Source organism: Pseudomonadota bacterium, assembly GCA_039193195.1.
In the GTDB taxonomy this organism is placed as follows: domain Bacteria; phylum Pseudomonadota; class Gammaproteobacteria; order Steroidobacterales; family JBCBZW01; genus JBCBZW01.
In genome coordinates this window covers 57,672-173,014 of the sequence record JBCCWS010000005.1, presented here as the reverse complement: position 1 = coordinate 173,014, position 115,343 = coordinate 57,672, and the positions used below count along the sequence as shown (strand labels likewise).

The 115,343-nt window shown below is 62.7% G+C and carries 99 protein-coding genes (2 of these 99 cut by a window edge); 48 read left to right on the top strand and 51 right to left on the bottom strand.

The features are described from left to right. Together AAGA68_07460 and AAGA68_07455 are read right to left on the bottom strand one after the other, a co-directional pair. Positions 1–1,078, bottom strand: the 5' portion of a protein-coding gene (locus tag AAGA68_07460) for a hypothetical protein (GenBank protein MEM9384883.1). The gene continues 173 nt to the left of window position 1, outside the view; 1,078 of the gene's 1,251 nt are visible here — the first part of the coding sequence; the start codon lies at positions 1,076–1,078; its stop codon lies off the left edge, out of view. Continuing rightward, positions 1,078–1,737, bottom strand: coding sequence for a methylamine utilization protein (locus AAGA68_07455; GenBank protein ID MEM9384882.1), 660 nt, complete (start codon positions 1,735–1,737; stop codon positions 1,078–1,080). The genes AAGA68_07460 and AAGA68_07455 overlap by 1 nt, the downstream gene beginning before the upstream one ends. A gap of 207 nt (positions 1,738–1,944) precedes the next feature. Between AAGA68_07455 and AAGA68_07450 the strand changes: the two genes are divergently transcribed. Then, positions 1,945–4,305 carry an EAL domain-containing protein gene (locus AAGA68_07450; GenBank protein MEM9384881.1) on the top strand — a complete coding sequence of 787 codons (2,361 nt, stop codon included), beginning with the start codon at positions 1,945–1,947 and terminating at the stop codon, positions 4,303–4,305. Between the two features lie 11 nt (positions 4,306–4,316). On the opposite strand, the gene AAGA68_07445 is transcribed toward AAGA68_07450, so the two are convergent. Continuing rightward, the gene (locus tag AAGA68_07445; GenBank protein ID MEM9384880.1) at positions 4,317–5,693 is read right to left on the bottom strand and encodes a DUF3179 domain-containing protein; all 1,377 of its coding nucleotides are present in this window, start codon (positions 5,691–5,693) and stop codon (positions 4,317–4,319) included. Positions 5,694–5,789: 96 nt separating this feature from the next. Beyond that, positions 5,790–6,908, bottom strand: coding sequence for an aminotransferase (locus AAGA68_07440; protein MEM9384879.1), 1,119 nt, complete (start codon positions 6,906–6,908; stop codon positions 5,790–5,792). A gap of 189 nt (positions 6,909–7,097) precedes the next feature. Between AAGA68_07440 and AAGA68_07435 the strand changes: the two genes are divergently transcribed. Further along, on the top strand, positions 7,098–8,288 hold the full coding sequence (locus AAGA68_07435; protein MEM9384878.1) for a glycosyltransferase family 4 protein: 1,191 nt from the start codon (positions 7,098–7,100) through the stop codon (positions 8,286–8,288). A 44-nt stretch (positions 8,289–8,332) separates the two neighbouring features. Here the strand turns inward: AAGA68_07435 and AAGA68_07430 are convergent, their stop codons facing one another. After that, positions 8,333–8,806 (bottom strand): hypothetical protein, encoded by a 474-nt coding sequence (locus tag AAGA68_07430; GenBank protein ID MEM9384877.1) that lies wholly within the window; start codon positions 8,804–8,806, stop codon positions 8,333–8,335. A gap of 189 nt (positions 8,807–8,995) precedes the next feature. On the opposite strand from AAGA68_07430, the gene AAGA68_07425 reads away from it, so the two are divergent. Continuing rightward, a complete protein-coding gene (locus tag AAGA68_07425; protein MEM9384876.1) occupies positions 8,996–9,841 on the top strand; it encodes a hypothetical protein in 846 nt (281 codons plus the stop codon). A 66-nt stretch (positions 9,842–9,907) separates the two neighbouring features. On the opposite strand, the gene AAGA68_07420 is transcribed toward AAGA68_07425, so the two are convergent. Then, positions 9,908–10,180 (bottom strand): ECF-type sigma factor, encoded by a 273-nt coding sequence (locus AAGA68_07420; protein MEM9384875.1) that lies wholly within the window; start codon positions 10,178–10,180, stop codon positions 9,908–9,910. 628 nt (positions 10,181–10,808) lie between these two features. On the opposite strand from AAGA68_07420, the gene AAGA68_07415 reads away from it, so the two are divergent. Next, the gene (locus AAGA68_07415; GenBank protein ID MEM9384874.1) at positions 10,809–11,279 is read left to right on the top strand and encodes a response regulator; all 471 of its coding nucleotides are present in this window, start codon (positions 10,809–10,811) and stop codon (positions 11,277–11,279) included. Here AAGA68_07415 and AAGA68_07410 read toward each other — a convergent pair. The 3 genes from AAGA68_07410 to acnB form a co-directional block, all read right to left on the bottom strand. Continuing rightward, entirely contained in the window at positions 11,259–13,742 is a 2,484-nt protein-coding gene (locus AAGA68_07410; protein ID MEM9384873.1) for an EAL domain-containing protein, read from the bottom strand. The two genes, AAGA68_07415 and AAGA68_07410, sit on opposite strands and share 21 nt — an antisense overlap. A gap of 8 nt (positions 13,743–13,750) precedes the next feature. After that, on the bottom strand, positions 13,751–14,290 hold the full coding sequence (locus AAGA68_07405; GenBank protein MEM9384872.1) for a heme NO-binding domain-containing protein: 540 nt from the start codon (positions 14,288–14,290) through the stop codon (positions 13,751–13,753). Positions 14,291–14,479: 189 nt separating this feature from the next. Next, a complete protein-coding gene (acnB, locus tag AAGA68_07400) occupies positions 14,480–17,083 on the bottom strand; it encodes a bifunctional aconitate hydratase 2/2-methylisocitrate dehydratase (GenBank protein ID MEM9384871.1) in 2,604 nt (867 codons plus the stop codon). Positions 17,084–17,214: 131 nt separating this feature from the next. Here acnB and AAGA68_07395 point away from each other — a divergent pair, with 131 nt between their 5' ends. Further along, complete coding sequence (locus AAGA68_07395) at positions 17,215–18,096, top strand: LysR family transcriptional regulator (protein MEM9384870.1); 882 nt, start codon at positions 17,215–17,217, stop codon at positions 18,094–18,096. Positions 18,097–18,232: 136 nt separating this feature from the next. On the opposite strand, the gene AAGA68_07390 is transcribed toward AAGA68_07395, so the two are convergent. The 4 genes from AAGA68_07390 to AAGA68_07375 all read right to left on the bottom strand — a co-directional run bounded on the left by AAGA68_07390 (position 18,233) and on the right by AAGA68_07375 (position 22,870). Then, positions 18,233–19,069 carry an alpha/beta hydrolase gene (locus AAGA68_07390; protein ID MEM9384869.1) on the bottom strand — a complete coding sequence of 279 codons (837 nt, stop codon included), beginning with the start codon at positions 19,067–19,069 and terminating at the stop codon, positions 18,233–18,235. 167 nt (positions 19,070–19,236) lie between these two features. Next, entirely contained in the window at positions 19,237–21,633 is a 2,397-nt protein-coding gene (locus AAGA68_07385; GenBank protein ID MEM9384868.1) for a LamG-like jellyroll fold domain-containing protein, read from the bottom strand. 79 nt (positions 21,634–21,712) lie between these two features. Further along, on the bottom strand, positions 21,713–22,111 hold the full coding sequence (locus AAGA68_07380) for a hypothetical protein (GenBank protein MEM9384867.1): 399 nt from the start codon (positions 22,109–22,111) through the stop codon (positions 21,713–21,715). A gap of 225 nt (positions 22,112–22,336) precedes the next feature. Beyond that, positions 22,337–22,870, bottom strand: a complete 534-nt coding sequence (locus tag AAGA68_07375) for a Rid family hydrolase (protein ID MEM9384866.1) — start codon at positions 22,868–22,870, stop codon at positions 22,337–22,339. Positions 22,871–23,072: 202 nt separating this feature from the next. On the opposite strand from AAGA68_07375, the gene nth reads away from it, so the two are divergent. Further along, positions 23,073–23,756 carry an endonuclease III gene (gene nth, locus AAGA68_07370; protein MEM9384865.1) on the top strand — a complete coding sequence of 228 codons (684 nt, stop codon included), beginning with the start codon at positions 23,073–23,075 and terminating at the stop codon, positions 23,754–23,756. A gap of 199 nt (positions 23,757–23,955) precedes the next feature. Here the strand turns inward: nth and AAGA68_07365 are convergent, their stop codons facing one another. Then, positions 23,956–24,210: a DUF2164 domain-containing protein gene (locus AAGA68_07365; GenBank protein ID MEM9384864.1), complete on the bottom strand. Its 255-nt coding sequence runs from the start codon at positions 24,208–24,210 to the stop codon at positions 23,956–23,958. Between the two features lie 1,047 nt (positions 24,211–25,257). On the opposite strand from AAGA68_07365, the gene AAGA68_07360 reads away from it, so the two are divergent. Continuing rightward, on the top strand, positions 25,258–25,989 hold the full coding sequence (locus AAGA68_07360) for a PEP-CTERM sorting domain-containing protein (GenBank protein MEM9384863.1): 732 nt from the start codon (positions 25,258–25,260) through the stop codon (positions 25,987–25,989). 206 nt (positions 25,990–26,195) lie between these two features. Beyond that, on the top strand, positions 26,196–28,007 hold the full coding sequence (locus tag AAGA68_07355) for an AAA family ATPase (GenBank protein MEM9384862.1): 1,812 nt from the start codon (positions 26,196–26,198) through the stop codon (positions 28,005–28,007). Between the two features lie 16 nt (positions 28,008–28,023). On the opposite strand, the gene AAGA68_07350 is transcribed toward AAGA68_07355, so the two are convergent. The 3 genes from AAGA68_07350 to AAGA68_07340 all read right to left on the bottom strand — a co-directional run bounded on the left by AAGA68_07350 (position 28,024) and on the right by AAGA68_07340 (position 30,965). Beyond that, the gene (locus tag AAGA68_07350; GenBank protein ID MEM9384861.1) at positions 28,024–28,560 is read right to left on the bottom strand and encodes a hypothetical protein; all 537 of its coding nucleotides are present in this window, start codon (positions 28,558–28,560) and stop codon (positions 28,024–28,026) included. 513 nt (positions 28,561–29,073) lie between these two features. Beyond that, the gene (locus AAGA68_07345; protein ID MEM9384860.1) at positions 29,074–29,781 is read right to left on the bottom strand and encodes a hypothetical protein; all 708 of its coding nucleotides are present in this window, start codon (positions 29,779–29,781) and stop codon (positions 29,074–29,076) included. An 89-nt stretch (positions 29,782–29,870) separates the two neighbouring features. Next, complete coding sequence (locus AAGA68_07340; protein ID MEM9384859.1) at positions 29,871–30,965, bottom strand: TraB/GumN family protein; 1,095 nt, start codon at positions 30,963–30,965, stop codon at positions 29,871–29,873. 969 nt (positions 30,966–31,934) lie between these two features. Here AAGA68_07340 and AAGA68_07335 point away from each other — a divergent pair. From AAGA68_07335 to AAGA68_07325, 3 genes are all read left to right on the top strand, one after another. Further along, entirely contained in the window at positions 31,935–32,744 is an 810-nt protein-coding gene (locus AAGA68_07335; protein MEM9384858.1) for an alpha/beta hydrolase, read from the top strand. Positions 32,745–32,775: 31 nt separating this feature from the next. Further along, complete coding sequence (locus AAGA68_07330) at positions 32,776–33,648, top strand: cupin-like domain-containing protein (GenBank protein ID MEM9384857.1); 873 nt, start codon at positions 32,776–32,778, stop codon at positions 33,646–33,648. A 285-nt stretch (positions 33,649–33,933) separates the two neighbouring features. Further along, positions 33,934–34,182, top strand: coding sequence for a hypothetical protein (locus AAGA68_07325; protein MEM9384856.1), 249 nt, complete (start codon positions 33,934–33,936; stop codon positions 34,180–34,182). Here the strand turns inward: AAGA68_07325 and AAGA68_07320 are convergent. Next, the gene (locus AAGA68_07320; protein MEM9384855.1) at positions 34,179–34,802 is read right to left on the bottom strand and encodes a hypothetical protein; all 624 of its coding nucleotides are present in this window, start codon (positions 34,800–34,802) and stop codon (positions 34,179–34,181) included. The genes AAGA68_07325 and AAGA68_07320 overlap by 4 nt on opposite strands. Positions 34,803–35,153: 351 nt before the next feature. Here AAGA68_07320 and AAGA68_07315 point away from each other — a divergent pair, with 351 nt between their 5' ends. The 3 genes from AAGA68_07315 to AAGA68_07305 all read left to right on the top strand — a co-directional run bounded on the left by AAGA68_07315 (position 35,154) and on the right by AAGA68_07305 (position 39,235). Then, positions 35,154–36,131 carry a caspase family protein gene (locus tag AAGA68_07315; GenBank protein MEM9384854.1) on the top strand — a complete coding sequence of 326 codons (978 nt, stop codon included), beginning with the start codon at positions 35,154–35,156 and terminating at the stop codon, positions 36,129–36,131. A 409-nt stretch (positions 36,132–36,540) separates the two neighbouring features. Then, on the top strand, positions 36,541–37,173 hold the full coding sequence (locus AAGA68_07310) for a hypothetical protein (protein ID MEM9384853.1): 633 nt from the start codon (positions 36,541–36,543) through the stop codon (positions 37,171–37,173). A 256-nt stretch (positions 37,174–37,429) separates the two neighbouring features. Continuing rightward, positions 37,430–39,235, top strand: coding sequence for a right-handed parallel beta-helix repeat-containing protein (locus AAGA68_07305; protein ID MEM9384852.1), 1,806 nt, complete (start codon positions 37,430–37,432; stop codon positions 39,233–39,235). A 6-nt stretch (positions 39,236–39,241) separates the two neighbouring features. On the opposite strand, the gene AAGA68_07300 is transcribed toward AAGA68_07305, so the two are convergent. The 4 genes from AAGA68_07300 to AAGA68_07285 all read right to left on the bottom strand — a co-directional run bounded on the left by AAGA68_07300 (position 39,242) and on the right by AAGA68_07285 (position 42,757). After that, on the bottom strand, positions 39,242–40,189 hold the full coding sequence (locus tag AAGA68_07300) for a hypothetical protein (protein ID MEM9384851.1): 948 nt from the start codon (positions 40,187–40,189) through the stop codon (positions 39,242–39,244). A gap of 98 nt (positions 40,190–40,287) precedes the next feature. Further along, positions 40,288–41,034 (bottom strand): hypothetical protein, encoded by a 747-nt coding sequence (locus tag AAGA68_07295; protein ID MEM9384850.1) that lies wholly within the window; start codon positions 41,032–41,034, stop codon positions 40,288–40,290. A 70-nt stretch (positions 41,035–41,104) separates the two neighbouring features. Beyond that, entirely contained in the window at positions 41,105–42,361 is a 1,257-nt protein-coding gene (locus AAGA68_07290) for a DUF6596 domain-containing protein (GenBank protein MEM9384849.1), read from the bottom strand. A gap of 33 nt (positions 42,362–42,394) precedes the next feature. Next, entirely contained in the window at positions 42,395–42,757 is a 363-nt protein-coding gene (locus tag AAGA68_07285; GenBank protein MEM9384848.1) for a YciI family protein, read from the bottom strand. 256 nt (positions 42,758–43,013) lie between these two features. Here AAGA68_07285 and AAGA68_07280 point away from each other — a divergent pair, with 256 nt between their 5' ends. The 4 genes from AAGA68_07280 to AAGA68_07265 all read left to right on the top strand — a co-directional run bounded on the left by AAGA68_07280 (position 43,014) and on the right by AAGA68_07265 (position 46,693). After that, positions 43,014–43,394: a metalloregulator ArsR/SmtB family transcription factor gene (locus AAGA68_07280; protein ID MEM9384847.1), complete on the top strand. Its 381-nt coding sequence runs from the start codon at positions 43,014–43,016 to the stop codon at positions 43,392–43,394. Between the two features lie 59 nt (positions 43,395–43,453). Further along, a complete protein-coding gene (locus AAGA68_07275) occupies positions 43,454–45,040 on the top strand; it encodes a SulP family inorganic anion transporter (GenBank protein MEM9384846.1) in 1,587 nt (528 codons plus the stop codon). A gap of 91 nt (positions 45,041–45,131) precedes the next feature. Continuing rightward, positions 45,132–45,614 (top strand): phosphoribosyl-AMP cyclohydrolase, encoded by a 483-nt coding sequence (locus AAGA68_07270; protein MEM9384845.1) that lies wholly within the window; start codon positions 45,132–45,134, stop codon positions 45,612–45,614. Positions 45,615–45,994: 380 nt separating this feature from the next. Beyond that, a complete protein-coding gene (locus AAGA68_07265; GenBank protein ID MEM9384844.1) occupies positions 45,995–46,693 on the top strand; it encodes a VPLPA-CTERM sorting domain-containing protein in 699 nt (232 codons plus the stop codon). A 68-nt stretch (positions 46,694–46,761) separates the two neighbouring features. On the opposite strand, the gene AAGA68_07260 is transcribed toward AAGA68_07265, so the two are convergent. Next, the gene (locus AAGA68_07260; GenBank protein ID MEM9384843.1) at positions 46,762–47,871 is read right to left on the bottom strand and encodes a prepilin-type N-terminal cleavage/methylation domain-containing protein; all 1,110 of its coding nucleotides are present in this window, start codon (positions 47,869–47,871) and stop codon (positions 46,762–46,764) included. Positions 47,872–48,049: 178 nt separating this feature from the next. Between AAGA68_07260 and AAGA68_07255 the strand changes: the two genes are divergently transcribed. Continuing rightward, complete coding sequence (locus AAGA68_07255) at positions 48,050–49,330, top strand: ATP-binding protein (GenBank protein ID MEM9384842.1); 1,281 nt, start codon at positions 48,050–48,052, stop codon at positions 49,328–49,330. A gap of 47 nt (positions 49,331–49,377) precedes the next feature. Here AAGA68_07255 and AAGA68_07250 read toward each other — a convergent pair whose 3' ends face one another. Then, positions 49,378–51,141, bottom strand: coding sequence for a CocE/NonD family hydrolase (locus tag AAGA68_07250; protein ID MEM9384841.1), 1,764 nt, complete (start codon positions 51,139–51,141; stop codon positions 49,378–49,380). A 176-nt stretch (positions 51,142–51,317) separates the two neighbouring features. Here AAGA68_07250 and AAGA68_07245 point away from each other — a divergent pair, with 176 nt between their 5' ends. Continuing rightward, positions 51,318–51,908: a cyclic nucleotide-binding domain-containing protein gene (locus tag AAGA68_07245; protein MEM9384840.1), complete on the top strand. Its 591-nt coding sequence runs from the start codon at positions 51,318–51,320 to the stop codon at positions 51,906–51,908. A 228-nt stretch (positions 51,909–52,136) separates the two neighbouring features. Then, positions 52,137–53,024, top strand: coding sequence for an FRG domain-containing protein (locus AAGA68_07240; GenBank protein MEM9384839.1), 888 nt, complete (start codon positions 52,137–52,139; stop codon positions 53,022–53,024). Positions 53,025–53,123: 99 nt separating this feature from the next. On the opposite strand, the gene AAGA68_07235 is transcribed toward AAGA68_07240, so the two are convergent. Genes AAGA68_07235 through AAGA68_07225 form a run of 3 tightly spaced genes read right to left on the bottom strand, consistent with a single transcriptional unit; the run spans position 53,124 to position 55,782 of the window. Continuing rightward, on the bottom strand, positions 53,124–54,050 hold the full coding sequence (locus AAGA68_07235; GenBank protein MEM9384838.1) for a tetratricopeptide repeat protein: 927 nt from the start codon (positions 54,048–54,050) through the stop codon (positions 53,124–53,126). Further along, positions 54,047–54,466 (bottom strand): hypothetical protein, encoded by a 420-nt coding sequence (locus tag AAGA68_07230; protein MEM9384837.1) that lies wholly within the window; start codon positions 54,464–54,466, stop codon positions 54,047–54,049. The genes AAGA68_07235 and AAGA68_07230 overlap by 4 nt, the downstream gene beginning before the upstream one ends. Further along, on the bottom strand, positions 54,463–55,782 hold the full coding sequence (locus tag AAGA68_07225) for an ATP-binding protein (protein ID MEM9384836.1): 1,320 nt from the start codon (positions 55,780–55,782) through the stop codon (positions 54,463–54,465). Before AAGA68_07225 ends, AAGA68_07230 begins: the two co-directional genes overlap by 4 nt. A gap of 390 nt (positions 55,783–56,172) precedes the next feature. Here AAGA68_07225 and AAGA68_07220 point away from each other — a divergent pair, with 390 nt between their 5' ends. Further along, positions 56,173–56,859, top strand: a complete 687-nt coding sequence (locus AAGA68_07220) for a hypothetical protein (GenBank protein ID MEM9384835.1) — start codon at positions 56,173–56,175, stop codon at positions 56,857–56,859. Between the two features lie 187 nt (positions 56,860–57,046). After that, a complete protein-coding gene (locus tag AAGA68_07215) occupies positions 57,047–58,222 on the top strand; it encodes a crosslink repair DNA glycosylase YcaQ family protein (protein ID MEM9384834.1) in 1,176 nt (391 codons plus the stop codon). An 11-nt stretch (positions 58,223–58,233) separates the two neighbouring features. Here the strand turns inward: AAGA68_07215 and AAGA68_07210 are convergent, their stop codons facing one another. Both AAGA68_07210 and AAGA68_07205 read right to left on the bottom strand, forming a co-directional pair. Continuing rightward, a complete protein-coding gene (locus tag AAGA68_07210; GenBank protein ID MEM9384833.1) occupies positions 58,234–59,316 on the bottom strand; it encodes an NAD-dependent epimerase/dehydratase family protein in 1,083 nt (360 codons plus the stop codon). 102 nt (positions 59,317–59,418) lie between these two features. Then, complete coding sequence (locus AAGA68_07205) at positions 59,419–60,228, bottom strand: LytTR family DNA-binding domain-containing protein (GenBank protein MEM9384832.1); 810 nt, start codon at positions 60,226–60,228, stop codon at positions 59,419–59,421. 162 nt (positions 60,229–60,390) lie between these two features. Between AAGA68_07205 and AAGA68_07200 the strand changes: the two genes are divergently transcribed. Further along, positions 60,391–60,666 (top strand): DUF2277 domain-containing protein, encoded by a 276-nt coding sequence (locus AAGA68_07200; protein ID MEM9384831.1) that lies wholly within the window; start codon positions 60,391–60,393, stop codon positions 60,664–60,666. A gap of 39 nt (positions 60,667–60,705) precedes the next feature. Here the strand turns inward: AAGA68_07200 and AAGA68_07195 are convergent, their stop codons facing one another. Together AAGA68_07195 and AAGA68_07190 are read right to left on the bottom strand one after the other, a co-directional pair. After that, positions 60,706–61,632 (bottom strand): ATP/GTP-binding protein, encoded by a 927-nt coding sequence (locus AAGA68_07195; protein MEM9384830.1) that lies wholly within the window; start codon positions 61,630–61,632, stop codon positions 60,706–60,708. A 269-nt stretch (positions 61,633–61,901) separates the two neighbouring features. Beyond that, positions 61,902–62,825 carry an AraC family transcriptional regulator gene (locus AAGA68_07190; GenBank protein MEM9384829.1) on the bottom strand — a complete coding sequence of 308 codons (924 nt, stop codon included), beginning with the start codon at positions 62,823–62,825 and terminating at the stop codon, positions 61,902–61,904. A gap of 170 nt (positions 62,826–62,995) precedes the next feature. Between AAGA68_07190 and AAGA68_07185 the strand changes: the two genes are divergently transcribed. Continuing rightward, positions 62,996–63,982 (top strand): aldo/keto reductase, encoded by a 987-nt coding sequence (locus AAGA68_07185; protein ID MEM9384828.1) that lies wholly within the window; start codon positions 62,996–62,998, stop codon positions 63,980–63,982. Positions 63,983–64,248: 266 nt separating this feature from the next. Next, the gene (locus tag AAGA68_07180; protein MEM9384827.1) at positions 64,249–64,665 is read left to right on the top strand and encodes a DUF3592 domain-containing protein; all 417 of its coding nucleotides are present in this window, start codon (positions 64,249–64,251) and stop codon (positions 64,663–64,665) included. Positions 64,666–64,967: 302 nt separating this feature from the next. Here AAGA68_07180 and AAGA68_07175 read toward each other — a convergent pair whose 3' ends face one another. Next, on the bottom strand, positions 64,968–65,114 hold the full coding sequence (locus AAGA68_07175; protein ID MEM9384826.1) for a hypothetical protein: 147 nt from the start codon (positions 65,112–65,114) through the stop codon (positions 64,968–64,970). A gap of 338 nt (positions 65,115–65,452) precedes the next feature. After that, entirely contained in the window at positions 65,453–65,737 is a 285-nt protein-coding gene (locus AAGA68_07170; GenBank protein ID MEM9384825.1) for a hypothetical protein, read from the bottom strand. Here AAGA68_07170 and AAGA68_07165 point away from each other — a divergent pair. Next, the gene (locus tag AAGA68_07165; protein ID MEM9384824.1) at positions 65,723–66,379 is read left to right on the top strand and encodes an RHS repeat-associated core domain-containing protein; all 657 of its coding nucleotides are present in this window, start codon (positions 65,723–65,725) and stop codon (positions 66,377–66,379) included. The two genes, AAGA68_07170 and AAGA68_07165, sit on opposite strands and share 15 nt — an antisense overlap. 208 nt (positions 66,380–66,587) lie before the next feature. Here AAGA68_07165 and AAGA68_07160 read toward each other — a convergent pair whose 3' ends face one another. After that, positions 66,588–68,387 carry a TIR domain-containing protein gene (locus AAGA68_07160; GenBank protein MEM9384823.1) on the bottom strand — a complete coding sequence of 600 codons (1,800 nt, stop codon included), beginning with the start codon at positions 68,385–68,387 and terminating at the stop codon, positions 66,588–66,590. Between the two features lie 393 nt (positions 68,388–68,780). Then, positions 68,781–70,082 carry a hypothetical protein gene (locus AAGA68_07155; protein ID MEM9384822.1) on the bottom strand — a complete coding sequence of 434 codons (1,302 nt, stop codon included), beginning with the start codon at positions 70,080–70,082 and terminating at the stop codon, positions 68,781–68,783. A gap of 343 nt (positions 70,083–70,425) precedes the next feature. Here AAGA68_07155 and AAGA68_07150 point away from each other — a divergent pair, with 343 nt between their 5' ends. Beyond that, positions 70,426–73,068, top strand: a complete 2,643-nt coding sequence (locus AAGA68_07150; GenBank protein ID MEM9384821.1) for a hypothetical protein — start codon at positions 70,426–70,428, stop codon at positions 73,066–73,068. Here the strand turns inward: AAGA68_07150 and AAGA68_07145 are convergent. Both AAGA68_07145 and AAGA68_07140 read right to left on the bottom strand, forming a co-directional pair. Next, positions 73,061–73,972, bottom strand: a complete 912-nt coding sequence (locus tag AAGA68_07145; GenBank protein ID MEM9384820.1) for a hypothetical protein — start codon at positions 73,970–73,972, stop codon at positions 73,061–73,063. The two genes, AAGA68_07150 and AAGA68_07145, sit on opposite strands and share 8 nt — an antisense overlap. Positions 73,973–73,981: 9 nt before the next feature. After that, positions 73,982–74,932 (bottom strand): tyrosine-type recombinase/integrase, encoded by a 951-nt coding sequence (locus AAGA68_07140; GenBank protein ID MEM9384819.1) that lies wholly within the window; start codon positions 74,930–74,932, stop codon positions 73,982–73,984. Between the two features lie 173 nt (positions 74,933–75,105). On the opposite strand from AAGA68_07140, the gene AAGA68_07135 reads away from it, so the two are divergent. Together AAGA68_07135 and AAGA68_07130 are read left to right on the top strand one after the other, a co-directional pair. Beyond that, entirely contained in the window at positions 75,106–76,887 is a 1,782-nt protein-coding gene (locus tag AAGA68_07135; protein MEM9384818.1) for a TIR domain-containing protein, read from the top strand. 411 nt (positions 76,888–77,298) lie between these two features. Beyond that, positions 77,299–78,291 (top strand): zinc-dependent alcohol dehydrogenase family protein, encoded by a 993-nt coding sequence (locus tag AAGA68_07130; GenBank protein MEM9384817.1) that lies wholly within the window; start codon positions 77,299–77,301, stop codon positions 78,289–78,291. A gap of 388 nt (positions 78,292–78,679) precedes the next feature. On the opposite strand, the gene AAGA68_07125 is transcribed toward AAGA68_07130, so the two are convergent. The 4 genes from AAGA68_07125 to AAGA68_07110 form a co-directional block, all read right to left on the bottom strand. Further along, entirely contained in the window at positions 78,680–79,036 is a 357-nt protein-coding gene (locus tag AAGA68_07125; protein MEM9384816.1) for a hypothetical protein, read from the bottom strand. Between the two features lie 330 nt (positions 79,037–79,366). Beyond that, positions 79,367–81,817 (bottom strand): hypothetical protein, encoded by a 2,451-nt coding sequence (locus AAGA68_07120; protein MEM9384815.1) that lies wholly within the window; start codon positions 81,815–81,817, stop codon positions 79,367–79,369. 280 nt (positions 81,818–82,097) lie between these two features. After that, positions 82,098–82,769 (bottom strand): hypothetical protein, encoded by a 672-nt coding sequence (locus tag AAGA68_07115; protein ID MEM9384814.1) that lies wholly within the window; start codon positions 82,767–82,769, stop codon positions 82,098–82,100. 66 nt (positions 82,770–82,835) lie between these two features. Next, a complete protein-coding gene (locus AAGA68_07110; GenBank protein ID MEM9384813.1) occupies positions 82,836–83,381 on the bottom strand; it encodes a glycine zipper domain-containing protein in 546 nt (181 codons plus the stop codon). Between the two features lie 566 nt (positions 83,382–83,947). Here AAGA68_07110 and AAGA68_07105 point away from each other — a divergent pair. From AAGA68_07105 to AAGA68_07095, 3 genes are read left to right on the top strand one after another with little or no spacing between them, the layout of a single operon-like run. After that, positions 83,948–84,721 carry an SDR family oxidoreductase gene (locus AAGA68_07105; protein MEM9384812.1) on the top strand — a complete coding sequence of 258 codons (774 nt, stop codon included), beginning with the start codon at positions 83,948–83,950 and terminating at the stop codon, positions 84,719–84,721. A gap of 40 nt (positions 84,722–84,761) precedes the next feature. After that, complete coding sequence (locus AAGA68_07100) at positions 84,762–86,360, top strand: NAD(P)/FAD-dependent oxidoreductase (GenBank protein ID MEM9384811.1); 1,599 nt, start codon at positions 84,762–84,764, stop codon at positions 86,358–86,360. Positions 86,361–86,373: 13 nt separating this feature from the next. Next, a complete protein-coding gene (locus AAGA68_07095; protein ID MEM9384810.1) occupies positions 86,374–86,598 on the top strand; it encodes a hypothetical protein in 225 nt (74 codons plus the stop codon). 32 nt (positions 86,599–86,630) lie between these two features. Here AAGA68_07095 and AAGA68_07090 read toward each other — a convergent pair whose 3' ends face one another. Together AAGA68_07090 and AAGA68_07085 are read right to left on the bottom strand one after the other, a co-directional pair. Next, the gene (locus tag AAGA68_07090) at positions 86,631–87,680 is read right to left on the bottom strand and encodes an NADP-dependent oxidoreductase (GenBank protein ID MEM9384809.1); all 1,050 of its coding nucleotides are present in this window, start codon (positions 87,678–87,680) and stop codon (positions 86,631–86,633) included. Positions 87,681–87,687: 7 nt separating this feature from the next. Continuing rightward, positions 87,688–89,286 (bottom strand): long-chain-fatty-acid--CoA ligase, encoded by a 1,599-nt coding sequence (locus AAGA68_07085; GenBank protein ID MEM9384808.1) that lies wholly within the window; start codon positions 89,284–89,286, stop codon positions 87,688–87,690. 237 nt (positions 89,287–89,523) lie between these two features. Between AAGA68_07085 and AAGA68_07080 the strand changes: the two genes are divergently transcribed. After that, positions 89,524–90,927, top strand: a complete 1,404-nt coding sequence (locus tag AAGA68_07080; protein MEM9384807.1) for an aromatic ring-hydroxylating dioxygenase subunit alpha — start codon at positions 89,524–89,526, stop codon at positions 90,925–90,927. Here the strand turns inward: AAGA68_07080 and AAGA68_07075 are convergent. Continuing rightward, a complete protein-coding gene (locus tag AAGA68_07075; GenBank protein MEM9384806.1) occupies positions 90,924–91,934 on the bottom strand; it encodes an NADP-dependent oxidoreductase in 1,011 nt (336 codons plus the stop codon). The two genes, AAGA68_07080 and AAGA68_07075, sit on opposite strands and share 4 nt — an antisense overlap. 267 nt (positions 91,935–92,201) lie before the next feature. Between AAGA68_07075 and AAGA68_07070 the strand changes: the two genes are divergently transcribed. Further along, a complete protein-coding gene (locus AAGA68_07070) occupies positions 92,202–92,612 on the top strand; it encodes an OB-fold domain-containing protein (protein ID MEM9384805.1) in 411 nt (136 codons plus the stop codon). After that, entirely contained in the window at positions 92,612–93,757 is a 1,146-nt protein-coding gene (locus tag AAGA68_07065; GenBank protein MEM9384804.1) for a thiolase family protein, read from the top strand. Before AAGA68_07070 ends, AAGA68_07065 begins: the two co-directional genes overlap by 1 nt. An 11-nt stretch (positions 93,758–93,768) precedes the next feature. On the opposite strand, the gene AAGA68_07060 is transcribed toward AAGA68_07065, so the two are convergent. Then, the gene (locus AAGA68_07060; GenBank protein ID MEM9384803.1) at positions 93,769–94,551 is read right to left on the bottom strand and encodes a helix-turn-helix domain-containing protein; all 783 of its coding nucleotides are present in this window, start codon (positions 94,549–94,551) and stop codon (positions 93,769–93,771) included. Between the two features lie 221 nt (positions 94,552–94,772). On the opposite strand from AAGA68_07060, the gene AAGA68_07055 reads away from it, so the two are divergent. Genes AAGA68_07055 through AAGA68_07045 form a run of 3 tightly spaced genes read left to right on the top strand, consistent with a single transcriptional unit; the run spans position 94,773 to position 97,059 of the window. Beyond that, the gene (locus AAGA68_07055; protein ID MEM9384802.1) at positions 94,773–95,549 is read left to right on the top strand and encodes an SDR family oxidoreductase; all 777 of its coding nucleotides are present in this window, start codon (positions 94,773–94,775) and stop codon (positions 95,547–95,549) included. A 23-nt stretch (positions 95,550–95,572) separates the two neighbouring features. Continuing rightward, on the top strand, positions 95,573–96,622 hold the full coding sequence (locus AAGA68_07050; protein MEM9384801.1) for a phosphotransferase family protein: 1,050 nt from the start codon (positions 95,573–95,575) through the stop codon (positions 96,620–96,622). Continuing rightward, positions 96,619–97,059, top strand: a complete 441-nt coding sequence (locus AAGA68_07045; GenBank protein MEM9384800.1) for a hypothetical protein — start codon at positions 96,619–96,621, stop codon at positions 97,057–97,059. The genes AAGA68_07050 and AAGA68_07045 overlap by 4 nt, the downstream gene beginning before the upstream one ends. 112 nt (positions 97,060–97,171) lie before the next feature. On the opposite strand, the gene AAGA68_07040 is transcribed toward AAGA68_07045, so the two are convergent. From AAGA68_07040 to AAGA68_07030, 3 genes are read right to left on the bottom strand one after another with little or no spacing between them, the layout of a single operon-like run. Continuing rightward, complete coding sequence (locus AAGA68_07040; protein MEM9384799.1) at positions 97,172–97,414, bottom strand: biotin/lipoyl-containing protein; 243 nt, start codon at positions 97,412–97,414, stop codon at positions 97,172–97,174. Between the two features lie 3 nt (positions 97,415–97,417). Then, positions 97,418–98,398: a transketolase C-terminal domain-containing protein gene (locus tag AAGA68_07035; GenBank protein ID MEM9384798.1), complete on the bottom strand. Its 981-nt coding sequence runs from the start codon at positions 98,396–98,398 to the stop codon at positions 97,418–97,420. Beyond that, on the bottom strand, positions 98,395–99,375 hold the full coding sequence (locus AAGA68_07030; protein MEM9384797.1) for a thiamine pyrophosphate-dependent dehydrogenase E1 component subunit alpha: 981 nt from the start codon (positions 99,373–99,375) through the stop codon (positions 98,395–98,397). The genes AAGA68_07035 and AAGA68_07030 overlap by 4 nt, the downstream gene beginning before the upstream one ends. Positions 99,376–99,513: 138 nt before the next feature. Between AAGA68_07030 and AAGA68_07025 the strand changes: the two genes are divergently transcribed. From AAGA68_07025 to AAGA68_07005, 5 genes are read left to right on the top strand one after another with little or no spacing between them, the layout of a single operon-like run. Further along, a complete protein-coding gene (locus AAGA68_07025) occupies positions 99,514–100,755 on the top strand; it encodes an acyl-CoA dehydrogenase family protein (protein ID MEM9384796.1) in 1,242 nt (413 codons plus the stop codon). A gap of 5 nt (positions 100,756–100,760) precedes the next feature. Then, complete coding sequence (locus AAGA68_07020; protein MEM9384795.1) at positions 100,761–101,795, top strand: acyl-CoA dehydrogenase family protein; 1,035 nt, start codon at positions 100,761–100,763, stop codon at positions 101,793–101,795. Continuing rightward, the gene (locus AAGA68_07015) at positions 101,795–103,021 is read left to right on the top strand and encodes an acyl-CoA dehydrogenase (GenBank protein ID MEM9384794.1); all 1,227 of its coding nucleotides are present in this window, start codon (positions 101,795–101,797) and stop codon (positions 103,019–103,021) included. The genes AAGA68_07020 and AAGA68_07015 overlap by 1 nt, the downstream gene beginning before the upstream one ends. Then, positions 103,005–103,778, top strand: coding sequence for an SDR family oxidoreductase (locus AAGA68_07010; protein MEM9384793.1), 774 nt, complete (start codon positions 103,005–103,007; stop codon positions 103,776–103,778). The genes AAGA68_07015 and AAGA68_07010 overlap by 17 nt, the downstream gene beginning before the upstream one ends. A gap of 6 nt (positions 103,779–103,784) precedes the next feature. Further along, entirely contained in the window at positions 103,785–104,543 is a 759-nt protein-coding gene (locus AAGA68_07005; GenBank protein ID MEM9384792.1) for a histidine phosphatase family protein, read from the top strand. 6 nt (positions 104,544–104,549) lie between these two features. On the opposite strand, the gene AAGA68_07000 is transcribed toward AAGA68_07005, so the two are convergent. Continuing rightward, a complete protein-coding gene (locus AAGA68_07000; protein ID MEM9384791.1) occupies positions 104,550–105,341 on the bottom strand; it encodes an enoyl-CoA hydratase-related protein in 792 nt (263 codons plus the stop codon). A 380-nt stretch (positions 105,342–105,721) separates the two neighbouring features. On the opposite strand from AAGA68_07000, the gene AAGA68_06995 reads away from it, so the two are divergent. Together AAGA68_06995 and AAGA68_06990 are read left to right on the top strand one after the other, a co-directional pair. Then, the gene (locus AAGA68_06995) at positions 105,722–106,483 is read left to right on the top strand and encodes an SDR family oxidoreductase (GenBank protein MEM9384790.1); all 762 of its coding nucleotides are present in this window, start codon (positions 105,722–105,724) and stop codon (positions 106,481–106,483) included. Between the two features lie 54 nt (positions 106,484–106,537). Further along, positions 106,538–107,701: a steroid 3-ketoacyl-CoA thiolase gene (locus tag AAGA68_06990; GenBank protein MEM9384789.1), complete on the top strand. Its 1,164-nt coding sequence runs from the start codon at positions 106,538–106,540 to the stop codon at positions 107,699–107,701. Between the two features lie 62 nt (positions 107,702–107,763). Here AAGA68_06990 and AAGA68_06985 read toward each other — a convergent pair whose 3' ends face one another. Continuing rightward, positions 107,764–110,133, bottom strand: coding sequence for an enoyl-CoA hydratase-related protein (locus AAGA68_06985; protein MEM9384788.1), 2,370 nt, complete (start codon positions 110,131–110,133; stop codon positions 107,764–107,766). A gap of 175 nt (positions 110,134–110,308) precedes the next feature. Here AAGA68_06985 and AAGA68_06980 point away from each other — a divergent pair, with 175 nt between their 5' ends. After that, positions 110,309–112,699 carry a TonB-dependent receptor gene (locus AAGA68_06980; GenBank protein ID MEM9384787.1) on the top strand — a complete coding sequence of 797 codons (2,391 nt, stop codon included), beginning with the start codon at positions 110,309–110,311 and terminating at the stop codon, positions 112,697–112,699. An 86-nt stretch (positions 112,700–112,785) separates the two neighbouring features. On the opposite strand, the gene AAGA68_06975 is transcribed toward AAGA68_06980, so the two are convergent. After that, positions 112,786–114,861 carry an NADPH-dependent 2,4-dienoyl-CoA reductase gene (locus AAGA68_06975; protein MEM9384786.1) on the bottom strand — a complete coding sequence of 692 codons (2,076 nt, stop codon included), beginning with the start codon at positions 114,859–114,861 and terminating at the stop codon, positions 112,786–112,788. Positions 114,862–114,965: 104 nt separating this feature from the next. Between AAGA68_06975 and AAGA68_06970 the strand changes: the two genes are divergently transcribed. Next, positions 114,966–115,343, top strand: partial view of an FCD domain-containing protein gene (locus tag AAGA68_06970; protein MEM9384785.1) — the start only. Its footprint extends 387 nt past the window's final position; the window shows 378 of its 765 coding nt (coding positions 1–378); its start codon is at positions 114,966–114,968; the stop codon falls past the right edge of the window.

Sequence of the window (115,343 nt, the reverse complement as noted above, 5' to 3'; positions counted from 1 at the left end):
TGTTGTCATCCTCCATTAGGGCGTCTCGGTCGACCACCCGAAAGCGTTCGATACGCGCCGTCAGCGTTTGCTGCGCAGTGACGCGTGAAAGTTGGATGTACTGGCTCGCGAACTTCGCGTCGACCGCACGGCGTTGCCCGTCAATGCGTGATCCCATCCGAGTGGAGCCACGCAACCATTGGGCCAAGAGCTCAAACTTACCCAGTAGGCGCTGCCGTACGCCCACATGATGTAGCCGCGTGCGCCACCCGTACTGACCGCGCTCGATCGCCTCAGGTTGGGCGCGATTGTCAAAGTAGCCTGCGCGCCAAAGGGACGCGCCGCGCTTGTAGTCCGCCGCGAGGGAGACGCCCGGGCGCCCGTCCACTTCGCGGAACGGTGCGTGGTAAGGGGCCTGGCGATCGAATCTCTCCCCCGGTTGAGTGAGGGGCAGCGGCGCTAGGGGAAGGCGATCGAACAGGGTGGATTGACGGTCGTGGATCGACCAACCTCGCCAGGCGATCAAGGCCCCGGTCGGATCATTGTTGACGAAGACAGATGGCGCGAGCGAGACCACACCCTCGCCGCCCAGTGCGCTGACGCGCGTACTCAACTGCCACTCGGCGCCGACGGTGCGCAGCTCCTCCCCCACCCCGGCGCCGATCGCCGAGGGGTTGAGGGAGTACTTGCTGCTCCAGCCGACCTGCGAGTGCTCCAGGGAGATGCGGGGGTAGAACGCGCCGACCGTGAGCCGATGGCGTACGCGGCTTCGGGGCACGGGTCGCCAACGCAAGAACAGCTGGGTTAGGCCCGTCTCGCGCGAGGTGCCATCGTTGCCGAACTCCGCCGCTGCCACCAGGCTCAAGGTGTCGCCAAGCGGTTGGCGCAGCTGGGCGAAGGCGCGGACGGGCAGATCACCGTTGAAGCGGCGCAGCTTGCCCGCGTTGCCATCGGTCCACGCTAGATGACCGGACACGCTCGCCAGGCCCAGATCGAGGCCTAGGGCCAGGCGCTCGGGATCACCCCGCCCTTGCCCGAGCGCCACCCCTGAAAGCCACAGGACAACAAGGCCGACCGCTGCGTAGCGCGCGCTCGGCATCAGTACTCATCGTCGCCCGCAGACCAGGCGCTTTGGCGATGGGGGCGTTTGAGCGCTTTGTCGAGGCGCACTTCGAGTGCTGCTCCACTCGCGATCGTTTTTGTAAGGTACCCCTTCGCGCCACGAAATCTTGGACTCCAAAACGTGACCTCGGCGGGGAACTGCCAATCGCCGTAGGCCAAGGTCGCATGCCCTTGGGCGTCGGTCTTGGCGAAGACCTCCGTATCCAAGACCACGATGTAGGCCAGCATGTCGTCGTGGATGTTGCAACCGATGGTCACGAGGCCCTCGTGTTCGAAGGTCACTGGCGCCAGTGGAGCCCCTTTGTACAGCGGAAGCTTGAACTGGTTCGGGCGCGAAAAGGAGTAAACGTGATGGGCGACGATATCGCTGTTCGGAAAGTGCACCTGCGTTCCGCGCGATACGACGAGAACGTGAGGATCGAAGCGTCGATCTACCTGATCCAGAATGGCCGATCTCGTTTGGGAGGAGTTGCCGGCGGCCGCTGCATGCTGGGCGTAGACCACAACGTCGGACACGGGGTTGCCCTGTCGATCGAGCACGGTCACGCTGAGCGTCCCAGCGCTGGCGAGAAGTGGCCACAACACCAGCAGCAGCCCGCCGATCGGACCGATCTGCAGCTGACCTCTACCACCCATTAGCACCACTCCCTCAGTTTCCCGACCTCCCTATCGACGGGAACGCCCACGCCCTTGAGGTAATCGCCGGCGCGCGTCGCTCGCTAGCACCAAACTGTGAGCTGGGACGTGTCCGGTCAACGCGCCAACTCGCACAGTAGGCGTTGGGAGTCGCCGAGCGCTCGATCGGCTACCCCTTGTGCCCGGCCCAGCCTTGGAACATCCCTCATGCCCTGGCGTCTGAGTTTTCTGCAGAAGCTCCTGCTGTTGACCATCGCTCCTCTGGCGATGGCGCAGACCATCACAATGTTCCTGGTTACGAGCACCGCAGAGCGAGAGGTGCTTGCCGACGCTAAGCGCGATCTTGGCGTGGGTGGCGAAGTGGTCGGACAGTTCCTGCGCTCACGTCAGAGCGATATCTCTCGAACCGTAGAAGTGCTTTCGTCGGACTTCGCCCTGCGAGAGGTGTTGGCCACCGCCGACGCCCCCTCCATACGCTCCGCGCTCGACAACCACGCCCAGCGAATCGGCGCCGACTTCGGGGCCTTCATCGCCTTAGATCAGGGCACGCCCGTCAGCACTCGTGAGGCGCTGATGCCAGTGATCAGCGAAGGCGCTAGCAGACGCGAGCAGACCTCCGTGTCGGTACAGCAGCTAGGCGACACGAGCTTTCAGATTGTCGCTGCGCCCGTACGCGCGCCGACGACAATCGGCCATCTAACCTTCGGGTTTCGCATCGATCAACGCCTGACCGACAAACTGCAGTCGCTGACAGGCGTGAACGTGACCGTGGCGCAAGCGGCAGGCGCTGAATATCGCTCAATTGCAGCGAGCACGATCGATGACATCGTTCCCCGAGCCATCCTACGTATTGCTGCACCGAGCGATACCGCCAGCATGGTCAAGGTCGTTGGCGAGGGGCGCGATCGCACGCTGGTGGCCAGCCTGCCCCTCGTCGCCGGGCAGGCCGACGCTACGCTCTTGCTGTACCAGCAAACGGCACGAGCAATGGCACCCTACCACTCCGCGGAGCGCACGCTGCTGAGCGTGGGATTTGGACTGCTGGGCCTGGTAGCACTCGTTAGCGCGTGGCTCGCATCCACCTTCTCGGGACGCCTTTCGTCGCTCACCACGGCGGCGGAACGGGTCGCCAGAGGCGACTACGAGGCGACGCTGCACGTTCGTTCCGATGACGAACTGGCACGGCTCGCCAGCAGCTTCTCTCGCATGCAGAGCGCCATCGCGGACCGCGAGGCACAGATCCGCCACCACGCCACCCACGACCCGCTCACGGATCTGCCCAACCAACGCGGCCTCCTGGAGGCGATCAACACCTTCACGACCGATCCTTCAGCGGGCTGTGGGCTGCTGTCGGTCACTCTGGCGCGGATGGACAACATCGCGTCCAGTCTCGGCCAAACCCACGCCAATACTCTCCTTTGCAACACGGCCAAGCTGTTGCAAGCCTATGCGCCGGAAGACTCCTTCGTCGCTCACACGGGCACCGATGAGTTCGCGCTCCTACTCCCGGGCGCAGATGTGACGACGGCCACCGCAGTGGCGACGGCGCTAGACCAGCGATTGGGCGCTGGCGTGCCGTTCGAGGCGACGCAGATGCCCATGCATGCGCACATAGGTGTGGCCGCATTTCCCTCGCACGGCGAGGACGCCGACACCCTGCTCCGCAGCGCTTTGGTGGCGCGAGCTGATGCACTGACGTCGAACAAATCGGTGAGCGAGTATCGCTGCGGACGCCAGGATCACTTCACCCGACGCCTGCAGGTGATCAACGACCTGCCGCGAGCACTTGCGCAAGGGGAGATTCAGGTCTACTACCAACCGAAGATCGACCTGCGCAAAGGAGCCCTCGGTGGCGCCGAAGCACTCGCCCGCTGGATCCACCCGACGCTCGGCTTCCTGGCACCCGACGAGTTCATCGGCGCGGCGGAAGAATCAGGCGCAATCGTTCACCTAACGCGCTATATGATCGAGGCGGTGATCGCCGATCTCGCCGAATGGAAACGTCCGTATCCGCACCTTCGCGTGGCGGTCAATCTATCCACTCAAGATGTGACCGAAGGTCTCCCAGAGTTCGTCGCCTCGACCCTGCGTGAACACGGCGTCGATGGCAGCGCCCTAGCGCTCGAAGTCACCGAGAGTTCGGTAATGGAGGACATCACCCTTGCCCGCACCGTGCTGCAAGCATTGCAAGCCTTGTCCGTGCATGTCGCCATCGATGACTTCGGCACTGGGCACTCGTCCCTAGCGCACCTGAAAGCCCTGCCGCTGGATGAGCTGAAGATCGACCAAGCCTTCGTCCGAGAGCTCGCCAGCAATCCACAGGATGAGCTGATCGTCCGAACGACCATCGACCTTGCGCATAGCATGAATCTGCTCGTCGTGGCCGAGGGCGTGGAAGATGAATACAGCGTGAGAACACTAGCCGGCCTCGACTGCGACTACGTCCAAGGCTATTTCTTCAGCAAGCCCGTACCCCGCCAAGACTTCGAACGATGGGCCGATGCCTTCGAACCAATCGATCTGCAGGAGCGGCGGCGAGACGCCCGCCCCTTCTCCACCGCCGGCTGAGGATGCTCCACTCAGCGCACGAGCCTAGTTTGCGGGAAGGTGGCATGCCAACCGAACCAGAACGCTCGATGATAGGGCAAGCGATCGAGCGTCCGTCCGTCTTGCGACAGTAGCTGCTCCTCCTCCACTCGCCAAGCAACACCTGTCGAGTCGGTGGCAATGCGGTCACCATCGTAGGCCACGAACGACACATCCTGCGGGTTGTAGACTCGGTTGGCGCCCGAGTGGTCCGTGAACACGAGGACGTCCTGAAAGCCCACCCGATCCGTGTAGATCGGATGCTGGCGAAGGTACGCCGTGTCGATCGCCAGCTGATCATCGGGCGCACCAGGGAGTCGCAGCGCGAGCACTTCCTGCTTATTCTGCAAGCGATCGTCAGCGAAAGGTGTGTTGAACATCAGCACATCCGTGCCGAAGTATTGTCGGTACGCAGCGCCCTCCGCGTAGTCGCGCCTATGCCCCGTGTCCAGCGACAGCACGCTGGTGTCCGGATGACGGGCCTGCCACGCGCCCCAGGTCGTCGTCACCACCGAGAGGTGCTCCAGCTTGATGCCCTTGCCCACGAGCGGCCCCAGGACCGGCTCGCCCAGGATCGTGTTCCAGAGAGACTGGGTGGCCTGGTCGTACATGAGCTTGTTGGATCGGTACAGGAAGCCGGAAGTCCCCAGGCGATGGCCCGCGGTCTTGTAGGGAATCACCGTGCCGCAGAGCGTGCAGTAGACACCCGCTACGTCCACGCCGCCCACCGTGTCCGTGAACATCTCGTGCCAAGCTAAGATCCGCTTTGGGTAAGCGCGCGCATCGCCGTTGATCTCGATGCCGAACACGATGTTGTCCGCGTCGAGGTAGGTCGCATCCGCCGCCGCCACCATCTGCGGGTCGCGCAGCGGTGGGATCCCATCCTGCACGACGCCGCCCCAGCGGATCTCGTCGAGGCGAATGCGCGCCGTGTCCTGGCGACCGCGGAAGTAGGTGCGAAACTTAGGGTCGATATGCCGGTACAACTCTGCCTTGAAGTCGGCGTAGTCGGCCGTAAGCTCGCCCCCATCCGGCGCGTTCCACCACCATTGGTACCAGCCGTTCATATCGTAGCCGAAGTTCTCGCCAGAGCGTTGCGCCAGGCGCTCGAAAATCACGGCGGCGACGCGGCCATTAGCGAAACGGGCGAGCTCCAGCAGAATCGGCGTGTAGCCTGGGTGCCAAACCTGCTCGAGATCGTCGAGGTAGGCGTGCGTGTCTTGCGGCGTGAAACGCGTGAGCACCTCCAGGTAGGTGCCGACGGCCGATGGGGCGTTCGACTCGCCTTGCGGCGAGGGAGTTGCCGTCGAGATCGCCGCTATGGTCGCCAGCACACCGAGCAGCACGGCCAGCAGGAGACGGTGGGTCATGCGCTTCTCCGCACAGATGGGTATGCGAGGAGCTTGCGGCAAAGTTCTCACGTGCATATCTCGCAGCGTGGGCGGGCGAGAAGCGTCCTCCTAGGCCTAAGTGCGCGCGAGAAAGCCACTCAGGCGCTCGAGCCCCTCGCGCAGAATCTGCTGCCCGTTGGCGTAGCCGAAGCGCAGGTAGCCTTCCATGGCGAGGGCCGACCCGGGCGTAAGCATGACGCCGGTGTCCTCGAGAAGCTCAATGCAGAAGTCACGGGACGACTTGTCCGTATCCACTTTGACTAGCGCCGTGGTGCCGGACGACGGGCGCACCCAGGACAGGCTAGCTTGACCGTCGAGCCAGTCCGCCAGCACGGCCAAATTTCCGCGGGTGATGGCGCGCGAGCGGCCGAGCACCTGGGCGTGGTGCTCCACCGCTAGGGTGGCAAAGTAGTCATCGATCATGCTCACGCTGATCGTGTCGTAGTCGCGGTGAATCATCACCGCCTCAAGCACTTGCGACGGTGCCGTCACCCAACCCAAGCGTAAGCCGGCGAGAGAGAACGCCTTCGACATGCCACCGGTGGAAATCCCCCGCTCGTAGAGGTCGGCCATCGACGCGGTCGCGCCCTCTCCTTCCTGGTCCGTGCCCCGATACACCTCATCGCACAGCACCCAGGCGCCCGCCTTGCGGGCGATGGCTGCGATCTCCTCCAGCATCTCGCGAGGAATCAGCGCACCGGTCGGGTTGTTGGGGTTGGTCAGGGCGATCAGGCGCGCACCTGGGGCGGCTAGCTCGCCCAGGCGATCGAGGTCTGGTAGCCAGCGATCTGCCTCGCGAAGCCATAGGTGGTGGACTTCGGCCCCGAGGCTTGCGGGAATGGAGTAGTGCTGCTGATAGGTGGGAACCACGGCGATCACCCGGTCACCCGCCTCCACCAGGGCTCGGTGCACCAGCATGTTGGCGCCGATCGTGCCGTGAGTGATGACGACGTTGCGCGCCTGCTGGCTGGTGTAGAGCCCGGCGATCGCCTCGCGAAGGCGCTCAGATCCCTCGATGGCGCCGTAGGTCATCTTCATATCGAGCAGAGGGTTGAGCGCCCCCTCGCCCTGCCCCACGAGCTGGAGCAGCTGCCCGATAGTCATGCTCTCGACGCACGTTTCGGCGAGGTTCAACGCGCACTTCGTCTCCCACTCGTTCATCCAGATTTCTACGCCGAAGGGTTCGATGTGCATAGTCGTTTACCGCGCGATGAGGAGGTTGGTCGCTGCACCTATGCTACTGCCTGAGCCTGGACCTGAGAAACGGCCTGACGCACCCTCGCCAGCGCGCTGCAGATCTGCTCGCCCACACATGGGAGTACTTGCGCGCAGGCTACCCAGTCAGTCGCAATTCTGGGATCGCTCGTGTAGCGTCCGGCGACCATGAAGCTCCTGACCATCTCCACCCTGTACCCGAACAACGAGCAGCCCTCGCACGGTGTGTTCGTGGAGAACCGCTTGCGCCACATGCTGACGAGCGGCGAGGTGGAGGCGAGGGTCGTGGCACCGGTTCCGTGGTTCCCGAGCACTCATCCACGCTTCGGTACCTACGCCGCCCACGCCCGGGTCATGGCCGCGGAGACGCGCCACGGAGTGAGGATCACCCACCCGCGCTACGCCTTGCTGCCCAAGGTGGGCATGCACTCAGCGCCCCTATTCATGTATTGGAGCCTCGCCAAGCACGTACGCAAGCTGATGCGAGAGGGGCTCGAGTTCGATCTCATCGACGGGCACTACTTCTACCCCGACGGGGTCGCTATCGCCATGCTGGCAAGGGCCCTGGGCAAGCCCTTCGTGGTGACTGCCCGCGGCACGGACATCTCCTTGATCCCCCGATACACCCTGCCGCGCAGGATGATCCGCTGGACCGCCAACTCGGCGTCGGCCTGCATCACCGTGTGCCAGGCACTCAACGATAGTCTGGTGGAGCTAGGCGTGTCCGCCGATCACGTGCACACCCTGCGCAACGGCGTCGATCTGTCCCAGTTTCAACCGGTCGACGATCGCGATGGCGCGCGGCAGGAACTCGGGGTGGCGGGCAAGGTTCTGCTCACAGTGGGGCACCTGATCGAGCGCAAGGGCAACCACCTGGTGCTCGAGGCCATGCCCGAGCTGCCCGACATGACCCTGCTGCTCGCCGGGGATGGCCCGGAGCGCAGTCGCCTGGAAGCGCAGGCGAGGGCCTTGGGCGTAGCAGACCGAACCCAATTCCTGGGTCGCGTGGCGCACGATGAGCTGCGCAGGCTCTACGCTGCCGCGGACGCGTTGATCCTCGCCTCCTCGCGTGAGGGCTGGGCGAACGTGTTACTAGAAGCGATGGCTTGCGGCACGCCGGTGGCGGCAACCTCCATCTGGGGCACGCCCGAGGTGGTGGCCGAAGCGGCGGCTGGCCGGCTGATTCCCGAACGCAGCGGGGACTCCATCGCGCAGACCGTGCGCGAACTGCTGGCAGATCCCCCCGAGCGAGCACAAACGCGCGCCTACGCTGAGCGATTCTCCTGGGATGACACGACCGCCGGCCAGCTCGACCTGTTCCGCGCTATCCTCGCCGGCGAGAGGACCGCCCGCACCTAGGAGCGGGCGTTAGCCAGCTGAGCGCACCCATGCCCTAGCAGGCTTCACGGCACCGGCAACCGCCGCGAGTACCAGAGCAGCACACCCCCCGCCAACACCAGCACGGTTGCGAGCGACCAACCGATCATGCGATCCCCGCGCAGGCGAGCTTGCGCGTACTCGAAGGACACGAATAGCTCGCCGTCGATCGTCAGCTCCCACGCGTAGTTGCGCTCATCGACCAGGCAGGCGATCGCCCCTTTCGAGGCCAGGAGCTGATCGACCAGCACGCGGCTTCGACCCAAGCGCGCGGAGTAGCGAACGGGCGGAGGCTTCTCATCCAGTACGAACTGAACCCAACGCCCCGAGCGCTCCACGACGCCGAGCTCGCCCCGCACGTAGCGCAGGTCATCGCGCGTGCCGAGCTGGGTGGCGAACATGACGAATACGAGGGGCGCCAAGAGTAGGGAGATCGCGCCTGCCCACTTGGCCTCGCGCCTAAGGCCGCTCCAAACCTGCGCCTGACTCTGCGCCTTCACCTGCTCACCACTCGCTCCGACAGCAGCGATCAGTCTACGCGAAGGAGTGCCGATCAGGGGTCGGGACCTGAGTGCGCCGCAAGTGGTGCCCCGCCTGCGTCTTCCCTGGTGAACGGCCATCCGAGAGCAAACAGCTCGCAACTTGCCAGACGCAGCCTAAACTTGAGCTATTTGCTTGAGGAGTTTCCTATGAACACCTTGGTTCGCGTCGCAAGTCTTCTAGCCTTAGCTACACGCGCCGCAGTCGGCGGCGAACTCGTCGTCTCCGTGGAGGGGTTCAAAGGCCCCGAAGCCGTGCGCTACGACCCCGATCAGGACGTCTACTTCGTCGCCAACTTCAACGGCGACGTGGACGGCGACAGCAACGGTTTCGTCTCCAAGGTTTCCCCGGGCGGTGAGATCCTCGAGCTCGAATTCATGACCGGCACCCAACGGTACCCCTTTCACGCCGGCCGCGGCATGCTCATCACCGGCGCCAGCCTGTGGGTAGCTGATGCGCAAGGTGTCCACGAGTTCGACAGGCGCACGGGCAAGCACCTGAGCTTCGTCTCCCTGGCGGCCTTTGAGCCCGGGTTCCCAAACGACATCGCCGAAGGGGATGACGGCGCCCTCTACGTCACCGATACGGGCACCTCCGTCCTCTACCGAATCATCGACGGCGAGGCGATGATCGCGGCGCAAACCCCGTTTCGCGCCAACGGCATCACCCGTGCCCCACGCGCGGACCGCTTCCTGCTCGCCCCTTGGAGCGGCGCCGATCACCTAGCTGCCTGGCAACCCGGCAGCGAGGGCTTCTCCACGGTGGCTACCTTAAAGGGCGGCGGCAACTTCGATGGCCTGGAAGTGGTGGACGGCAGGATCTACGTCGCGAGCCAGCAGGATGAGAGCCTGCATGTGATCTCCAAGGGAGTGGACAGGATGACCATCGCTCTGGCGGGCAAGCCGGCAGACCTGGGCGTTGACACCAAGCGCAAGCGCTTGATCGTGCCCTACGTCGCGCTGAATCGAATCGACGTCCTCACCATCAATCCTTGAGGGGGTCCACCGGTGTTTGTCGCGTCAGCGATCCAGCTCGCGCTTGAGCCAAGCCTTGGCAAAGCGTCAGTCTCGGTCGATGGTGCTCGTCGACAGGCCCGTCACCTGAGCCATCTCGGCGAAGGTGAGACCCGCGAAGATGTTCAGCTCCACTAGCTCCGCGTGGCGTTCGTCGATCAGGCCCAAGCGCGTGATGGCCGCGTCGAGATCCTGTAGCCGAACGTCCCCATCGGGGGGGGGGGAGATGAGGGCCTCATCGAGCGCGAGTGCCACCTGACCGCCGCCGCGCTTTTGCGCGTTGCGCGCCTCGCCGAAGGTCGAAGGAATACGCCGCATCATGCGCGCAGCGGGGCGACGCGATACGGCGTCCGAGGAGAGGTGACATGAGCGTCTTGCTCCTGGCGAATAATTGAAGATCTCCCCTAGCTAGTGTCCTGAGTTGGAAGTTCGTTGATGAGTTCGCACGCGAGTTTCTGTCCCTGAGCGCGGCGCGACGACGAGCGTGGCAGGTTCCACGGGAGGAGGAGCAACGTGTTCAGGCGCGAAAAGGTGCCGCGAAGCCATCAACGAACTTCTAACTCAGGACACTAGAGAAGCCAGAACGATCGAACAACTTGCCCAAAGTCACCCATGGATCGAAAGAAATTCGCCAATTAAAAGCTTTAGGAAGAATGAGGGCCGTTTACGTGGTTAGGGGGCGCGACGCCAGCGCAGAGGACTGCCCCGATTAGAGCTGCGCCTCTAAAGCTCCAGGCTGGCGCCTTGGGCACTGAGCGAATTGCCAACCGCGACTTCTGGTACCGCTAAATCCCTGTCGTCGGCCCGCGAGCACCTTGTGAACCAGGTCACACCCCGACCGGGGCAAGGGCCCCTAGGATTCACGCTCCGACGGCAGGGGCCATGGCCGACCTCCCGCGATCGTGGCAGCACGCCGCTCATGCACAGCGAGACGAGGGCCACCTGGCCAATGACACGACTCCCCCCGAGCACGACCGCGATGATCGTTGACGACGACCTGATCGACCAGCAGTGGGCGCAGCGAACTCTCGAGAGCTCAGGGCTCATCGACCGGGTGATCTGCTTTCTCTATCCCGACGAAGCGCTGGATTTTCTCCGACGCAAACAGCGCCCGGCGATAGACGTCACCTTCCTCAACCTCAATATGCCCCGCCTAAACGGCATCGACTTCCTCGAGGTAGTTACCCAGGAGCTGGGGGCCGGCTGCCTCGGTAGCGTCACGATACTCGCCACCGCGCTATCGCACGCGGATGCGGCCCGAGCGTTCGCTTGCTCCGTGGTGGAGCACGTCATCACCAAGCCCCTAAGGCCAGAGGATATCGTCCTAGTGTGCGAGCCGGAAACCTGGAGGCAGTCAAACGCTCCTCTGCAACTACCAACTTACCTCAAGGCAAATCGATTAGACTTTCGAATGCACTAGCCTGTTTTCTTTACGACTCGGCGGATGGGGCGATAGGCGAGCACACTGCTGGCTGAGGTAGCGGCGGAGTTCCTCACGCGGCATTGGCTTGGCATAGAAGTATCCCTGGCCGTACTGGCAGCGCATCTCCTTCAAGATCGCCTCGTCTGAAGCTTCCTCGATGCCCTCTGCCACCACGTCGATGCCGATGATCCCGCCCACAGCGACGATCGTCTGCGCAAGCTCCTTGCGCACGCTACGCGAGGCGAGGCCGCGGACGAAGCTCTTGTCGATCTTCAGCAGATCGAAGCGAAAGCGGTCCAGGTACGACAGCGATGAGTACCCCGTGCCAAAGTCATCCAGGGCGATGCGCACGCCGAGAGCACGCAAAGCGGCGAAGCGCTCACGTACGGCGCTTTGGTCCGCCAATAGCATACTCTCGGTCAATTCCATGGTGAGCGCTGAGGGCGGCAGAGCAGCCTCTCGCAGCACTCGATCGAGACGGTCGAGCAGATCGGACTCTAGGAAATGACGTGCGGAGAAGTTCACGCTCACGCGCATCTGCGGCCACTGCTCTCTAGCCACACATACTGTATCGATCGCCTGCCTCAGTACGGCCTCGCCGATCCTGACGATGAGATCCGATTGCTCTGCCACCTCGATGAACTGCCCGGGCGGCACGACCCGGCCCTCGTCGGTCTCCCAACGGGCGAGCGCTTCAAGCGCCACCGGCTGGCCAGTCTCCAGATCGACAATGGGCTGGTAGTAGGCCTTGATTTCATCACTCGCAATCGCCAGCGCTAGATCACGCTGCGTCTCAATGCGCTGGATGACCTCGCGTTGCATCGACTCGGTGAACAGCGCGATCTGGTTCTTACCCCGCGCCTTGGCCTGGTACATCGCCAGATCTGCGTGGCGCAGCACGTCGGAATGCTCATGCCCGGGTGCGGTCACTACCACGCCCACACTGGCGCTAGGCACGAATGACGCGCCGGCGATGTCCAACTGCAAGCAGAGGGTCTCGAGCATTCGCTGCAGGGCTCGCTCCGCGTCCCGGGCGCCGCTAACTTCGGCCAAGATGATGGCGAACTCATCGCCGCCGAGGCGACAGGCGATGTCACCCGGGCGCACGCTGCGCTGGATGCGATCGGCAACGCAGCACAGGAACTCATCGCCAGCCGCGTGACCGTGAAGGTCGTTCACTGACTTGAAATCATCCATGTCAATCAAGGCCACGGCTAGCGGCTCGCGGCTGCGCATGAGCAGGCGGTCTAAGGTCCGCATGAACTGGGCTCGATTGGCGAGGCCGGTGAGGGGGTCGTGGCTCGCTTGGTACTCGATGCGCGACTCTGCTGCACGCCGCTCCGTTACATCTTCGAGGAACGCGGTGACCAGCTCCCGCTCGCCCTGCCTAACCCGTGAGGTCGAGACGTTGCAGGTAAGGCTCACGCCGTCGCGTCGATGCAGGACGATGTCCCCGCTGGTGATGGTCGAGAGCGTCGTGGCTGCGGCTTTGACGCAGAGGAAATCCAGCGGCTTGCCGACAAGTTGCTCGCGACGGTAAGCGAACATTCGCTCGGCCGCTCGGTTGGCGAACACGATGCGATGATCCTGATCGGCCATCAACACCGCCTCCAGGGCGTGCTCAAGGGTCTGCAAGAGCAACACCTGTTCCGCCCGCTCCTCGGTGACATCTCTGCCAACGATCATTGCGCTGCGCCGCGCATCACCCGAAACACGCAGGTCTAGGGTGTGCAACACTCCCTCGAGCTCGATCGCGTGCGTGAGCGAAGTCACCGCACCCTCGCGCGCGCGCTGACTCTTGGGCAACATGCGTGCTAACCAGCTGGGCATCGTAGAAAGGCACGCGCCGATCGAAATTTCTTTCTCCAACGGCGCTAGGCTATCTTTATTAATAGCAAGATCGGTAATGCAGCCATTCTCCATGCGAACCCGAAGGTCCGCGGCCAGGGCCAAGCCTCGATTGAGCTCCTGCTCCAGTCTAGCGAGACGGCGAGTTTCCTCCAGCGTACGCTGGAGGCGCTCACTTAGCGCCAGCTGCTCTCGCGCCTGCACGGCGCGCGCGTGGGTCATGAACAAGAAGTCGAAGGAGGCCTCGTGCGGAGCGAAGTCCGATTCCGCGAGCCCGAGCGACAGCAGACCCTCCACCTCTTCAAACCATGGAGTGACTAGCAGCGCGAGGCGGTCGTGGGCCAGCGGATGCACCTGGCCGCGAAGTCGTGCGCTCGTGTCTTTCAGCGGATACTCAAGCCGCTCGCCCGCCATCTCTCGGATCGCGGCAAAGCTGAGGGCCGGCCCGTCAGCCGGAGGATCGATCAGCTGGACGAGCGACCGACCAATGAGAGGCTCCCCAAACAGCTTCGGCGCAGAGCTGCCGCAGCCCCGCACCACGAGCGCGCTATCCACCTCGAGGTGGAAAGGAAACAGGGTAACGAAGGCGTGCGCTAGCGCGTCGGCGCTCACTCAAACACCTAGAGAGTGAGACGAAAGACGGCCGAGTTTTTCGCTTCGCTCACCTCGACGCACGTGATTGCCACCGCCACGTCGAAGCGCTCCGCGAGCCCGCCGAGTAGCCCTTCGACCATCGGAGCCAACCCCTCCCGCTCGGAGAAGTAGGACACCTCGTAAGTGAAATCACTGAGCTGAGTACAGGTGAACTTCGGCGGCTTCAGCCCCATCATCGAGTTTTTGAGGCGCCCGTGCATGGCGTCCAGGTTCTTCAGAAACTCAGGCAGGGTGGCTCCGGAGAGGGACATCAGCGGACCGTAGCCCTCCTGGCCCGTGAACAGCACCCAGTGCCGACCGAAGCCACGCATAATGTCGTCGGGTGTGGTCTCCAACACCTCGGCAGCTGCCCCGATCAGGCGCACGGAGACGGCGTCGTCATAATCCTGCATGCTAAGGAAATCGTCTTCGGCCCACTCGGCCTTGGCTCGAATGCGCTGCCATACGGCGTCACCGCCGTTGGTAAGGGCGTAGTCGCGGATCCCTTTGTTGACCAATCCGTACATCACCGACTCCCGAGGTTCCTCCCTCGAGAGTCGGCAGTGGTGCTACAAGATTGAGGCTCTATGCCTTGGAGTTGGAACAGTGTCCGTCGTTATGCCAAGTCGAAGCACCCGTGCGACACTCGCCGCCTTGGCGAAAGCGAAACGAAAAGCGGCGGGCCCTTAGGCCCCCCTCTTGCGCGTGGCCGTCGCTCAGCTCGCCTTGCTCTCGATGAGCTCAGCCGCCATGGTCTTGCCCCGGGCGGCGGCATCCAAGAACTCCTCCTGCTGATCGAAGTTCATGTAGTTGTAGATCTCCGGCGCCATGGAGTCGATCTTGCCCGCGTACTCTAGGTACTCGTCCTTCTCGGGAATCCGCCCGAGGATAGAACAGATCGCTGCCAGCTCCGCGGAAGCAAGGAAAACGTTGGCGCCCTGACCGAGACGATTGGGAAAGTTCCGCGTGGAGGTGGAGACACACGTTGAGCCCGCCGCGATCCGCGCCTGATTGCCCATGCACAGAGAGCAGCCAGGCATCTCCGTTCGCGCGCCGGCCTGGGCGTAAGTGTTGTAGAAGCCCTCCTCCATGAGCTGGTGCTCGTCCATCTTGGTTGGCGGTGCCATCCACAGGCGCGTAGGGATCACCTCCTTCGCCGCCTCCAGCAACTTACCGGCCGCGCGGAAGTGACCGATGTTGGTCATGCACGAACCGATGAACACTTCATCGATCTTGGTGCCCGCCACCTCCGAGAGAGGCTTGATGTCGTCCGGATCGTTCGGACACGCCAGCAGCGGCTCGGTGATCTGCGACATGTCGATCTCGATCACTTGTGCGTACTCCGCGTCCGGGTCAGCACGCAGCAGACTTGGGCTCTCGAGCCAGGCCTCCATCGCCTGTGCGCGGCGCTCCAGCGTGCGCACATCGCGGTAGCCGTTGGCGATCATCCAGCGCAGCATCACGATGTTCGAGCGCAGATATTCAGCCACGGACTCTTCCGAGAGGTTGATAGTGCAACCACCTGCTGAGCGCTCCGCAGAGGCATCGGAGAGCTCGAAGGCCTGTTCTACGGTGAGATTTGGCAAACCCTCAATCTCTAGGATGCGGCCGTTGTAGACGTTCTTCTTACCCTTCTTCTCCACCGTGAGCAGGCCACGTTTCAGGGCGGCGTAGGGGATGGCATTGACCAGATCACGCAAGGTGATGCCCGGCTGCATTTCGCCGCTGAAGCGCACGAGCACGGACTCCGGCATATCCAAGGGGATCACGCCGAGGGCGGCACCGAAGGCCACCAAACCTGAGCCGGCCGGGAACGAGATGCCGAGGGGGAAGCGCGTGTGCGAATCGCCGCCGGTGCCCACCTGATCGGGAAGCAGCATGCGGTTGAGCCAGCTGTGGATGATGCCGTCGCCCGGGCGCAAGCTCACGCCGCCACGGGTCTGGATGAAATCTGGCAGCGTGTGCTGGGTTTCGATGTCGACAGGCTTCGGATATGCCGCCGTGTGGCAGAAACTCTGCATGACGAGGTCGGCTGAGAAGCCGAGGCAGGCCAGCTCCTTCAGCTCATCGCGGGTCATTGGGCCCGTGGTGTCCTGGGATCCGACCGTGCCCATGCGGGGCTCACAGTACGTGCCGGGGCGAATGCCCTGCCCTTGCGCCAAGCCGCAGGCGCGACCAACGATCTTCTGCGCCAGCGTAAAGCCCTTGCCCGTATCGTTTGGATCCACGGGGCGACGGAACACGTCTGTCGGCCCGAGGTCGAGTGCCTCACGGGCGCGTTCGGTCAGGCTGCGTCCGATGATCAGGGGGATGCGGCCACCGGCCCTCACCTCGTCTAGGATCACGTCCGTCTTCAGGGTGAACTCGGCGATGACCTCGCCAGCCTCGTTCTCGACCACGCCGTCGTAGGGCTTGACCACGATCGCATCGCCCATGGCCATGTTGTCGACGGGCACCTCGATCGGCAGGGCCCCCGAGTCTTCTACGGTGTTGAAGAAGATCGGCGCGATCTTACCGCCGAGCACCACGCCACCCTGGCGCTTGTTCGGCACGTAGGGGATGTCATCGCCCATGGTCCAGAGCACAGAGTTGGTGGCGGACTTGCGCGAGGAGCCCGTGCCGACCACGTCGCCGACGTAGGCCACGGGGTTGCCCTTTTGCTTCAGCTCCTCGATCTGCGCAATCGCATCGGTGATCCCCTCACGCGCGTTCTTGAGCATGGCCAGGGAGTGCAGGGGAATATCCGGGCGCGACCAGGCGTCTTGGGCGGGCGAGAGGTCGTCCGTGTTGGTCTCACCGGTCACCTTAAAGACGGTGAGCTTGATGGCCCGAGGCACATCGGCCTTTGCGGTAAACCACTCGGCGTCTGCCCAAGACTGCACGACCGCCTTGGCGTTGGCATTGCCGGCCTTCGCCTTCTCCGCCACGTCGTGGAAGGCGTCGAACATGAGCAGGGTACGCTTAAGCTGCTCGCCCGCCAGGGCGCCCAGGGCGTCGTCCTCGAGAAGTTCAACGAGCGGCATGATGTTGTAGCCGCCGAGCATCGTGCCGAGCAGCTCGACCGCACGCTCCCGACTGATCAAGCTGCAGTCAGTCATCCCCTTGGCGATATCCGCCAGGAAGGCCGCTTTCACGTAGGCAGCGTCGTCCACGCCCGGTGGCACGCGATGGGTGAGCAGCTCTAGCAGGAGGGCCTCCTCACCTGCGCCAGATACCTTAATAAGTTCAACCAGCTCAGTGACTTGCTCGGCGCTCAGGGGCTTGGGCGGGATTCCCTGCTGGGCACGTTCCTCGACGTGCGCGCGATAGGCCTCGAGCATGGTGTTGCCTCCTAGGAGTGGGCTGAGGGGTGGACCAGTCGAGGAAAGTACCACAGGCCTATTTATGCGTAAAATCGATATTTTGCATACGATGCATTAATATTCCGAATATAAAGACTAGCGGTATTGTCATGGACCTGAACCTCATGCGCTCTCTGGTGGCCGTGGCCGATGCGGGTGCCATCACCGAGGCCGCGGCGCGACTCGGCCTTACCCAGCCCGCCCTGACCCGGCGGATCCAGCTGCTCGAGGAAGAGTTCGGAGCGGCCCTGCTCAGTCGCAGCCGCAAGGGTGCCGAACTCACTACCCTCGGCGAGATCGTGGTGACCGAGGCGCGCGCGTTGATCGAGCGCTACGACCAGCTGAAGACCGTGGTTACGAGCCACCGCAATCTGGAGGGTGGCACTGTGCGCATCGGCGGTGGCGCCACGGCCGTATCCTTCGTGCTGCCTGATGCCATCGCAGAGTTCCAACGCGCTTACCCCGGCGTGCATTTTCACGTAAAGGAAGCGAGCAGCAGTGAAGTTGCTCGCGACGTTGGCGACGGCCGCCTGGAACTCGGACTGGTGACCGAACCGGTGCGCTCGGCGGGGCTGGAGATCAGCCGTCTGTTCGAAGACAAGGTGGTGCTCGTGACCGCTGCAGATTCTCCCACCGCCCGCGCCCAACGCATCGATGTGGGCGAGCTGGACGGGCGCAGCTTCGTCGGCTTCGAGCGCGGCAGCGCGATCCGGCAGATCGTCGATACGGCCCTGCGCAACGCCGGTGTGGAAGTGCAGGTGGTGATGGAGCTACGCTCGATACCGGCCATCCTGCGCATGGTGGCCACAACGGGAACGATGGCATTCGTTAGCCAATTGGGTGTGCTCAGCCAGTCGCTCGTCGCACCGCTTGAGGTCAAGGGCTTATCGATCACCCGACCGATAGGCCTCGCGCGGCGTAGCGGGCGCGAACTCGCGCCACCGGCGGAGCGCTTCGCGAAGCAACTCCTGTCGCGCTTTACGCCGCCGTGACCCCCGCAGGACCCGAGGGCCACCTACCAACATCACCTCTTGGCGCACCCGAGAGAGACTTGAGTGCTCGACCCGAACGATGCACCGCCGCCGCCCCGCCCGAGGTCGATCCTCAGCGAGCGTCAGGATGCTCGCCCTACAGCTCAGCCGAAGCGACGAACTCGGTGATCGCTGCCAATAGCGCCGACGGACGTTCACGGTGCGGAACGTGAGCGCAGCGCTCCAATACTAGAAGCTGCGCCTTTGGACCCCCACTTCTTTCCACGATGCGCCGGGGGAAGGCCAGGGAACCGTATTCATCACGATCGCCGTGAACGGCGAAGACCGGGCAGCGCAAGGCTTCGAGGGCTGCGTCCAGTGACCAACCGGCGAAGGCCTCACTCAGCCACACGTCGACCCACGCGCGCAGTACCCAGGCCGCCTTGTCACCGTGGTAGCGCGCCAAGCGTTGGAAGTGCACGGGTTCGGCGAAGGTCCGGTCCGCTGCACGAATGCCTGCGCGCGTTCGGTCCTCTACGAAGGCCTGAGCGGCGAGGGTGATAACGGCCCGCACCCGATCGTGCAGGCTCGGCTGGGCCGCGGCGGTGATCGCCATGCCGGCGCCAACGCTGTGTCCAAGGAGAAGGACCTCCTCCAGTGCCAGCTGCGCGAGCAGGCGTGGCAGGCGATCGCAAGCTTCCTCGTCGACGAAGTGCGCTGTCGCTTCGGTGGCACACGGGCTCGATGCGCCGAAGCCGAGTCGATCGTAGGCGTAGACAGAGCGGCCCGTAAGAGCCGCGAGGCGCGCCGGAAAGTCACGCCAGAGGGCGATGCAGCCCAGTGAATCGTGCAGGAGCACCCAAGGCACGGCCACGCGAGGCCCACGGGGATGCCACGCGCGCACGAACACCTCGCCGCCAGCCATAGGCACTCGATGATCCTCGATCGTGCCAACGAACGCATCGGGCGAGTCGCTGCTGACAGGCGGACTCATGGACGATCGGCCGCATTCGTCAGGCAGCCAGGCGGGCTCGTGATCATAGGCACCGAGCTTAGGGCATGACCGACACGGTGCCTACGGGCACCACTCGCCCGTATTTGGTAAGGAGCGCTTTCGCTGCCTGGTCAGACGCCGTTGGCTCGCGCTGGCGCGGGCGCCCCCTAAGGACTGGCACCCGGTCCAGGCGGGAGACCGAAGTAAGCGCGCATGATCGTGAGATCCCCAAAGGCCACCACCCCATTGCCATCGAGGTCGGCATCCGGGTCGTCCGTTCGGAACACCTCGCGCAGCAGCAGTAGGTCGTCGCGATCGACGAGCAGGTCGTTGTCCAGATCCGGGTCGCAGCGATTGCCGAAGCCATCGCCATCGGTGTCGCGCTGCGCGGCGTTCTCCACCTCGCGGCAGTTGTCCATCTCGTCGCCGATGCCGTCACCATCGCTGTCCACGCTCAGAAGATCTCCGTCTCGCAGCTGGCGCAGCTGGTCCTCACTGAGCGCACTGGAGAAGACGTAGACATCATCCAGCGCACCGCGCAGGGCACGATCGCCCGCCCCACTCGTCTGGTTACCTAATGCAGCACTAAGGCCTGCGGTCGCCGCGACGGCACCGGTAGCGGTTTGCGCAGCCACTTCGCGCGCGTCCAGATACAAGCGCATGGTGCTGCCATCGTAGGTGGCAGCGACATGGGTCCAAGCGCTCAAGGACAGCAGGCCGTCCGCACTGACGAGGGTGTTGGTGGAGCCGCCGGCAGCGGTGCGCAGGCGAAAGCGCAAGGCACTGCCGTCGCCGTAGTTGCCGAGCATCCAATCGTGCTGATCCGCCTGCACCCCGCTCGCACGACTCACGAAGCGCGCCTCGTCGCCCCCGCCGTCGAGACTGTCTAAGCGCACCCAGGCCGCCAAGGTCAAGCCGCTGCCCAGGGGGGTCAGGGCACCAAGGTCGACCCGATCATCCGCATGCTCGAACACGAGGGCACCCGCGTAGGTGCCCGCGTCCGGTTGCCACCGCGGCATCCCGAGCAGCACGCCGGGGTAAGCGCCTGTCTCGTCCGCTGCCGCCAAGCCGACAGTCTCGTCGAGGCGGTACCAAGCCAACAGCGTCTCCTCTAGCGGCGGCGCAGCGGGTGTATTCACCGTGAGCGGTAGGCTCGGTGCAGACTCGTTGTCGGCGCTGTCGCTAGCGGTTACCTCGAAGAGGTAGCTGCGCTCGGGCGACAGCCCCGTCACGCGTGCCTGAATACCCGGCGCCTGCAGCATCGCGACACCGTCCTGATAAACCGTATAGACGCTGACCCCGACGTTGTCACTTGCGGCCTCCCAGCGCAGGGATACCTCATAGGGCCCAACGGCATCCGCAACGAGGCCCTCGGGCGCGGTCGGTGGCTCCTCATCAGACATCGGGGGATCGTCCGAGAGGTTGCGGTACAGCGCCACCGGGTCTTGCCAAACTTGCGGCCCCACGAGGTCGAGATCCCCGTCGCCATCGAGGTCGTCGACGGCGAGCACGTACGCCTTGCCACTCGCGTCTACCACCTGCTCGGTCCACACGGTGCCGCCCTCGCGACCGTAGTACACATAGAGGCCTGAGCTACCGAAAGCCGCACCGGCCACCACGTCGTCGTGGCCATCGAGATCGACGTCCGCCACCTGCAGGGCATGGATGTTGGTGACCTCGTCGAGCAGGATCGTGCGCGTCCAGGCCGACTCCCCTCCCTGAGGGTCGCCTTCATGGCGATACCAGGCCACGTAGACATCCCCAGACCCTTCCGCCTTGGAAATCACCACGTCGTCTGCCGCGCCATCGTTGTCGAGATCACCGACTGCAGCCTTCACTGCCTTGCCCACAAAGGCGCTATCGATCAGGTACTCCGCGGGCTCACCATCGCGCCAACCGCCGGGGTTATCCCAGTAGACCCCGGAGAGGATGATCTCGACCTCGCCGTCGCCGTCGAGATCACCGGCGGCGATTCCCTCCGGCGTGTTACTGGTCTCGCCGGTTGGCCAAGCGCGGACGGTCCATTCGTCGATGTCGGCATCTTGCAGGGCGATCACCACGCGCAGATCGTCGGAGCGCGTGCGGACGATGACATCTAGGCGACCGTCGCCATCGAGATCGGCCACGGCCACGTCATTCTGATGCCAGACATCCTCGCTCCACACTTCGATGCGCTGCCAAGGATCCGTCGCGAGGACGGGGCTGGCCGGATGCAAGTACAGCCAAAGACGCCCAGGGCCGTCGCTGCGTGCGCCGTCGGAGGCGATGAAGTCCGTCCAGCCATCGCCGTTGAAATCGGCCGTGGCCGCGCCGTAGGAGGTGCCGGCGCCGGCGCCAATCAGGTGCTCATCCGTATCTGGGTCGAATTGCGGCCCTTCGAACCAATAGAACGCATCACCGATGCCGTAGGCGATGTCGCCGATCCCGTCCGCGTTGAAATCGCCGGTGCCGATGATGCCCGTGCTGCCGCGCCCGGGGAACTCCGGTCCCTCCCACGGCACGGGATCGGCCGACGCTAGCGAGAGTGCACAAAGCAGGAGGCAGCAGATCCATCGAGAACGCATCGTCGTCGTACCGTCCTGACTAAAGGCACCAGGACAGTACGACCTCCAAAGCCATGACGGTAACTGTCGGTCGGCGGCGTCAGCGCTCCGCGGACCGCGTATCGAGCACTAGCATCGCGCGCTCGATCGCTTCGATCGCTATCGGCTCGTTGATACTCGCCCGATTGATGTAATAGACGAAACCGGACAGATACTGCTCACCATCGTTGTAGCGAATCTGCGCGTTGCGATCGGTTAAGAAGAGGTCGTTCTCCCTCACCTTGTTAATCGCGGCGTAAGCCTGAGCGATGACTAGCAACTCCTCCACGGCCACGGTGGTGACAGCGCCCGAGTCGGTCGCCAACTCGTAGGCGATGCTCGTCACATCGGGCGTGGTAAAGTCCGGCAGATCAGTTGGAAAACGGCCTTCGTCTTGGAGTTGACCGCACGCCGCGATGTAGCCCTCCAGCATCCTCGGCCGAGTGGGCACCAAGGCCATGAGCTCAGCGCGGTTCTGAGTGAGCTCCGCATGCACTAAGCTCAGCGCGGCGTTCGCCTCGCGTCGCTCGCGATGGTCATCGCGCTATTCGTCCACGACGAATGCGAATAGAACGCTTAGGAAGATTGCGAGAGACTCCGCCAACAGGCGCGGAAAGTGACGCTGCCGCTGCGTCCCGGCAGGGGCTGCCTGCGGGCCTCGGTCGACCTCTTCCATACGCCTCCGCTAACGTGGCACGTACGCCACGACTTCGATCTCGACGATGCCACGCGGCGAGAACAGCCCAGTGGTACCCACCGCCGTCCACGCTGAGTGCGGCTCCCCTGCATACTTTGCGCGCACCTCGGCGATCACCAAGGCTTGCTCGTCGATCGAGAGGGCCGTGTTGCGCCCGTCTAACACGTGAAAGGTGTTTATCTTCACCACGTCCGAGACGCTAGCGCCCGCCGTGGCAAGCACTGCCTCGAGGCGCTCGAACACCCTGCCAGTTCGCTCGGCGAAGCGCTTTCGGTCGATAGGCAACTCGTCATCTCGGTCGGCCGCGATGATGATGCCCGATACGTGGACGAAATCGCCCGCGCGGACCGCGTGAGCGTAGTGCCAGGGAGAATCGTAGCCACTGCCCTGGCGGGGGACAGCATCGGAAAAGGTCACCGTGCGGCCGTCCCGCGCCACCGTCTCGTCTTCCGCCACTGCAGGAAAGGCCATCGCCACGCTCGTGAGAACCAACACCAACCCGCTACGTTGTAGGCCACTCATTGCTCTTCTCCCAAGTTCGAGCTCTCCGCTTCACAACCGCTGCAGGAAACGGCTCAGCGCATCGTGATGGCGTTCGCTGCCCCCACACCAGACCGTTGCGGCACCGTAGACACCGGCTGGTTGCAGGATAGGTGCATCGGCTGGCGTTGGCGACCCCGAATTCGCGGTTGGGTCGCGCGAGCTTCACACGTACAGTGCGCTCATGACCCGACAGGAAAAAGCCGAGCGCGTCCTCGCCCAACTCGAAGAGCTCTACCCGCAGACGCCCGTCCCTCTCGACCACGAGGACCCATTCTCCCTGCTGGTCGCGGTGCTGCTATCCGCCCAGACCACCGACGCGCGGGTGAACTTGGTTACGCCCGACCTGTTCGCCAAGGCGAGTGCACCTGCGCAGATGGCTCAGCTCGATGTGGATGACATCTTAGCCTCGATCCGCACCTGCGGCTTAGCTCCGACGAAAGCCAAGAACATTCGCCGTTTGGCGCAGATCCTTGTCGAAGAACACGACGGGCAGGTACCGACCACGCTGGACGAGTTGGAGGCTCTGCCGGGCGTCGGCCACAAGACGGCCAGCGTGGTCGTCGCACAGGCCTTCGGCGAGCCGGCGTTTCCCGTCGATACGCATATTCACCGCCTCGCCGCGCGCTGGGGGCTCTCGAAGGGCACGACCGTCGAGCGTACGGAGAAGGATCTCAAAGCGGTGTTTCCCCGCGAGAGCTGGTCGAAGGTGCACCTGCAGATCATCTTCTTCGGGCGCGAACACTGCCCCGCCCGCTTCCACGACCTGAGCACATGCCCGATCTGCTCTTGGGCGGCCACCAAGAAGCGCGCCTTGGAGGAACGCCGGCGCGACGGAAGGGCGCGCAAGCGATCAAAGCGTGCGTAAGCGCCTAGTCGCAAGCCGCTTTGCCGCTTACGGCATATTGACCGACTTCGTCGAATCGTCTTCCAGCACCTGAGCGAAGACCAACGTTAGTACGAGCAGGTGGGCGATCGACCTGAGTATCCAGGGCGAGGCGCCGTCGCCACCACCAACGCGACTGCTTTCGCAAGGGCGATCCTCGTTGAACTAACACCTCGCCGCGTCAGGGACGCGCGGCTGTCACCTGCTCGAGCTCACCTATCGCCTCGGTAATGCTCTCCAGACGCTTTTCTAGCAGTGCCTGGGCATCGAGCAAGCCCTGGTTGTAGTAGTAGGGACCTAATTCGCGCGTCAGATAGTCCAGCAGAAACTCGGCGGCGAACTGCTCGAGCTCCTGGTCCAGCTCGCTCGCCATGTACTCCTGCAGGCAGCGCACTAGGTGTGCCCGGTCCGCCTTTGACAGCTCGACCATACTCACACTCCTTCCCGTTCGCTCACTCCTCGGCGGCGAACCCGACGTTGACGATCCGCGACTTGTGCGGCGATCTTCGCGAACTGTGAATCCGAGGCCAAGGAGGCCGGGACAGGGTCGCGAACCAACCACTCGTAGCGCGAGAAACCGCCATCTGCCGCCCGCTGCGGACCCTGAGAGCCTCCTTGCATGCCTCATCCTCTCGTAATCCACTGTAAGCATGAAGCAAAACCTGCAGATAGGAAGCTCAGGCATCCATCGGGTGCCGCCCGACCGCCCGACCGCCCGACCGCCCAAAAGCTGACCGCCAAGGCCAGGCCCCAGCCAAGTCTGCGACAACCGCAGCACGCTTCCTTGCACGAGCGACAGGCTCAGAGATCACGCGACGGGCCGGATGCCACGCGAGTCGGGCGCTTCGCCCGCAACCACACGCGATCCAAGGAATACCGCGCCGCCCGGGCGTCAATCCCCTCGCCCGGGCGGCGATAACTGCATCACCCACCACGCCCTGGTGTCATCAGGAAACTGCACCGATCACTCACGCCATACTCGGCACTGACCTTCTTTTTCCTTCCACCTAGTGTTTTTGATTGCTTTTGGGACACCAGGACCAGCCCTCACCGATAGCAACGAGCGCTTCGGCGACGCCCTCGACGTTGTTATGCAAGGCAGCACGCTCTCCACAGCGTCAGGCCCGCCGCCGATCGAGCGAATCCGTCAATCAATTGACGGATTCAACGAGAACGTTACAGTATGTGAACTCGCCCACTCGGTCTAAGAAACTCCACCTAAGGTACCCTCCCTAACTAACGTAAAAGATTGGTCGAAGTAGCTACCGATCACGAGACAGAGTCGCGCGTCAATAGTATCGTTAGTTTGCGTCGAGGCACTTTACACCGGCTTAGTCCGAACGTGCCCGAGTGAACGTAAGACGCCACTCTGGGCAGATATACCGCGATCGGCACGGTTCATGCAGGCCAATACGCAGGGCACCACACGGGGTGCCCACATGAGCGTCCCATTGACTTGGACGCGTTCGAGAGGAGTTATCCGGTGTTTCGAAGGAAGAACTTGGTGGCCAGTGCCGCTGCGACCCTGGCGCTGAGCGCCGCCATCACGGCTCACGCCACCGTCATTGACGTCGAATTCCAGGGGTTTGAGTCCGGCTCTCGCGTCGGCCGCGTGTTCGGCCCGGATGGCAACGGCGTACAGCGCCGCGTCGCTGCCGGCCAGTTCAACTTCGACGTCATCAATGATCCCGACAACAACTTCGCCGATTCGCAGATGCTGGCCTTCTGCATCGACATCACCAACTGGCTCGTGACCAACCGCCCGGTGAGCTACGACTTCAACGCGGCTGGCAGCACCGGCTACCTAGATGGGCAGCAGCTCGCCAATATCTCCTGGCTGTACGACAGCTACGCCTCGGCGCTTGGCAGCGCCACCTTCGACGCAGCGTTCCAACTGGCCCTTTGGGAGATCATGTACGACGGCGACGCGGGCTTTAGCCTCATTAACGGTGCCAACGCGGGCTCCCTGTGGTCCACGGGCTTCGGCGGCGCACGCACGATCGCCGAGGGCTGGCTTGGCGCCTTGACCCTGGCATCTCCCATAGCCGGGTACACATCGTCGTCGTACAACCTCTACGTGCTCACGCCAGACTACCCGACGACCAATCAAACCCTCATCGTCGCATCGCCGGTCTCCGAACCGGCGATCATCGCCCTGTTTGGCTTGGGGCTGATCGCCCTCGGCGTAAGCGGCCGCCGCCAGCGCGACACGTAGGCGCGAAGTCCGCGGCGAACCCGCGGTTGGTACACGCGCCCCGGTCGACAGGCCGGGCCGTGCGTGATTCCGGACGCGAAGGAACATCTCTAGCTCCCAGCCGGACCGCAATCTGTTGCAGTCGGACCTGAGGTTTTAGCGCTAATTGATTGAAATCAATGAGGCGCGTATGCTCCTGACAGTACACATAGCCATCGGATAGGTCGATGTACCAGGAGTTCTTTAGGCTGCACGAATCGCCGTTCAGCCTGGACCCCGACCCACGCTTCCTCTACCTGAGCCCCGCGCACGCCACCGCCCGAGCTTACTTGGACTACACGGTGGAGAGCCGCGATGGCATGGTAGTCCTTACCGGCCATGCGGGCTGTGGTAAGTCGATCCTGGTGGCGGATCTGTGCCGGCGTGTCGACCGCGCGGACATGCTGCTACTCGACCAAACCCAACTCGATTCGCACGAGCTCCTGCAAACGCTGCTCCTCGCCCTCGGTCAAGATAGCCTTGGCGACAGGCCACAGCTGCACGCCCGCCTGCGCGAGGTGCTGTGCGAGCGCATCGAGCAAGGCCGTCGCACGACGTTGATCGTCGACGAGGCTCAGCACCTGTCGTGGGAGGCCTTGGAGACCCTACGCATGGTGGCCGACCAGCAGCACCAAGGTCGGCGCGTGCTCGCGGTAATTCTGGTCGGCCAGCTCGGCCTGGCGCGAACCCTCAAGAGCGAAGGACTGGAACAGTTCCGCCAACGCATTCGCCTGTTCTACACCCTTGAGCCCCTGGCCCGGCAGGAGATAAGGCGCTACCTCGAGCATCGCCTCGCCGTGGCCGGTGGTCACCACGACGTGATCATCTCCCCTCGCGCGCTCAAGATTATCAAGCGCTACACCGGCGGAATCCCGAGGCTGATCAACACCTTAATGGATATGGTGCTGACCGCCGCAGCCCTCGAGCGTACGCGTATGATCAGCGCACGGCTGGTGCAGGAGGCGGCGCGGGAGCTGCAGTGGGAACCGTTCTTCCTCCGTCACGGCCGCCTGTTCTTCGGCGATCGCGCCCGCGAGCTGGCGCGCTGCTCGCAAGCCGTGAGCAACAACCTCAAACCACTGATGGACAAGCTGCGTAAGGCCGTCAGCGCCCAGATGGCCTGCATGAACCGCGTCAGCGGGCGGGTGCTGGATCGCATCCCCACCCAATGGATGGCCGGGCTGAGCGGCGCGGCCCTGGTGCTGGTGCCGGCCGCGCTGCTGCTGCCAGCCTGGCTAGAAGGGAGTCGAATCGAGGAACGCCAGTCGATACTGCCGCTGGCGAGCGTGGAGGCCGATGCCACCGCCGCCGCCGCAAGGGTGACACCGCTAGACGGGGGAACGCTCGAGCCGATCAAAGCGAGCGCGATCAAGCCGGCTCGGAGCAAACGCAACGCTCCGATCGCCAGTGCGCCCACGCCCGTCGCCCTGCTGCCCGCGCCCACCCCTCAGCCGCGGGCAAAGACGCCGACTGCGCTGCCAGCGGACCCCGCCACGCGCCTTCCCAACGTGCAAGTCCGCACGCCGCGGATTGCGAATGCCGCTAGCGATACGCAAACCTTGGCTCCCTCACCCAAGCGATCCACACCCACTGCCCCCGCGGCACCAACTACCGCGCTCCGGGATGCGCGCTGGCTCTTGCAGCAGCCGGGCGAGGCGTACTCGGTGCAGCTGTTCGCCGCGAGTTCGCCAGAGGGCATCCAGCGCTTTCTAGACGAGCACGGGCAGGGGTTCCGAGGCGATCGCGAACTCGCCGCCTTCACGGCCCATCGCGAGGGGAGCCCTTGGCACGTCCTGGTGCTAGCGACTTACGCTACCTATTCCGATACGCGAGCGGCGATTGGCAAGCTGCCCGCTCCCCTGCGCAAACATCAGCCATGGGTACGTCAGATCGCCGTGATCCATGAGGCAATCCGCGAGGAAACCCGCCAGGCGGGCACCACCGACGGCCGCGACCGGCTGGTTGCTGGAACGATCCCGCCCGACGCTAGCGAACGCTGAGCCGCAAGCGCTGGTCCTATGCGACGAGGCCGACAGTGAACTGGTAGGCCTCACCCAACACGCCCAGGCCAGCGACGACCAAGCCCAGCGTCCCCACGGCGCGGTCCCTGGCGAAGCTGACGACGAACCTGATCGATGCCGTCATCAAAATGGCCGCTACTAGTATCGGTATGTAGACCCACCAAGCGAAACGATCGAAGAGCTGCCGCGGAACCGCAGAGCCATCGAAGGCCGGCCAGGATTCGAGGCCTCGCAGCGTTAACGCCCCCAACAGGGCGACTACGACCAGGGCCAGCATCGTGAAGTGCAGCCAGGCCGGCATCGGCACGTGAAATCGCTTCCACACGGTGATGCTCGCAAGGCGTGGATGCTCCCGTCGCCACTTTAGATCGCTGCGAACGACCGCATCGTGCAGGCCGACCAAGCGCACGTTGAGCCACTGGGTGAGCGCAGCGAAGCGCACCTCGATCGTCGCCAGCAATAGCCCGATGATCTCGAGCGGCAGGGTGAACAGCTGCAGGTGATCGGCGACTTCGGGGGACAACCACTCCAAGGGAACTCTCCTGTGACGAGCGCCGCTAGCGCAGAGGCAGAATGCCTCTGCGCCGAGCTTGCCGCAGTCTACGGGGTTCCAGTCGGACGCGAATCGATCGGCGGGGAAAGTGAACGCGGCGCCGAGGCGGCTCGGCTGCGGCGCGCTTAGCGCTTCGGGGCAGGCTCTTGGGTGCGTTGGGGCCCCACCCGACGATGCTGCATTCGCGCCCAATACACGCACGCCGGGCAGGTCTCGTCATAAGCATGATGCTTATGATGGGCAGTGCACCATGCAAGGGCGGGTTTTGATAGATCCGGGTTATCGTCGCGCGTCTCTGTACTGTCTCCGCGCGCCACGATGGCCGGAAGGGGCTGTTCCATGTCGTTACATCCTGGGGTTACGTGGCCACTACCTTGGGCCACCCACTACATATGCGTAGTTCGGAGGGAATTTATGTCACGGTCCCCAGAATTTTTTCCGGCGAGTCTGTGCGAGCCCAGCCCGACCACCGCAGCCCCCGCCCCGACTTGCCTACGGTGATACGCCACAGTCGGGGTTAGCACGAGCCACGATCCTCACGCCCTCGTCGTGGACGCCGATCCACAAGACCCCACCCGCCAGGGTAAGCCCACCCCAGCTGTTGACCGAGAAGGCCTCTTCCTGGGGGCCACTCTGATAGGCCGCGAGCGATACGCCACTACGATGCCAAGCCCCCGCTGGTAGACCGAGGGCGCTCAGGCTATCGGCCACAAACTCTCCAGCGGCACTTAGACGGAAGCAGTCCCGGGTGGCGCCATCGGGTGATCGAAGCTCATAAATCTGATCGCCGTCGATCGGCGCAGCAAGGCCGGGGAGACGCTCGACGAGCGCGAGCCGCTCGTCGAAAGACACTTCGCAATCGGGGTCCTCAGCTCCCGCAAACCCGAGCCGTATCCCGAAGCTCGAGACGAAGGCACCGATTAGCCGCCCGCTCCCAGGTGGCTCCGCCCCGCCCCAGGTGAAGGTGTTGCCAGTGGCGTCATTCTGATGCGCAGTGTAGGTCGGTCCCCGCTGCGCCCAATGGCCGGCCGGCAACAGCAGCGAGGAGTCCGCGGCGAAGCTGCCGTCATCCGCGAAGCGCAGGCAGTCCTCGACGCCTGAGCTCTCGTAGTCGATGCGATACACCATCCCCGCCAGATCCGCCCGCGCCACGGACGCTACCCCGCAAAGAGCCACTGCCAACAGAACTTGAGCACGCATCCTTGTTCCTCGGAATGTCACCGCACAGCGCCAAGCCCTAGCCTAGGCTGAATGCCACGGCGCTGGCGAGCGTTCTCTCGGCTCAACCCTTAGGGCTCCCAAACCTCGTATCCACGTGACTGGAGCCGGGCGAGCAGTCCGTCCTCGCGCAACAGCTCGACGATGTCGAGGATGGCGAAGGTGCGCGCATTGTTGGCAAGCGCCTGCTCCGCCGCGGCCAGCCATCGCGCCTCGAGCTCACCCCGCACCTCATCGATCGTCGCAAGTTCCGAACTTTCGCGCAGAAGCTGCAAGCACGCATCCGCCTCATCGCCCGGCAACGGGATATCTCGAAACTCATCGACGTAGCCCTGCGCCCAGGCGTTGGCGCGGCTCTTCATTGCTTCGAGGTCGCCCTCCATGCGCAGCAGCTGTGCCTCGAAGCACGCAAGTTCCTGCTCCTGCGATAGGCTCTCGAAGAGCTCGTCCGCGCGGCGAGCCAGCTTCTTGAAGGAGCCCTTCAGGGGCAGCACGTACTCGATGCGCGTACGCTCGAGGTGGTTTTGGCGCTTGATCAGGCGCCTAAGAGGTTTTGTCACCTGACCACCGCCAACCAGCCCAACCTCGCGCTGAATGCGCTCCGACAAGCGGGTGCCGGCCACGAAGGGACGGTCCCGCTCCAAGCCATCGTCGCGCGGAAAGTACCGCCTCCTCAACGCCTCGTAGCGCGCGTAGAGTGCCGGCGGCAGAACCTCGTCGAGGGTCTTGCCGTCTGGATTGCGGGTGAGGCGCTTGGCCAAGCGTCGACCGCGAATTAGGTTGATGGGGTTGAGCATGACGCCGATGGAGAAGTCCGCCTCTACGTCCGGCGCGAAGATCACCTCTTGGCTATCCGCCAGCACGGATGCGACGCGATCAGACTCCCAGATCATGCCCTTCGGCACCGGCGAGAAGGTGGGGAACACATAGAGCTGATTGTCGCCATTGCTCACGCGCCATAACGGTGGCCCTGGCTGGCGACCGGTCACAACGACGACTTCCAGGGGAGTACGTGACGCAGTATCGTCCCCATCCGCCAGCACCGCCGGCGCGTTCAGCGCCACCGCCGCGATGGCGAGAGCCCATAACGCCGGCGAAGGTGCGCTTACCCGCGACGCCCCGCGAGCGATCGCGGGGGAAGCGTTTCGAGAAAGTAAACTGATCAATGCACTCCTCCGCAGGGTGCGTTCTACGACGCCTTGCGCTAGGCCCGAGAGCCAGCCCGACGAGGTAAGACCTGGGGAACCGAAGTAGGTTCGACGAGAGAGCGAGAACTGTCCTAGATCACGAGCCCTGAGCGACCGAAGGACACTCGAATCACCTTCGCGGCAACTCGCCGCTCTGACCCGACGCACCGCACGGTAGCGCGCATCCCATCCTTACGCGAAAGCGCTGCTGGCGAAATTAACAATTCCACTAGGCGATACTTGCGTAGCCAGCACATCCGTAACTGCAGCAATCATCGCCCACTACTCTCCCAGAGTCTTCTCTTCGGCGTAGAGGGCATGATCCCCAGGGGAGACACCAATAGGGCGTTTCCAGGCAACTCCTTGGTGTATGTGAGGCGCATCCTGAAGGTAAACCGCGTGCTGGAACGGCTGCAGTCTGGTTGCTCGGGTAGCTCCATACAGGTCGGTGGCGACGGGTCTTGAGGGACGGCGCTTCTGCGACTTGTTAGCAACGTATCCAGGTGCTCGCAATAGAGGCCTAACGTCACGTGATGCTGGCTGCCATAGCGCACTGTCGGCCGAGTGCTTGGCCTGGGCAGCCAGCCCCAGACTTCGTTGGCAGACCCACGAGCGTACTCGCCACCTCACACCCTCGTGCTCTACAACAGCTCGATGCCCTCTAGAAACCGACAGCAGATCTACATCCCCGCTTCCGATACCAATTTCCATGCTTACTTCAACCACTTGGGCGATTACCCACGTATAATCCCGCCAGCGCGAGAGGGGAACCCCGCGAATCCAGCTCCGGACAGGCCCTGGCCGGCGCTCGCCACCCCCACTCAGTGCTACGCTCGCGTGCCCTAAGCAACCGGCGATTGGTTCGTCAGGAGGCCTTATTGTTAGTCTCCTGTTGCCGACATATATGCTTCGGGGCGCGAATTACCGACGTTACGGGTCATGAGACGTATGAAAGTATCCAAAGGCGAGCTTGAGCTCGGTAGATTTCGAGTCCCCTACCGGGTCTACGGCACTGCTCAAAAAACGATCGTTTGCATCAGCGGCGCCAAGCAGACCATGGCGGCCTGGCGGTCATTCGTACGACATTTTGTGCCCCAGTTCTCGGTGGTGGTCTTCGATCTACCCGGTCAGGGGCGGTGTGAGATCCTCGAGGGCTCGCCCAGCATCACCTTTGATGAGCAGGTCGACGTGCTCCATGGCGTGGTCAACGCGACCAACCAGGGCGACACGGTGCACCTGGCGGCAGCTTCTTGGGGGACGATCATCTCCGTCGCTCTCGCCGCGCGGCACCCGGAACTGATCGATAAGATGCTCCTCGGCAGCTTCGGGGCGAAGCCGAGCCGGGCGGTGATCGAGGTGATTCGGGCGGGCAAGGAGCTATTCCACGCCGGTCGCCAGGAAGAAATTGCGCCGCTCATGATCGAGACCTTTGGCCAGTTCATCCCGGAGGCCCACAAGCAGCAGATGCGCGATCAGTTCAGCACCATGAGCCACGAGCAGCTGATCAGCTTCTACGAGCACTGCGAGTTCGTAGAGAAATCCAAGGACATCCGCGACTTCATCGACCTGAGCCGGATCAAAGCGACCACCCTGATCGTGGCGGGTGAGCACGACGCCATCTTGGACCACGACGACGTGGCGGACGCCTCCAAGCGCATCCCGGACTGCGAGCTGCGGGTGATCCCAGGCGCAGGCCATTTCCTGCACTGGGAGCGCGCAGACATCCTGCACACCTACAGCGAGTTCCTCGCGGCCTAGAGCCGCGCCGCGCCCAACTACGGCGAACCGAATGATGGAACTGCGCGACGTCGACCGGGTGAGCGCGATCGAGCCGGACCAGTTCCGGCAAGACTACTTCAAACCGCTCAAACCCCTCATCATCGAGGACCTGGCCAAAGACTGGCCGGCCACGGGCAAGTGGACGCCCGAGTTCTTCCAGGCGCGCTTCCCCCACAAGCAGGTCAAGGTGTTCGACGCGAGCTTCGTCGACGCGGGCAAGAACTACATGGCCCAAGCCAAGAGCCTACCCATGCGCGAGTACATCGACCAGGTCATGAACACCTCGCAGGACCTGCGCATGTTTCTCTACAACATCAAGACGGAAATCCCGGAGCTGGCCGAGGACATCCTGTTCCCGGACCTGGTGGACGGGATCTCCCGCCACTTCCTCTTTATGTTCTTTGGGTGCAAGGCCTCGGTGACCCAAATGCACTTCGATATCGACATGTCCCACGTTTTCCACACGGCCATCTTCGGCCGCAAGACGGTGACCCTACTGCCCTACGAGCAGGGGACCAACCTACACCGCTATCCCTTCACCTGCCGCAGCTACGTGGACGTCCACGCGCCGGACTTCGAGGCCTTCCCGCGCCTGAAAGACGCCGAGGGCTATCGCCTACAGCTGCAGCCGGGGGAGACGCTCTACATCCCGAGCGGCTACTGGCACCACTTTGTGTACGACGAGGCGAGCTGCTCTATCTCCCTGCGCTCGGGGGCGTCGGATATGCGCAGCCGACTGCTCGGTCTGTACAACCTACTGATCATGCAGAGCGTAGACCGGGTGATGAACATCCTTTGGCCAAAGGGATGGTTCCAGTGGAAGCAGCAGCAGGCGTTGTTACAGCCCTGGCGGTTGAGACTCGGCCCTGGCGTCAACACCTGAGTTCGCTCGCGCGGGTTAACGGGATTGATCGTGTACGCCAGCATGTGCCTCCCCGAGTAGGTCATTCACTCCCATCAGCGCGTCCAAAATCAGTCACAGCCACCTCGGCCCGATTCGGCACGCCAGGGACAGCGGGCAACGCGAACCCTAACTCCTCCACGAGCCTGTCCGCTTTGCGATGGTAGCAAGGTCGACAGGCAGTGACCGTGTTCGCCCATGATTTCACCCGCCGCGAGATAGCAGCACAAGGTGGTCGCGAGTGAGCTGGCTTGGCGGCGGTGCCGCGTGATCTGCCTGCTACTACTGGCCTGCGAGATTCGCCAGCCCAACCGCATCGCCCAAGCCACCACCTACGAGATTGCGCGCGACGTCAACCTGTTCAATGAGCTCGGATACTCAGACCCGGCGTTCGCCGAGTTCTTGGTCGACGTACGAAAGCCCGACTTCAAAGCGACGCCGGTTCAGGCCATGCGACGGCGGCTCCTCGAGCATCGCAACACGTCGCGCCCTCGTGTTCTCGAGTGGCCGTTTTAGGCCGCTCGCGGCACGGTAAGTCTGCGCTTTGCCCGAGACCGACGCTTGGTCGACCAAGCGAGTCCGCCACAAGCGAGCAGCGTAAGCGGCGTAGGCTCCGCAACCGCCGTGGCGACGGTCACAGACCACCGAGCAGGATCGAAGCTCTCTGAGACCGAGAAGCCCCCAGGACCGAACCCGGCGTTCGACTGCAGCACGGCGCCAAAGCCCGTTTGGAACGCAATCACGTCAGTAGCGTCCGTGTTCGTGGCGGTGAAAGAGTTAGCCGTGCCATCGAAGGAGAGCTCGGCCAGAATCACCGAAAGGGGCCCGCCGAAGATGCCGGGATCGGCGGGATCAAACAGTGGCATGCCGCCAAGTTCGAAGTTCGAGAGGAAGGACACTCCCTCGATTAAATTGTTATCAACGGCACTGATCACGCCCTCGAAGGTGAACGTGAAGACATCACCGTCGGTGACCGGTCCGCCGAAGTCATAGGATCCCACAAAGGCTGCCGCCTCCGTTGGCGGCGGGGCGAGGGCGAGCAGGCAGCCAGCAACGAGTCCAACGCCCGCCATGCGCTGGAGCATCCTGCCGCCACGTACGGCGACCGCGGCGATAGCGCGTGTTTGCGAGGTCATTTCGACGTTCCCCTTTTCTTGTTCGCTGAGCCCCGGGGATCCGGCGCCCGTCGAAATCTGGCGTCAGAATGGATGGATTTGTGTCGCGGCCATCGCAGGATTTCAACGCGTTGACCGTGCGGATCACGCGGGAGCCGCTGGCGACCGGGAATCGGAGGGGGACGGCACGACTGCTACGCCGGCCGTTTGCGCCTACGCCGCCCATGAGCGATGTTGGCCTTGGGGCACCTTGGTGAGACGTTTGCAGCGATTGACGCACTAGCTGTTGCAGGCGCTCACACCTCCGGAACTAGCGTTCGCCGCCAAGCGGTACGATCGGTACGCACATCACCTCAGGGAGAAATGTTTAGTATGAGTCGCAAGGCACTAGTCGTAGGTATCAACTACTACGAACACGACAAGCACCTGAACGGCTGCGTCAACGATGCGCTGTCCGTGGAGAAGGTCCTGTCCCGACACGAGGATGGGAAGCTCAACTTCGGGTGCAAAAAGCTGACAGCGACGGGACCGGACGCACAAGTCACTCGCTCGGTCCTAAGGGACCAAATTAGAGAGCTCTTCTCCGACGATCACGAGGTCGCCCTCCTTTACTTCGCCGGACACGGCTATGCGGAGACGACGGGGGGCTACTTGATGGCCTCAGACGCTAGTCGTGGAGATGAGGGTGTATCGCTAACCGACGTCCTGGTGCGCGCCAACGAGTCACCCGCCAAGAACAAGATCATCCTGCTCGACAGCTGCTACTCAGGCGTTGCCGGCGCAGCCCCCACCCAGCCCGATGTCGCGTCGTTGGCGGCTGGAGTCACCGTGCTCACGGCCTCGACGTCGGAGCAGACTGCCAAGGAGCGAAATGGACATGGCGTGTTCACTAACCTCCTCGTCGATGCCCTCGAGGGCGGCGCCGCCGACCTTGCGGGGCATATCACCCCTGGCAGCATCTACGCGCACATCGACCAATCTCTGGGGACTTGGGAGCAGCGGCCGGTCTTCAAGACCAACGTGAAGGAGTTCGTGTCACTGCGCGATGTAACACCACCGATCCCGCTGGCGGAATTGCGTCGGATCTGCGAGTTCTTTCCGCAAGTCGGTCACGAGTATCCACTCAACCCGAGCTTCGAACCGGAGATGCGCGGACGCCTTCCCGGGATGGCAGATCCAATCCTCGAGAACACGGAGGTCTTTGCGATCTTGCAACGCTACAACCGCATGCGGCTACTGATTCCAGTGGGCGTCGACCATATGTGGAGTGCGGCGATGGAATCGAAGGCTTGCAAGCTAACCCCCCTGGGCGAGCACTATCGTCGCCTGGCGGCAAACGGGCGGATCTGACCAGGGCGGGCCCGCGCACCGCCTTGGGCACGAGCGGCTGACGAGAACCTCAGTCGCCTAACTCAGCCGATGACACCGTGTCAGCGCGTGGAGACACTCGCGACTACGTCGAGATCGAAGCGGCCCTGCACGAGTGACGGTGTGGTGCGCGGGGGAGCTCCCCCCGCCACAACGCATTGGTTGGATCGCCTCCGAATGGACTCAATTGCCCACGAGACCGCAACACCAGCCAGATGGTGCGATCACGACCCCCGCCGACTGTCGTCGAGAAACCTTACAACGCCTTGCTCAGCCCCGCTTCACCCAAGTGAAAATATATATAAATCAGGCCCCTCAAGGTGGTGGCGCGAGACTTGCTTCAATCCTGGAGAAAAAGTGCATTCACTCGTCCGCTCTGAGGGACCCAGCGATGATCAAGAAGTCGACTCTGATGCGCAGCGCGCTCGCGCTTGCTGCTTTCCTCGCCGCATCGGCGAGCTCTGCAATGCCGATCACGTTCAACTTCGCCGACGGCGGCGGCAACCGCGACGTGGGCACTTTGCTCACGCAGACCGTTAGCGGGTTGACGGTGTCAGTGACGGCGACTGGCGCAGGGATCCACCAAAATGGCACCTTCGGCCTGGGCGTAAGTGGTGGCGCGGGCGGCAACCGCGTAGCAGCATTCGCTGATGGCAGTTTGGATGAGGCGCTGATCTTCGAGTTCTCGCCCACCCAGGTGAGCCTGCTCGAGTCGGTCATCTTCGAGCGCGGCGGCGGCGGACAGAGCACCTTTGAGCTCTTCGTAGATGGTGGACTGGTCGGCAGCTTCGACATTGGTGGCGGCCCCGCCAACACCCAAGAAACGCTGGATTTCTCCGGCCTAGGGCTCGTCGGTTCGTCCTACGAATTCCGCGCTATCGCTTCGGGCAACGGCTTCCGCGTGTCCGAACTGACCGTGGCAAGAGTGGCTGAGCCAGGCACCCTAGCACTCGCCTCGATTGGCCTGCTCGGACTCAGCGCAATGAGCCGTCGCCGTCGCCAGGTGGCGGTCGAGGCGTCCTAGGCGACGAGTACACCCGCGAGCGGATCGCCCCGCTTGTGCCCTCTCGGAAAAGGCCCGCGCAATCAGCGCGGGCCTTTTTTCTTTTGTAGCCGACAGCAGCTGCAGACGGACGCGCGGACAGCCCGGCCCGTCGTCACCGGCGCTGAGCAGACCATCGTCGACCGGATCGCGCTGACCACCGCCTCATCGGAGCGTACACTTTGCATTCGCATCCGTTTGGTTGATGCTCTGCCCTGGGAATTCCAGGTGACCGTCATTGCTTCTTCGCAAGAACACGCGACACGCACTAAGCCAACGTCGATTGGGAATCTGCGGCGCTATCGCCAACGTCGCGCTCGCTGTATCCGCGCCAGCCCTGCTGACCGGCTGCGATTCACATGACGGGTCATCGCAAGAATCCTCCCTCGCGCAAGCCCGTGCCCTAGCCGACGCCGGTGACGTCGAGGGGGCAAGGTTCGCCCTGCGCCGCGCGTTGGCGGATATCGGTAAAGACCCCGCCATATTGCTCGCCCTTGCCGAGACTGAGCTTCAACTCAGCCGCCCCGATCTGGCTATCACCACCTTGGAGCAGGCCAGCGAGGCTGGCGCCGCGCCAGATATCACGGCGGAGCTGCGAGCACGCGCCTACTACGACGACAACGACGTCCGCTCCCTCCACGCACTCGCCAACGACGCTTCCTTGACACCAAGGGCCTCATTCCTCGCCAACTACTTCGCGGCGCGCGCAAGCGCTGAGAACCCCGCGGCGAGCCCAGAGGACGTCTTCGACCGCTTCTTCTCACTTTTTCGAGCGCGTACCTCTCTATCCGACACGCACGAGGCATTCCTTGGCGATATGGGAGTCGACAGCGCACTCAGCTCCCTGGAGATCGAAAGGGACGAGGTCGCTCAGGCGAGGGCGCATACGGACTGTATCGGGGTGCGCTCGCAGGTAACGAGGTGGGCGCCGACCCCCTTGGATGCCAACCGGCGGGTGCACCGCGTCGGCCCAGGTGAAGCATACGCCACCGTGGCGGAAGCCGCCGCCGCCGCTAACGATGGCGATGCGGTTGAAATCCTAGCCGGCGACTACCCAGGCGATGTCGCCATTTGGCCCCAGAGCAACCTGCTCATCCGCGGAGTGGGCGGGCGACCGCACATCATGGCCAATGGTCGTAACGTCGCCCAACGCGATGCGTGGCAGTTTCGCGGTAACGATGTGATCGTGGAAAACGTGGAGATCTCCGGCGCACAGTCCCCGTACCACAACGGCGCAGCGATCCGCCACGTCGGCAGCAACCTCACGCTTCGCCACGTCTACCTCCATCACAACGAGAACGGTGTGCTGGCCTCACGCGCGCCCACCAGTCACGTGCGCATCGAATACTCAGAATTCGCTTTCAATGGCTACGAGGACGGCAAGGCGCACAATCTGTACATCGCCGCTGTCGCCAGCTTGGACTTCCGCTACAACTACTCACACGACTCGAACACAGGCCACCTTCTGAAGTCGCGCGCCAGTAAAGCGACCATCGCCTACAATCGCTTTACCGACGAAACGGGCACCGGAAGTTACCTCTTCGATGCCGCCAACGGTGGCATCGTGCTGCTGATCGGGAACGTGTTCGAACAAGCAGCGAACACACCCAACAGGCATGCCATATCCTACGGCGCAGAGGGTCTGCGCTATGAGGACAACGATCTGATCGTGTTACACAACACGTTGTACAACCGCGCCTTCCGGGGCGTCTTCCTCAAACTAGGCACCCGCACACGCACCTACTTCGCAAACAACATTGCTATCGGGGCCCCCACGGGCTTGGTCAGCACTGATTACATTCACTCGGTAAAACGGGAGGCTAACATCACGGCCGTTGAGCATGGAGTAAGTGATCCGGCAAACTTCGACTTCTCTCTGACTTTCGCTTCCCCCGCCGTCGACGGCGGAGAAGTCGTAAGCCCGCGGGCGCAACGCGAGTACGTGCATCCTGTAGGGTGGCGCGATCGAGCGCAGGTGCACCGGCCGGACATCGGCGCGTACGAGACCTGTAGGGGAGCACTCGTCGCGACCGCCGCGAGGTAGCCCCCATCAACGGGGCAATCGCTCCTCTGCCCGTGCCGCGTCTCGCATGACGCCTCCAGGCACTGCCAAGGACGGTGGTGGATCTATCCCCGCGACCCCAAACCCATACCAGGTGAGCGCTGCACGCTGCGGGCTACGACGCACCTCCTCCCCCGACCCTCGGTCCACCCAGACGGCATCGAAGGTACCGCGCGTGGTCATCAACCCCCTCCAAAGCACTGCAGAATCAGCAAAGAAAGCCTCGTCCACGTTCCAGTAGCTACGCTGCGCCACGTGCTCTGGAAGCTGAGCCGACACATGCCCACCGCTGATGATGGTGAGAAAATCGGGGGAGATCGTATGCTCGACCGAACGCGGCGACTCACCCTCGCGGTTCACGCTCGAGCCCCAACCGATGCGCATCGCCTGCCCGGCTCGAATCGCAGCGTGCACGTTCTCTAGAGCCCCGCCTAGCGGTTGGCCTTGCGCATCGTGACGGTAGAGCACTCGCCACCTTGGCGCGGCAGCGCTACACCAGACGATGCGAACGGCCCGCGAGCCGCGTCTACCGCCTTCCCGGGGCGTGCTCAGGGCACCGGCGAGAGTGCCATCGGTGCCGAGAATTCCGCGCCATTCGCTCCATGGCGACGGCATCTCCACCCGGGCTTCCTCGCGCACCGGGCGCTGACGGTGTATCGCCTGCACCTGGGCAAATACCTCACCCTCCCATGCGGTGATGAAGCTGGCGTCCGCCCAATGCACTAGCTCCCCTACGCCGTCGGCATCGAAATCGATAGCCCAACCGATACGCAGGGGTTCGCCACGTGTTACGGCGTCGCGCACGGCATCCTTATCGCCCCACTCCGGTCGACCGTCGAAGCCGCTGACGAACAGCTGCGTGGGGCATGAGAGGGCGCCGTGACTCGCCGCGGGCACGCACAGGCACAGCAGGATGAACACGCGAACGGCGAGCATGGCAGGGGCGCTCCGTAGCGGCAACGACGAAGCCGTCGATGCTACTCACAGTCAGCTGCGCAATGGCCCTCGGCCTACGGGGAGTAACGTAAGCGGTACTACGATGCCCGCTGACGACGGCGAGTGGCGCCCACCGCCGCGGCCAGCAACGCGAGGCCGAAGCCGCCAAACGCCCCGCCGCCACCGCCGCCATCATCGCCAGCCTCCTCGTCCCCTCCGTCCTCTTCGTCCGGGGGGATCGGTGCAGAGACGGTGCTGAGCAGCGTCGTATTGCCTGCATCAAACATCAGGTCAGTGATGTACTCAGCGCCGAAATCGATCGCCTCACCGGCAGGGGCGTTGTTGGAGTTTTGGATGCGCCCGGTGCCGTCGGCGCGCAGCTCGAACAGCGCCGGGTGGAAGCGCCCCGTGTCCATCTCCCGCCCGTTGAAGGTGAACACGACCTCATCTCCCACCAGCTCGCTGACTTGGACACCATCATCGATCACGGCGGCCGGGTCGATCTCGAAGCTCAGGGAACTGCCCTGGGCGTAGAAGTCCTCACCGGTGATTTCGCGCTGTAAGTCGAAGGCGGTGAAGCCCGATGGCGTGCCGGCCTCCAACTCGCCTTGCACCTGGTAGGTGACGCTCGTGATTGGAGGATCGACGTACGCAGTGCCGGCTTCGAGCGGTGCATCGATGACTATCTCAATGTTGAACAAACCCACATCGCTGAAGGTGTTGGTGAGCGTGTAGTCGTTGTTTGAGGTAAAGAACATGGTCGTCTGCTGAGCCCGCACGTTAGGGGCCAAAAGCAGCACCAGGGAGCTGATCGCCAGCGCGATCCACGGGATACGAACGGTCATCTGATCTCCGCTAAACAAGGGTGTGTTGTCAGTAACAACGCGGTGCTCGCCGATCTGTTGACGGCATGATCTAGGCGCGCGCGTGATTCCCGTTGCCATGCGCCAACGCCAACAGCCACTCGCGTACGGCGGGATCCTGCGTGAGTCCAACGGCTCGGCGCAGCGCTCGATCTGCATCGTCGCTTCGTTCACCGGCGCGCAGGGCGTGCGCGTAGGTGACCCAGTAAGGTTGGTAAGTATCAACTGACTTTGCCGATAGGGCCTCAAGTGCTTGCACCGCGGCGGGCGCGCCGTGCGCCTCCAACAGTACGGCGGCACGACCAACCCGCACACCCACGGCATCTGTGTACGTGAGCAGCGCATCGTACAGCTGCGCTAAGGCGTGCCAACGCGGCGTACCGCTCATAGCCATCTCGCAGTGAACGGATTGAATCGCCGCTTCACACTGATAGCGACCGGGGCGACCGGCACGCGCAGCCCGAGTCAGTAGCGCTTCGGCATCGCTGATGAGTGGACCTGACCAACGCGTCGTATCCTGCTGACTCAGGGGCACGAAGCGTCCTGCATCATCGCGCCTCGCGGCACGACGCGACTCGCAATAGCACATCAAGGCCAGCAACCCCAGCACCTCGGGCTCCGGCAGCAGGCGCACTAGCACTTGCCCAAGCCATATAGCCTCTTCAGCAAGGCCCTGCACTCGCCCCATATCCATCTCGCCATCGGCGAGAGCCTCCCAACCCGCACCGTAGGCGGCGTAGATGGCGCCAAGCACGTCCTCCAGGCGCTCGCGCAAGGCATCACCCTCGGGCACGGTGTAAGCGATACCGGCATCGCGGATACGCGCTTTGGCTCGCACCAAACGTTGGCCCATCGTCGCTGGCGAGACGAGAAACGCGCTGGCGATGCGTGCAGCGTCGAGACCGAGCACGGTTTGCAGCATTAGGGGCGTGCGCGCGGCGGGGTCGATAGCCGGGTGGGCACATACGAACAGAAGCATTAGGCGATCGTCAGGGAAGTCCTCAGCATGCGCATCATGCCCCGCTAGGGTCTCTTGCAGCTGAGCGACGGTGTAGCGGTGGTGCTCACGCACCTTGGCGGCGCGCTCGCGGTGGCCCAGGTTGCGCCGAGCGGCGGTCAGCAACCACGCCTCGGGGCTGTTCGGCACGCCTCGCGCAGGCCAGGTGCGAAGGGCAGCGGCGAAGGCCTCGGACAAGGCATCCTCGGCCGCCATGATGTCTCGCGACCGCCGGCTGAGCAGCGCAACGAGGCGGCCGTAAGAAAGGCGCGCCACCGCTTCGGCGGCGCGCTCGCTATCGATCTTCGACATCCAGCTCGAGGGAGGCGGCGCGATAGCGCCGTCTCAAGCGTCCGCCGGCGGCGGCAGCACAGGGCGCACTTCCACCGAACCGTAGGTCGCTGCGGGCGAACACGCCGCCCAGGTGAGGGCAGCGTCGAGATCGGTCACCTCGATGACGAAGTAACCGCCCAACTGCTCCTTGCTATCGGCAAAGGGGCCGTCCTGAACCACTCGCTTACCATCGCGAACACGCACAGTGGTGGCCGTGTGCGGCGGCATCAAGCCATCGCCGTTCACCACCACGCCAGACTCGCGCAGGGTCTGCACGTAGTCCTGCCATGCGCCCCAGTAGGCGTCGGCACGGGCGGGATCTTCGCGCTTAGCGAAGGCGTCCTTGTCTTCTGTGAACATCAGCATGTACTGCATCGATTCTCTCCTTGGTGGGGCGCGGGCCAACCCCGCGCTCACCTGGATGAGCCGCCAGCTCACACGATTTCGACAACCCGGGCAATTCGCGCTCATCCCGCGCGCCTGCTAGATCGCCACACCGCCCAAGCGCTCGCTCGGACGCGAGAACGCAGGAACGCTTGTGCGCGACCCCCGTATCCAATATCTTCGCATCTCTGAATATATGAATATATGACCATGAGGTCGCACGTTTAAGCGGAAGGGAACAGCGCCCGTGCCGAGTCGCATCGTGGTCGCCAAGGAACTGGCTGACATCTTCAAGGTCCTATCGCACCCCGATCGTCTACGCATCATCGAGGAGCTGCGCGCCGGGCAGATGGACGTCAACACGCTACACATGAGCTTAGGGCTTCCGGCGACGCGCGTGTCCCAGCACCTCAGCTTGCTGCGGGCCCACCGCCTCGTGACCGACTCGCGGGATGGACGACACGTCTACTACGCATTGACACAGCCAGACCTGGCCGCCTGGGTGGTCGACGGTTTGCGATTTATCGAATCCCGCATGGCATCCGACTCGCAGGGCCGGCGCGCTCTGCGCAAGGCGCGAGAGCTGTGGTCGACCGAGAATCCCGCTTCTAAACCCAACGATAAGTAACGACAGGAGAGAACCGTGAACGAGAGGATGAGGATGCCACCAGGCCGGAGGGCTACCCCATGACGAACAAGCCAGACCTTCGTCGGGATATCCCATCCGGCATCGTCGTGTTCTTCGTAGCGATACCTCTGTGCCTGGGCATCGCCCTCGCCAGTGGCGCGCCGCTGCTCTCAGGGCTGATCGCCGGCATCGTCGGCGGCATCGTCGTGGGCAGCCTGAGCAGCTCTGCCCTCGGCGTGTCTGGCCCCGCCGCTGGCCTGGCGGTGATCGTGGCCGCGGCCATCGCCGATCTCGGTAGCTTCGAGGCCTTCCTCGCCGCGGTCGTGCTCGCAGGCATCATCCAGATGGGTTTCGGCCTTGCGCGGGCTGGCGTACTGGCTTACTTCTTCCCCTCTGCAGTGGTGAAAGGGATGCTCAGTGGCATTGGGCTGCTGATCATTCTCAAGCAAATCCCGTACGCGATCGGCTGGAATGCGAACCCCGGTGACTTCCAGTTCAACCAAATCGATGGCGGAACCACCCTCTCCGAGCTCTGGCTCGCCATCACCAACTTCGCCCCTAGCGCGTTGTTCGTGGCCGCCGTGTCCTTGGCGATTCTGATCACTTGGGACCAGGTGCTGATCAAGCGCGGCAAGATCTTCCAGCTCATCCAGGGGCCGCTCGTGGCGGTAGTCGTGGGCATCCTCTATCAGGTGGTCACATCCGCCGTAGCACCGGAGTGGGCCCTCACCAAGGACCAGCTCGTCAAGCTCCCCGAGTTCGACGGTGTCGGTGATGTGTTCGGATCGCTCGTCGGCCCCGATTGGTCGCAGCTCGGTAACTCGTCCATCTACCTAACGGCATTTACGATCGCCGTGGTGGCGAGCCTGGAGACCCTGCTCTGTGTCGAGGCCACCGACAAGCTAGATCCCGTGCGCCGCGTGACCCCGACCAATCGTGAACTCTTCGCACAAGGGGTGGGTAACACCGTATCGGGCTTGGTCGGCGGGCTGCCCGTCACTCAGGTGATCGTGCGCAGTTCGGCCAACATCCAGTCCGGCGCGACGTCGAAGGTCAGTGCCATCTGGCACGGGGTTCTGCTGTTGGTCGCTGTGCTGTTCGCCGCGCCCCTAATGAACCTGGTGCCACTCGCAGCCCTTGCGGCTATCTTGCTGGTGGTTGGCTACAAGCTCGCTAAGCCCTCCCTGTTCAAGCAGATCTACGATCAGGGCCCAGGCCAGTTCGTGCCGTTCATGGTCACGATCGTTGCCATTTTGCTTACGGACCTCCTTACCGGCGTATTCCTCGGCCTCGGCGTGGGACTGCTCGGCGTGCTCTACCGCGCCTACGCCAACTCGCACTGGGTGGAAATGCGCGAGAGCGACGATGCGCAGTCGGTGCACCACGTCGACATGCGCCTGGGCGAACACGTCTCGTTCCTGAGCCGCGGCGCGATCCTACGCCAGCTCACGGACATTCCAGACGGCTCAGCCGTAAGCATCGACATGAGCCGCACGCACGGCATGGACCATGATGTGCGGGAGATTCTGGAGGACTTCCAACGATCCGCCGAGCGGCGCAAGCTGCAGGTGGATATAACGCCACCATCACCCAAAACACGCCTGCGTCCCGTAGACGTTTTGCCTAAGGCACAGCCGCAAAGTTGACCGCCTGAGCACGATGCTGCTCGGTCCGGCGAGCACTGCACTTACAAGCCATGACCTGCCTTAGCGCAGGCGAAGGAAAGGAGTCAAGACAATGACCAGCGCAATTACGGAACAAGAGTTGGCCGAGGCTCGCAAGATCTGGGGCGACGCGCTCGTCGCCATATCCAAGGCCTACGACGAGAGCGGGATCGAAGCTGCCACAGAGCTTGCCAACGGTGCCATTGACGCCGCCTACGGCTACAACCTGGGCGACGTGCTCTTCAAGCCCACGCTCGCGAGCGGCGACCAGACCTTTCGCCCGACCAGGGAAGGCGCCCTGTCTTACTTCGTGGGTCACAACGACAAGTACCCACGCGACGGCGGCTTCGGCATCAAGAGCTGGCGCTCGGTCGTCTGCGAAACCTCCGCCTCCTTCATCCAGGGGGATGTCGCCATGTGGATGGGCTGGGTGACTTTCACTGACCGCGACGGCAACGTCACCAAGGTCGACAAGAGTTGGGGCTACAAAAAGGACGAAGAGGGCACGCTGCGCATCGTCCTGCACCACTCGTCCCTACCCTATCAACCGGTGTAGCGAACCTAAGTGTTCGCTAGAGCGCCGCAGACTGCCAAGGACAGGGGGTGGTCTCGGCGCTCTCGCCCAGATCGTCGGCTCGACCGGCCGCGCCTGCCTGAGCGGCCGGATGGCCGTACCTGGCTCGAGCCCTCAAGGATGTCGGTGTTCCTTACACTCAGCTGCACGCCAAAACCATGTCGCCTCACAACCAGCTGATAGTGAAAGGGAAACGGCTCTTTCGCGGAAAAGGCACGGCACTTGCCTATAGGTAGGCTCGCGGCGGGGACTTGCAACTCGTTGCCGCTGCGCGGCGCGTTGCCCCATACCCCAGTGACGCGGGCGCCAGCCAACCTGGACGTTGGCTACACACTCTTGAGAACACCATGGAGAGGCCTTCAGTGATTTCATCCAAGACCATGCTTGCAGGCGTCCTCCTGCTGAGCGCAAGCCTGAGCGGTCAGGCTTGGGCGGTCTCGACCTTCACCGAGACGTTCAACACCGACGATAGCAACTGGCTCGACGGCACATCCCAGACGCCGATCTACAACGCGACAGGTGGCATAGATGACTCAGGGTTCATCTCCTACCTGGCACCTCCCTTCAACTCTGGGGGAGGTGGCTTCGGTGATCCGCTGCTGATCATGTTCCGCGGGAACGACGCGAACGATGCGAGCGGTGGCGCATTCGTGGGCGATTGGCTGGCGAGCGGCGTCACCTCGTTCAGCGTTGCCGTGCGCCACAACGCCGACACAGCGTTGAACTTCTACGCCCGGCTCGCAGGTTTCGGCGGTGCAGGTGCAAGCCTGTCCAACGACAGTATCTTTGAAATCGCGCCGGATACCTGGACCACCATCTCCTTCGATATCGTCGACAGCGATCCCCCGTTCGTGTCGTACGGCTCCTCAACCTTTGAAGGCGTATTCTCCAACATTCTGAACTTGCAGCTTGGTCTGTACCTGCCAGAGAACACCGACTTCGACAGCTTGATGTTGGACCTCGATAACGTCTCCATCACCGCGGTGCCTCTGCCCGCCGCCGCCTGGCTGTTCGTCTCAGGCCTAGTCAGTCTGCTCGCTGGCGCACGGCGCAAGGGCTAAACCGCTTATCACGGCGAGCCCCGAGCTCAGCGAGCCTGAGCTCGGGTCGCCCGCCGCACTGTCGCCCGCTACGGTTCGGTCGCCACCGTGTCTAGCAAGAACTCGATGCCGTTCACATCCATCGAGGTGATGAACAGGTCCTTAACCCTGATCGAGATCTGCTGGATCCGTTGCACCGCCTGGAGCTCACTCACGGTGTCACCCGCCCGCTGCGCCTGGTCAGCCGCAGCAGCCTGATTGGCGATCGTGTTTTGCACCTGCGCGACGTCACCCATCGCCGAGACCGCCTCGGCGATCGTGAGGTAGCTAAGCCCATCGCGCCAGTCCTCGGAGGCGAAGTCCTCGGCCACCAGGAACCACTCGCTGAGGTCTTCGCCGGCGGCGCCGACGCCTAGTTCGCAGCGTGCGGCTTCCAGCACGCGCGTGCCGAGACCGCCGAGGAAGTCGTTGGAGGTGCCATCGATCCAACGTTCGCTAAAGACCTCTTCGCCCGTTATCAGGCCGTCGAAGTCTGTGTCGAAGTTGCCGAGCAGTTCGCGCGTACCGGGAAACTCGTCCGAGCGGATAACGTCTGCGATGTCGATTCCCGTACCACGAACCGCAGCGGCCGCTTCAACCGCGAAGGTGCGAAGCAGGCGCGCGACGCCTTCATCGCGCCGCTCCCGGGCGCCCGGCGTGGGCACTTCCACCAGGGCCTCGCCCACCTGGAACAGCGTGTCTACGGCCGGTCCGGGGATAGCGGGTTCGGCGACGATGACCACGAAGGGGGCAGGGTCCGGGAACGCAATGCCCGCCTCGCTGAACAGGCCTTCGAAGAACGCGCGTCGCTCGCTCAGATCCTCCAGGGTGAAGTAGTAGCCAGCATCGCTTCCATCGAGGGCCTCCTCCTCGAGTTCGCACAGGCCCGCACCGTCGGTTCGCCACCATTCAGCGAGTTCGGCCAGGTTCTCAGGCCCGCGCCCAAAGCGCTCGCCAAAGCTGTCGGACGGGCAAACGAGCAGACTCAAGGTACTGGTGGCACTTCGTCTCGCCGCGGATTCGCGGACCTGCTGAACAGCCGGTAGCAGGAGCGCGACCAACACGCCAACCACGGCGATGACGACGAGCAGTTCAACGAGCGTAAAGCCGTTTTGAGAGTGATCGCTGCTGAGCGAGCGCTGGTGGACTTGGGAACGCATGAGGGGTCTCCTGTTCTGTTGCTGATGCCGGGCGTCTTCCACGCCCCCAACAGCATCTACGCAAAGAACGCAGAAACTCTGACAGAAACTAGCGATTCATCGCTTCTTGAGAAAGACTTCACTCTGATCGCCTAGCGGTCCGCCCCCTGTTCCGGTCACGAAGGCACTACCACTGGCCTTGAACCGATTCGTTCAACGGCGCTTCGAAACGGAGCGCGACAATTTGATGCTGGTAGCGCAGCGCAGCAGATTCGACGCGCTGCTGCGCATGGTCACTTTCGCCCTGATCGCCGTCGGCTTGAGCTTCGGCTTCGACGACCGGACGTTCCTGTATTGGTTCTTCGCCCGGCTCGCGACCACCTTGCTAGCGGGAACCTGCATCACCCGCTTCCAAAAGCACCCGACCCCCGGCCGCTTTGTGGCCGTCTTCCTTGCCTACGTGCTGGATGCATTTGTCTTCTTCTGGCTGGTGTTCTACTTCTGGCTGACCTTCGAGCCCCACTACCAGCTGATCTCGGTGCTAATGCTGGCCGCCGCCTTCATCTACAGCCTGACCCACCGCCTGCGGGTACCCTCCCTGGGGCTGATCTACGTGGTGGGGATACAGCTGTCCTTCAGCCTGTTCTGGGTCACCCTGCTGATCGGGGAGAGGGCGCCCACCGACGTAGGACTTGCGATCACCGTGATGGGGCTGCAGTTCTACCACGCGTTGACGATGCACGAGACCTTCTCCACCTTGGCCACGATCGATCGGGACGCACGCAGAGGAGAGGCAGCCAGAAAGCTGGAAGCGATGGGTCGTGTCGCCGGGGGGGTAGCCCACGCGTTCAACAATCACCTTACGACGATTGTCGGCGGCATCGACTTGGCGCGATCTCGGCGACCTAGCCCGGAGGCGCAAAGGACCTTGGGGCTCGCCATGGAAGCCGCCCGCAACGCGAGTCAAGACGTGTCACGGCTCCTGGCCTACACCCATCAACTTCCACTTCAGCCTGCCCAGTGCCACCTGGCCGATGTTCTTAGCGAGCTCGAGGCGCACCATCGCAGCCGCAGCCACCCCCGCGAGATCGCATTCAGCGCCGAAGTATCTCCCGAGCTTCCGCTGCTGCACGTGGACCGAGAGCAGCTACTAGCCGCTCTCACGGAGTTGCTCGACAACGCCGTTCACGCAGGCGCTGACCAGATCACCGTCAGGGGCAGTATCAGCAGCGATGCGGACTCGGCGATCGACGTGAAAATGAGTGACAACGGCACCGGCGTTGCTCCGCAGATCGCGGAACGCGTCTTCGATCCCTTCTTCAGCGAATCAGCGGCGAAACCCGGCTTGGGCCTGTCGATGGTCAAAGGATTCACTGAGCAGTCGGGGGGAGATGTGACCCTTTACCCCAGCGAAGGCGGCGACACGACATTTGTGCTACGCCTGCCAATCGAGGGGAGCACCACCGCATACGATAGGTAGGCTTCTTGATTGCTGACGTCCACGACCTTCGGCCTCGGTTGCACTACTCACTGCTCTCCTTGCGGCGCAATCCTAGGCAGCAACAGGTACGAATCGTAGCTGCCCCCAAAGTGGAGCACATGCAGACCTTGATTGACGCTCGTGTCTTTCTTGAAGATGGGCGCATGGACGACATCCGTGGCCGAGATGATCAGCCGCAGACGCTCCCCTTGGCGGAAGAACGTACTGCTTGGGCAGAAAGCGATCTCCAGCGGTACGATCTCACCAGGTTGCAGCGGTTGGTCGCGAGCACCCAAGGGCACCGGATGGAACGGCCGGCTAGCCGCGTCGTCGAGCTCCCGTCGCGCCGCACGCCCGTAGCCCCGGGTGATCATGTCCTGATCCTGCCCGACGGCACCGAAGAACCGCACTGATCGACCAGCGGCATCTCGCTTGTCGAGGAAGCAACACAGCACGAGGTCGTCAGGTGCGGGCAAATCGCGCCGGTCGGAGCGCGCCTCCACCCACACCCTGAGCTTTGCGTAGCCAGTGATCTCCGTATCCTCATCGAAGAGGTAGTCGAAGAAAGCGTGCCCAGCCGAGCCCTCGTAAACGACTTCAACGCCGGTCAGTGGCGCTTGTCGCGACAGTGTGTTGTGCTCATCTAGGTGTAGGTGATCGTAGGCGGTACTTGCCAGAGGCCAGGAGTCTCCCCAGCGCACCTCATGAACCGCATCCCGGCTAGCACGCACCTCAATCCGCACCCGCGGTCTATCATCGAATCCGTTAGCTTCACCTTTCAGAAAGTGATCCATGAACTCCTTCTGCAACGCGAGGGACTCGGGGCGGTAGAATTCCGTCCACTTTCCGCTGCGGTGCGTGTACAGCCATTTCTGAGGGGAATTCGCCTGCTCGAAGGCCCGGAATGAGCCCAAGGTGTGCAGCTCATGGTCCGAGAAGGATGCGCACAGGAGCATCGGTACGCGAATGTTCGCGAGGGGCGGCGCCTTGGCTTTCCAGTAGTCGTCGTAGTAAGGATGCAGCGCCAGCGCCTCTAGGGGGATGGCCTCCTCTACCGACAGGTAGTCATCGAGGGATGTATTGAGCGGCTCCCTGACTTCCGTATTCCACCAGAAATCTAGAAATCCCACATCCGCCACGCCCCCTCGGCACACGAGATCCTGGTACAGATCGGACACTCCTTCCCAAGGGATCATGCACTTTAGCGCCGCAGGCGAGACAGCCCCCTCGGGCGTTGCCGCAGCGAGGTACTGGCTGATGCACAGAAAGCTCACCCCGCATAAGCCCACCTTGCCATCGCACCATGGCTGCGCTGCCACGTACTCGATAGCCCGGCGGTAGCACTCGCCTTGGTGTGCGGAGACGATCGAGGCGGGACCTTCGCTATTGGCGAATCCCGGCAGATTTAGATTGACGAGCGTGTAGCCGGCGGGGACCCAAAAATTCGGATCCGGCGACTCCCAGCTTGTCAGCGTTGAAAAGCGTGGCTTCCCCTCCGCCTGTGGCAACAGGCGATACTGCTGGGGAGGTCCGCCGAGGGGCGTCTTGCCGAGCGCGGGAATCAGGTGATTGTCGTAGGGGTGGGCGCACATCACGACCGGGTCAGCTGCGTCCGCGGTCCGACGCCGTCGGGAATAGAACACATTGGCGGTAAGCGAAAACCCCTCAGGCATGGGAATCTCGACGTCATAGGAGGCATCGACGTCGCCATCCGGCTGCACGAGCTCGCACTGCGGACGGAAGAGCTGGCCGCGAAGCATCGCACGGCGTAGCACGGGCCATGCCGCGCGCAGGGTCGAGAACGTGGCCACTGCTATCGCCTCCGGGTGACTGCGTAGAGATGAGCAGTCTGCACGCTGGGGACGGGTGTCCGCTTGATCTGAGTTAAGTTGGCCGGCACCACAGTGAGATAGGCTGCGCCGGCACGAGACGGCCTAGTCTCGTCGTAACTTTCCCCATCGCACAGCGCCGTCGCAAGGAGTCGAGAGTGGTGCAGGTCATGGCTGCCCTCGCGGGGGACATCGCTGAGAAGGGCATCGCCATGGCGCCACGCGATTGGGCCGCACTACGCCCCCTTCTGCGCCCCGTGAGCTACAGCAAGGGCGAGTGCATCTACCGAATGGAGGAAATCGGCGCCAGCTGGCTGTTTCTAGCGGACGGTGTCACGGCGTCGATCCAAACCCACGCCGACGGTAGCCTGACGATCGCCAGGTTCTTCGAAGACCGACAGGTGTGCGGCAATCTCACCAGCACCTGGTCTGAGCAGTACGCGAGCGACGACCTCGTCGCCATTACGCAGGTGAGCGGGGTTGAGATCGCAGGGGATGTGTTCCGCCAACAAATGTTGGAGGGCGGGGACTTCGGCCGCTATCTGCGTCTCAAAGCGATGGAGACGCTCTGCTTCGACAAGGAGCTTATCGTGGCGAAAACCCAGCTAGACCTGGAGAAGCGCTACCGATTCCTCGAGGAGCACTACCAGCGCGTGGTCGGGTCAGCGATGCAGAAGCAGCTCGCCGCGTTCACGGGGGTCACGCCGGAGGCCCTGAGCCGATTCCTAAGGCGACGCTCCGGACGCTAGCAGTGCGGCAAACCCCTGCTCACCCCTCGCGAGCAAGATCGACAAGACCAACGAGCAGCACTAGCAGGCCCCTGACGCAGTTGGTCCTAGTGACACCTGACCCAGCTGCAGCCGCGAGCACTCCCCGCCAACGCACGCTGGTCTGCGAGAGATAGTATGCTTGCTAGTAGCACCCTGCAGGTCTACGTCAGACTTGCCGGAGAGACGCATCAGGAGAGCTGATCGAACATGCCGAGGGACGAAGCAGCCGCGGTGGACTCAGGTGCCGTCATCGATATCAGTGCCGTTACAGAGCAGCGAATCAGCTCTGTCGCTGACCTGATCGAATTGGAGGAAGAGCTCTCCTTTTACACCCACTTCGACTGGTGCTTCCGTGGCCAGCCGCGCACCTATGGCAACCTGATGCCATCATTTCAGCGCCAGTTCGCACGCGAAGCGGTCGGCGCCGCTGCGATCATCGAGGGGCGCTTGATGAGCGCCTTTCGCGAGCACTACACGAAGCTGCCTGATCGCAGCGAGGAGATGCCCCAGCCGGAGCACATCACCTCAGGCTTTGATCTTCGGTGTTTGAGCATGATGCAGCACTACGAGATCCCGACGCGGCTTCTCGATTGGTCGAGTTCGATTTGGACCTCCAGCTACTTCGCCTGCGTGAGCGAGCCCTCAAAGGATGCGGAACTCTGGTTTTACGATCGCCACCTTTTCGACGATCAACGCGCGGGCGGCTCACAGTTCTATAGCCTGTTGTCGACGCAATCACCTCCTCTACCCGAGGCGAGCGTGCTGTCAGAGCGTGAGGCTGGGTTGATCCTCGAGCTCGACCCGCGGATCTCTCCCCGGATGGTTCAGCAAGTCGCCCACCACACGGTCAGCACGGAGATATTCTCGGACCATGCCCCGCTCCTCTACGACAAGCAGCATGATCTCAACTACCTTGAACTCCACGGAGTGCGAGGCCTACGACGCAAGGTCATCGACGCATCCTGCAAAGGCAAGGTCCTACAGTTTCTGGCAGAGTCCAAGAACATCACTGCCAGTACGATCTTCCCCGACGTCGTTGGCCTGGGCCGCTTCCTGCGATCGCAGCTCGACTCCCTGCGCACGATGATGTTCTAGGGCGAGCGGCGGTCGATCCACCTAGCGCACCGCACCGCCGCGAGTTTCCGTCATCGCTTACAGCGTCGCGGTGAAGCCTGCGACTGACCGAGACTGCGCCTAGAAGTGCGGATTGAAGCGGAACGACTCGAGCTCCTTTCGCAGCGCCCTGTGGTACATCGGAATCCCAAACCAGGAGTACGCCACCAGCCCAAGCCAACCGAAGGAAAGGAGCGCCCCCACGCCTGGCTGGCCGAGGTCCTTCGCCGCCACCGACAGTAGGTTAAAAAACAGGTAGCCGAAAATCAGCACGAGTGCAGACTTCGCGCTGCCCAAGCCCGAAAGCCAACTGTTGAAGCGCCACCAAAGCCCCAGTACCAGGTTGCGCCGCATGCGGATATTAGCGAACAGGATGAGTGCCTGCCGATCGCTGGGATTCTGCATGATGGCGAACTTGGCGTGATCCTCGGCTCGCTCAGCGTTGCCGAGATTCAACTGGATCTTGCCCAGCAGCACGTTGGTCTGGGGGTTCGAGGGGTTGGCGCGTATGGCGGTGGTCGCGTACTCCAACGCCATCTTGGTGTCGCCGCGCAGCAGGTAGTACTCGGCGTAGGCCTGGGGGATGCTAGGGCTGTCCGGCGCCAGCGAGGCCGCCTTGTCGATGCTGGCCTTCGAGTCGCGCGGCTGCTCTAGCAACTCGTAGATATCGGCGACTAGCAGATGCGTCTGCGCGTCTTGCGGATTCAGCTCTAGAGCTTTGTGGCAAGCGGCTAGGGCTTGCCTCAACTTGCGCTGCAGTACTAGAAGTTTCGCATGCACATAGAAGAGGAACGGGGAGGCGGGATCGAGGGAAAGTGCCACATCGATCTCATAGGCGGCAGCCGCCATGCGCCTATTGCCCATCAGACACACGGCCAGCATGCCGTGATACTGAGCGACGTTCGGGCTCTCCGACAGTAACTCGACCAGCTGATCGATCGCTGCCTGCGTCGCGCCGTTTTGCTGGTGGCGCACCGCCAGGGCGAAACGGTAGTCCTCGCCGCTCACCGGCGATCGCCCTGAATGTACTGGAACAGCGCGTAGCTGGTGGCTTGGCGAAACACGACCATATAGACCGCTAGAAAGAACAGGCCAAAGGTCAGTATGCGCAGGTAAGGGTAGGCACCTTCCTCGGTGAAGGGCAACACACCGGCCTGGATCAGGGCAAGCACGATAAACAGCAAGCCAACGACGCCGAGCGCACCCAGCAACATGGTTAGAATCTCCTTGCCGAGCGTCGGGCTGCCGAGCGCATAGCCGTTAAGTGCAAGCCACAGCATTGGCAGCCAGTAGCGCCCGCCCGCCGGGGGCAGCCAAAACAGGGGAATGATCATGGAGGCGAGCAGAATGACCGTCGGATCCACGATCAGGCTTTCCATACCCCTGCGGGCCTTGGGCTCATCGATGATCTTGTAGGTGGTCATTGCCCGTGCTTCTCTAGGAACTCGACCACATCGTTGTAGCGTCCACCGTCGTTGGCGTAGCGCGCGTAGTTGCGCGCGGTGGTGAGCCACTCGACGGTGCTCGAGCGGGACTCTCCGAGGGCATCCTTGAAGTGCTCGAAGGAGATCGGCTGATCCTCGCCAGCTTCGATGGAGGCGTCGATCGCCTCGTCGGCCGCCATCTCCACCAGATTGGCGAGATCGGCGCCGGAGTAGCCGTTCGTCTTCTTCGCGAGCAGCAAGTAATCGATATCGCCCGTGGCCGGGCGCTCCCTCATGTGATGCTGAAGAATGGCGCCACGCGCCTCGCGATCAGGCGGCGGCACAAAGAACATTCGATCGAAGCGCCCCGGGCGCAGGAAGGCGGGATCGAGGGCCCACGGCACGTTGGTGGAGGCGAGCACGAGCACGCCCGCGTTGTTTTGCGCGTAGCCATCGAGCTCCGTCAGCATGAGACTAACGACCTTACTCGCTGTCGCATTGTGCGTGTGTTCGCGCTTGCCAGCGAGGGCTTCGATCTCGTCGAAGAAAAGCACGCTCGGGGCCTCCGCGCGGGCTTTCTCGAAGATCGCGTGGAGCTTGCGCTCCGACTCACCAATGTACATGTCGAGGACGTCGGCGATCTCGACGTTGAAGAACGAGGCGTTGCACTCGCCGGCGGTGGCACGGGCGAGCAAGGTCTTGCCACAGCCTGGAGGGCCGTAGAGCAGCACGCCGCCGCCGATCTTCTTGCGGAAACGAGAGAACAGGGATGGCTTTTGAAAGGGCATGATGATGCGCTTATTGACCTGGCGCTTGACCTTCTCGAGGCCCACAACATCATCGAAAGTGGTGGCGCTGGCGCGATAGCGATCTATATTGACCACCTCCATTGGGTCAACCTTCTCGACCAGACGCAAGCGCGTCACGCTGGCCGGCGAATCTGCGGCGACGCCGAGGCGCTCGTTCATGGTCTCATCCTGCACGCCAGGCGCCGCCTCAATGGCCGCCTGGTACACCTCGCGCGCGCGACTATCTTCGCCGAGCTCAAGCAGCGCTCTCGCCAGCACTACGGCCTGTGTGGGGACGTCGGCGTCGAAGTGCTCGGTGATGGCGGCGTAGCTTCCCGCGCTCAGCAGGGCGCTACCAACGGCGTCGGCGTCTTCCGGTTGGAACGCGGTGACGGCTGCATCGAGATAGGCGAGCGCATCCTGAGCTCGGTCGCCTTGTAACAACTCCAGCACGATCACGCGCGCTAGGGAGGGGGATGGGGCCGCCGCATAGGCGTCGATGAGGCCGTCGAGGGAGGACTTGTCCATTTTTTGGCGTGTTGCAGGTCGGCTAGGAAATTGGAGTGATTTTGCCACCGAAAGGTCGAGTCTGCTCACCCAGCGCGCTACTGGATGCAGCGGCGCGTCTGGCGTACGTCGGGCGTTCGATCGTCGCTCGCCCCCACGCCCGCCAGGTTGGCCTTCTGGTCAGATGATGCGCCTTGGGCTATCTGCACGCACGAAGTCACACCGATGATCGCTAAGTGGCCATCGGTTCACTGACGAGGCTAGCGAGGCGGTGGTGGCCATGAATCCCAACCGCCGACGATACCAACTGCCCTAAGACCGCCCCTTCAGCATTCATGTACGCTAAGCGAACCGCGCTGAGGGAGATTCGCGCGGGTGAACACTACGGACCAGCCCCTTAGGGAGAACCCCATGAAGAAACAACTCGTCGCCTTAGGCGTGGTTTGGATGCTCATCTCTGTGGCTTACGCCGACGCCGACATCGTTGCGGGGCACTACGGCCCTGCACCCAGTGCCGCTGCGCCGACGAGGCCGTTTGGTGCGGAAGACTTGGCGAAGCTGCTCGGGCGTGACGCTGTGCATGGCTACTACGACATGATGGATCGCAACGTCGGGGGCATACTTGTACAAGAAGGAGGCGTCGTCACCTTCGATGACCGTGTCGAGCCTTGCAGCTTCATTGAGACCTCAGCCCTACGCGGCGTGCGCCAGGGTGCGGCCTTTACAGCGCCTGGTAACAACGGCGGTGGCGTGCTGGATCAATGCAGCAACTTCGCTATCGACGCCTTCTCCTTACCCAATTTTCTCGCCTTCAATGCTGGCTCTCCGTTCAATGACGGTGGCGTGTCCCGCTTGCCGCAGTTGGTGTTCTTCCCCGGTGGTGCCAACACCGTCACCCTACAGGTGAGTGAGGGTGGATTCGCAGAGGCCAACGCGCAGATCATCTTGGCCGGTATCGGCGACGGCGCCGTGCAAGATCTGCAGCAGGTGGTGCTTAACGCAGACTGGCAGGCCGTTACCCTGAGCGGCCCGATAGACATTCTGGTCGTCGCCGGATCCGTGAGCATCCTCCTGATCGACGATATCGCAGCGCAATAGCGCAGCGCCTGCGGGAGGCTCGCGGCGATCCCGTCAGCCTTCCTTCCCACTCGGTCGCTCCGGGCCGGGAGGCATCTTCGTGAGAGCCCCTTGGCGCCATCCCCGGTCCGGAACGCGCCCAACCCTGCCACGGCGCGCGGCGCAACGATTGACACACAGACAAGCGATTGCGGATTAGCATGCGCGCATGGCGCTGAAGATCTCTAACCGCGACGCCCGAAGGGTATGGCTTGATGCCCAGGGGCTCTCGCACGCGCCCACGGGAAAGCTTGATCTCGACGTCCTGATCACCGCGCTCGGATTCGTTCAGCTCGACTCCATCCGGGCCGTATCGCGGGCCCACCATCACATCCTCTGGAGCCGCAACCAGCACTACCGCGAACCCATGCTGAACCGCGCCCTGGCCCGCGATCGGTTGATCTTCGAACACTTCACCCACGATGCCTCGGTCCTGCCGATCGCGTTCTATCCCGCCTGGGGCAGGCAGTTTCGTCGCCTGGAAGCTAGGGTGCGCAGTTGGGAATGGCATCGGGCCATGCTCGATGCCAAAGGCCGTCGCGCCCTCAAGGATCGCATCGCGCAAGAGGGCCCTCTATCGACGGACGCCTTCGATACCAAAGCCACTGGCAAGCAGGAGATGTGGTCTCGACCACCGCACAAGCTTGCCCTCGACTACATGTGGTTCGCAGGCGAGCTCTCGACATCGCACCGAGTGAACTTTCGGAAGTACTACGATCTGACGGAACGGGTCATCCCAGCTCAGCACCGCCGCGACAGCTGGTCCGACGACAAACAGATCGATTGGCTCTGCCGGGAGGCCCTCACACGACTCGGCTTTGCCACGCCGGGTGACATACAACGCTTCTGGGATGCGGTCTCTTCGGCCGAAGTGAAGGCCTGGGTCGATGCACACCGGGCAGAACTGGTCGAAGTCACCGTAGGCTGCGCCGACCGATCGGCGTACGGCGCTCTGGCCCTGCCCGATATCGAGCAGCGCCTTGCAGACGCGCCTGCACCCACCTCCCGCCTTCGCGTGCTAAGCCCCTTCGATCCGGTCATTCGCGATCGCGCGCGCCTGGAGCGCTTGTTCGGATTCGACTACCGCATCGAGATCTTCGTCCCGGCCAGCAAACGGGTTTGGGGCTACTACGTGTTTCCCCTGCTCGAAGGTGATCGCTTCGTCGGTCGTATTGAAGCTAAGGCCGATCGCAAAGCGGGCGAGCTGCGCGTACTCAACTTCTGGCAGGAGCCGCGCGTGAAGTGGACACCGACACGCGTTGAAAAGCTGCACGCGGAGCTTGGCCGGTTTTGCCGGCTGGCCGACGTGAGCGCCATTACGTGGGAAGTTGAGCCGATCCTCTGAGGCAGCGACACTCAACCGCGACGCTCGCGCCACAGGCGAATGATCTCTTGCTCCCGTTGGCTGGAAATCGTCGATGTCCCTTCGCCACCAAAGCGGAAATCATCGCCAGGGTGACGGTCCCGATAGCCTTGGAGCTGATCGGCCAGCAGCTCGCTGAGTGATCGGTTCTCAAGTCCCGCCGCCAGTGCCTTGGACACGTCGAAGCGGTAGCGCCCGGCAGGCGTCCCACGCAACAGACGCACCTGGTGAGCGAGCAGAAACTCCTGCGGAATCCAATGCAGGCGAACGCCGCTGCGCGTATCTCGCACGATACCCTCGATAAACCTCCGAAGACGTATAGGTGGGTAACACACGTTGAAAGGCCCCGTTTGCTGCGTGCGGCCGCAGTGGATCATGAAACGCGCCAGGCTCACCATGTCGGTGACCTGGTAGTACTCGATATCAGCGGGTAGCACTAGATCGCCCCCGCGCATGATCTTCACCTGCCAATAAGGCTCATGCTTTGGCGCTGAGTTCGGGTAACCACGCATGCCGTGAGAGCGGAAGAAGACGCTACGCTCAGGTAGCAGCTCTCCTAGCAGCTGCTCGGAGAGGGTCTTGCGCAGGGCATACCGATGGGGACTGACCAGCGGTTCCGGACCCGGCGGCACGGGGTTGAGCGGTTCGCTCTCCTGGATGCCGATGCGATCCCATTTGTCGTAGACGGACACAGTAGAGACGTACTGATACTGCTCGACGCGCCCGTGCAGCAGGCGAGCCGTGTCGGCGACACATGCCGAGGACCCCTGCCAGGTATCGACCACCCAGTCCCAGCGCGCTCGCGACTCGGCGAGAGCGACAAGGCCACGGGCATCGGGCAGCTCGCGATCGCCGCGAATCTTCTCGATTTGGGGAAACAGGTGGGGGTTGGTCTGACCGCGGTTGAACAGGGTGACATTGGCGCCGTTGCGCAGCAGCTCCCTGACCAGCACTGGACCGAAGAACCCCGTGCCGCCGAGGACCAGCACCCTGGTGCCCTGGATGCCGCCGAGGGCCGCAAGCCCGGTGGTAAGCCCGAGGGCACTACTCGCCGCTAGAAATGCACGCCTTTTCACGTCGCTCTCACTGCTGCTGCCGGTGATGGGTCGACGCTACGGTGAATCCTCGCGTGTGCCGAGCGATTTGGGACGAAGAACGGAAGATTCGGGGCGAAGCGCCTAGGAGGTAGCGCCGCCCGGGAGCCCGAGCAGCGCCTTCACCTGGCGCCGATAGCTGGGGCCGACGGGCACGACGCTGCCGTCGGTAAGGACGAGGTCCATCCCGCCATTCGACGATCTACGCGTTGCGGCTACCAGTCCAGGATTAACCATCCGCGAGCGGCTGACCCGGTGCAGCACTTGCTCCTGCGCTTGGAGCGCCTTCAAGGTGCCGCGCGCGATCAGCTGTCCGCTGGTGGTGTGAAAGCACACGTAGTTGCCGGCCGCCTCCACGGACAAGACCTCGCCGTAGGCAACCCAGTGGTGCTGCTTGCCATCATCAATTCTGATCCGTTGCGGTTTCGGCGCCGCGGCGGCGGATGGGACCGGCGCCGGCGTCCCCGCCACGATCCGATTCAGCAGCAGCATCCAGAACAGGGCGAAGATAAACAGGTACTGCAACCAACGCTTGGCATAGAAGTGGCTGAAGTCCTCCCAAAACGGTCGGCTCGCCGTGCCGGCGATGAAGTCGAGGCTGGTGATGATCGCAGTCTGCAGCACACCGCTGGCCACGGCGATGGCGCCGACCAGCAGGGTCGAGAACACCGAGAATCTGGCGAAGGCCTGGCGACCCTTACACAGCTCGAACACGCCCCAGAAGATCAGGTACCACACGAACCAGTCGCGGAAGCTCCAGCGCACCGAATCCCACAGGGACTGCTCGAAGTAGGTATAGAAGTGCAGGGTCTGCGTGAGACTGAGGACCAACCAGCTGGCGAGCAGCCACAGGGTGGTGCGACTCGGGCGAAGATGTTGCAGGAGGTCGCTCATTCGACTGCTGTTGAAGATAACTTCGCATCACGCTATCTCGCCGCACTTTACGCGGCAAGCGGCTTAGGCGCAGCCTGTCTGTTCAGTCGAAGCCGCCGCGGGCAAGCACGCCGCCACCCTGCTTGCGCGTTCGGACAGGACCACAAACAAGGAGGCTAGGGAATGTGCCGAAACATCAAGACCCTTTTCAACTTCGACCCGCCGGCCACGAAGGAAGAGATCCGCGCGGCGGCACTGCAGTTCGTACGCAAGCTCAGCGGCAGTGCGCGCCCCTCCCGAGCGAACGCGCAGGCCTTCGAGGATGCAGTGGACGCGGTGGCAGCGGCCGCAGAGCAGCTGCTCGACTCTCTCGTAACCTCACAACCCCCGCGCAATCGAGAGTTGGAGGCCGAAAAAGCGCGCGCCCGAGCCGCGAGACGCTTTGGACACCAAGCGTAGGCGGTCTGATCGGCGCCCACGGCGAGAGTCACCCCCCACTCATTCATCCTCATCGTCCGGCAAGCTGTAAGCCTGCACGATGCCATCCTTCATGAGCGGCACGATGACCACACCCTCACCCGGGAGGGTACCGATATCGGCACTGCCGGCCGGCAGATCGAGGGCAAGCGTCAACTTGCTATCCCCGTCGTCCCCCTCCGCCCAGGTAAACAGCACGCCATTTACCCAATCGGTGATGAGGTACTGACCGTCCCCCTCGCCCTCGGCATCTTCCGCGCTAGGCAGCTTCTCGAGGCCGTCCAGGTGACCAATGCCGGCCCCATCTAGCGCTGACACCGAGCGATCCTCCCAACTCACCGCCCGCATCACGCCCAACTGCACATCCGCGCCCTGCCCGACCACGCCCCAACTCGCCACCAGCAACCGATCTTCCTCGGCCAGCAGACCGTTGGGACTATCGAGGGCCGAATCGCGCAACCAGACGTCAAACGCTGTGCCGTTCAGCCGGTAGATCGTGTTATCACCCATGTCAGAGACGTAGACGCGGCCGCTCGCATCCGCCGTAACGTCGTTTAGGAACTTTGCCTCAGGCGCATCGTAGGTAGCGACGATCTCCGCCGCCTCTACGTCTACCACCACCAGGCGATCGATGTCGCTCACATAGAGCTTCTTCCCAACGAGCGCCATGCCCTTGGGCGCGTCGAAACCGGCCAACCATCGAGCCATCAGCACCTCACCGCTGGGCGAGAGCAAGGACAGGTAACCGTTGCCGTCCTTGTCGGTCGGGTTGCCGTTGATGTTCGACACGTACAGGCGCTCACGCTCAGCGTCGTAGCGAACCGATTCCGGGGCCTCAAACCCTGCGGCTTCCCAGAGCAGGGACGGCTCGTCGTCATCCGCAAGAAGCGGGTTTGCGAGGGCCGTGAGGAGGACCAGGGCAGACAGCTTGACCGGGAGGCGGCACATGCGGGTTTCCTTTCGCTGCGATGGACGACCCCCGCACTCTACCAGCAACTTACCCCGCCGACACACCGTCCGACGGGTGCCTGACGTCAGTCGCGGATTCGGACTACCGCCTAGTGGGCCGCTTGGTAAACAAGGTGACGCTCAGCGAGTAGCATGGGCGCCAGGGCAAGGCGGTCGCTTGCCAATGGCGATGCCATTGGCTGCGCCACACGCCTTGCTGACGCTGCCCCTACGCAGACTGAGCGCTACCTTACTTACCAAGCGGCCCACTAGCCCGTCGCATTGGTCGGGTAGGCGCCCCGCAAGCGCTTTCGCTCCCCGATCGGTGAGTTACCAAAGCGGCGCCGGAACTCACGGGTGAACTGCGACTGGCTGTTGTAGCCCACCGCATGCGCCGCACCCCCCGCCGTCGCGCCCTCGTGCAGGAGCAGCAAGCGCGCTCTATGCAGACGAATCATCTTCAGGTACTGCAGCGGCGACATACCCGTCAGGGCCTTGAAGTTGTGGTGGTAGGTGGAGGCGCTCATGAATGCGCGCTCGGCAAGCTCGTCCACCGCGAGTGGCGTTGCGTAGTGCTGCTCCATGAACCTCAAGGTGGCACCGATACGATGGGCCCGACCGTCGCGAGCGGCGATCGCGCGCAGAGCGTGTCCCTGCTCGCCTTGCAGCAAGTGATAGAGCAGCTCGCGCTCCGCCATAGGCGCCAACACGCGCTGGTCCACCGGCGTTCGAAGGGCTCGCATCAGGCGTAACACGCCAGTGGAGATGTCCGCCGTTAGGGGAGAGGCGTAGATGCCGCGCGGCGTAAGGTGCGTGTCGCCAGGTGTCTCGCCAAGTTCGGCAACTAGCTCGGCGAGCATCGCAAGGTCGATGGCCAAGCGCAGGGAAAGAAAGGGTTCCTGCGCAGTGGCTTCGGTGATCTCCGCCTCCACTGGCAAGGGCACACCGACGACCAAGTAGTTCAACGGATCGTAGGTGTACTCGGTGCGATCGAGAAACACGCGCTTGCGGCCAGCGCCGACGAAGCACACGCATGGCTCATAGAGCACGGGAATGCGTGCTGCCGGCCGGTCCGCGTGGAACACCGAAAGTGCTTGTAGGGGTGTTGGGTTGCGGCCAGTTTGCTTAGCAAAGCCGCCGAGCTCAGCAACCAGCGCAGCCGCTGCCACGCCCATGTCGATAGTGCTCGCCATCGTATCACTCCGCCTGCGCCCACTCGCTGCGTCAGTATCGCACGCTCTCAGACCGACACGGTGTTTGCCACCCGGTTCGGCAGGATTAGGCAAACACTCGGCACTTTCGGACTAGAGGCGCCAGCGACCGCCTGCGTAGGATGCACCCATCGAACAAGAGGAGATCCTCCATGGACATCCGCAAACTAGGGCACTTCGGCCCCGACGTCTCTGCCATCGGACTCGGCTGCATGGGCATGTCGGAGTTTTATGGTCCGAGCGACCGCGAGCAGGCGCTCAACACCCTGTCCCATGCGCTCGACCAGGGCATCACGTTTTGGGACACCGCAGACATGTACGGCTCGGGTGGCAACGAAAGACTACTAGCGCAGGCGCTGTCGGGTAGACGCAGCGAGGTAGTTCTCGCCACCAAGTTCGGCATCGTACGTGATGCGCAGGGTGAATTCGTGGGCATCAACGGTCGCCCAGACTACGTACAAGAGGCGTGTGAGGCCAGCCTCAAGCGGCTGGGCACAGACATGATCGACGTCTACTACCAACATCGCGTGGACCCGCAAGTGCCGATCGAAGAAACCGTCGGCGCCATGGCGCGGCTGGTCGATGCCGGCAAGGTCCGTTACCTAGGCCTATCCGAAGCCAGCGCCGACACCCTGCGGCGAGCGCAAACCGTCCACCCGATTACGGCTCTGCAAACCGAGTACTCCCTCTGGAGCCGTGACGTCGAGGCGCAGATCCTACCCACCTGCCGAGAGCTCGGCATCAGCCTGGTTGCCTACAGTCCACTCGGCAGGGGATTTCTCGCCGGGGCTGCAAGGTCGCGCGCGCAGCTGGCGGCGGGAGACTGGCGCCTCAGCAACCCTCGCTTCGATGAAGCGAACATTATCGCTAATCGCACGCTTGCCGAGCAGATCGACAGTCTTGCCCGGGCGAAGGGAGTGACCTCCGCCCAACTAGCGCTGGCCTGGCTGCTCGCGCAGGGCGACGCCATCGTGCCGATTCCAGGCACGCGACGCGCTGAGCGCGTGGACGAGAATGCCGCAGCCACCACCATCACACTTACGGGTCACGAACGCGAGACGCTCGCCAGCAGCTTCGCCCTCCACTCAGCGGCTGGCACTCGATATCCCGAGGCCGCCATGTCTCTACTAAACGCCTAAGGCTGCTCTCATGACAACCGGTGCATGTCGGTGCTAGAACCCGGTATCCCAGACACGTGAGCGAGGGGGATAGGTGGGTCGCAAGCCTCTCGCCGTACCCGGTTTGACCGCAGCCGAGCCGCAGCCCTCCCCCCAAAGCAGCCTCGCCTAGATCGTACCAGACGGACCGGCGAACAACTGGTACTGTTGGAGTATCGTCGCGCCATCTCCTCGCCCCGGCCTGCGCAGATGGTATTGCCTACCGAAGACTTGCAGGGATTGTGTCTTTGAGCCTCGAAGGTGTTCCCGCGCTGTTTGCCATCCTCGGCATGCTCATAGTGTTCTGCCTGCCCTTCGCAGTGCTGTTTTGGGTGGTGAAACGCTTCTTCTTCGGCATGAAGCAGAAGGTGGACTACATCAAGCTCCTACTCCCTGACGGCGTGCCCATTACCGGCACGATCACTCGCGTTAGGCGCGATCGATCCGGGGGTTACATGCGCACGTACTCCAGCTTCGAATACACCGATCAACACGGCCAGCGGCATATCGGAGAAGTTGGCGGCCCTGGCTACTCAGAGGGCGACCCAATCGAGCTGATGTACTTGCCCGACGACCCTAAAGTACACGAGATAGCGCAGGTGATCGCGGCACTGCGAGAAAAGGCGAAGCGCAAGCAGAGAGGAGTAGCTCGTGGTCGAGGCTAAGTGCCCGGGCGTCAGGTACGCCGATCCCACCCGATCGGCCACTGCGGCATTAAGGCTCGATGCTCGCCCGCGAGTTCGCGAACATGTCTGCGCGCAGAGCGTGAGGCGGCGATCGCCATCGAGCAGCTTAGTGTTCGGCGAACAAGCCGTCGCCGCCGATGGAGTACGCGCGACGGGCGCAAAGGGAAGATCTTCCAGCATGTCAAGCTAGCGCAACTGGTGACGGAAAGCCGCATCAGGGCCGACTACGCGCATTACATCCTAAACATCTCCACGTGGATCATCCTGACGCGAACTGCCCGCTAATCGACACCTGCCAGGAACACTTCCGATGCCAACGTCTTCAGTTGCAGCGTGTAGAAACCGGGCAGGCGACCTATCGGCGCCACCACCGCATTGCGGAGCACGCCAAGCCATCGGTGATCGGACTGGTAAAGCGGTGTCAGCAAGCGGCTTAGCTGCCGCACGTATTGCAGTTGCCGAGATCTGAGATGCCACCATCGCTGGAGCTTACGACCCAGTTCGCACCCACCTTATTGCAGGCAGCACGCCAGTAGTTGCGCGTCCAGCAACGCCATCGTGCATCCCTGACCCAACTGCGGGCCTGTCGCATGACAGATATCACCGACAGCGACTAGTGTCCTGAGTTGGAGGTTCGTTGATGAATTCGCACGCGAGTTTTTGTCCCTGAGCGCGGCGCGAGGACGAGCGTGGCAGGTCCCACGGGAGGAGGAGCAACGTGTTCAGGGGCGAAAGGGTGCCGCGAATTCATCAACGAACTTCTAACTCAGGACACTAGACGCCCTTCGAAGGGTCTCGGCGTCCAGACGTCGCGGTAAGTCGCCGCAATGAAATCGCTCTGCCGCAGAGGCTCTATCGAGGAGGCGGCCTGCGGCCAGAAGTCCATCATCTCATGCTGAAGCTCGGTGTACTGCGCCTCGCCCGCTTGCTTGAAGTCATCGACCTTCACGGCGGCGTACAGCCACGCAACGGTTTCGATGCCGTTGACTCGCTTTCCGACGCGGCGGCGCTGGATGCCGGCAGCGCCAGGTACAGAGTGATCGTCGATCACCTGGGCAGCATTCGCCTAATCGTCGATATCGCCAGCGGAGAGATAATTCAGCGCATCGACAACGACACGTGGGGGCGTGTCATCGCCGACACCAACCCTGGTTTCCAACCCTTCGGCTTTGCCGGCAGCCTCTACGACCAGCACACAGCGCTCACGCAATTCGGCTTTAGGGAATACGACGCCATCTCGGGGCAGTGGACGCGCAAGGACCCGATCGGTTTTCAAGGAAGCACCAACAACCTGTACAGCTGTGCTGCGTCCGATCCCGTCAATTTCGTTGACCCTGAAGGCGCACAGACTATCTTTCCACGGAAGCCTGTCGCCTACATACAGGAGATCAGAGGCCTTGTTCAGGGGCAGAGCACTCGAGTACAAATCGACAGAGGCGAAGGTCTTGGATTTCAGTGTGTCGGCGTGGGCGCCCCTGTTTACGTAGGTGATGTCGTGCGCACGGACAAGCATACTCGCGTGTCACTGCGCTTTGTGATGGGAGGATGCGTAAATCTCCATGTCGATTCGGCCGGTACCCCGACCGGGGCACGGGGATTCAAGATATTGCAGTTACCAAGGAGCGGTCTGCCCTTCCTCGAGAGGCTGAACTCCATTGAGAGGCTACAGGAGCGTGAATCGAAGGTGATTTGAATCCGAACGGCCGGTGGGGTACCAGGCTTTCTTCGCGGTTAACCGAATGTCATCTGGGATCGGGAAAGCGAGCCTCGGTTCCTCCGCAATGGCCTTGAGGCGGTACCGCCAGCACGGCGCTGTTCCCAGGAGAACAGGCAGTTCACTGCGCCTTAGATCTCGGCCACTGCGACCGCGGTGTAAGCGGCTGATGTAGAGAGTACGCAGGCTAGTGGCGCGTTGACTCTCTCGGCAACTCAGCCTTTTCGCCTGGCGCTGGCGTATCGGGCAGAGGCGTGCACTGCTGGTTGGGACGGGCCGTTCGATACATGTAGTTGGTCCCGGGTTTGAGCACGTCTTCCCACGCCTCCAGGATCGGCGAATTGGTGTCACCTTCGGCGATTTCCGGGTCGAACAACCGAACCGTGTCGATGAGGGCGCGGGAAAAAGCATCGAAAAAGCTTGGCTTGGCGCCCATTCTCACGTGGCTGCGAGCTTGTCCGGCGAGCGGATTGAGCTCATCCGGTACGCCTCCCAGACGAGCGTTGATGTCGTAGTAGATGAACAGGTGCCGCACCGCATCGCTCACGAGCAAATCCATGCGCCGAGACTGGCGCGGGTCTTTCCTGTTGGCAAAGAGTTCCTTAGCCTCGGGCTGGCTTTCAAAAAACTCGTCGTAGAACTTCTCGAAGAATCGCGGCGCGTCCGCAGCACCGGACTGGGAGCGAGCGCGGCATCGCGCCCAGCTGAGCTCCACCTTACCGAGCTTCGCATCGGGGAACCACATGAGGGCAGAGAGCGCCACGTCCAGCGACCTCGCTCGCTGCTCCGGGTCTTCAGCACGCATTTGCTCGACGGCGCGCTCGAGACTCACCGGACACTCAGGCCGCAGGGCGCGAATAGAACAGCCGTCCCCTGCCTGACCCAGCTCCTGCGGCGCCACTTCAGAGGCACCTGCAGCAAGCATCTCCAGACCGAGGCGGCCGAGCGCGAAGATATCCGCACTCTCCGGCTCCCAGCCCTGCCCCTTACGCCGCTCGGGCGCCGTATAGCGCTCGTACTCCTCGTCGCCTTGAAGGTCCTCTGACGGCAACCTGGGCATGGGCGTTAGGTGAGGCTCCCAATGCTCGCCGAGCATCACGTTCGAAGCCGTCAAGTTCAGGTGCGGCAACTCGCGAAGGTGCGCGGCGCGAAGAGCCAGGGCCAGCTTGAGCAGGACGTGCCGGATGCTGGCGAAGTCGATTCGCTTGCGCTCCCTGTGATGATCCTCAATGCACTGCGCCAGGGTCGGCCCTTCGATGAACCCCATCATGCAGAACGGGGGGTCTTTGTCGTCCACTGCCTGATACACGGAGACGATGTTAGGTATCGAGGAAAGCGCCGAAGCACGCTGTAGGGAGCGCCTGAATCCCGTGCGCATGTCGCTGGTGGCGGGCGTCTTTATCGCCACCTTGATGCCCGTCGCGCAGCCGACCGCCGAGTACACCTTTGCGAACTCACTCTGCGCGACGAAGGTCAGATCCCTGAAGTCCTTCAGCCGCTTCTGCAGCTCTGTGCCAATGGGATCGAGGCGGCGCAGTATCGTCCCGCTCAGGCGCTGAATCAGCTCAGCGGCCGCCCTGTCGTTGCCCACAGGCGGATGCCGCGGCAACTTGATGTCGTAGTGCCGCGTTTGCAGATCGGCCCAAATCGCCTGCTCCTCGGGCGAAAGTCGCGCCCGCCCAGGGGCACCCAGCGGCACCCAGACGATCTGCTTCCCACCCTGTGGACTTTGCAACATCCAGTTGATTTCCTTGGCCTTGATGTACTCGGACTTAAGGAAGTCGCTGCTTACCAAGCAAACCACGAGGTCGGCCGCCTTGACCTGCGCCTCCAACTTCTCGTCGAAATGGTCCCCTGGGAGGAGCACCCGGAAGTCGATGGCCGTGACCGCGCGTCCACTGGTGGTGGAGATCGGCTCCTCCGCTAGGAGCTTCGCCCACGCCAAATCCTTGTGGCTGTAGGAGATGAAGACGTTTTGATCTTTCATGGCTTTGAGTGGGTTGAGCTATCAAATACAGCGACTCGAAGATCCTGTGCACCTCATCGTTGCACACGGATCTGCATGCGGCGTGGCCCGCCGTGTCTTCTCAAGACTTACACCCCGCGTCGACGTGGGTTACGACCGAGAAAGGTACTCGCCATCAACAGGGTGTCACCGAGGAGCCGAACATCGCACTCGTTGCGTGGCAACTTAAACGAACCTCGGAACACTCGAAGCGCCTTGGACACGCGGTGAAGTCGTGTGCTCAGGCAGTTACCTTCTAGTCTCGTACTGAGCGACATCTAGATCACGCCTAACCGGAGCTCCCGCCAAGGGTCTGACGGCCCGCCTGGACTGACTGGACCCAGTTCACCTACCCACAACCGCCTCGCAAGCTGATCAACCTTTCGCAAGCAAAGGCAGGACCCAGAATGAGCGGTACTCCTGAGTCCCGCCGTTTGCATTGAAGTCGCTGACGAACAAGCGTTCAACAATGACGTCTTCAAGGGCGACGGCCCGCTTAAACGCCTGCACATGCCGAGGCGACGTTCGGTTCAAGATCGATACACGGGCGTTGTGTTTGCTCCACCATGGGAGATTCACCCTTGGCTTGAGTACGAACCAATCGCCCCACTCCTCAGGCACCTCCTTGTCCAGTAACACCCCTTCACTTCTAAGAATCAGCCTCCACTGGGACACCCCGTCAAAAGTGTGGGCGTCATCGTTTAGCCGCTCAAGCCAATGAGCCCTATCGAGCCAGCGGTCACTCCCCACATCCAGCCTTGAAGGCTCTCCGCTCAACTCGTGAACGAGCGGTACTCGATCAGATGACGGCTCATCGCGTACCGAGTGGCACAGCGCCTGGACCATCGCCGTTTCCAAACGCCCGAATTCACCATCGCTTGTCTGGCCCTGGGGGACCAGCATCGCAGCCGGCACAGCGTCTCGCAAATCCAGGACCAGCCGGCTCACCTGCGACCTCGCGTACTGGCGTAGCTGTTGCTCTCCTTTCAGAAGAAACGGCAGGAGATGTATGCCTAAAGACCGGCCCGGAATGTGGACCTCGAAGAAGTATGGCTTGCCGTGCACCGTCATCGAATCAAGAGCCAGCAGTAGAAGCGCGTTGCCCCCAGGCCACTCGCTCCTAACGAAAGCCGCAACGGCTTCTGCTGCCCTCGCATGCGCCGCGTGAACACCCGCATCTACCCCTGTAGCCAGTGATTTGGCGATCGCGATCTCATAACGACGATCTGACCATTCCGACGCGGCGCGCGATGCTTGGGGAAGACCTAGCACGCGCACACCGTCAAACGCGAACTTGAAATCGACCGCATCGAGGGCAGGGCCGACAACGCTTGCTGTGTCCCCCACTTCGCGACTCCATGCCCCAAGCTGGATCGCGCCCTTCTTGCCCGTGTGATGTCCGTACAAAGCGCTGTTGATCACTTCTGATACGTACTGGAGCTTTCTCCTACTATCGGCATTCAATATGCTTAGCTTTGCCAGGGCTTCAAACTCTGCAGGGTCCCGTCCGAGTATTCTGCCCACCGTTTGCTGCAGACCGCGGTTTTTCAGTGCCGCGTGCGTCGCCTCAAGGTGGGCGGAGAAGGGCATGGGCTCGAGGAGATGCCCAAGGATCTTGAATGGCTGCCGCGCGAATCTAATGAACCACAGGCGCAGGGGAATCGGTGATTGACTCAAGCTGGACATACCTTCCGTGCAGAGTACCGTTGGCGCCAGAGTGGCGCTCGATCATGCTTACTGGGGGGACTCGCCACAGGAGGAGACCCGGCCCGGTGGCCGCGAGACCTCCCTGCACCGAGTGGTATACGACGAAGTCGTGATCAGCGCGCGCTGTGTCGATGCACCACGCCAGGTACGCTTAGGTTAGTGCTTGGCGACCGCTCGACTCTGGCAAGCTTCAACCTGACTCGCAATTGCCATGCCGCTGAACAAGCCACCCTCAACCCCTTACGGGATTGCTGCAGCGCGGCGCGATTGCGCTTCTGCTTAAAACCGCTCCAACAAAGGATAACTGTTAGTTATGCGACAACAGCTATTCGATAGAGAATCAGAAAGAACTCGTGTAAATCAGCTGGTTAAGCGCGGCTGCTTCTCTTCTGGGGCCGCCCTGTGGATAGAAGGTGAATCGGGAGTTGGGAAGAGCCAACTGCTTGAGTACACCGTCAACCTGCTAAGCAATGTGCTGGAGTTCGACGGTAATGTGAAGTTTCACAAGTGTGGGGAAGACGATACCAACAGCGAGTTCGCGCTCGTCCTCCGGTTGCTGGACAGTTTTCATCGGACCATCCCAAAGACGCTACGCCGTTCGGTTACCAGGGAGTTCGATGCGCTAAAGGGCACTGCGATGCTGACGGCCATAAAAACGCTAGTGCCAGAGATTGCCTTAGTCGATTGGACCGCCCACGTGCTAAATGACCCGTCGAATGCACTCGGCAGCGCGCATGAAATCACCACGCATCAAATCGTTGGTAGGCGCTTGCAGACAATGCTGACCAACGTGCTTCACAAGTGTTTTGTCAAGCGCTTTGAGCAGGCGTATTCGGTAATCGCCATTCAAGATGTCAGTCGCCTAGACCGATCCTCACTGAACGTATTGGTAAGCCTTGCCACTAAGCTGCGTAGCTCCGACTTTCGACTCTCGCTCGTCGTCGACACGCGACCGAAGCGAAGCGCACGCGATCAAAATCGGTACAACGAAGTAGAGCGCGGTGTGAAAGGGAGCTTCACCCCCTTCGAGGTGCTCCCAGTTGGCGCTATTTCCAACGAAGTCACGGTGCAATACCTGGAGCACGTCAATCGAGGCGATCTCTTAGGGCTGGCCGAGGGTATCCACTCGTACACTCGAGGCAACTTCGAAGATCTTACGCAGGCAAGCAAGCTCCCACTCGCCGAACTCGAACGCGAGATCTTAGGTTCTGTTGCTGAAGACTCACGCCGCCCTTACCTGGCGAGTGCATCGCCTACACCACGCAACGGTACGCTCTCGATTCGTCGTCTGGATCTTCTCGTAAACTCAGAAGCCGGAGCAGCTGGAGCCTTCTGCCTACTTATCCTGTATGCCTTTGATCAAAACGTCTCCAAGCCCTTCCTTGAGTACCTGCTTAGCCAATTGCATACACAACATGCGGTCGTCTCCTATGGCCAACAGCCCGTGGAACAACTCCTCGAACTAGAACGAACCTCCATCGTTTCCGTGATTGGCAATCGCGTGTTCGCACACGACCGAAAACTGGAGTCTTTGGAGCGAATCAAGAACGACTCCCCGTTGCTTAGGAGCCTGATCGACATTACGTGCTCATCGCTGCTTCAGGATGCAGCCAAACAGGGTTTCATCCGTCACCAATCGGCAACCGAGGCCACACTCAAGCTCAAACTTCTAGCGGGAGACTCGCATGCGTTCACCTATTTGACCTCCTCGACGCTCGATGCGGTCGAGGCAACGCTGCAGACACCACGCGTACTGACGGTTCTCAGCCCCGCCTTTGCGCGAGCAAGCTCTCCTTCGAAACATCATCAGTTGGTATCGATCGCCACGAAAGCCCTTCTAAGATCAGTGGAGCTCGGCCTGTTCTCTTCGGCTCGTGACTTCGGCGATTTTCTGTACTTGCGGAGTCGTCTGGTAGAACGCGACCAGCTGTTCCACGTGTTGCTGGGCTACTGCAAAGCGCTCAAGGAATGCGAGACACCCGAACGCCGATCACTTCCCTCCGGCATCACAGTCGGACAGAGACTCATGTCTCTCCCCGATCTTACGCCTTCGGAAACAGCAGATAGCTACCTTCTATACGGCTCCATTCTGGAGCACGCAGGGAAGTTCGAAGATCTCGACTTCGTCTACGATGAGCTGCCCAAGCTGGCTCAAGCAGTGCCTAGTATCGAGCGGCGCCAGGATCTCATGGCTCAATACTACCGATCGCTCGGCATCACAAGATTTCACGGCGAGATTGTGGACAAGTACGCTCTGGGTGTAGAGCAGGCTCGCTCGTTGGTAAATCGCTACGGCGCAAAGTACCTACGACTGCTAGGCACTTGCCTGAACATGGCAGGATTGGGAGCAGTCTACGCTGGACAGTTGATGATGGCTGACAAGTACTTCGAGCAGGCGATCGACACGCTGTCAAAGTGCTCGTTCGACAATGTAGCCCCCTTCAACAACTGGGGAGTAGCTGCGCTGCTGCGAGACGACTTGGACCGCGCAGCAGACCTGTTCGCACGGGCCGCAACCGTTCAGTATGCGTCCAATCGCTCCCATCTGGTGATCAGTCTCAACACATCACTTCTTTACTGGAAAACTGGTCGCGAGGAAGAAGCTTGTAAGCTCGCTGAGTCCGTAGTGGACCAACTGACTCAGCATACGCTCGCCATCGACGCAGCGGTGCATGCCTGGGCCGCGAAGACGCTCGCGTACTTCAAGATGGAGCTCAAGGACTACGCGGAGGCCGCGAGACTGTATGGTATCTCTCTGAGGACAAGATTCCGCTTTCGCGAAGAGCAACAACGAGAAGTGGCCCGCACTCTGAGAGACTACTGCCTTTTCAGATCCGGAGGCATCAGTGGCGGCCACATCGACGACTTCAACAAAAAGGTCGATCTCGCAGAATCTCTTCCAAACGCGCTGACGCGTCCGTACGCACTACCACTTATTGCTACACGTGTTAGCTGATCTGAACCAATCGCTTTATGAAAATCGCAGCGCGGACATAGTTTGCGTGTTTAACTACCTCAAAATACCTTGCATTTGGAAGATCATCGATTTCCGCTGCGAGTCGCTCGTCCCTAGGGAGCGGATGCAGCACGGCAACCTCCGGGTCAAACCGCTTGATGGTCTCCTTAGTCAATCGAAACTCCCCATCCAAGATGCCCTTGGCGGCGCCTACGAAGTCAAAGAGAATCGCGTGATATTCCTTTAGAGTTTGGCTGTCCTCGACTTCTTCAAAGCGGGGGTAGTGCCGCAATACGGTTCCAAGGTGCTCACACCTCTGCACGAGCCACTTGGAAGGAGCAGTTGACGACACGACATCGACATGCACTCTTGTCCAGGTGGCCAGCGCGAGGATTATGGAATTGGTCGTTCGAGTCGGGCTATGGTCGAACGCCAAGATCCTGAGCCCATCGAGTGATCCTAGCAAACGTGTAAGCATGTAAAGGTGTGTCATTCCCGCTGTCGGATGCTCAAGACGCCCGTGCCCAGCTGAGACTACGGGGACTTCCGCCGCGTTGGCGAAGTCTAAGAACTGGGCTTCGTCTGGCGTCCTCATTGCAGCAAAGTCACAAAAGGAAGAAACGACCCTCGCGAGATCCTCCATACCCTCGCGGGCAGTCTCACCTGATCGGGACTCTTCGAGACTGGAGAATCCAACAGTATTGCCACCGAGCCGCAGAAATGAAGACCCAAAGGACAAGCGATTACGTGTGCTTGGCTGAAAGAACAGTAAGCCGAGAATCATACCCTTTGCAGCGTCGCTGAATTCCGAGAACAACTGTTTCTCCATCGCCGCGAGCTCGAGTATCCCAGCCATCTCGTGGCGGGATAGGTCAGCAACAGAACTGATCGTCGACTTATGCATAACTAACAGTTATCCATAGTTTCGACGGCGAACCTGCGCCTTCACCACCCTCCGTTTGACCTCCTCATTGGTGATATGGGTGTAGAGCTGAGTGGTGCTAATGCTCTGGTGCCCCAGCAGTTTTTGGACATGCGCAATGTCTACTCCTGAGCCGATCAGCTCCGTCGCAGCCGAGTGACGGAACATATGGGGGGTAGCGCGACGGCCGAGATTTGCCCTGGAACTAAGGTCCCTGATCCATAGACGGACGCACTGGGGCGTAGCGGGTCGCCCGCGACTGTTCACCAAAAGTCTTGTGTGATCTGGCGACACCACGGTTCGAATCTGCACATACAACCTCAACAGATTTTGAATGCACTCGTCCGTCACGAACACGCGACGCTCTCTTTGCCCTTTCCCCCTGATGTGGATGTAGCGATCCGCAAGGAAGAGATCATCGAGAGATACGTTGGTGAGCTCACTAGCTCGAAGACCCGTGGTCAGCAGCAGCTCTACAGCGAGGAGGGTCGTCACTGCGTTGATGTTGCCTACAGTTATCACCGGAAACTCCTCAGTCAAGTACGACGACTTTGGGCCCAGGCCGATGCGCCGTTGCGCGACTCGAAGCAACTGGCGAAGCTCGCTTCTGCTCAGATTCCTAGGCAAGCGCTTGGGGAGATGGAGCTTCAGATTTAGACGGTGGAATGGCGAGCTCTCAATCAACCCCTCACCCTCAAGCCACCGAAAGAGTGACTGCAAACAAGCGATCCGGCGCTTGACCGTTGCGTGCGACAGACCGCTCGAAAAGCAGCTGTCGACGAACTCCCTTAGGTCACCCTTGTCGACCTCCGTCGCGCAAACCTCGCCACCGAGACTCTTTAGGAAGGCCCTTATATCGATCTCGTAGGCCTTTACAGTGTGACCGGACAGCTTTCGCGTCTGGGCACAGTAGGCAAGAAAATCATCGCAGGTCCCGTGCATGGACATGAATCCCTCCTGGGTTAGGTGTTAGAACAGTTCTATGGTGCGGACCGATAGACGAAGAGTGAAGCACCTTGGAGTGCAAGTTGGGGGCTGGAATTGGGAATATGCCTACCCGACGCCAACGTTGACCGTACGCTGACAGACGGACTGATACTTAGGAGCTTCGATACATGGAAGAGAGCGCGAGACACGTCTTTCTCAGCTACGCAGCTGCAGACACTCTGCCAGTACAGAGAGTCGTCAGTCTGCTCAGAAACCGCGGGTGGCCGATCTGGTGGGACCAAGAGCAGCTGCTGATCGGGGAGCGACCGAGCGATACGATCCTCCAAGCCATCGAGGACGCCAGCTGCGTGGTCGTGTTCTGGTCGTCTAGCGCTCTCGAATCGAACTGGGTGCTAGACGAAGCGGAGGAAGCGCAACGGGCAAGCAAGCTCGTGCCCGTACGACTTGAGGACGTGATGCCACCGCTCGGCCTTAGACAGCACCTTTTCGTTGATCTGTTCACTCAGGATCAAGAGGCAGAAGCTCGCCTACTTGCGCACATTGAAGCGCGGCTTGAGGCCGACAAGGCTAGCTTGTCCCCACACGGTAGGCATACACCCTTGGAGATACCATCCCTCCTCAATGACCCTCACACAGAGCCAAAGGAGCGTGCAGCTATAGGCGACAGGCTTGCACGGTTAGGTGACCTTGGACCTGGTGTAGGCCTATCGGCTGGCGGCCTGCCGGATATCGGCTGGTGCAAGGTGCCCAGCGGGACGTTCTCCTTTGGCGATGCCTTGGAGCCTATTGAGATCGACGAGTACTACATGGCGCGCTTTCCGGTGACTAACGCCCAATTTCAAACCTTCATTGAAGATGGCGGCTATGATCAGGACGCCTGGTGGGAGGATCTCGATGATAGAGCGCCCGCGAGCCACGGTCGCTGGAACGTGCCCAATCGACCACGGGAAAGGGTGCTTTGGTGCGAGGCGGTGGCCTATTGCCGATGGCTAAGCAAACGCCTCGGGTATCGGGTGAGGCTTCCAACCGAACACGAATGGGAGAAAGCTGCTCGGGGACAAGACGCTCGCATCTACCCGTGGGGCGATCAGTACGAGGCCGGTTACGCACACGTAGACGAGAGTGGCGCCGGTATCAGTGGCGCGAAGCCAGAGGAGACAATCGCCGTTGGGCTATTCCCCCATGGGGCCTCTCCTTATGGCGTTGAAGATATGAGTGGGAACGTCTGGGAATGGTGTGCTAATGAATATGGAAGTCCGCAGCGCACGCAGATAAGTGGCGATGCAGCCCGTTCACTTCGGGGCGGGTCTTGGCAAGACTTGCCCTTCAGCGCAACCAATTCCTACCGATTCTGGTACTTCTCGGGCGAGCGCCACTCCCACGTGGGTTTCCGCGTGTGTTGTTCGTGTCCGGTGGACGCCAAGCAGCGACGCGGTCAAGTCGAAGAAGCCAAGCACACTAGGCGTAAAACACATGAGAGAGGAAATGCTACGCAAACGATAGTCGGTAAGCGAAGTTCTGCGGACTACGACGTGTTTCTTTGCCACAACTCGGAAGATAAAGAGGAAGTGGAGAGGATCGGCCGAGCACTCATCGAACGGGGGATCCTCCCATGGCTAGATAAGTGGGACTTGCGGCCTGGATACACTTGGCAGGAGGCCATCGAAGCACAGATCGAAGCCGGCAGAGCGGCTGCCATAATCGTTGGCGACTCAGGTTTTGGCCAATGGCATACCAAGGAAATGCGCGCATTCATTTCCGAGTATCTCGATCGGGAGCTGCCGGTCATTCCCGTGCTCTTGCCCACAGCACAGACCACCCCGACGCTTCCGATCTTCCTACGGGACCTGACCTGGGTGGACTTCCGAGAGGTCGGCGCGATCGACCGCCTTGTCTGGGGTATCACGGGGGATAAAAGCGGGACTCCAATGCGCCCGAGACCGCCCTAGCGTCGCGCCACACTCGCTCCCGAGACGAGAGCTATGGTCGACGATCACCCCCAGAGGTTGCTTCTTCTTAGCGATCATGACACCTCGATACGGCGATCAGCGAGACCGCCGGCGGACTGGGTGACATCGAAGGCAAAAGGGCAATGTGCGGATGCTTCGACCATTTGCTGCAGGCACCTGGCCCTCGCGAGTACCCAATGACGGAGATTGGCTCGATGCCTCAGACCGATCTCCAGCGCGCCACCGTGCAAAGACTCCGTCCTGGAGCCAAGCAGCCTTTACCGCTCGCACAGCGTTAGCGCTGCCTAGCGGGGTCCAGCGGATCGCTGGCATCGCACCGAGTTGCGCTCTTTCGCTAACCGATCGACGCGGTACACTAAGAGCACCTCAACTCGACAGGATTGGTGCGGGATGCCAAAGCAGGTTGTTTTTTATCAGCTCGGTGGTGCCGAGGTATTGCAAGTGGAGGAGCAGCCGCTCCGGGACCCGCTCGCAAGCGAAGTTCGCATCAAGGTGGCAGCCATCGGTCTCAATCGTGCCGAAGTCATGTTTCGCATGGGCGCCTATCTGGAGCAGCCTGAGCTTCCAGCCCGCATTGGCTACGACGCGGCAGGGACCGTGGACGCTGTCGGAGACGGCGTGGACCACATCCAGGTCGGTGAACAGGTCGCGACTATCCCCGCCTTTTCGATGAACGCGTACGGAGTTTACGGCGAAAGCGCGATCGTTCCTGCCCACGCGGTCGCCGCGTACCCGCCGTCGCTTACACCCTCCCAAGGCGCCTCAGTGTGGATGCCCTACATGACCGCCTGGGGTGCTCTGGTGCACTACGGGTCCCTGAGTGCTGGTCAGGCTGTCCTGATCACGGCTGCTAGCAGCAGCGTTGGCATCGCCAGCATCCAGATGGTGAAGGAGGCGGGCGCAACAGCCATCGCCACCACCCGCGGGCGAAACAAGGCCAATGCGTTAGTCGAGGCTGGCGCGGACCACGTGGTCGTGACAGACGAGGAAGACCTCGCCGAGCGTGTCCTAGCCATCACTGATGACCAAGGCGCCGACATTGTCTTCGACCCAGTCGCCGGACCAACGCTCACCGAGTTAGGCAAGGCCACTAAGCCGGGCGGGGTTGTTTTCGTTTACGGCGCCCTGGCGACCGCGCCTACTCCATTCCCTCTGATGGAAGCGCTAGGTCGTGGCCTGACAGTCCGCGGATACACCTTGTTCGAAGTGACTCGTCAGCCTGATCTAGCCGCATCTGCGGTGAACTACATCAGCACGCGCATCGAGTCGGGCGCATACAAACCGCTCGTGAGCCGGGAGTTCAAGCTGGACGACATCGTCGAGGCGCACCGCTTCATGGAGTCGAACGCACAGATCGGCAAGATCGTCGTCGTCACGAGTTGAGAGTATGGTCACGGGAGTTAGCGCTAGCTGCCGCAACAGCATCGCTCAGGCCTCCACCGAGTTTGACTAAGTGCCACGAGGACAATCCCGACCTTAGCTGTGCAACGGGTGTACGCGACATCCAATGTCTCGGCACTCGTTTCGATGTCGACTTCGTGATCGGCAACTAGACTCGCAGTTCAAAGGCCTCACCTTACCCTGCTTCTTGCGCGACAAGGTTGAACATGCAACGCGGCCGCATGGCGTCTCGATACGGCGAGACGCCGTCGCACAGATCGCTTCACTGCGCTTCGGAGCCACACTCGCTTGCGCCGCGCCTGGACGACTCGGTTCGTCGACACATGCTGCACTTTGACCCGTTCATATAGCCTAAAATTTTCGCCAGGGACTAGTTCTTGATACCCGCTCCCTGGGTCGCAGTGGATGACGCTTTACAAGCGGTTCCGCTAGGCGGAAAGTCAATCACGACACCGAATTGCCGGTCCGCGGCAAATGCACTCAATGCCATCGACAGCGCAGCCTTCGTGCGCTCAGCCCCCATGTCAGACACCTCGAAGCTAACGCGGTCGTAGTCGCACGAACTCTTGATGTCAACGTTGTCTATGTAGACAAAGAAACTGCCATCATCGTGGAGCGTAATTACCTGAGTAACCGGCCCGTAGAACCACCGATTCGTGGCCTGGGCGGGAGTTGTAGCAGCAATGACCAGTGCCATGATAATCGAAGCCTTAACGAAGTATTTCATTCAGCCTCTCTCTTTCGACATAAGTAAACCTGGCCGCGATGATAGCTCAACTGCACAGAAACCCAAAGCTCCTTCCAAGGTACCGCGCCCCTTGATCCCCATGACACGCCGACGCCCTAGCCGGAGTCGGTTCGCTAGGGCGTTGCCTAAGCAAGCCCTAACGAGGGACACCAGAGCTACCTGATGAGTGAACTTTACTATTAGCTAGCGCTGGTTCTTGTAATCACCTGCCAGCAAGGTAGACACCTTGGATGGTCAGGTGACACCAGTGACAGTCGGTGAGGGCCATCGAGAACCTATCGCGGGACGGCAAGCGAGCAACTTGCGCACTCAGCGGTTAGTAGCAACGGCACCTCGAACGAGGACGGTCAACTGATCTCCTGCCATGGGCGTCAGCCCCGCCGCCAAGCAATCGAAAGAGCCATCACGGGCCGGAAGGGGAATCGTCACTGTCTGGCCAGTGCTATCGTTGCTGCAGCGGGCAAAGAGCGGTGCATCAAGGCCAGTAAACTCGCCGATCAACGCCGCCCCCAAATAGACACCCCTACCCTGTATCAACAGCGTGTCGCCAGGCGCGACCTCCAGTCCAAGGATGTCGCAATCGACTGTCTCGCGAACTCCAGGTTCCGGGAGCGTTCCACTGGCGAGCGTATCCGAGCTGACGTTTCGGCACACACCGATCCGCGTGTCCATACCCGCAAGGGTGAGGGTGTTCCCAGATTCGGCAGGTTCACCTCCCGGAGCGGTCCCTTGGATCCGTACGGAAACACTGTCGCCAGCGGCCGCAGTCAGGCCAGCGAGCGAACAGTCCCAGTGACCATCGAGGTCCGTGCTCATCTCCAGCTGCTCGCCGGTATCTCGGTTTGTGCAGCTGACTTGCGCAGGCACCTCCAAGCCACTCGTCTGACCACTTAAGCCATCTACGAAAGAACCGCCCAGCTGCAATCGGATGCCGTCTCCAGCGCCGACCACAAGCCCAAGCGGCAAGCAATCGAGGGTCTCGGAAGGAGAAGCGCCAGGAAACAGCGCCGTCACACTCTCAGCCGTGTCCGAATTCACGCATAGGCCTGAGCGGCCATCAGTTCCATCGATAGTGGAGCGCAGTACTTTAGTCCGCCGACCGAATATCAAGTAGCCCTCTCCTGCCGACTCTCCGACGCTGGTATCGCGGTCCATCGCACCCACCACTACGTCGTCGATCCCGTCGCCGTTCACATCCCCTACGGCGCTAACGTCATAGCCCAGTAAGCCATCCTGGCCGATGCCGCGGATCACGAACCCATCACCGCCATCACCTCCGTTTATTGCGAACAACGATGAGAGCTCGAACTCTGCCGCAAAGCCATCCCGTCGTCCGAAGATCACGTAGGCCTCGCCCACGTCGCGCTCCGAGTCGCTGTCGGCACCCGTAGCGCCGATGATGAGATCTTCGATGTTGTCGCCGTTGAGATCGCCAGCAGAGCTCACCGAGTATCCAACTTCGCCGCGAGACTCGAACCCCTTGAAGACGGTACCAGTGCTGCCGTCCCCGCCGTTGTCCGCGAACAGTTGGCTGGGATCGATCTCCGCGGGATAGGGTCCCGCGCCGCCGTAGATCAGATAGACGGCGCCGGCTGACCCCGGTGATTGAAAGTCCGCGAAGAAGCTACCGATGGCCACATCGTCGTAGCCGTCAGCGTTCAGGTCTGCGTGGCCCACTGCCCCACCTGTAAAATCAGACTGATCAAAGCCGGGCACGGCGAAGCCTAGGGAGCCATCGCCGCCGTTGCGCTCCAGCAGATCGCTCACGGGTAGCTCGGCCGGAAGGGCTCCAGTCGGAGCACCGAACACGCTGAACCCGTAGCCGCGATCGGCCACGCCGTCGATGTCTATGGTCCCGGAGCCTGTGAGGATTTCGTTTAGCCCATCACCATTGATATCCCCTCCGCTCGATACGTTGGATAAGCGGGCGCCCTCCGGTGGCTGAATTTCGTATCCCGCGCTTCCGTCTCCTACCCGCAGTTCCACAAGATCGAACTCCGGCCCGGTGCGAGGGCCTCCGAAAACCACAAAGACACCACGCGCTTGAATGCCCAGATCGTCCATTCCATCGCCGTTGACATCGCCGAGTTGGGCTACGTCCTCACCGGTTCTATCGAAGTTCCCGATGCCGTTCAGCACGAGGGCAAGAGAGCCATCGGCGCCAGCGTCAGCCAGCAGATCGAGCACGAATATCTCGGCGGGCAGGTTCGGTCCACCGTAGACAATGAAGGTTCTCCCCTCTCGCTCGAAGGGCACCACATCGGACCCCGGGGCACTAACGATTAGGTCGCCAAAACCATCGCCGTTAAAGTCTGCCAGGTCGACGCTCTCCCCCAGGGTTTGATTGCCAAAGCGCGTCTCCAGCACGGTGCCCTCACTACCGTCTGCTCCATTTCGGGCACGGAGTCGCTCAATCGGGAACACCGGATCAAAGCCGGTGGTACTTCCTAGGATCAGGTAGGCTTGACCGCCGAAGCGTTCCTCTGTGTAGTACCAGGGGGCCCCGAGAATAATGTCGTCTACACCATCGCCGTTGACGTCAGCACCCCCGCCCACTGACCACCCTAGGCGGGCGCCCTCGTTGTCGCTGACGAAGACAACTCCTCGCGATCCGTCCCCGCCGTTTTCGGGCAGCAACTCGGTGACCTCTAGCTCCGCTGGGAATGGATCTTGTGCCTGCGCCGCCCCCACTGCCAAAGCGACTGCAGCGCTCAAGAGATTGCTCATTTGGCTAGGGTGAGTACGAGGTGGTTTGGTCATCGGCTGCTCCCTGGAAAGGTGGATAGCGGCGACGAAGTATAGGAGAGCAGTCCCTTCTGATGACCGCTGCGCGACATAATCGCAGGGTCGAGATCATGGCATCGCAGCCTGCGATCGCCAGGGTGCGTTAAGACCCTCTACCTCTAGCAGGAGACTCGCTAGCAAGTGCTTAGCTCACCGTAGGCATCGCGCGCGGATTGATTCGCTCTGACCAAGTAGCGGCAGGCCCAAGGGCGCCTTGCCAAGGCTGGGCCTTGCGGCTGCGCGAGAGACCCGTGAGCTAACGTGGCTGCTTCATGTAGTTGTAGTTCTCCGTCGTGATCACCAGCGCTCTCTTGCCCAATTGCGTCTCTACCACCTGGCGCGCCGGGTAGTTCGGTCCCTCTGGAAGCCGCTGGAAGGTGATGGTCATCTCCACTGGCTCATCGTCCACGGTAGACTCAATGCGCATAGTCATGGGTTGGCGCGTCGCTCGAACCAGCTCGAACTCCACCATGTCACCCTCGATCACCATGTCTTGAGAGCGAAGCATGATCGTGTCCTCTCCTGGCCGCAGGAAGGCGCCCTCCAACACCTCGGTGAGTTTGTCAATCGATAGGTAGACCTGCAGCTGATCCTTGACCGCCTGTGTGAATTGCGCAGCTCCCTTCTTCTTGTTCTTCGCAAGCCGCTTACGCACGGGCCCACGCACCTTCTTCTGCTCCGGCGCCTCGCCGCCGAGGCGGGTGCTCTCCAGTTCTCCGGCGAAGTTGTAGCGCATCTGGTATAGATCCACCTTCTGCTGTTCGCCGTCCACCTCCACCCTTGCCCGCGAATGCCAGACGTACTGTCGCAGCGCTTGCTGGTTCTCGACCATGGACGCGCGAATCCTGGCGACATCGGGTTCCTGCGCCAAGAGTGAGCCGGTCGCCAACAAGCAAAGTAACCCGCTCGCCCATGCCAATCGCTTCACGTCGATCTCTCCTGTGTCATCGGGAAGGCCGGCCAGCGCTCGCGGACCGGTGATCTGAGTCCATTCTCAGTACTTGACCAAGTAGTCCTTGGCCTCCAAACAAACGCTGAATGCCTTCTTGAACTTCTCGAGCTCCGCAGCGGAAGCCACCTTAGTCGCCTGCAACTCCTGCTCGGTGTCCTTGGCCGTCGAACGCTGGTTACGACGGGACTTAAGCCGTCCCCGAACGCCGCCCACGGCTGCACCTGCGGCGGCGCCCTTCCCCGCACGATCATCGGCGATCTCGCCTACGATGGCCCCCGCCGCGGCGCCTCGAGCAGCCCCCTTCACTGCCGAGCCCTTAGCCTCCTGCTGTGCCGCGGCCTGTGCCTGGCGCGCGTCAGCCTCCGCCTGCTGCAAATCCTTGGCAAGTTCGAAGGGATCCGTGCCAGTGTTGGTGGATGCCCACTGGTAGCACTCGGCCTCGGCCTTGCTCTGCGCCTGCGCGGGCTGCCCCGACTTGGGGAAGACGTACACTTCCATCGTCGAGGCGAGCGTGCCCTGCGCGTGGGCGGCGAAAGGCGAAAACATGAGTAGACTCATCGCGAGGGGAAGGGACTGCTTTGCAAACATAGTGAACTCCTTTGGTTTCTTAGTGCGGCAGGTGAGTGAGCTACGGTGAGGTGGGGTCCACGACGACGCTTGGGACCGCACCGTCTCCCCGCATACCAGAAGCACAAAGCCGTTAGGCGCAACGCCTTATCCGGCCATGGCGATTTCGATGGTCAACAGGCTAGCAACTGCAAGTTAACGCACGGCTTAGAACCGGGAGGGAGTGGCAACAAGGGTGAAGAAACGTAAGGAAACGCCAGAGCGGCCCAAGCTTTGACCAAGGGGGGGATTCCAGTTGGGCTATGTCCTTGCGATCTTGCTGCCAGGAACCGCGAGATCAACCCAATGGGTAGTGATGGCGGTATAGGCGACGATAGGCGTGGCGATCCGGCCGACCAGTCTTACTACAGCCCGACAGAAGCCCCGTTCGCAACGGCCCAGCTGGAGAGGCGAAGCACATTCACGAGCCACTATCACAAACCACAGTTGCCCACCGCTGGGGGGGAGGCAAGACTCTATGGTGAAGACTGGCGACCGCTCCATTACGGCGTGAGCCCAGGGTCAACCGTAAGATGGAGTGGATTCCCATGAGCTCGAGCGCGTTTTCTGTAGCAGAACGGGTGGCGCTCGTCACTGGCGGTGGCACCGGCCTGGGCGCTCGTTTCGCCGCGGTCCTGGCCCAAAACGGCGCCAAGGTGGCGGTCATCGGGCGTCGAATCGACCCCCTGCAGGAGGTCGCACAAGGCATCGAAGGGAGCGGTGGTCGCGCGCTTGCGCTGAGCGTCGACCTTGCGGACCGGGCGGCCGTAGAGATAGCGTTCGACCGCATCGAGGAACAGATCGGTGTGGTCGACATTCTGGTGAATTCCGCCGGCATTCAGGCCATGGCACCGGTCACGGAGATGACCGACGAGCAGTTCACCTCGGTTCTTGATATCAACGTCAACGGCCTATTCCGCGCTGCGCAAATTTGCGCGCAGCGCCTACTTCGCGCGGGCAAGCCTGGATCGATCATCAACATCGCGTCCATCCTCGGTGCTATCGCCCGACCCGGCTCCGCTAACTATTGCGCCTCGAAGGCCGCCGTCATTCACATGACCCGGTCCATTGCCCTGGATCTCATCAAAGACGGAATCCGGGTGAACTGCTTGGCGCCGGGCTACATCGAAACGGACCTAACGCGTTGGTGGCTGGAGACACCCGAGGGCCAAGCGGCGCAAGAACGCCTGCCGATCGGCAGGTTTGGCACCCTGGAAGAACTCGATGGCCCCCTGCTGTTTCTAGCCAGCGATGCCTCGCGTTACGTCTCCGGGACTACCCTGACTGTGGATGCGGCGCACAGCGCTCGCATTATGGAGTAGCGGCACACGCCCCACTACTCGAGCACCTTGGAGGATCATCGTGCCGCACTCGTATGACGCCGTCGTCGTCGGCGCCGGACACAACTCGCTCACCGCGGCGGCTTATCTGGCGAAGTCGGGCATGAGCGTGTGCGTTCTGGAGAAGAACGACATCGTAGGCGGGGGTGTAGTCTCTCGCGAGGTCACCGCACCGGGCTTCAAACACGATACGCACGCCACGGGCATGATTCTCATCATGGCCAATCCGATGATCGTGAACGACGAACTCGACCTACAGTCGAAATTCGGCCTCCAGTTCGATTCCCCCGAGGGTACGTACGTTTCCCTCTACGCCGACGAGACCTGGATGGGCACCTTCGTCGACTTGGACAAGACCTGCGAGACCATCGCCAAGTTCTCGCCGAAGGATGCGGAGACCTATCGCCAGTTCGCGCTGAAAGTCATGCAGATGGGACCGTTGTTCACTGCCGGCATGTTCAAGCCGCCCCTCCCCTTCGGCCCGTTCATGGCGATGCTGGACCAGAGCCCGATCGGCCAGGAGCTGCTCGGTGCCATGCTGGTCAGCGCTACAGATCTGATCAGCCGCATGTTCGAGCATGAGAAGGTGCGCCTGCATTTCATCAAATGGGTGGCCGAGGGCATGGTCGACCCGGACGAGCGCGGCACCGGCGTGTACCTGTACTTCCTCACGGCAGTCGCACACACGCAAGAGGAGACCTCCGTGCGCGGCGGCACGCAGGCGCTGAGCGACTCCCTCGTGCGCTGCATCGAGTCCCATGGCGGCGAGGTACGCACCAACACTTGGGTGCGCAAGATCGACAACAGCGGCGGCAAGACCTCGGGTGTCGAGCTCGATGGCGGCGAGATGATCAAGGCTGACAAGTGCGTCATCGCGTGCATTCACCCCTGGCTGCTCGGTGACTACATCGAGGGTCTGGACGCACAGCTGGTAGCCGACGCCAAGAACTGCGAACTGTCGTCCTTTGGAGCACTCAACACGCACTGGGCCCTGCACGAGGCACCCAGCTACAAGTGCCCGGAGATCAACAAGTCCCTACTCGTAGAGTGCGTGCCGTCGACATTGGATGAGCTGCGCCAAGGGCTCAAGGACTGCAAGTCAGGCAAGCTGGCGTCGAACTTCAATGCGGTGATCGCCCACCACACGAACCACGACCCGCACCGCGCGCCCCCAGGGAAGCACACGCTGTACCTATACAACTTCGCCCCCCTGGAGCTCAAGCACACGGGCCCCATCGGCAACCGACCGATCGACGGCTGGAACGCTGAGGTCCGGGACCTGTACAAGGAGTGGATGATGAAGCAGTACGCCCAGTACTGTACCAACATGACCGCAGACAACATCATCGCCAGCGCAGCGGAATCCCCAGCGGATATGGCGAAGTGGTCGCCCTCCTTCCAAAAGGGCGATATCTTCGGTATTGGCAACTGGGTTCACCAGTACCTGGGGCGCCGGCCGACGCCGGCACTGGCCCAGTACGCAGTGCCTGGGGCCGAAGGACTCTATTTGGCCGGGCCTTTCATGCACCCAGGCGGTGCGGTGACCGGCGGCGGGCGGGCGACGGCCATGAAAGTGCTCGACGATCTTGGCGCCGACATCGCCGAGACCATGGCGATCTGATCAGGAGCTGGGTGTGAAGGTCAACGGTGCAGACGGCAGCGTGCTAATGGAGGTCAAGTCCCTCGATCGCGAGGGAGGGAAGATCACCTTTACCGGCACGGTGATGGGAGCGATGCCGGTGAAGGGCGTGCTCTCGCCGGAGGATGTGCGCTCGGCCTACGCGCTGATCAAAAGAAAGAAGAACCTCTGGTTCTTTCTCGCGACCTTCATCTTCCGCCGCTCGCCGAAGGCGAGCTAACTCCCGCCACTAAACGACGATTCGCACGCTCATCAGTCGGGCACGCGCACGATCAGCCGGCCGAACTTCTCACCGCTGAACAGCAGATTGTAGGCACGGGTGATATCGTGGAATAGGTCGCGTTCGTCCACGATCGCCCGCAGCTGACCCTCTTGCAACCACTTGGCCAACTGGGCGAACGCCCGGCCACAGGCGTCCGTGCCGAAGTAGGAGGAGACCAAAAAGCCCGTCATCGTCGCCTCGCGCACCAATAAATTCCATAGGTTTCGGATCGGCGCGCCCTGTCCTTTCGCATCGTTGTACTGGGATATCATGCCGCAGGCAGCGATGCGCGCGCCGGGTGCAAGCGTATCCAACACGGCCTCGAGCACCTCACCGCCGACGTTGTCAAAGTAGACATCGATGCCGTCGGGGAACTCGCGGGCGAGCGCGCCACGCAGATCCGGCGAATGGCGATAGTCGATGCAGGCGTCGGCACCGTACTGCGCGACGATCTGCTCGCACCTATGCGCGCTGCTCGCACAGCCCACCACCTTGGCGGCCCCACGCAGCTTGGCGATCTGCACCACCAAGGAGCCCACGCTGCCGCCGGCGGCGCTGACGAAGACCTTATCGCCAGGCTGCATCCTGGCCACATCGAGTAGGCCGTACCACGCGGTGGCACCGCTGGTGCCCAGAGCGTGCAGGCACTGGTGAATCTGCTGCTCGTCACTTGCCTGCGTTGGCGAGAACACGCCGAGCTCACCCAGCGTACCGGGCACGATTGGCCCCACTGAATACCTGCCCCAGGCACCAAGGCCCATGACCACCGTGCCCGGCGTCACCTGCGGGTCCTTGGAGACGATCACCTCCCCCACAGTGACGCCAAATACTGGGCCGTCCAGCGGCAAGGGATCCATGTACCCGCCCGACTCACCCATCCAACCGCGCGTTGCGGGGTCCATCGCGAGGTAGCGGGTCTTGATCAGGCACTCGCCCGCCGGCACGTGCTCGATGGTGCCGTTCACCAGTTCGAGGTCGGAGCTGCGTAGCTGGCCGACGGGGCGACGACGGAGGATCCAGGTCTGGTTATCGTAGTGCATCGGCGCTTCAGTTCACGGCGCGCTCGTGGCCGACCCAGTACGGCGCACGCAAGGTGTGCTTGAGGATCTTCCCGGCGGCATTGCGCGGCAGGACGTCGAGAAAATCGACACTCTTAGGAGTCTTGTAGCCCGCGAGGCGCTCGCGGCAGTGAGCCAGAATGCCTCGTACGTCAGCGGTGTGGTCGTCGTTGAGCACGACAAAGGCCTTCACCGCCTCGCCCCACGTGGCGTCGGGCACGCCGATGACGGCGACGTCCGCGACGGCGGGGTTTTCCCGAAGCGCCGCTTCCACTTCGGCGCAGTACACGTTCTCGCCGCCGGAGACGATCATATCCTTTAGGCGATCCTGGACGAAAAGATAGCCATCCTCGTCCAAGTAACCGATGTCACCGCTACGCAGCCAGCCACCGAGGAGGTAGGCATCGCGAGTAGCCCTGTCGTCGCGCCAGTAACCGGTCATGTTGCTCGGACTGCGGACCACGATCTCACCGCTGCACTTCGGTGCCAGCCACGCACCATTGGTGTCCACGATTCGCACCTCTACGCCGGCGAGCGGTTTGCCGACGGACTTCATCCGCGGGTTCGCTGGCAGGGTGTGATCCTCCGGGCCCAGGGCCACGCAGGTGCCGCTGGTCTCGGTCATGCCGTACTTCTGAACAAAGCCGCAACCGAACACATCGATGCACTCTTGCATGAGATCGAAGGGGATGGGCGAGGCCCCGTAGGCGATGAACTTGAGGGCGGGGAAGGTGAGCTGGCGAGCGCGCGCCTCCTCGAGCACCATGCGCAGGGCCGAGGGCACCACGAAGTGCTTGGTGATGCCGTGGGCGAGCATCAGCTCAACCTGCTGTTCCGCCCTGAAGTGCTGCACGATGACGCCAGTCGCCCCAGCGTATAGCGTGTTCAGGGCGAAGCTGGTGCCGGCCACGTGGAAGCACGGCATGGCGATCAGGCTGACGTCGCTTGCATACCAACGATTCCAATCCGGGCTGTCCGCACTCGCGTCGCGCGCTCGCGCGGCAAGCAGTGCCCGATTGGAGAGACACGCGCCCTTGGCCCTGCCGGTGGTGCCCGAGGTGTAGAGCTGGAGTACGGCGTGGTCAGCGCCAGGCGCATCGCTGGTGAACTCACCACCGTCGTGGAGGGCAAGCCAGTCTTCGTAGTGCGACGTCTCGATCAGGGTGACACGCGAATCACCGAGGTGCGCTCGCACCTCTTGCGCCCTAGCCGCGAGGCCATCGCTGACGAAGATGACGTGCGCCTGTGTGTCCTCGAAGATCGCGCACAACTCCGGCGTCGCGAGGCGCCAGTTCAGGGGTACCGTCACGGCGCCGAGCTTCGACGCGCCGAGCAGGAGTTCGAAGTAGCACAGCGTGTTGTGTCCGAGGTAGCAGACGCGGTCCTCGGGCGCGATGCCGAGCGCTGCGAGACCGCGCGCCACGCGGTTGGTGCGCTCCTCGAGGGCGCCGTAGGAAACGCCTCGTCCCTCGAACTCCAAGGCCACCTTTGACGGGTGTTGCGCAGCTTGCAGGCGAACGATGTCCCCAAGCGTAAGCGCACTCGACGCGGCGCCCGCCACGCTCAGACTGCCCCTCGCGCACCGCATTGCGACATAAGCTCGGCGCCAGGCGTCCACCCTGCGCCGGTGTCCACGTCAGCACTCGACTCATCGCGCATCGCTGTTGCCGCCGTTCGCATCGCGCGATCCACCCGCATTGCTACTCACCACCAACCCGTAGAATGTATAGGGCCGTGGAAATTCTGAAACTATACTTTTGAGCGGGCGATTTACGCCGTCAAATGCAGGACGATTCATTGGCGGGCGCACGAGGTCGGTACGCACATGGAAGACGAGCGCAAGGGCAGGCCGGAGCAGACCTACGAACAGATCGTGGGGCCGGATGAGACAGGCGTGCCCGATTTCCTGGCGCACGCGGCGACTCCCGACGTGGGCACGGATCCGATCGACGTCGAGCGCTACTGGAGCCCCAGCTTCCGCGAGAAAGAACGTCAGCACCTGTGGACCCGCACCTGGCAGCTCGCTTGCCTTGTGGACGACATCCCCGAGGCGGGCGATTGCTTTCTCTACGAGATCGGCGAGCGCTCCCTGATCATCGCGAACACCCACGAGGGCATTCGGGCGTTCTACAACAGCTGTCTGCACCGCGGCCGGCGACTGATCACCGGAAGCTGCACCAAGACCAAATTCGTCTGCCCTTTCCACGCCATCGCCTGGTCCCTCGAAGGCAAGCTGGTCCACAACCCTCTCGCCTGGGATCTGCCCCAGTGGGATGAGACAAACGCGAACCTGCCCCAGGCCCGGGTGGCCGTGTGGGCGTGCTTCGTGTTCATCAACATGGATGATGCTGCCACGGACTTCGAGACCGTCGCGGCACCGCTCATCGAGCACCTGGCGCCCTTTGGCTGGAACGAGCGCTATCGCGCCTGGTGGTACGAGAAGCGCGTGCGTGGCAACTGGAAGACCGTGCAAGAGTCCTTCATGGAGAGCCACCACTCGAATACGGTCCACCCGCAGCTATTGCCCTCGATCGCTGACATTAACTCCCAATACGACTTCCTCAACGCCTACGTCTCGCGCCATATCTCCGCGGCCGCGACATCCTCACCTTCGCTCCAGCCAACGCCGAACGAGCACCAGAAGCTGCGCCTCATGCGAGATCGCGGCGATCGTCGCGTGGACGAACTCGACCTCGCCTCGCTGCCCGAGCGCTTCCGCGCCCGTACCTTCCTCGGCCAACGCATGCGCGAGACCTACGCGCGCGATCACAACACGGACATGAGCCACGCGTCCGACGCCGAAGTGCTCGACTACCTGCTTTACACGGTCTTCCCGAACACGGCCATCTGGGCGGGCTACGGGCCCAAGCTCGTCTACCGCTGGCGACCTACGCCAGGCGACCCAGAGCAGTCGATCATGGACATCATGTGGATGGAGCCGGTGCCGGAGGGCCAACCCAAGCCGCCACCGAGCCCAAAGACGGTGGTGGACTTCGACGAGGACATGCAGAGCCAGGCCTTCGGTTCTTCATCACTTAGGCTGATCCTGGATCAGGACTTCGCCAACATCCCCGAGGTGCAGCGGGGCATGAAGTCCGCGAAGTCCGGCCATGTGCACTTCGGGCACTACACGGAGGCGCGCCTTCGTTACTACCAGAGGCTCGTCGATCGATTCATCGACACGGGCGAGCGGGGAGCCCCCACGCCGGATGTGGAGTTGCCGGTCTAGGACACCTGTTGGAGACGCAGCAGCTGCTTGCCGAGATTTTGCCCCGAAAACAAGCGCAGGAACGCGGCGGGAATGTTCTCAAAACCCTGCTGGATGTCCTCGACGTAGGTGAACTCACCGCTCTCCAGCCAGGCGCGGATCTTGGCCACGGCTTCGGGGAAGCGCTCGCGATAGTCGACGGACAGGATGCCCTGCATCGTCGCTCGCTTGTGCACGAGGTTGAAATAGTTGCTCGGACCGGGTGGCGCCTGCGCCGCCTCGTAGCGCGAGATGGCGCCGCAGATCACCACCCGCGCCCCCACCGCCAGGTGCCCCAGAGCGGCTTGGAGAAAGTCACCGCCCACGTTGTCGAATACGACGTTGACGCCCTCGGGTGCACACTCGCGCAAACGCGTCGGCAGATCCTCCTCCCGGTAGTCGATCGCCTCGTGCAAACCTAAGATATCGCAGAGGTGGCGGCACTTCATGGGCCCGCCTGCCACGCCGATCACACGACACTCACTGAGCTTCGCCATCTGCCCCACCATGGAGCCGACCGCGCCGGCCGCCGCAGAGATCAACACCACGTCGCCCGGGTTTGGTCTACCCGCATCGAACAACCCGAAATAGGCAGCCATGCCCGTGGAGCCGAGGGGCCCGAGGTGGTGGCGGGTGAAGCGATCGTCCGGCAGCACGGTGATCTCGCCGAGCTCCAGCGTGGCGTACTCCTGCCACCCGAGATAGCCCAGTACTCTCGCCCCAGTGGGTACCTGCGTGCAGCGGCTCTCGACGACCGTGCCGAGACCGCGACCGCGCATCACCTCGCCCGCCCGCGTCTTCTGAGCGTAGGCGAGACGGTTCTCCATCTGGCCCTTAAGGGATGGGGTGAACTCCAGGTAGTCGACGCGGATTCGTAGCTGTTCGCCTGCCAGGGGGGCGAGGGAGCTGCTGCTCAGGCGAAAGTCGCTCGTACGCACCGCACGGCCGTGCGGGTTGCCGTCGATCAACCACTGGCGGTTACAGGTCATCTAGTGTCCTGAGTTAGAAGTTCGTTGATGACTTCGCGGCACGTTTTCGCCCCTGAACACGTTGCTCCTCCTCCCGTGGGACCTGCTACGCTCGTCCTCGCGCCGCGCTCAGGCACAAAAACTCGCGTGCGAATTCATCAACGAACTTCCAACTCAGGACACTAGCGCGCTCCCCTGGTGCCTGCACCATGATGACGAGCCCCACGGTGGTGGGGACTGTCATTTATGAGGGTGGGTAGCACTTCGACGGCATGATAGAACCCCCTCATGCCGTTCATTGCCGAGGATATCTACTGCGCTACGCGCGGACTGCTGGGCTCGCGCTGCCAGGCCTGTGGGGAGGTGTTCTTCCCCAAGGTCAAGGCGTGCGCCAATTGCGCCTCGCAGGACGTGGTGACCCACGCCCTTGGGTATGAGGGCACCTTGTGGTCATGGACAGTGCAGCGCTTCCCGCCAAAGGCGCCTTACGACGACGGCCTACCCCGCGAGCAGTTCAAACCGTTCGGGGTTGGCCTGGTAGAGATGGCAGGGGGGGTCAAAATAAAGGCCCGCGTTCGCCTCTCATCGAACACGTTGAGGGTGGGAGAGCGTCTCGTGCTGGGGACGGTCTTGCTACGCCACCAAGCAGATGGTAGCGGCATCTCCACCTATGAGTTTAGCCAGGTGGAGATAGCATAATGGAGCGGGTCGCAATCGTCGGTATAGGCCTGCACCCCTTCGGCAGGACACCAGGCGTTTCGGGCTTGGAGCAGGGCGTAGCCGCAGCCCGCGAGGCGCTGGCAGACGCAGGTCTTCGCTGGGCGGACATCGGCGTGGCCTACGGCGGATCGCGGTCCTCCGGTCACGCGGCGGCGGCCAGCGATCGGCTGGGCCTGACGGGGCTGCCCTTCGTCAACGTGTACACGGGCTGCGCGACCGGCGGAAGTGCCCTGTTTTCGGCGTCCAACGCGATCCGCGCCGGGGTGGCCAAGTACGCGATGGCCATCGGCTTCGACAAGCACGAGCGCGGCGCCTTCGCGCCCAACCCCGAGAGCAATGCCGTCCCGCCGTGGCTGGCCGAGTCTGGCCTGATGGTGACGGCGCAGTTCTTCGCGCTGAAGCTGCAGCGCTACATGCACGAGTACGGCATCAGCGAACACTGCCTGGTTGATGTAGCGCAGAAGGCCTATGAGAACGGGGCTCGCACGCCCACGGCCTGGCGTCGCGAGGCCGTCTCCCACGCGCAAATCGCCAGCTCCGAGATGATCTGCGACCCCCTGCGCAAGTACATGTTCTGCAGCCCTGGCGAAGGCGGCGTCGCCATCATCCTAACCAGCGAGCGGGAGGCGCGACGCCTCGGCGTGCAAGCCGTCGTGCTCGAGGCGTGCGTGCTACGAACGCGTCGCTACGGCACTTTCGAGGTCTACGACAGCTGCGTGCCAGCGACGATCACGCCCCCGGTAACCGAGGACGCTGCGCACGCCGCCTTCGAGGCAGCAGGGATCGGCCCCGAGCACATCGATCTAGTGCAGGTGCAAGACACGGAATCCGGGGCGGAGATCATGCACCTGGCCGAGTGCGGCTTCTGCGCGCACGGGGAGCAGGAGCGCTTGATCCGCGACGGTGAGACCCGAATCGACGGCCGCCTGCCGGTCAACACGGACGGCGGATGCCTCGCTAACGGCGAGCCGATCGGTGCCTCAGGCCTGCGCCAGGTTCATGAGATCTGCATGCAACTACGCGGCCGCGCCGAGGGGCGCCAGGTCGGCGGCGAACCGAAAACGGGCTTCACGCAGGTGTACGGAGCGCCAGGGCTGTCCGCGGTCACCGTCCTGTCGGTTTAGATCGTGTCCGCCTACTTCGCTGTATTGGTCTTAGCCGAGAGATAGCCCAGCTGCGTGGCCTTGAACACGGCCTGGCTCTTGTTGACCGCATCCAGCTTCTCCGTCGCGTTGCGGATGTGAAAGCGAACCGTCGCTCGGCTGCGGCCGATGATGATGCTGATCTCCTGATCCGTCTTGCCCAGCGCCGCCCAGCGCAGACATTCCACCTCGCGCCGACTCAGCTTCGACTGGATGGGCAGGATAGGCGTGCGCTCAGAAACGTTGATGTAGCTGCGAATGAAGGTGCGGGCGTAAATGCCGAGCTCTTCACAGTAGTCGGCGAACTTCTCGGAGAGATCCGTCTCCTCGGGCGAATGAGGGTTGTAGCTGACCGCGCCAACCTGGCCGAAAGGCAGGTGCACGGGCACCACGATGGCGGCGTGGGTCTTGGCGCGCTGCTCGAACTTGGCGAGGTCGATTTCGCTCAGAAAGCGGTTCTCGTGGCGCGAGACGATACCTCGCTGGCTGATCCAAAAGGGCTCGCTCTCATAGCGGCAGGCCATGGGAATCGGCGAGTTCAGACCGAGTCCGTCGGTCTTCCACCAGTCGCTGTCACCATCCTTCCAGCCGAACACGGTGGTCGCCAGCAAGTTACCGTCCTGGTCTCGCGGCGTGCCTGATCTGGCGATATTGTGCGAGGCCGCCACGCGCATGTGGCACAGGTCCTCGACGATATCGCGAAACCGCTCGGCGCAAGCACGGATGTCCGACGCCGTATCAATACGTACACTGCGTGCGTTCTCTATGACGGACATGGTGCGTAACGCTGGCTAAGGAGGAGTATCGCTGCCTGGTCACCCGTTCGGGCGGCCCAGCACAGCGTGGATGTCGACTCGTGAACCCAAGTCTTATCACTTTTAGCAGTATACACCTTGGGACTACTGCCACACAGTGACCTCATGAGTGGCGCAGCGCTCATCTGCGTGGATGCGGCCGCGCCGGGTGGCTTGTGGAACAGCATGATCGTGAGACCTCGATGCTAAGTAGTCTGAACGGAAAGATCATATTGGTGACCGGCGCGGCAGGCGGTATCGGCTCCGCCATCTGCTCCGCGCTGAGCGACCACGGCGCCACCGTCATCGCCACCGATCGCGAAGCACCCGGAGAGCTCTCGGCACACGCGTGCTGGGCGCTAGACGCCTCGAGCGAGGTCGCCTGGGAAACGTCGGCCGATCGTATCGCCAACGACTACGGGCGGCTGGACGGACTGGTGAACAACGCCGCGACCTGCACCATCGGCCCCCTCGAGCAGACGGATCTGGCCCTGTGGCGCGACGTGCAGGCGATCAACGTCGAGTCGGTACTGCTCAGCCTCAAGACTATGCTACCGCCGCTCAAGGTGGCGGGCGCCAGCAGTGGGGCAGGCGCGTCGGTGGTCAACGTCTCTTCCGTAGGCGGGCTGCGCGGCGCCGCGTTCATGGCCGCCTATTGCGCGAGTAAGGCGGCGATCACCAGCCTCACGAAGTCGGCGGCGCACGAGTTCGGCGCACTGCAGCACAACATTCGAGTGAACAGCGTGCACCCGGGGGGCGTGGATACCCCGATGTTGGAGTCGATTGCCAGCGCCTACGTGGAGCTAGGGATCGCACCGACCTACGAGCGGGCGATCGACACGATCGAGAGTCGGCATGTGCTGGGTCGTCTGGCGCAACCAGCGGAGATCGCGGGCGGAGTCGTTTACTTGTGCTCCGACCAGGCGAGTTTCGTCACCGGATCGGAGCTTGTCATCGACGGCGGATTCACGAGCATCTAAGGCTGCGCAGGGTGGAACGAAGCATGGACATCAACGCTCTGGAGGAGGCAGCCTTGGCCTGCCTCGTCAAGCACGACCGGCGCTACGCGGGTGCGCGCATCCGCGCTTCGGTGCCCGTTGCCGGCGGCTACAGTCGCCTCACGCGGCGTCTCGAGCTGGCGATGGCGCAGGGCCAGGGTGAGGAGGCCGTCGTGCTGCAGTATCTGCCGCCGGGGTCGACGGGGCTGGTACGCGTCGATCGGCAGGTCGAGAAGGCCTTGCTGGATTTCCTGAGCGACGCCCAGGGCATCGACGCACCTACGCTGATCGCCGCCGACATGGGGAACGAATTCTTCGACAGCGTGGCCTATCTGTTTCGAGCCGTTCCGGGGCGACCCTTCGTGGAGCTTTGTCGAGAGGCGGAGCAGACGAGCTACCCAGCATTGAACCACGTCCTCGCAGGGGTCGCTGCCCAGGTGCAGTCGATCGACCTGGCATCGCTGCCGGATGCGCTGGAGCGTCCTGCCGATTGGACGAGTTACCTCGATGGGCAGATCGAATCGTTTCGCGAGGCGGAGGCGCAATCGGGCGCCTCGCGCCCTTTCCTACGCTATCTCGCCCGTTGGCTGGATGACAATCGTCCACCCGAGGCACCTTTGTCTCTGGTTCACGGCGACTTCCAAGCAGGTAACGTCATCGCGCCACAAGATGCGACCGCAAACCCCGTGCTGGTGGACTGGGAGCTAGCGCATATTGGAGACCCACGCGAAGACCTCGGATGGTTTGCCCACGTGTGCGGCGTGGTGCCACCGGACCTCCTGGCCACGGCGCCCGAAGCCTTTTACTCGGAGTACCGGCTGCGCACGGGTCTGTCCGAAGCGGTGGTCAACCCGGCGACCGTGGCCTACTTCCTCATCATCTCCTGCGTGCGCACGCACTACGGGATGATGAAATCGTCCGACGCCCTCGCGCAGTCCGCGCAACAGGCGCAATCCGCCCTGGCCGCGTACTACCTCAGCATCACCACCTATCAGCACACCAACTGGATGAAGTCGATCGCCAGAGTCGAGGAGTACATGAGGAAAGCGCAATGATCGTCTCACCGAGCGTACCCGAGATTCTCCGCGGGCTAATGCACGAGATGGGCACGTCTCTCAAGGAGGATCTCAAGGATCCGGTCAAACTGGCACAGATCGATACGATTATCGCCGTACTCGGGGCGGCAGCCACGCGCGTGGATCTGCAGTCGCAGATCGTCGCCACGGAGACCGCCGCCATCTTGAGCGCGGTGGGTGAAGTACTCGCCTCGGGAACCGGATCGCCTGCCCTGAAGCAAGCCTTGGAAGCGTACGACGAATCGGCTGAGGAACTCGTTCGCTATGAAGCGGCGAGTCGAATGCTCTGCGTGCTCGGCGATCTCGGGGAGGATCTCGGCAGCGCCGCGTACGCCACCGTACGCCGGCTCATGGAGCAAAGGCTGGCCAACGAGGAACGCCTGATCGGTGTGGGCTTCGAAGCGGCGGGGCGGTAGTTTTCACTTGGGACAAGGCGGCCAGGCTTACCCAACGGTACGTTGGAGCTTTAGTGCGAGGGGTAAGTGCAAAGCGCCCAGGTATGCCGGCCCGCAGCGACAATCACGCGCACTAGCTTCCCGTATCGATCTCCGCGACGATGTGTCCGATCTTGTAGGGCACTCCCACTTCGCCGATCACCGTGACCGTGCCATCGATCGGGCACTCCACCTCCGTCGCGGCCTTGTCCGACTCCACCAGGTACATCGCTTGCCCCTTGGTCACCCGATCGCCGGTCTTCACCAGCCACTCGGCGATGGCAGCCTCCTCCATGGACATATCGAGTTTCGGCAGCTTTAGTCGAATCTTAGGCATCGGTCATCCCATCACTTTACGGATCGCTACTTCTAGATCGCCGCCGTTCGCCGTCCAGTCCTGCTCAAGCCCGGGGTTGAAGGGAACGGGGGAGTACTTGGAGCCAACCCGATGCACGGGGGCTTTCAACTGGCCGAAGAGCTCCTCGTGAATGCGCGAGGCGATCTCCGCCCCCACGCCAAAGGCCTTCACCGCCTCGTGCATGACCACGGCGCGCTGCGTCTTGACCACCGAGCGCAGCACGGTCTCCTCGTCAAAGGGGGCGATCGTGCGCAGGTCCACGACCTCGATCGACACCTGATCGGCCAGGCGCTCAGCCACCTGCAGGCAGTCGCGCACACGGGCGCCGTAGCTGATCACTGTGATGTCGGTGCCCTCGCGCACCACCGCCGCCTTACCGAGGGGCACGCGATGGTCGGCGGCGGGAGCGGCGCCCTTGGCGCGCATCAGGGCGATGTGCTGGATGAAGATGGTCGGGTCGTCGTCCTCGATACTGGCGAGCAGCAGCGCCTTGGCGTCGGCCGGCGTAGACGGCGTGACCACCTTGAGTCCCGGCACGTGCGCCAACCACGCTTCGAGCCAATCGGAGTGCTGGCCGCCGAACTGCCGGCCCGTGCCCGTGGTGGTGGTCACCGTCAGCGGCACCGCCGTCTGCCCCCCGGACATGAACCGAAGCTTGGCCGCGTGGTTGACCAGCTGGTCCATACACACGGTGAGGAAGTTCATGAACATGATGTCGGCCACGGGACGGTAGCCGGCGATGGCCGAGCCAACGGCAGCTCCCAGGATGGCCTGCTCGGCGATAGGCGTTGAGCGGACGCGATCCGTGCCGAAGCGGCCTGACAACCCGTACATGGTCTTGAACACACCGCCGCCCTGCTCGTCGCCGACGTCCTCACCCAGCAGGATGACCTGCTCATCGTTCTCCATGGCCTCGGCGAGAGCAAGGTTGTAGGCCTGGCCAAAGGTAATCAGCTCGCTCACCCGAGGATCTCCTCACTGAGTACGTCCAATCGATTCTCGCGCAGCTCCGGTTGACCACTGTTTAGGGCGAAGGCTGCGGCCTCCTCCACCTCCTGTACGGCTTGCGCATCGATGTCATCTAGGGTGCTGGGTGAGATGTCCAAAGCGAGCAGTTGCTCGCGCAGGCGTGGTACCGGATCCGCCGCCATGGCCGCCTCGAGTTCTTCCTTCGGAATGTACTTGCCGGGGTCGCCGAAGACATGGCCGTTGAAGCGGAAGGTCATCGCTTCGATGAGCGTGGGTCCGTGACCGGCGCGAGCGTGTTCTACCGCTTCTCTGGCCGCGGCGTACATCTGCGCCGCGTCGTTGCCGTCAACACGCACAGAACGGATGCCGTAGGCGACGCCACGTTCGGCGACCGTCTCGGTGGTCGAGGTAAACTCGAACTTCGTGTGCTCGCCGTAGCGGTTGTTCTGGCACAAAAAGATCACCGGCAGGTTCCAGAGGGAAGCAAGGTTGACGCCCTCGTGGAAGGCGCCGATGTTGGTGGCACCATCGCCGAAGCTGCACACCGTGACCTTGCCGTCCCCTGCCAATTGGCTCGCGAGGCCTAGACCCGTGGCGATAGGGATGCCCGAACCGACGATGCCGGTGGTCACCATCAGCCCGCTCTCGGGATGGGTGATGTGCATGGGGCCGCCTTTGCCACAGCAGGTGCCGGTCCGCTTGCCGGCGAACTCCGCCCAAAGGGGCTTCAGGGGGACGCCCTTAGCGATCTGGTCGTGTAGACCGCGGTAGATAGTGACGAGGTAATCGTCGTGCTCAAGGGCGGTCATCATGGCGGCGGCGAGGACTTCCTGACCGCGAACCGGGTAGTAGACGATCGCCAGTTCTCCAGTTGAGATCATCTGGCGGAACTTGCAGTCGGCGTGATAGATCCTCGCCGTTCGCCGGTAGATCTCGAGCAGGACGGTCGAGTCGACAGTGTCTGTAGCCATGGTCTCTCCTGGACGCATTGGGTGATGGTGCCCGCCCCGGGGGATGCTTCCAACCCATGGAAATGACAGGGGAGCCCTCTGCACGCCTAACCTGAATGACAGTGTCCGGGACGCGGCGATTTCGCCATAGTCGAGCCCATGGTCACCGTCAGCAATCCCCCCACCGAAAGCACCGAGCTGAGTAAGTTTCGGGCCGAGTGCCGCGCCTGGCTCCTCCAACACTGCCCTGCCGAGCTGATCGGACCACACCACTCCAGCGAGGGCCGATGCTGGGGTGGGAAGCGCTGGGTATTCGAGTCACCCGCCCAGCGGCTCTGGCTCGAACGGGCCGCGGCGAAGGGATGGACCGTGCCGCACTGGCCTCTCGAGTATGGCGGCGCCGGCCTGTCGAGGGCCGAGCGCGGTGTGATCGCCGAGGAGATGCAATCACTCGGCATGCGCGAGCCTCTCTACAGCTACGGCATCACCATGCTCGGCCCCGCGCTACTGAAGTTTGGCTCGCCTGGGCAAAAAGCGGCGCACCTGCCGAAGATCGCCCGCGGTGAGATTCGCTGGTGTCAAGGATATTCTGAGCCTAATGCTGGCTCCGACTTGGCGTCCCTCGCCACCAAGTGCGAAGACCGCGGGGATCACTGGCTGGTGAACGGGCAGAAGATCTGGACCTCGAAGGCCGATGAGAGCGACTGGATCTTCGCCATGGTGCGCACCTCCCACGCCGACAAGAAGCAGGACGGCATCACCTTCATCCTGATCGACATGGCGTCGCCCGGCATCACCGTGCGGCCGATCAAGCTGATCTCCGGTCGCTCACCCTTCTGCGAAGTGTTTTTCGACAACGTGCAAGTGCCGAAGTACTACGGCCCGGACAACGCCTCGGTGGTCGGTGAACTTGGCCAGGGATGGCGAGTGGGCACCTATCTGTTGACCCACGAGCGCAGCAGCCTCGGCGGTTACACCTTGAACGGCAGCAGTGAAGAACAACCGATCCTCCAGGCCGCCAAACAGAAGGTGGGTGTGGATGGTAGTGGGCGTCTCGCCAACACGGTGCTGCGCGCTCGTCTGGCAGCGGCGCTGATCGACGATGCCGCCTGCACGGCCCTGTCCGAGAAGCTGAACGCGGAGGCCGGCCAAGGCAACGAACTCGGTGCGCGATCGTCTCTGGTCAAGTACGCATCCACCAAGATCATCAAGGAAGGCTACGAGATCCGCATGGCCTTTGGTGATCTCGACACGCTGAAGAAGTCTCCGCAGGAAGATGAGGAGTACTCACTGACCGCGAGGAACTGGCTCTACTCCCGAGCCTATACGATCCTCGGCGGCACCTCGGAGATACAGCTCAACATCATCTCCAAGCGACTGTTGCACTTACCGTCGCGGTAGCGCCTGTGTACAGCGAAGATCACCATATCCTGCGCGACGCCGTGGGAAGCTTCCTCCGCGACTGCGATCCCAAAGATCCGACGTTGGGCGAGGCGATCGTCGAACAAGGTTGGAGCGGCCTGCTCATCGACGAGCGCTACGGCGGCTCCGCCATGGACGTCACCGCCGCCTGCGTTCTGGCCGAGCAGATCGGCCGTCACCTGCTCTGCTCGCCGGTGCTCTGCGCGGCTCTGATCCCCTCCTACGTCTTGCAACGCGAGGCGACGGAGGCGCTCAAGTCAGAGTGGCTGCCACGCATCGCCTCAGGCGACACGCTGGTGACCCTCGACGCGAGTGGCGATGATGGGGCTAACAACTGCGTCGAGCAGGTCGGCGGTGAACTCGTGCTCAGCGGCGAGTGGGCCTTCGTCCCCGATCTCGACCAGGCCGAGGCCGCCCTGTTGCCGGTCACCCACGGCGATGGCTCGCTGGCGATGGTACTGACGCAGTCCGTCGACATGGCGACGGCGCCCTTTACCACCCTGGACGATCGCAAGTTCGCCAAGGCGACGCTGAGCACCGTGGCCATCAACCCTACGCGCCTGCTCGGCGCCCCAGCGCTCTCGACGGCGCGCCACCTTGGCGCGCTCATCTTTGCGGCCGAGCAGTACGGCAGTGCGATAGCTGCCTTCGAATTGACCGTTGACTACCTCAAGGAACGCAAGCAGTTCGGTCGCAACCTCGGCAGTTTTCAGGCTCTTCAACACCGCGTAGCCAGCCTGTACACGGAGCTGACGATGCTCGAGGCCTTGGTGATCAAGGCGTCGGTCATCCTGCAGGCACAAGAGCACGACGCGGAGAAGTTCTGCTCCATGGCCAAGGCGAAAGCAGGACGAGTGGCCGCCCTGGTAACCAACGAGGCGATCCAGCTCCACGGCGGCATCGGCATGACCGAGGAGTACGCGGTGGGACGCTTCATCAAGCGTGTTGCCGTGTCCGAGAAGATGTTCGGCGATAGCGACTGCCACACAGATCGTGTCGCCGTGCTGAGTGGATTCTGATGGAAGCCATCGAGCCGCTGTGTGACCGTCTGGAGGCCTTCGTCCGCGACACCATCTTCGCCTTCGAGACGGACCCTCGTCTTACACCGCACGGCCCCAACGCAGCGCTCGTGAACGAAGTGAGGGAGTTGGCCCGTGAGCAGGGGTGCCTCACGCCTCACATCCTCGCCGATGGCTCGCACCGATCCCAGCGCGACACGGCGCGGCTGCTGCGCATCACGGGCCTTTCCCCCCTCGGGTCCGTCGCATGCAACACGGCCGCGCCGGACGAGGGCAATATGTTTCTGCTCGGCAAAGCGGCCAACGAGGCGCAGAAGGCGCGTTTCCTCGATCCCCTGAAGAGCGGTCGCCAACGCTCGGCCTTCTTCATGACCGAGCCCGCCGAGTCGGGAGGTGCCGGCTCGGACCCCTCGATGATGAATACGCACGCTAGGCGCTCGAACGACGGCAGCTGGGTCATCGACGGCACCAAGACCTTCATAACGGGCGCCGACGGCGCGGGCGTGGGGATCATCCTCGCCAAAGCTGAGGAAGGGGCCTGCATGTTCTTGGTGAGTTTGCCCGACCCGCAGATCCGAATCGAACGGGTGCTCGACACGATCGACTCGTCGATGCCGGGCGGGCACGCATTGGTGCACATCGACGGTCTGCGCGTGCCCCCCGAGCAGCTGCTTGGTCAACCGGGCGACGGGTTTCGCTTGGCGCAGATCCGCCTGGCCCCTGCCCGGCTCTCCCACTGCATGCGCTGGACTGGCCTCGGCATCCGCGCCCAAGAGCTTGCCACCGAGTACGCGTGCCGACGCCAGGCCTTCGGCAAGACCTTGATCGATCACGAGGGCGTCGGCTTCAAACTGGCGGAGAACCAGATCGATCTGCGTCAGGCCATCCTCATGACAGACTGGTGCGCGGGCGTGCTCGACCGCAATGAGCGCGGCAACGTGGAGAGCTCCATGGCCAAGGTGGCCGTGTCAGAAGCGCTGTTCCGCGTCGCCGACCGCTGCGTGCAGGTGATGGGAGGCAGCGGTGTGACTGGCGATTCGATCGTCGCCCAATTCTTCTGTGAAACCCGAGCCTTCCGCATCTACGACGGCCCTACGGAAGTGCATAAATGGTCGCTGGCGAAGAAGATCAAGAGAGCCGCGCTAGCGAGGCAAGAGACGCCTGAAGTCGCCGACGGCGACCACGGGACGCATCGGGCGCCTGGGACCGATGCACTTCGCCGGTAAGGTGGCCGTGGTAACGGGAGGCGCGTCGGGCATCGGCGAAGCCACGGCACGCCTGCTGCGCGACCAGGGCGCCACCGTCTACATCACAGACGTACAGTACGAACGCGGCGAGATGCTCGCCGAGCAGATCGGCGCGCACTTCGTCGCCCACAACGTCACCTCAGAGCGTGCTTGGGGCGATCTCCTCGAGCAGGTTACCGGGACTGATGGGCGGCTCGATGTCCTCATCAACAACGCGGGAATATTTCGTCCGGGAACGATTGAAGAGCTCACGTTGCAGTCGCTCCAAGAGGTACTTGACGTCAATCTGGTCGGTACCGCGCTCGGTTGCCGCGAGGCGGTGCGGGCGATGAAGGCCAACCCAGAGGGTCCGCAAGGCGCCATCGTCAACGTGTCGTCCATCGCGGGTATCGTGGGTTTCGCCGCCGGCGCCGCCTACAGTGCATCCAAGGGTGCCGTACGCCTGTTGACCAAGGCGGTCGCCGTTCACTGCGCACGCGAGTATCGAACCATCCGCTGCAACTCAGTGCATCCCGGCGTTATCGATACGCCGATGAATCAGGCGACCTTCGAGGCCGCTGATGATCCGGCCGCGGTCCGCGATACATTCGCCCATATGCAACCGATCGGCAGAATGGTTGAGCCCGAGGAAGTGGCACAGGCGATCGCCTACCTCGCCAGCGATTCCTCGATGGCCGTAAGCGGCACGGAGATAGTCGTTGATGGGGCGTGGCTCGCGACGGCGAACGGCCTGTAGGCGCACGTGATAAAGCAGCATCTTCGCAATGGCCTCGAGCGACGCCGCCTGTTCGTGATCCGCCACGGACACGTCGACTACTACGGGCACGGGATCGCCAACCCGACCGCCGCCGCGCTCACCCCACGAGGGCGTGAGCAGGCGTTGCAAACCGGGCGCGCCCTGGCCGCCATTCCCCTCGACGTGATCTTTCACTCGAACGTTACGCGCACCGCGCAGACGGTGGATTTGTTGCTGTCACAGCTATCTGACAAGGCGCCACCTGTTCGTGCCATCGAGCAGTTTCGGGAGCTGGCGGGGGGGCCATTGTCCGAGGAAGCAGAGCGCCACGAGACGGTCGGCGCGCTGTCGGAGGCCTTCTATGAATCCGGTGGCGAGCACGGTAGCGCGCGCGTCATGAACGGGCCGGAGAGCTTCGCCGAGGGCCAAAGGCGAGCGGAATCAGCGCTACGCCTACTCCTCGACAGCCACCACTGGCAGCAGGCCGTGCTGGTCGCGCACGACGTGATCAATCGCCTGCTCCTAGGTGGCGTGATGGGTGTCGGCCCCGCCGCTGCAGGAAAGTTAGAGCAAGACCCTTGCGCCATCAACGTGATCGACTTCGTTGGCCAGCGCGCGCCTGCGGACGGGCGCTTCTGCGTGATGCGCCGCTACGTCAAGATGATGAACTTCACCTGCTATGACACGATCAAGCAGGCCACGCCACGCACCAGCCTGGAACATCTGTTCGACCTGGATCTGGCCACCTACTGGAGCGCCTCGTGATCCGGCCTACTCGCCCCGATACTCAGGTTTGCGCTTATCGCGGAAGGCGGCCATCCCCTCGCGCGCGTCACGCGTGTTGCCGGCAAGCCCAGCGATTGCCAGGGACTCACACTCAAGATGAGCTTCGAGGGAATGGCTAAAGGAGTCTGCGATCAAGCGCCTGGCCTCGCCGAAGGCCAGCGTGGGCCCGTGCGCCAGCTCGAGGGCGACGCCGCGGGCATGGGCCAGGAGCGCGTCACCCGGCAAGACGTTGCTGACCAACCCGAGGGATTTCGCTTCTTCAGCACTCAACACCTCGTTGCGCAGTACCAGGCGCTTTGCCAGCAGTGGTCCGACCAGTCGGGGCAAGAAGAACGTGCTCCCACCGTCGGGCGATACGCCGATTCCGGTGTACGCCTGGGTGAACTTGGCGTCTTGCGCAGCGAACACAAAATCGCCGATGAGCGAGAGGCTGAAGCCAGCGCCTGCGGCGGTGCCATTGACGGCGGTGATCAGCGGAGGGTCCATGCGCACGAGGCAGGCGATGGCGGCGTGGAGATCTTGGGTCAGCGCACGAATGTAGTTGCCAAGATCATCCTCATGTTCGAGGAATGCGCTCACGTCGCCACCGGCACAGAACATCTTGCCGGCGCCCGTGAGGATCACGGCGCGAATCTTCGGATCGCTCGCACACCGCTGGGCCGCATCGGAAAGCTCCCGCCCCATGGTGGCGTCGAGGGCGTTGGCGGCCGTGGGGCGATGGAGCGTGATCGTGGCGACGAGATCGGTGGCATCGAACTCGATTGTGTCGTAGCGCATGGGACGCGTGTCTCCACAGGATGTCGATCGGCGCCTGAGCGGCGTGCTTGCCCATAGTGTGGTCGGTTGCCGAGACACTTCCAATTGATACATGCGCTAGGTTGCGCTGCGCCGCACGTCTTGCGTACGCGATGAGTGCGCGTTCCTAGTGTGCTGTCCCAGAAGTTCGTTGAAAAATACGCGGGTACTTTTGCCCCTGAGTACGTTGCTCCTCCTCCCGTGGGGCCTGCCACGCTCGTCGTCGCGCCGCACCCAGGAACGAAAAGCCCCGTGCGTAGTCTTTCAACGAACTTCTGGGACAGCACACTAGGGCGTGGCAGGCATCGAACGCCGATGAGTGCTGGGTTCTGAGAGAGGAGGCGATGATGGGAACGGGAAGATTGGATGGCAAACGAGCGTTCATCTCGGGCGCGGCTAGTGGCATCGGCGCGGCGACGGCGACGCAGTTCGTTGCCGAAGGTGCACAGGTTGCCGTGGCGGACATCGACGAAGCGCGCGGCCGGGAGGTGGCAACGTCTCTCGGGGAAAGCGCGATCTACGTACGCCTGGACGTGACTCGGGAGGAGGATTGGGTGACGGCGCTCACGACCGCCCAGACGTCGATGGGTCCCCTTACCACGATCGTCAACAGTGCCGGCGTGAGCGTGCCTGCCTCGATTGAGGATCTCACCTTCGACGCTTTCAAGCGCACCCTATCGATCAACCTCGATGGCGTTTTTCTTGGCTGCAAGCACGGCTTGGCGATGATCAAGGATGCTCGCAGCGCATCGATCATCAACATCTGCTCGACGCTCGGCGTGCGCGGCGCGGCCATGTTCGCTGCCTACTGCACGTCTAAGGGCGGCGTGCGCATGCTCACCAAATCGGTGGCAGCTCATTGCGCCGAACGAGGCTACGACGTGCGCGTGAACTGCGTGCTCCCGGGCGCGATTCACACGGAGATGGTCGAGGGCTTCGTCGACGCGGGGGTCGCCGCAGGGGCGACGCGGGAAATGGTGCTCGAGGAATTTGCGGCGCAGTATCCGATGAAGCGCCTCGGCAAGCCACAGGAAGTCGCACACGCCATCGTCTACCTAGCTTCGGCCGAATCCGGCTTCACCACGGGCGCCGATCTACCCGTGGACGGAGGCTATCTAATCTAATGACTCCACCGCTTCATGGCACCGCGGTGCCATCACATCAACAGGAGACTCCTCGTGCAAGACGTCTACATCGTCAGCGCCGCACGCAGTGCGATCGGCAAACGCGGTAAGGGGCTCGCCGGGCTGTTGCCCGCAGATCTGTTGGGCAGGGTTCAGGCGGGTGCCTTGGTTCGGGCGGGCGTCGATCCGTCCCTAGTCGGGCAGGTGATCGGCGGTTGCGTGTCTCAGATCAATGAGCAGTCGTGCAACATCGCGCGCATCGCCTGGCTGTCGATGGGATTCCCCGAGGATGTCGCGGCCACCACCGTTGACTCCCAATGCGGCTCGTCACAGCAGGCGACGAGCCTCGGTGCCGCCCTAGTGGCCTCAGGCGCCGAAGACATCGTGCTCTGTTGCGGGGTGGAGATGATGAGCCGCATACCGCTCTTCGCCAACATGGCTGGCGGCGTGCCGACGGGTGAGAGCTACGCCAGTCACTTCCAGCCGACCACGCAGTTCGAGGGTGCGGCGATGATCGCCGAGGAGTATCACCTCAGCCGCGCCGATCTCGACGCCTTTGGCCTCGCCAGCCAGCACAAGGCCGCGCAAGCATGGCAAGCGCAACGCTTCGAACGCGAGATCATCCCCCTCGAGGCGCCGCAGGTGGACAAGGAACTGAAGCCGACAGGCGCTTCGAACACGGTGGCCCGGGACGAGGGCCTGCGCGAGACCAGCCTCGAGGGGTTGGCCAGCCTGGAGCCGGTGGCGGGACAGTCCTATCACACGGCTGGCACCAGCTCGCAGATCAGCGACGGCGCCGCAGCGGTGATCCTCGCCAGTCGAAAAGCCGTCGATGCCCTTGGCCTCCTCGCCCGCGCCAAGATCGTGGCCACGACCCTGGTCGGATGCGATCCGGTGACCATGCTGAAGGGGCCGATCCCGGCGACGCGCAAGGTGTTGGCGCAGGCCGGTCTGTCGATCGACGCGATCGACCTGTTCGAAGTCAACGAGGCGTTCGCCTCGGTCGTACTCGCCTGGCAGCAGGCCCTCGCCGTGGATCCGGAGAAAGTCAACGTAAACGGCGGCGCCATCGCCCTCGGCCATCCCACGGGCGCGACGGGCGCACGCCTACTGACCACGGCCCTACACGAACTGGAACGCCGGGAGGAGCGCTACGCGCTGGTGGCGATGTGCTGCGGCGGGGGTCTTGGCACCGGCACCATCATCGAGCGGATCTAGTGGGCCGCTGGTAAGCAGACGCCGGATAGCGCGCACCGGGCGACACTCCAACGCTCGGGCCATCAACGCCCGCGCCAGCGGGGCGAGCGCTTTTCGGCGAACGCCGCCATGCCCTCATACATGTCCTCGCTATTGAGCAGGCGATCGAGCAAATCGTTCGGCTGAGTGACGGCCTCGTCGACGCTTGCAAAGGATGCGGTGTCATTGAGCAGCTGCATCGTGCAGCGAATCGACAGGGGTGAGCATCGTGCGACGGCCTCGGCCATCTTCCTGGCAGCTTTCGCCAGCTCGTCCATCGGCACCACGGCGTTGATCAACCCGAACGAGAGCGCCTCGCGAGCGTCGATGGAGGCGCCCGTCAGCAGCATCTCCATGGCCCTTTTCATACCGATCTGTCGCGTGAGGCGCTGCACACCGCCCATGCCCGCGAACAGGCCCACTTTGACTTCGGGCAGACCGAATACGGCGTGCTCGACGGCGATGATGATGTCGCAAGCCATGGCGATCTCGAGACCACCGCCGAGCGCGGTGCCGTTGACGGCGGCGATGACGGGCTTGACGCGCGCCGCGCGACGCGTAAGGCCGGCGAAGCCCGATCGCGGCACCCATACGGACTTGCCGCTGGCCATGTACTTGAGATCATTGCCGGCGGAGAAGGACTCGGTTCCAGTGCCGGTGAGGATGGCGACTCGCAGCTCATCATCGCTCTCGTAGCAGTCGAAGATGTCTTCGAGCTCCTGATTGGCCGCCGGGTGCAACGCGTTACGCACCTGCGGGCGCGCGATTGTGACCGTGAGGATGTGATCGCTACGATCCACTTCGCAGTATTCATAGCTATCTTGAAATTTTCGCGCGCGCAGGCGGGACGCTCTCGCAAGGTCTGACTCACTGTATGCGTAGCGATTGCCCGCGGGGTCGTCCTTGACGTAGACGGTTTGTCCGAGCACGTCATGCTCTGCCGTATGCGCAAGGGTTCGCGCATCGCCTGGCGCGTTGACGGCGAGGAATCGCCGCCCGCTCTCGTGCAGTCGTCCAACCACGACGCTGCCCGACGGGTCTCCCGAGCGATCGTAGGTCACGATGTAGCTCTCCACGCAGGCCTCGCCCTTCGGCAATTCGTCTACTACTTCGCGGGTCTGCGCGTCGACGGTGGCCTGCAGCGCGCTGCTGTCGCAGGGCGACCACGGCTGTGCAGGTGGCGACGCACTGTAGACACCGGCCGCGTGCTTGGACATCCACCCACCGTTGGCGTAGACGAGCCCGCTCGCTCCCGGGTCTGCGCGCAGGGTCGGCACCATTTGCGCGATGGCGTGCATGGAGTAGTTGTTGCCCGCGCCGCCGAAGAAGGCCAGGCCTCCGGTCTGCGTAAGCGGGCGCGGGTCCCTGACGTCAATGCCAAGCGCGTCGCGCGCCTCGAGGACTACCACCGGGAAGCAGCTGTACAGATCCAGGTAGGCGAGTGCGCTGGTCGAGGCGCCCGCCGCACCCACGGCGCCACGCAGGGCCTCGCCCATCGCCAACGATTCCCCTAGGCGTGGTCTTCGCGTGAGCACCTTGTCGGCCGTGTGGGCATAGCCGTGCAGGAAGACCCACTTCTCCTCGGCGATACCCAGTTCGCGGGCGACACCCACGGTGGTCATCAGCAGAGCCGCCCCTTGGTTGACGCCGTCCTTGGCTACCAGACGCCTAGGGTATGGAAGCGAAATCATGCGATTGTCATCGCTTACCTTCAGTAGCTCCTCAGCGCTGTAGCGTTGCGGGAACATGGCGTGAGGATTAGACGCCGCGACGGCGGACATGGCGGCGAAGCACTCGGCCATGGCGCGATCGTAGGTCGCCCGGTCCTCACCGAGGGCGTGGCGTCGCGCTTGCTCGATGAGGCCGTAGTAGTGGGCCGCAATAGTCACACCGTGGCGGATCTCCTCGGCGCAAAAGAGCGCGTGCCCATCGGATCGGCCACGATCCTCGAGTTGCCCGCCGATCTGCTCACTCCAGTCGAGTGGCGTGCCTGCACGGACCGCAGCACGGGTGTTGGCGATCGCCTCGCCGCCCGCCAACAGCACTGCACGGTGCTCCCCGCGAAACAACCGTTCGGCAAACTCGCCGACCAGGGACTGGGGCGAATGGCCCCCGGCCGTGCTGTATACCGCGCACGCCACCTGCGCATCGAGACGTTGTGCAACTGCGCGCGGAAAATTATCAGGGCTGCCGAAGGGGCAGCGGAAGGCGTCGGACGAGTCGGCAAAAGTGCGCACGCACACGATAGCGTCAACCGCCTCGCTGGACGGCGTGGCGAATGCATCTTCGAGGGCGCGCGCAGAGGCAGCAGCCGCAAGGTCGGCATGTGATGAGCACATGGACAGATCCGCCGGCACCCGCTCGGTGATCTGTCCAGCGCCGACGATGATCGGCGTGTTGGCAGTTGGCGTCATCGGCTGTCCATCACTTTGCGCTTCGGTGCCTCTACCGCTCCCCGCGGTTTGCCTGAGCATACATACCAACACCGAACACCAATACCCCACACTTTGGTGGGGGGTTCGCAACGATGGAAAGCACTACATTCGATTGTGATGAATCAAAGTCGAGCTCATGGGTCGGGGGGACACCATGCAAAACGGATTGCCATACACCTCAGCGTTAGTTGCCACCTCAGCGATCGTACTTTGCACTGCGGCGTACGGGCAGGCGCTTGAAGAAGTCATCGTTACCGCACAGAAGCGGGCGGAGTCTTTGCAGGACGTACCCATATCGGTGGCAGCGGTGGGCGGAGATGCCCTCGAAGCCGCCGCGATCACGGATCTGAGTCAACTCAGCCTGACCTTGCCGAACGTTACGATCGTGCAAGAGCAGATCTCCGATCGAATCAACATTCGCGGCATCGCATCGGGCGGTAACCAGGGATTCGATCAGTCTGTTGGCCTGTTCTCCAACGGCGTCTACCTCGGGCGCGGCACCCAGTACCGTTCCGCCTTCCTGGATGTGGAGCGGGTTGAGATCCTGCGCGGTCCGCAGGCCACCCTGTTCGGGCGCAACACGATCGCCGGCGCCGTCAGCGTCACGCCACGCCTTCCGGAGCAAGAGCTAGCCGCAGAGCTGCGTGCCCGGCATGAGGCGGCCTTCGGGAGTCAATCGCTCGCCGGTTTCCTGAACGGCGGCATCACCGATACGCTCAGCGCCCGCGTCGCCTTCCGCCTCACCGAGGAAGAGGGTTTCGTCGACAACGTGCTGCTGGATCGCGACGAACCTTCGGGCGAGTCCGACAACGTACGCGCCTCCCTCCTGTGGGAGCCTGTCGATAATCTCAGCGTCAACCTCTCCTATGAACAGTACAACCTCGAACTCGATGGCAAGGGATGGGAGATCAGCATCGACGAGGCGATCACCATCTTGCCTGGCAGCACCATCGAAGACCCCTTGTTCACGGCAGTGTCCGGCTGCCAACCGGTCTTTACGGACTGCGAGGGTGACTACAACACGGGCAGCACGAACGTCGACGGCTCTGCCTTCTTCGATCAGGAGGAACTCTCGGACGTGGAGACGTCCTTGACGGCGCTGAACATCGAGTATGGGATTGGCGACTACACGCTGAACCTGGTCACCGGCTATTCGACCTCTCGCTTGTTCGAGATCAACCCCGGCGCTGGCCTGGTCATTCCCACAACCAACACCAACCAGTTCGAGGACTACCACGCCTTCACCCAAGAGATTCGACTGACCTCGCCGGGCGACCAGGCCTTTGATTGGCTGGCAGGCCTATACTACGAGGACAACGACTTCTTCCTCGGCGAGCAAATCAACCTCAACGACGCCTCCCTACTCGGCGGCACCGTGGGCACCAACGTCGCCATCAACCAGGACTTCGAGCAGACGGGCGAGATCTTCGCGATCTTCGGCCAGGGCACCTGGAACGTGTCGGACACCTTCCGCATGACCTTCGGCATGCGCTTCTCCAGCGAGGAGAAGCGTGCCAACCAGCGCTACGCCTTGAACGATGCGGCACGCGATATCCGCCTTGCCGATTACTTCGTCGACGTCGTGGGACTGCCGCGGGCGGATGCCGAAGCGGCGGCCTTCGGTCTCGCCGCTGGATTCAACCTCGAGGAACATGCCATCCCGACGCAGACGTTCACCCAGGATAACTTCACGCCATCGATCAACCTGCAGTGGGACGCCACCGACTCGTTGATGGTGTATCTGAGCGGCAGCATCGGCTTCAAGTCGGGGGGCTTTGATGCCCGCATCGCCCTCGACGACGCTGCCGATGGCATCGTCAACGACGAGGAGTACGCCGAGCGCTTCCAATTCGAAGAGGAACAGGCCACGGCCTATGAGCTCGGGCTCAAGTCATCCCTGTTGGGTGGCGCCGCGGAACTCAACGCAGCGGTGTTCTACACCCAATACGAAGACCTGCAGTTCTCCGCCTTCAATGGCGGCCTGTCCTTCCTCGTCGACAACGCAGCGGACGTCAATCTGATCGGCGCCGAGTTCGAAGGACGTTGGCAGCTCACCGACAGCCTGCTCCTGAGCGGCGGCGGGTCGTTCCTAAACTTCGAGTACCAGAGCTTCCCCAACGCGCCGTGCGACGTCTACCGTACGCTGACCGCCGCCTCCTTAGGTCAGGCCGGTTGCGTCACGGACTTCGAGGGCGAGACCGGGGTCAACACGCCGGATTTCAGCTTCAACCTCAATCTGGACTGGGCGCGAGAGATCGGCTTCGGCCTGCGAGCGCGCCTCGGCGCGACGCTGATCTACGAGGACGACTTCTTCGTCGAGCGGGACTTGGACGAGGCATTACGTCAGGAGGCTTACGCCAAACTCAACCTGCGCGCCGGCTTGAGCGGTGCAGAGAATCGCTGGTCCCTATCGCTCATCGCCCAGAACGTGACCGACGAGCAGACCTTCCACTACGGCAACGACGTGCCTCTGTTCAATGGCACGCGCTTCGTTCGTCTCGATCCGCCGCGCACGGTAACCCTCGAGCTGGTCCTGCGCTACTAGGGGTCGATCACCCCGGCCGGTCGATGCTGACCGGCCGCGCTGCCCCTCTCGCATCCCAGGTGAGGGATGCAAAACTCCACCCAACTTCAGATCTCGGCTGCCAGGTACGCCGCTTGGCGAATCGCACGCTCCGCATCCAGCTCCGCCGCTTCGTGCGCTCCGCCGATCAGCGTCGCCTTGATCCCCGCGGCAGTCACCGGATCCATCAGCTCGCGCACGGACAACTGCCCCGCGCAGACGATTACCGTGTCCGCCGGAACGGTGACCCGCTCACCCTCGATCGTACAGTGCAGGCCGCCGTCGTCGATCCTCTCGTAGCGCACGCCGGTCAGCATCTTCACGCCGCGGCGCTTGAGCAGGATCTTCTTGGTCCATCCCGTCGACTTGCCGAGGCTCTTGCCCGGCGAGCTGCTCTTACGCTGCAGCAGCCACACCTCGCGCGCAGCACGATCGACACGGGGTGCGATGCCGGTGACCCCGCCGCGCGGATGGTTCTCGAAATCGATGCCCCACTCGCGGGCGAACTTGTCGATGTCGAGCGCGGCGGACACGCCCTCGTGGGAGATGAGCTCGGCGACGTCAAAGCCGATGCCGCCAGCACCGATGATGGCGACGCGCTGTCCTATCGCGCGTGCGCCGCGAATGGCCTCCACGTAACTCATGACCTTGGGATGGTCGATGCCGTCGATGGTCGGGACGCGCGGCTCGATACCGGTCGCCAGCACGACCTCGTCGTAACCCTGGGCGGCCAGAAACTCAGCGTCGACGCGCCGGCGTAGGAACAGCTTGACCCCAGTCAGCTCGATGCGACGCTGGAAGTACCTAAGCGTTTCGTTGAACTCTTCCTTACCGGGAATGCGACTGGCCAGGTTGAACTGGCCGCCGATGCGATCGCTGCCTTCGTACAAGTCCACCTCATGGCCGCGCTCAGCGGCGAGCGTGGCAAAGGCGAGACCGGCCGGCCCGGCGCCGACCACCGCGAGCTTGCGCTGCGCGTTGGTCGGATCTAGCACGAGCAACGTCTCGTGGCAGGCGCGAGGATTGACCAGGCAGGACACCTCCTCATGACCGTCCAGCTGGTGGTCCAGACACGCCTGATTGCAGGCGATGCAGGTGTTGATCTCATCTCGCCTGCCCTCACGAGCCTTGGCGATCAGCTCGGGATCGGCCAGGAACGGTCGCGCCATCGACACCAGGTCCGCATCCCCATTGGCGAGTACCGCTTCCGCCACCTCGGGCATGTTGATGCGATTGGAGGTAATCACGGGCACGCGAACGTTCTCGCGCAAGCGCCGCGTGACGCGGGTGAAGGCCGCCCGGGGCACCATGGTGGCGATCGTCGGCACCGCCGACTCATGCCAGGTGAAGTGCGAGGAGATGATGGAGACGCCAAGGCTCTCAAGGGCCTGCGCAAGGGCGACGATCTCCTCCCACGACATGCCTCCCTGCAGCATGTCCATCGCGGCGATGCGAAAGGCCACGAGGAAGTCGGCCGAGACGGCCTGGCGTACGGCACGAACCACCTCCATGGCGAAACGCATACGGTGCTCGTAGGTGCCGCCCCAAGGATCCTGGCGTTGGTTGGTCTTCTCGACCAGGAACGCAGAGATCAGGTAGCCGGCGGAGCCGATGATCTCGACGCCGTCGTAGCCCGCCTGCTCGGCGTAGGCGGCGCAGCGGGCGAAGTCTTCGATCTGCTGCCAGATGCCCGCCTCGTCGAGCGCGCGCGGGGTGAACGGGTTGATCGGCGAGCGGATCGCCGAAGGCCCGACGCAATCGGCGTTTCGCGTCAAGGGACCGCAGTGGAGGATCTGCAGCATGAACTTCAGATCCGGCGCGGCCCGATGCACCTCCTCGGTGATCACGCGATGCCACTGCGCCTCCTCCGGCGAGCCCAGCATGGCCTCGACGCCGGACTCGGCGTAGCCGGAGATCCCCTCGCGATTGGGCGAGATCCCGCCGGTGATGATCATCCCGACGCCCGCGCGGGCACGCTCCGCGTAGAAGGCGGCGAGGCGCTGGTTGCCGTCCGCCTGCTCCTCGAGGCCCGTGTGCATCGATCCCATGATGGCGCGGTTCTTGATGGTCGTGTCGCCGATACGCAGGGGCGAGAACAGCAGCGGGTAGTCGCGATGAAGCGTGTCCGAGGCGACGGTCGACATGGCGACATCCTCAATAAAGTCTGACATTAATATTGACCGGGAGATTAATGTCAGACATACTCGAAATCAACCTTGAGCCCCTATCTCTTTGATCGGGAACGTTTATGTCGGCGTTGCATGAAAAGCCCCAGGATCAGCCAGCGTACGTCCGCGTCTTCGAGGCTGTGGAGACGGCGATCCTGAGTGGCGAGCTTGTCCCGGGCGCACCCATGCCCACCGAGCAGGTACTTTGCGAGCAGCTGGGCGTCCAGCGCTCGACGGTGCGCGAGGGGATCCGACTGCTGGAGCAGTCCGGATTGGCCCAGCGGATCAACCGCAAGCGCCTGGTGGTGGCGCGAGTACAGGCCGAGCACGCGGCCGAGCAGGCCAGCCGCGGCCTCGAACGCCATGGCGCCACCTTCGAGGAGGTATGGGAGGCCACCGCCGCCCTGCAGCCGGCCAGCGCCAGGTTGGCCGCCGAGCGGGCCAGCGCCGAGGACATC

Excerpts from the sequence above, each read along its gene's own strand:
- AAGA68_07185 (MEM9384828.1), top strand. The coding sequence starts at position 62,996 with ATGGACATCCGCAAACTAGGGCACTTCGGCCCCGACGTCTCTGCCATC.
- AAGA68_07330 (MEM9384857.1), top strand. The coding sequence starts at position 32,776 with ATGATGGAACTGCGCGACGTCGACCGGGTGAGCGCGATCGAGCCGGAC.
- AAGA68_07390 (MEM9384869.1), bottom strand. The coding sequence starts at position 19,069 with ATGAGTCCGCCTGTCAGCAGCGACTCGCCCGATGCGTTCGTTGGCACG.
- AAGA68_07015 (MEM9384794.1), top strand. The coding sequence starts at position 101,795 with ATGGAAGCCATCGAGCCGCTGTGTGACCGTCTGGAGGCCTTCGTCCGC.
- AAGA68_07040 (MEM9384799.1), bottom strand. The coding sequence starts at position 97,414 with ATGCCTAAGATTCGACTAAAGCTGCCGAAACTCGATATGTCCATGGAG.
- AAGA68_07190 (MEM9384829.1), bottom strand. The coding sequence starts at position 62,825 with ATGGCGAGCACTATCGACATGGGCGTGGCAGCGGCTGCGCTGGTTGCT.
- AAGA68_07010 (MEM9384793.1), top strand. The coding sequence starts at position 103,005 with ATGCACTTCGCCGGTAAGGTGGCCGTGGTAACGGGAGGCGCGTCGGGC.
- AAGA68_07405 (MEM9384872.1), bottom strand. The coding sequence starts at position 14,290 with ATGTACGGATTGGTCAACAAAGGGATCCGCGACTACGCCCTTACCAAC.
- AAGA68_07065 (MEM9384804.1), top strand. The coding sequence starts at position 92,612 with ATGGAGCGGGTCGCAATCGTCGGTATAGGCCTGCACCCCTTCGGCAGG.
- AAGA68_07055 (MEM9384802.1), top strand. The coding sequence starts at position 94,773 with ATGCTAAGTAGTCTGAACGGAAAGATCATATTGGTGACCGGCGCGGCA.
- AAGA68_07295 (MEM9384850.1), bottom strand. The coding sequence starts at position 41,034 with ATGACCGTTCGTATCCCGTGGATCGCGCTGGCGATCAGCTCCCTGGTG.
- AAGA68_07420 (MEM9384875.1), bottom strand. The coding sequence starts at position 10,180 with ATGATGCGGCGTATTCCTTCGACCTTCGGCGAGGCGCGCAACGCGCAA.
- AAGA68_07000 (MEM9384791.1), bottom strand. The coding sequence starts at position 105,341 with ATGCGCTACGACACAATCGAGTTCGATGCCACCGATCTCGTCGCCACG.
- AAGA68_07270 (MEM9384845.1), top strand. The coding sequence starts at position 45,132 with ATGACCAGCGCAATTACGGAACAAGAGTTGGCCGAGGCTCGCAAGATC.
- AAGA68_07275 (MEM9384846.1), top strand. The coding sequence starts at position 43,454 with ATGACGAACAAGCCAGACCTTCGTCGGGATATCCCATCCGGCATCGTC.
- AAGA68_07260 (MEM9384843.1), bottom strand. The coding sequence starts at position 47,871 with ATGCGTTCCCAAGTCCACCAGCGCTCGCTCAGCAGCGATCACTCTCAA.
- AAGA68_07090 (MEM9384809.1), bottom strand. The coding sequence starts at position 87,680 with ATGCACTACGATAACCAGACCTGGATCCTCCGTCGTCGCCCCGTCGGC.
- AAGA68_07140 (MEM9384819.1), bottom strand. The coding sequence starts at position 74,932 with ATGCACGGGACCTGCGATGATTTTCTTGCCTACTGTGCCCAGACGCGA.
- AAGA68_06975 (MEM9384786.1), bottom strand. The coding sequence starts at position 114,861 with ATGTCGACCGTCGCCTCGGACACGCTTCATCGCGACTACCCGCTGCTG.
- acnB (MEM9384871.1), bottom strand. The coding sequence starts at position 17,083 with ATGCTCGAGGCCTATCGCGCGCACGTCGAGGAACGTGCCCAGCAGGGA.
- AAGA68_07345 (MEM9384860.1), bottom strand. The coding sequence starts at position 29,781 with ATGCGTGCTCAAGTTCTGTTGGCAGTGGCTCTTTGCGGGGTAGCGTCC.
- AAGA68_07220 (MEM9384835.1), top strand. The coding sequence starts at position 56,173 with ATGAAGAAACAACTCGTCGCCTTAGGCGTGGTTTGGATGCTCATCTCT.
- AAGA68_07450 (MEM9384881.1), top strand. The coding sequence starts at position 1,945 with ATGCCCTGGCGTCTGAGTTTTCTGCAGAAGCTCCTGCTGTTGACCATC.
- AAGA68_07455 (MEM9384882.1), bottom strand. The coding sequence starts at position 1,737 with ATGGGTGGTAGAGGTCAGCTGCAGATCGGTCCGATCGGCGGGCTGCTG.
- AAGA68_07120 (MEM9384815.1), bottom strand. The coding sequence starts at position 81,817 with ATGACCAAACCACCTCGTACTCACCCTAGCCAAATGAGCAATCTCTTG.
- AAGA68_07050 (MEM9384801.1), top strand. The coding sequence starts at position 95,573 with ATGGACATCAACGCTCTGGAGGAGGCAGCCTTGGCCTGCCTCGTCAAG.
- AAGA68_07215 (MEM9384834.1), top strand. The coding sequence starts at position 57,047 with ATGGCGCTGAAGATCTCTAACCGCGACGCCCGAAGGGTATGGCTTGAT.
- AAGA68_07125 (MEM9384816.1), bottom strand. The coding sequence starts at position 79,036 with ATGAAATACTTCGTTAAGGCTTCGATTATCATGGCACTGGTCATTGCT.
- AAGA68_07355 (MEM9384862.1), top strand. The coding sequence starts at position 26,196 with ATGTACCAGGAGTTCTTTAGGCTGCACGAATCGCCGTTCAGCCTGGAC.
- AAGA68_07285 (MEM9384848.1), bottom strand. The coding sequence starts at position 42,757 with ATGCAGTACATGCTGATGTTCACAGAAGACAAGGACGCCTTCGCTAAG.
- AAGA68_07200 (MEM9384831.1), top strand. The coding sequence starts at position 60,391 with ATGTGCCGAAACATCAAGACCCTTTTCAACTTCGACCCGCCGGCCACG.
- AAGA68_07110 (MEM9384813.1), bottom strand. The coding sequence starts at position 83,381 with ATGTTTGCAAAGCAGTCCCTTCCCCTCGCGATGAGTCTACTCATGTTT.
- AAGA68_07435 (MEM9384878.1), top strand. The coding sequence starts at position 7,098 with ATGAAGCTCCTGACCATCTCCACCCTGTACCCGAACAACGAGCAGCCC.
- AAGA68_07290 (MEM9384849.1), bottom strand. The coding sequence starts at position 42,361 with ATGTCGAAGATCGATAGCGAGCGCGCCGCCGAAGCGGTGGCGCGCCTT.
- AAGA68_07195 (MEM9384830.1), bottom strand. The coding sequence starts at position 61,632 with ATGTGCCGCCTCCCGGTCAAGCTGTCTGCCCTGGTCCTCCTCACGGCC.
- AAGA68_07395 (MEM9384870.1), top strand. The coding sequence starts at position 17,215 with ATGGACCTGAACCTCATGCGCTCTCTGGTGGCCGTGGCCGATGCGGGT.
- AAGA68_07130 (MEM9384817.1), top strand. The coding sequence starts at position 77,299 with ATGCCAAAGCAGGTTGTTTTTTATCAGCTCGGTGGTGCCGAGGTATTG.
- AAGA68_07315 (MEM9384854.1), top strand. The coding sequence starts at position 35,154 with ATGAGTCGCAAGGCACTAGTCGTAGGTATCAACTACTACGAACACGAC.
- AAGA68_07445 (MEM9384880.1), bottom strand. The coding sequence starts at position 5,693 with ATGACCCACCGTCTCCTGCTGGCCGTGCTGCTCGGTGTGCTGGCGACC.
- AAGA68_07375 (MEM9384866.1), bottom strand. The coding sequence starts at position 22,870 with ATGAGTGGCCTACAACGTAGCGGGTTGGTGTTGGTTCTCACGAGCGTG.
- AAGA68_07225 (MEM9384836.1), bottom strand. The coding sequence starts at position 55,782 with ATGGACAAGTCCTCCCTCGACGGCCTCATCGACGCCTATGCGGCGGCC.
- AAGA68_07425 (MEM9384876.1), top strand. The coding sequence starts at position 8,996 with ATGAACACCTTGGTTCGCGTCGCAAGTCTTCTAGCCTTAGCTACACGC.
- nth (MEM9384865.1), top strand. The coding sequence starts at position 23,073 with ATGACCCGACAGGAAAAAGCCGAGCGCGTCCTCGCCCAACTCGAAGAG.
- AAGA68_07025 (MEM9384796.1), top strand. The coding sequence starts at position 99,514 with ATGGTCACCGTCAGCAATCCCCCCACCGAAAGCACCGAGCTGAGTAAG.
- AAGA68_07320 (MEM9384855.1), bottom strand. The coding sequence starts at position 34,802 with ATGACCTCGCAAACACGCGCTATCGCCGCGGTCGCCGTACGTGGCGGC.
- AAGA68_07105 (MEM9384812.1), top strand. The coding sequence starts at position 83,948 with ATGAGCTCGAGCGCGTTTTCTGTAGCAGAACGGGTGGCGCTCGTCACT.
- AAGA68_07160 (MEM9384823.1), bottom strand. The coding sequence starts at position 68,387 with ATGAAAGATCAAAACGTCTTCATCTCCTACAGCCACAAGGATTTGGCG.
- AAGA68_07075 (MEM9384806.1), bottom strand. The coding sequence starts at position 91,934 with ATGACCTGTAACCGCCAGTGGTTGATCGACGGCAACCCGCACGGCCGT.
- AAGA68_07135 (MEM9384818.1), top strand. The coding sequence starts at position 75,106 with ATGGAAGAGAGCGCGAGACACGTCTTTCTCAGCTACGCAGCTGCAGAC.
- AAGA68_07145 (MEM9384820.1), bottom strand. The coding sequence starts at position 73,972 with ATGCATAAGTCGACGATCAGTTCTGTTGCTGACCTATCCCGCCACGAG.
- AAGA68_07300 (MEM9384851.1), bottom strand. The coding sequence starts at position 40,189 with ATGCTCGCCGTTCGCGTGTTCATCCTGCTGTGCCTGTGCGTGCCCGCG.
- AAGA68_07150 (MEM9384821.1), top strand. The coding sequence starts at position 70,426 with ATGCGACAACAGCTATTCGATAGAGAATCAGAAAGAACTCGTGTAAAT.
- AAGA68_07310 (MEM9384853.1), top strand. The coding sequence starts at position 36,541 with ATGATCAAGAAGTCGACTCTGATGCGCAGCGCGCTCGCGCTTGCTGCT.
- AAGA68_07085 (MEM9384808.1), bottom strand. The coding sequence starts at position 89,286 with ATGCGGTGCGCGAGGGGCAGTCTGAGCGTGGCGGGCGCCGCGTCGAGT.
- AAGA68_07335 (MEM9384858.1), top strand. The coding sequence starts at position 31,935 with ATGAAAGTATCCAAAGGCGAGCTTGAGCTCGGTAGATTTCGAGTCCCC.
- AAGA68_07385 (MEM9384868.1), bottom strand. The coding sequence starts at position 21,633 with ATGCGTTCTCGATGGATCTGCTGCCTCCTGCTTTGTGCACTCTCGCTA.
- AAGA68_06980 (MEM9384787.1), top strand. The coding sequence starts at position 110,309 with ATGCAAAACGGATTGCCATACACCTCAGCGTTAGTTGCCACCTCAGCG.
- AAGA68_07030 (MEM9384797.1), bottom strand. The coding sequence starts at position 99,375 with ATGGCTACAGACACTGTCGACTCGACCGTCCTGCTCGAGATCTACCGG.
- AAGA68_07080 (MEM9384807.1), top strand. The coding sequence starts at position 89,524 with ATGGAAGACGAGCGCAAGGGCAGGCCGGAGCAGACCTACGAACAGATC.
- AAGA68_06985 (MEM9384788.1), bottom strand. The coding sequence starts at position 110,133 with ATGACGCCAACTGCCAACACGCCGATCATCGTCGGCGCTGGACAGATC.
- AAGA68_07440 (MEM9384879.1), bottom strand. The coding sequence starts at position 6,908 with ATGCACATCGAACCCTTCGGCGTAGAAATCTGGATGAACGAGTGGGAG.
- AAGA68_07415 (MEM9384874.1), top strand. The coding sequence starts at position 10,809 with ATGACACGACTCCCCCCGAGCACGACCGCGATGATCGTTGACGACGAC.
- AAGA68_07240 (MEM9384839.1), top strand. The coding sequence starts at position 52,137 with ATGCCGAGGGACGAAGCAGCCGCGGTGGACTCAGGTGCCGTCATCGAT.
- AAGA68_07380 (MEM9384867.1), bottom strand. The coding sequence starts at position 22,111 with ATGGCCTTGGTGCCCACTCGGCCGAGGATGCTGGAGGGCTACATCGCG.
- AAGA68_07070 (MEM9384805.1), top strand. The coding sequence starts at position 92,202 with ATGCCGTTCATTGCCGAGGATATCTACTGCGCTACGCGCGGACTGCTG.
- AAGA68_07045 (MEM9384800.1), top strand. The coding sequence starts at position 96,619 with ATGATCGTCTCACCGAGCGTACCCGAGATTCTCCGCGGGCTAATGCAC.
- AAGA68_07060 (MEM9384803.1), bottom strand. The coding sequence starts at position 94,551 with ATGTCCGTCATAGAGAACGCACGCAGTGTACGTATTGATACGGCGTCG.
- AAGA68_07205 (MEM9384832.1), bottom strand. The coding sequence starts at position 60,228 with ATGAGCGACCTCCTGCAACATCTTCGCCCGAGTCGCACCACCCTGTGG.
- AAGA68_07230 (MEM9384837.1), bottom strand. The coding sequence starts at position 54,466 with ATGACCACCTACAAGATCATCGATGAGCCCAAGGCCCGCAGGGGTATG.